At 59.9% G+C, this 110,375-nt stretch carries 119 protein-coding genes (2 of these 119 only partly in view); 67 read left to right on the top strand and 52 right to left on the bottom strand.

The genetic code is table 11. The features are described from left to right. The 6 genes from ACR3FB_RS15130 to uvrC form a co-directional block, all read left to right on the top strand. On the top strand, positions 1-217 hold the 3' portion of the coding sequence (locus ACR3FB_RS15130; RefSeq protein ID WP_425084382.1) for an ABC transporter ATP-binding protein. 713 nt of this gene lie to the left of the window's left edge; the window shows 217 of its 930 coding nt (coding positions 714-930); its start codon lies off the left edge, out of view; the stop codon is at positions 215-217. Next, positions 214-975 carry an ABC transporter permease gene (locus ACR3FB_RS15125; RefSeq protein ID WP_480566069.1) on the top strand — a complete coding sequence of 254 codons (762 nt, stop codon included), beginning with the start codon at positions 214-216 and terminating at the stop codon, positions 973-975. The genes ACR3FB_RS15130 and ACR3FB_RS15125 overlap by 4 nt, the downstream gene beginning before the upstream one ends. Before the next feature lie 104 nt (positions 976-1,079). Then, a complete protein-coding gene (locus ACR3FB_RS15120; RefSeq protein ID WP_480566067.1) occupies positions 1,080-1,877 on the top strand; it encodes a S49 family peptidase in 798 nt (265 codons plus the stop codon). A 168-nt stretch (positions 1,878-2,045) separates the two neighbouring features. Continuing rightward, complete coding sequence (locus ACR3FB_RS15115; protein ID WP_170462564.1) at positions 2,046-3,017, top strand: calcium/sodium antiporter; 972 nt, start codon at positions 2,046-2,048, stop codon at positions 3,015-3,017. A 20-nt stretch (positions 3,018-3,037) separates the two neighbouring features. After that, on the top strand, positions 3,038-3,817 hold the full coding sequence (locus tag ACR3FB_RS15110; RefSeq protein WP_480566065.1) for an SDR family oxidoreductase: 780 nt from the start codon (positions 3,038-3,040) through the stop codon (positions 3,815-3,817). Positions 3,818-4,107: 290 nt separating this feature from the next. Continuing rightward, a complete protein-coding gene (uvrC, locus tag ACR3FB_RS15105; RefSeq protein WP_480566063.1) occupies positions 4,108-5,982 on the top strand; it encodes an excinuclease ABC subunit UvrC in 1,875 nt (624 codons plus the stop codon). Here uvrC and ACR3FB_RS15100 read toward each other — a convergent pair. Continuing rightward, entirely contained in the window at positions 5,979-6,863 is an 885-nt protein-coding gene (locus tag ACR3FB_RS15100) for a DMT family transporter (protein ID WP_480566061.1), read from the bottom strand. The genes uvrC and ACR3FB_RS15100 overlap by 4 nt on opposite strands. A 183-nt stretch (positions 6,864-7,046) precedes the next feature. Here ACR3FB_RS15100 and pgsA point away from each other — a divergent pair, with 183 nt between their 5' ends. Genes pgsA through ACR3FB_RS15085 form a run of 3 tightly spaced genes read left to right on the top strand, consistent with a single transcriptional unit; the run spans position 7,047 to position 8,409 of the window. Continuing rightward, complete coding sequence (gene pgsA, locus ACR3FB_RS15095) at positions 7,047-7,715, top strand: CDP-diacylglycerol--glycerol-3-phosphate 3-phosphatidyltransferase (protein ID WP_170379168.1); 669 nt, start codon at positions 7,047-7,049, stop codon at positions 7,713-7,715. 3 nt (positions 7,716-7,718) lie between these two features. Further along, positions 7,719-7,964 (top strand): molybdopterin converting factor subunit 1, encoded by a 246-nt coding sequence (moaD, locus tag ACR3FB_RS15090; RefSeq protein WP_170379166.1) that lies wholly within the window; start codon positions 7,719-7,721, stop codon positions 7,962-7,964. A 1-nt stretch (position 7,965) separates the two neighbouring features. Then, the gene (locus ACR3FB_RS15085; protein WP_480566059.1) at positions 7,966-8,409 is read left to right on the top strand and encodes a molybdenum cofactor biosynthesis protein MoaE; all 444 of its coding nucleotides are present in this window, start codon (positions 7,966-7,968) and stop codon (positions 8,407-8,409) included. A 48-nt stretch (positions 8,410-8,457) separates the two neighbouring features. Here ACR3FB_RS15085 and ACR3FB_RS15080 read toward each other — a convergent pair whose 3' ends face one another. The 4 genes from ACR3FB_RS15080 to ubiA all read right to left on the bottom strand — a co-directional run bounded on the left by ACR3FB_RS15080 (position 8,458) and on the right by ubiA (position 12,584). Further along, positions 8,458-8,988, bottom strand: a complete 531-nt coding sequence (locus tag ACR3FB_RS15080; protein ID WP_170462571.1) for a hypothetical protein — start codon at positions 8,986-8,988, stop codon at positions 8,458-8,460. Between the two features lie 312 nt (positions 8,989-9,300). Beyond that, positions 9,301-9,621, bottom strand: a complete 321-nt coding sequence (locus tag ACR3FB_RS15075) for a hypothetical protein (RefSeq protein WP_170379160.1) — start codon at positions 9,619-9,621, stop codon at positions 9,301-9,303. A 1-nt stretch (position 9,622) separates the two neighbouring features. Next, complete coding sequence (locus ACR3FB_RS15070) at positions 9,623-11,557, bottom strand: OmpA family protein (RefSeq protein ID WP_480566057.1); 1,935 nt, start codon at positions 11,555-11,557, stop codon at positions 9,623-9,625. A gap of 64 nt (positions 11,558-11,621) precedes the next feature. Beyond that, the gene (gene ubiA, locus ACR3FB_RS15065; RefSeq protein ID WP_480566055.1) at positions 11,622-12,584 is read right to left on the bottom strand and encodes a 4-hydroxybenzoate octaprenyltransferase; all 963 of its coding nucleotides are present in this window, start codon (positions 12,582-12,584) and stop codon (positions 11,622-11,624) included. A 12-nt stretch (positions 12,585-12,596) separates the two neighbouring features. Between ubiA and ACR3FB_RS15060 the strand changes: the two genes are divergently transcribed. The 10 genes from ACR3FB_RS15060 to ACR3FB_RS15015 all read left to right on the top strand — a co-directional run bounded on the left by ACR3FB_RS15060 (position 12,597) and on the right by ACR3FB_RS15015 (position 22,999). After that, positions 12,597-13,322 carry a 16S rRNA (uracil(1498)-N(3))-methyltransferase gene (locus ACR3FB_RS15060; RefSeq protein WP_480566053.1) on the top strand — a complete coding sequence of 242 codons (726 nt, stop codon included), beginning with the start codon at positions 12,597-12,599 and terminating at the stop codon, positions 13,320-13,322. Between the two features lie 466 nt (positions 13,323-13,788). Beyond that, positions 13,789-15,105: a TolC family protein gene (locus tag ACR3FB_RS15055; protein WP_480566051.1), complete on the top strand. Its 1,317-nt coding sequence runs from the start codon at positions 13,789-13,791 to the stop codon at positions 15,103-15,105. A 7-nt stretch (positions 15,106-15,112) separates the two neighbouring features. Further along, the gene (locus tag ACR3FB_RS15050) at positions 15,113-15,310 is read left to right on the top strand and encodes a hypothetical protein (protein ID WP_425084373.1); all 198 of its coding nucleotides are present in this window, start codon (positions 15,113-15,115) and stop codon (positions 15,308-15,310) included. A gap of 104 nt (positions 15,311-15,414) precedes the next feature. After that, a complete protein-coding gene (locus ACR3FB_RS15045) occupies positions 15,415-15,942 on the top strand; it encodes a hypothetical protein (protein ID WP_480566049.1) in 528 nt (175 codons plus the stop codon). A gap of 65 nt (positions 15,943-16,007) precedes the next feature. After that, the gene (locus tag ACR3FB_RS15040; protein ID WP_480566047.1) at positions 16,008-17,378 is read left to right on the top strand and encodes a glutamate--cysteine ligase; all 1,371 of its coding nucleotides are present in this window, start codon (positions 16,008-16,010) and stop codon (positions 17,376-17,378) included. Between the two features lie 70 nt (positions 17,379-17,448). Continuing rightward, entirely contained in the window at positions 17,449-18,522 is a 1,074-nt protein-coding gene (pheS, locus tag ACR3FB_RS15035) for a phenylalanine--tRNA ligase subunit alpha (RefSeq protein WP_480566045.1), read from the top strand. After that, the gene (locus tag ACR3FB_RS15030; RefSeq protein WP_480566043.1) at positions 18,519-18,959 is read left to right on the top strand and encodes a hypothetical protein; all 441 of its coding nucleotides are present in this window, start codon (positions 18,519-18,521) and stop codon (positions 18,957-18,959) included. The genes pheS and ACR3FB_RS15030 overlap by 4 nt, the downstream gene beginning before the upstream one ends. A 234-nt stretch (positions 18,960-19,193) precedes the next feature. Beyond that, the gene (locus ACR3FB_RS15025) at positions 19,194-19,997 is read left to right on the top strand and encodes a CE1 family esterase (RefSeq protein ID WP_480566041.1); all 804 of its coding nucleotides are present in this window, start codon (positions 19,194-19,196) and stop codon (positions 19,995-19,997) included. A 78-nt stretch (positions 19,998-20,075) separates the two neighbouring features. After that, a complete protein-coding gene (pheT, locus tag ACR3FB_RS15020; protein ID WP_480566039.1) occupies positions 20,076-22,472 on the top strand; it encodes a phenylalanine--tRNA ligase subunit beta in 2,397 nt (798 codons plus the stop codon). An 80-nt stretch (positions 22,473-22,552) separates the two neighbouring features. Next, entirely contained in the window at positions 22,553-22,999 is a 447-nt protein-coding gene (locus ACR3FB_RS15015) for a YtoQ family protein (RefSeq protein WP_480566037.1), read from the top strand. Between the two features lie 48 nt (positions 23,000-23,047). Here ACR3FB_RS15015 and ACR3FB_RS15010 read toward each other — a convergent pair whose 3' ends face one another. Further along, entirely contained in the window at positions 23,048-23,746 is a 699-nt protein-coding gene (locus tag ACR3FB_RS15010) for a glutathione S-transferase N-terminal domain-containing protein (RefSeq protein ID WP_480566035.1), read from the bottom strand. 262 nt (positions 23,747-24,008) lie between these two features. On the opposite strand from ACR3FB_RS15010, the gene ACR3FB_RS15005 reads away from it, so the two are divergent. Next, a complete protein-coding gene (locus tag ACR3FB_RS15005) occupies positions 24,009-24,770 on the top strand; it encodes a mechanosensitive ion channel family protein (protein ID WP_425084416.1) in 762 nt (253 codons plus the stop codon). A gap of 194 nt (positions 24,771-24,964) precedes the next feature. Here the strand turns inward: ACR3FB_RS15005 and ald are convergent, their stop codons facing one another. Beyond that, positions 24,965-26,083: an alanine dehydrogenase gene (ald, locus tag ACR3FB_RS15000; protein ID WP_170469192.1), complete on the bottom strand. Its 1,119-nt coding sequence runs from the start codon at positions 26,081-26,083 to the stop codon at positions 24,965-24,967. A gap of 138 nt (positions 26,084-26,221) precedes the next feature. On the opposite strand from ald, the gene ACR3FB_RS14995 reads away from it, so the two are divergent. Both ACR3FB_RS14995 and ppk2 read left to right on the top strand, forming a co-directional pair. Continuing rightward, complete coding sequence (locus ACR3FB_RS14995; protein WP_170462590.1) at positions 26,222-26,680, top strand: Lrp/AsnC family transcriptional regulator; 459 nt, start codon at positions 26,222-26,224, stop codon at positions 26,678-26,680. Between the two features lie 220 nt (positions 26,681-26,900). Then, the gene (gene ppk2, locus ACR3FB_RS14990) at positions 26,901-27,818 is read left to right on the top strand and encodes a polyphosphate kinase 2 (protein WP_170379135.1); all 918 of its coding nucleotides are present in this window, start codon (positions 26,901-26,903) and stop codon (positions 27,816-27,818) included. 51 nt (positions 27,819-27,869) lie between these two features. Here ppk2 and ACR3FB_RS14985 read toward each other — a convergent pair whose 3' ends face one another. Continuing rightward, positions 27,870-29,081 carry a CAP domain-containing protein gene (locus tag ACR3FB_RS14985; RefSeq protein WP_480566033.1) on the bottom strand — a complete coding sequence of 404 codons (1,212 nt, stop codon included), beginning with the start codon at positions 29,079-29,081 and terminating at the stop codon, positions 27,870-27,872. Positions 29,082-29,372: 291 nt separating this feature from the next. After that, a complete protein-coding gene (rpsU, locus tag ACR3FB_RS14980; protein ID WP_005614280.1) occupies positions 29,373-29,579 on the bottom strand; it encodes a 30S ribosomal protein S21 in 207 nt (68 codons plus the stop codon). Between the two features lie 111 nt (positions 29,580-29,690). On the opposite strand from rpsU, the gene ACR3FB_RS14975 reads away from it, so the two are divergent. Then, positions 29,691-30,383 (top strand): COQ9 family protein, encoded by a 693-nt coding sequence (locus ACR3FB_RS14975; RefSeq protein ID WP_480566031.1) that lies wholly within the window; start codon positions 29,691-29,693, stop codon positions 30,381-30,383. A gap of 55 nt (positions 30,384-30,438) precedes the next feature. Further along, a complete protein-coding gene (locus ACR3FB_RS14970; protein ID WP_480566029.1) occupies positions 30,439-31,437 on the top strand; it encodes an NAD(P)H-quinone oxidoreductase in 999 nt (332 codons plus the stop codon). A 12-nt stretch (positions 31,438-31,449) separates the two neighbouring features. On the opposite strand, the gene ACR3FB_RS14965 is transcribed toward ACR3FB_RS14970, so the two are convergent. Then, complete coding sequence (locus tag ACR3FB_RS14965; protein ID WP_480566027.1) at positions 31,450-32,307, bottom strand: DUF2189 domain-containing protein; 858 nt, start codon at positions 32,305-32,307, stop codon at positions 31,450-31,452. A 193-nt stretch (positions 32,308-32,500) separates the two neighbouring features. Here ACR3FB_RS14965 and ACR3FB_RS14960 point away from each other — a divergent pair, with 193 nt between their 5' ends. Next, on the top strand, positions 32,501-33,484 hold the full coding sequence (locus ACR3FB_RS14960; protein WP_425084361.1) for a quinone oxidoreductase family protein: 984 nt from the start codon (positions 32,501-32,503) through the stop codon (positions 33,482-33,484). Positions 33,485-33,538: 54 nt separating this feature from the next. Here ACR3FB_RS14960 and ACR3FB_RS14955 read toward each other — a convergent pair whose 3' ends face one another. From ACR3FB_RS14955 to ACR3FB_RS14910, 10 genes are all read right to left on the bottom strand, one after another. Continuing rightward, a complete protein-coding gene (locus ACR3FB_RS14955; protein ID WP_425084360.1) occupies positions 33,539-34,069 on the bottom strand; it encodes an outer membrane protein in 531 nt (176 codons plus the stop codon). A 267-nt stretch (positions 34,070-34,336) separates the two neighbouring features. Next, the gene (locus ACR3FB_RS14950) at positions 34,337-34,810 is read right to left on the bottom strand and encodes a YHS domain-containing (seleno)protein (protein WP_480566025.1); all 474 of its coding nucleotides are present in this window, start codon (positions 34,808-34,810) and stop codon (positions 34,337-34,339) included. A gap of 190 nt (positions 34,811-35,000) precedes the next feature. Further along, on the bottom strand, positions 35,001-35,270 hold the full coding sequence (locus ACR3FB_RS14945) for a hypothetical protein (protein WP_480566023.1): 270 nt from the start codon (positions 35,268-35,270) through the stop codon (positions 35,001-35,003). Next, a complete protein-coding gene (gene plsY / locus ACR3FB_RS14940; RefSeq protein WP_425084358.1) occupies positions 35,267-35,872 on the bottom strand; it encodes a glycerol-3-phosphate 1-O-acyltransferase PlsY in 606 nt (201 codons plus the stop codon). Before plsY ends, ACR3FB_RS14945 begins: the two co-directional genes overlap by 4 nt. After that, entirely contained in the window at positions 35,872-37,152 is a 1,281-nt protein-coding gene (gene pyrC / locus ACR3FB_RS14935; protein WP_480566021.1) for a dihydroorotase, read from the bottom strand. Before pyrC ends, plsY begins: the two co-directional genes overlap by 1 nt. Next, on the bottom strand, positions 37,149-37,601 hold the full coding sequence (locus ACR3FB_RS14930; protein WP_480566019.1) for a hypothetical protein: 453 nt from the start codon (positions 37,599-37,601) through the stop codon (positions 37,149-37,151). Before ACR3FB_RS14930 ends, pyrC begins: the two co-directional genes overlap by 4 nt. Then, complete coding sequence (locus tag ACR3FB_RS14925; protein ID WP_480566017.1) at positions 37,598-37,984, bottom strand: hypothetical protein; 387 nt, start codon at positions 37,982-37,984, stop codon at positions 37,598-37,600. Before ACR3FB_RS14925 ends, ACR3FB_RS14930 begins: the two co-directional genes overlap by 4 nt. Further along, a complete protein-coding gene (locus ACR3FB_RS14920; RefSeq protein ID WP_480566015.1) occupies positions 37,969-38,487 on the bottom strand; it encodes a hypothetical protein in 519 nt (172 codons plus the stop codon). Before ACR3FB_RS14920 ends, ACR3FB_RS14925 begins: the two co-directional genes overlap by 16 nt. Then, positions 38,484-39,419: an aspartate carbamoyltransferase catalytic subunit gene (locus tag ACR3FB_RS14915; protein ID WP_480566013.1), complete on the bottom strand. Its 936-nt coding sequence runs from the start codon at positions 39,417-39,419 to the stop codon at positions 38,484-38,486. Before ACR3FB_RS14915 ends, ACR3FB_RS14920 begins: the two co-directional genes overlap by 4 nt. A 163-nt stretch (positions 39,420-39,582) precedes the next feature. After that, positions 39,583-40,041: a scavenger receptor class F, member 2 gene (locus ACR3FB_RS14910; protein WP_480566011.1), complete on the bottom strand. Its 459-nt coding sequence runs from the start codon at positions 40,039-40,041 to the stop codon at positions 39,583-39,585. Between the two features lie 258 nt (positions 40,042-40,299). Here ACR3FB_RS14910 and ACR3FB_RS14905 point away from each other — a divergent pair, with 258 nt between their 5' ends. The 6 genes from ACR3FB_RS14905 to ACR3FB_RS14880 all read left to right on the top strand — a co-directional run bounded on the left by ACR3FB_RS14905 (position 40,300) and on the right by ACR3FB_RS14880 (position 47,792). Then, complete coding sequence (locus tag ACR3FB_RS14905) at positions 40,300-41,064, top strand: uracil-DNA glycosylase (protein ID WP_480566497.1); 765 nt, start codon at positions 40,300-40,302, stop codon at positions 41,062-41,064. Beyond that, a complete protein-coding gene (locus ACR3FB_RS14900; protein ID WP_480566009.1) occupies positions 41,064-41,663 on the top strand; it encodes a metallophosphoesterase family protein in 600 nt (199 codons plus the stop codon). Before ACR3FB_RS14905 ends, ACR3FB_RS14900 begins: the two co-directional genes overlap by 1 nt. After that, a complete protein-coding gene (locus tag ACR3FB_RS14895) occupies positions 41,660-42,280 on the top strand; it encodes a LysE family translocator (protein WP_425084352.1) in 621 nt (206 codons plus the stop codon). The genes ACR3FB_RS14900 and ACR3FB_RS14895 overlap by 4 nt, the downstream gene beginning before the upstream one ends. Positions 42,281-42,286: 6 nt before the next feature. Further along, positions 42,287-42,829, top strand: coding sequence for a molybdenum cofactor biosynthesis protein B (moaB, locus tag ACR3FB_RS14890; RefSeq protein WP_425084351.1), 543 nt, complete (start codon positions 42,287-42,289; stop codon positions 42,827-42,829). A 107-nt stretch (positions 42,830-42,936) separates the two neighbouring features. Then, positions 42,937-44,385, top strand: a complete 1,449-nt coding sequence (locus tag ACR3FB_RS14885; RefSeq protein ID WP_425084350.1) for an efflux RND transporter periplasmic adaptor subunit — start codon at positions 42,937-42,939, stop codon at positions 44,383-44,385. Positions 44,386-44,390: 5 nt separating this feature from the next. After that, entirely contained in the window at positions 44,391-47,792 is a 3,402-nt protein-coding gene (locus ACR3FB_RS14880; protein WP_480566007.1) for an efflux RND transporter permease subunit, read from the top strand. Here the strand turns inward: ACR3FB_RS14880 and ACR3FB_RS14875 are convergent. Then, the gene (locus tag ACR3FB_RS14875; protein ID WP_480566005.1) at positions 47,789-48,208 is read right to left on the bottom strand and encodes an NUDIX hydrolase; all 420 of its coding nucleotides are present in this window, start codon (positions 48,206-48,208) and stop codon (positions 47,789-47,791) included. The two genes, ACR3FB_RS14880 and ACR3FB_RS14875, sit on opposite strands and share 4 nt — an antisense overlap. A gap of 4 nt (positions 48,209-48,212) precedes the next feature. Further along, complete coding sequence (locus ACR3FB_RS14870; RefSeq protein WP_480541167.1) at positions 48,213-49,022, bottom strand: protein-disulfide reductase DsbD domain-containing protein; 810 nt, start codon at positions 49,020-49,022, stop codon at positions 48,213-48,215. Between the two features lie 148 nt (positions 49,023-49,170). Between ACR3FB_RS14870 and ACR3FB_RS14865 the strand changes: the two genes are divergently transcribed. Continuing rightward, positions 49,171-49,725, top strand: coding sequence for a YqgE/AlgH family protein (locus ACR3FB_RS14865; protein ID WP_170379089.1), 555 nt, complete (start codon positions 49,171-49,173; stop codon positions 49,723-49,725). Here ACR3FB_RS14865 and ACR3FB_RS14860 read toward each other — a convergent pair whose 3' ends face one another. After that, positions 49,726-50,673, bottom strand: coding sequence for an L-threonylcarbamoyladenylate synthase (locus ACR3FB_RS14860; RefSeq protein WP_480566003.1), 948 nt, complete (start codon positions 50,671-50,673; stop codon positions 49,726-49,728). Positions 50,674-50,802: 129 nt separating this feature from the next. Here ACR3FB_RS14860 and ACR3FB_RS14855 point away from each other — a divergent pair, with 129 nt between their 5' ends. The 7 genes from ACR3FB_RS14855 (at position 50,803) to ACR3FB_RS14825 (ending at position 57,301) form a co-directional block, all read left to right on the top strand. Continuing rightward, positions 50,803-52,506: an acyl-CoA dehydrogenase gene (locus ACR3FB_RS14855; RefSeq protein ID WP_480566001.1), complete on the top strand. Its 1,704-nt coding sequence runs from the start codon at positions 50,803-50,805 to the stop codon at positions 52,504-52,506. Continuing rightward, positions 52,506-53,552 carry an MBL fold metallo-hydrolase gene (locus tag ACR3FB_RS14850; protein WP_480566495.1) on the top strand — a complete coding sequence of 349 codons (1,047 nt, stop codon included), beginning with the start codon at positions 52,506-52,508 and terminating at the stop codon, positions 53,550-53,552. The genes ACR3FB_RS14855 and ACR3FB_RS14850 overlap by 1 nt, the downstream gene beginning before the upstream one ends. Before the next feature lie 3 nt (positions 53,553-53,555). After that, complete coding sequence (locus ACR3FB_RS14845) at positions 53,556-54,008, top strand: DUF6173 family protein (protein WP_170379083.1); 453 nt, start codon at positions 53,556-53,558, stop codon at positions 54,006-54,008. Between the two features lie 55 nt (positions 54,009-54,063). Further along, entirely contained in the window at positions 54,064-55,902 is a 1,839-nt protein-coding gene (locus tag ACR3FB_RS14840) for a glycerophosphodiester phosphodiesterase family protein (RefSeq protein WP_480565999.1), read from the top strand. Then, positions 55,889-56,449 (top strand): hypothetical protein, encoded by a 561-nt coding sequence (locus ACR3FB_RS14835; protein ID WP_480565997.1) that lies wholly within the window; start codon positions 55,889-55,891, stop codon positions 56,447-56,449. Before ACR3FB_RS14840 ends, ACR3FB_RS14835 begins: the two co-directional genes overlap by 14 nt. Before the next feature lie 67 nt (positions 56,450-56,516). Further along, on the top strand, positions 56,517-56,651 hold the full coding sequence (locus ACR3FB_RS14830; protein ID WP_170379077.1) for an aa3-type cytochrome c oxidase subunit IV: 135 nt from the start codon (positions 56,517-56,519) through the stop codon (positions 56,649-56,651). Between the two features lie 17 nt (positions 56,652-56,668). Continuing rightward, positions 56,669-57,301, top strand: coding sequence for a hypothetical protein (locus ACR3FB_RS14825; RefSeq protein ID WP_170379075.1), 633 nt, complete (start codon positions 56,669-56,671; stop codon positions 57,299-57,301). Here ACR3FB_RS14825 and ACR3FB_RS14820 read toward each other — a convergent pair. Together ACR3FB_RS14820 and ACR3FB_RS14815 are read right to left on the bottom strand one after the other, a co-directional pair. Beyond that, entirely contained in the window at positions 57,290-57,622 is a 333-nt protein-coding gene (locus tag ACR3FB_RS14820; RefSeq protein WP_480565995.1) for an AzlD domain-containing protein, read from the bottom strand. The two genes, ACR3FB_RS14825 and ACR3FB_RS14820, sit on opposite strands and share 12 nt — an antisense overlap. Then, on the bottom strand, positions 57,619-58,335 hold the full coding sequence (locus tag ACR3FB_RS14815) for an AzlC family ABC transporter permease (RefSeq protein WP_170379071.1): 717 nt from the start codon (positions 58,333-58,335) through the stop codon (positions 57,619-57,621). The genes ACR3FB_RS14820 and ACR3FB_RS14815 overlap by 4 nt, the downstream gene beginning before the upstream one ends. Positions 58,336-58,384: 49 nt before the next feature. Between ACR3FB_RS14815 and ACR3FB_RS14810 the strand changes: the two genes are divergently transcribed. Genes ACR3FB_RS14810 through ACR3FB_RS14785 form a run of 6 tightly spaced genes read left to right on the top strand, consistent with a single transcriptional unit; the run spans position 58,385 to position 63,497 of the window. After that, positions 58,385-59,272, top strand: a complete 888-nt coding sequence (locus ACR3FB_RS14810; protein ID WP_480566493.1) for a formate dehydrogenase accessory sulfurtransferase FdhD — start codon at positions 58,385-58,387, stop codon at positions 59,270-59,272. Then, positions 59,269-59,715 carry a hypothetical protein gene (locus ACR3FB_RS14805; RefSeq protein WP_480565993.1) on the top strand — a complete coding sequence of 149 codons (447 nt, stop codon included), beginning with the start codon at positions 59,269-59,271 and terminating at the stop codon, positions 59,713-59,715. The genes ACR3FB_RS14810 and ACR3FB_RS14805 overlap by 4 nt, the downstream gene beginning before the upstream one ends. Then, a complete protein-coding gene (gene mobA / locus ACR3FB_RS14800) occupies positions 59,712-60,353 on the top strand; it encodes a molybdenum cofactor guanylyltransferase MobA (protein ID WP_425084339.1) in 642 nt (213 codons plus the stop codon). Before ACR3FB_RS14805 ends, mobA begins: the two co-directional genes overlap by 4 nt. Beyond that, positions 60,350-60,841: a molybdopterin-guanine dinucleotide biosynthesis protein B gene (mobB, locus tag ACR3FB_RS14795; RefSeq protein ID WP_425084338.1), complete on the top strand. Its 492-nt coding sequence runs from the start codon at positions 60,350-60,352 to the stop codon at positions 60,839-60,841. The genes mobA and mobB overlap by 4 nt, the downstream gene beginning before the upstream one ends. Before the next feature lie 20 nt (positions 60,842-60,861). After that, the gene (locus tag ACR3FB_RS14790; RefSeq protein WP_480566491.1) at positions 60,862-62,907 is read left to right on the top strand and encodes a molybdopterin-binding protein; all 2,046 of its coding nucleotides are present in this window, start codon (positions 60,862-60,864) and stop codon (positions 62,905-62,907) included. Further along, positions 62,904-63,497 carry a GNAT family N-acetyltransferase gene (locus tag ACR3FB_RS14785; protein WP_480565991.1) on the top strand — a complete coding sequence of 198 codons (594 nt, stop codon included), beginning with the start codon at positions 62,904-62,906 and terminating at the stop codon, positions 63,495-63,497. The genes ACR3FB_RS14790 and ACR3FB_RS14785 overlap by 4 nt, the downstream gene beginning before the upstream one ends. On the opposite strand, the gene ACR3FB_RS14780 is transcribed toward ACR3FB_RS14785, so the two are convergent. The 3 genes from ACR3FB_RS14780 to ACR3FB_RS14770 form a co-directional block, all read right to left on the bottom strand. After that, entirely contained in the window at positions 63,494-64,483 is a 990-nt protein-coding gene (locus ACR3FB_RS14780) for a hypothetical protein (RefSeq protein ID WP_480565989.1), read from the bottom strand. The two genes, ACR3FB_RS14785 and ACR3FB_RS14780, sit on opposite strands and share 4 nt — an antisense overlap. 15 nt (positions 64,484-64,498) lie before the next feature. Then, on the bottom strand, positions 64,499-64,969 hold the full coding sequence (greA, locus tag ACR3FB_RS14775) for a transcription elongation factor GreA (protein ID WP_170379061.1): 471 nt from the start codon (positions 64,967-64,969) through the stop codon (positions 64,499-64,501). Between the two features lie 234 nt (positions 64,970-65,203). Further along, positions 65,204-65,584: a VOC family protein gene (locus ACR3FB_RS14770; protein WP_170480896.1), complete on the bottom strand. Its 381-nt coding sequence runs from the start codon at positions 65,582-65,584 to the stop codon at positions 65,204-65,206. An 88-nt stretch (positions 65,585-65,672) separates the two neighbouring features. Between ACR3FB_RS14770 and soxR the strand changes: the two genes are divergently transcribed. The 8 genes from soxR to ACR3FB_RS14730 all read left to right on the top strand — a co-directional run bounded on the left by soxR (position 65,673) and on the right by ACR3FB_RS14730 (position 73,445). Then, complete coding sequence (gene soxR / locus ACR3FB_RS14765) at positions 65,673-66,128, top strand: redox-sensitive transcriptional activator SoxR (protein ID WP_170721276.1); 456 nt, start codon at positions 65,673-65,675, stop codon at positions 66,126-66,128. Between the two features lie 136 nt (positions 66,129-66,264). Then, positions 66,265-67,911 (top strand): electron transfer flavoprotein-ubiquinone oxidoreductase, encoded by a 1,647-nt coding sequence (locus ACR3FB_RS14760; protein WP_480565987.1) that lies wholly within the window; start codon positions 66,265-66,267, stop codon positions 67,909-67,911. A gap of 152 nt (positions 67,912-68,063) precedes the next feature. Continuing rightward, the gene (locus ACR3FB_RS14755; RefSeq protein ID WP_425084333.1) at positions 68,064-68,615 is read left to right on the top strand and encodes a TetR/AcrR family transcriptional regulator; all 552 of its coding nucleotides are present in this window, start codon (positions 68,064-68,066) and stop codon (positions 68,613-68,615) included. 34 nt (positions 68,616-68,649) lie between these two features. Next, positions 68,650-69,753, top strand: coding sequence for a mandelate racemase/muconate lactonizing enzyme family protein (locus ACR3FB_RS14750; RefSeq protein ID WP_425084332.1), 1,104 nt, complete (start codon positions 68,650-68,652; stop codon positions 69,751-69,753). A 10-nt stretch (positions 69,754-69,763) separates the two neighbouring features. Beyond that, a complete protein-coding gene (locus ACR3FB_RS14745) occupies positions 69,764-70,858 on the top strand; it encodes an alcohol dehydrogenase family protein (protein WP_480565984.1) in 1,095 nt (364 codons plus the stop codon). After that, on the top strand, positions 70,855-71,979 hold the full coding sequence (locus ACR3FB_RS14740) for a mandelate racemase/muconate lactonizing enzyme family protein (RefSeq protein WP_480565982.1): 1,125 nt from the start codon (positions 70,855-70,857) through the stop codon (positions 71,977-71,979). The genes ACR3FB_RS14745 and ACR3FB_RS14740 overlap by 4 nt, the downstream gene beginning before the upstream one ends. Before the next feature lie 3 nt (positions 71,980-71,982). After that, positions 71,983-72,714 (top strand): SDR family NAD(P)-dependent oxidoreductase, encoded by a 732-nt coding sequence (locus ACR3FB_RS14735; protein WP_480565980.1) that lies wholly within the window; start codon positions 71,983-71,985, stop codon positions 72,712-72,714. Beyond that, a complete protein-coding gene (locus tag ACR3FB_RS14730; RefSeq protein WP_480565978.1) occupies positions 72,711-73,445 on the top strand; it encodes an SDR family NAD(P)-dependent oxidoreductase in 735 nt (244 codons plus the stop codon). Before ACR3FB_RS14735 ends, ACR3FB_RS14730 begins: the two co-directional genes overlap by 4 nt. A 24-nt stretch (positions 73,446-73,469) precedes the next feature. Here ACR3FB_RS14730 and ACR3FB_RS14725 read toward each other — a convergent pair whose 3' ends face one another. Together ACR3FB_RS14725 and ACR3FB_RS14720 are read right to left on the bottom strand one after the other, a co-directional pair. Next, positions 73,470-74,483, bottom strand: a complete 1,014-nt coding sequence (locus ACR3FB_RS14725) for an Ldh family oxidoreductase (RefSeq protein WP_480565976.1) — start codon at positions 74,481-74,483, stop codon at positions 73,470-73,472. A 58-nt stretch (positions 74,484-74,541) separates the two neighbouring features. After that, positions 74,542-76,995: a GcvT family protein gene (locus ACR3FB_RS14720; protein ID WP_480565974.1), complete on the bottom strand. Its 2,454-nt coding sequence runs from the start codon at positions 76,993-76,995 to the stop codon at positions 74,542-74,544. 357 nt (positions 76,996-77,352) lie between these two features. Between ACR3FB_RS14720 and ACR3FB_RS14715 the strand changes: the two genes are divergently transcribed. Both ACR3FB_RS14715 and ACR3FB_RS14710 read left to right on the top strand, forming a co-directional pair. Continuing rightward, complete coding sequence (locus ACR3FB_RS14715; RefSeq protein ID WP_480541199.1) at positions 77,353-79,068, top strand: tetratricopeptide repeat protein; 1,716 nt, start codon at positions 77,353-77,355, stop codon at positions 79,066-79,068. After that, the gene (locus ACR3FB_RS14710) at positions 79,058-79,879 is read left to right on the top strand and encodes a 4-(cytidine 5'-diphospho)-2-C-methyl-D-erythritol kinase (RefSeq protein ID WP_480565972.1); all 822 of its coding nucleotides are present in this window, start codon (positions 79,058-79,060) and stop codon (positions 79,877-79,879) included. The genes ACR3FB_RS14715 and ACR3FB_RS14710 overlap by 11 nt, the downstream gene beginning before the upstream one ends. On the opposite strand, the gene ACR3FB_RS14705 is transcribed toward ACR3FB_RS14710, so the two are convergent. Beyond that, a complete protein-coding gene (locus tag ACR3FB_RS14705; protein WP_480565969.1) occupies positions 79,872-80,870 on the bottom strand; it encodes a polyprenyl synthetase family protein in 999 nt (332 codons plus the stop codon). The genes ACR3FB_RS14710 and ACR3FB_RS14705 overlap by 8 nt on opposite strands. Positions 80,871-80,926: 56 nt before the next feature. On the opposite strand from ACR3FB_RS14705, the gene ACR3FB_RS14700 reads away from it, so the two are divergent. From ACR3FB_RS14700 to ACR3FB_RS14690, 3 genes are all read left to right on the top strand, one after another. Further along, positions 80,927-81,142, top strand: coding sequence for a putative signal transducing protein (locus tag ACR3FB_RS14700; RefSeq protein ID WP_117870413.1), 216 nt, complete (start codon positions 80,927-80,929; stop codon positions 81,140-81,142). Next, the gene (locus tag ACR3FB_RS14695; RefSeq protein WP_480565967.1) at positions 81,139-81,918 is read left to right on the top strand and encodes a tRNA1(Val) (adenine(37)-N6)-methyltransferase; all 780 of its coding nucleotides are present in this window, start codon (positions 81,139-81,141) and stop codon (positions 81,916-81,918) included. Before ACR3FB_RS14700 ends, ACR3FB_RS14695 begins: the two co-directional genes overlap by 4 nt. Before the next feature lie 115 nt (positions 81,919-82,033). After that, positions 82,034-82,198, top strand: coding sequence for a YdcH family protein (locus tag ACR3FB_RS14690; RefSeq protein ID WP_170379030.1), 165 nt, complete (start codon positions 82,034-82,036; stop codon positions 82,196-82,198). On the opposite strand, the gene yddG is transcribed toward ACR3FB_RS14690, so the two are convergent. The 10 genes from yddG to ACR3FB_RS14640 form a co-directional block, all read right to left on the bottom strand. Beyond that, on the bottom strand, positions 82,195-83,061 hold the full coding sequence (gene yddG / locus ACR3FB_RS14685; RefSeq protein ID WP_170721245.1) for an aromatic amino acid exporter YddG: 867 nt from the start codon (positions 83,059-83,061) through the stop codon (positions 82,195-82,197). The genes ACR3FB_RS14690 and yddG overlap by 4 nt on opposite strands. After that, positions 83,058-84,005, bottom strand: coding sequence for a transcriptional regulator GcvA (locus ACR3FB_RS14680; protein WP_480565965.1), 948 nt, complete (start codon positions 84,003-84,005; stop codon positions 83,058-83,060). Before ACR3FB_RS14680 ends, yddG begins: the two co-directional genes overlap by 4 nt. A gap of 300 nt (positions 84,006-84,305) precedes the next feature. Beyond that, the gene (phbB, locus tag ACR3FB_RS14675) at positions 84,306-85,028 is read right to left on the bottom strand and encodes an acetoacetyl-CoA reductase (protein ID WP_170379024.1); all 723 of its coding nucleotides are present in this window, start codon (positions 85,026-85,028) and stop codon (positions 84,306-84,308) included. 187 nt (positions 85,029-85,215) lie between these two features. Further along, positions 85,216-86,391 (bottom strand): acetyl-CoA C-acetyltransferase, encoded by a 1,176-nt coding sequence (locus ACR3FB_RS14670; RefSeq protein WP_480565963.1) that lies wholly within the window; start codon positions 86,389-86,391, stop codon positions 85,216-85,218. A gap of 195 nt (positions 86,392-86,586) precedes the next feature. Next, positions 86,587-87,420, bottom strand: a complete 834-nt coding sequence (locus ACR3FB_RS14665; protein ID WP_480565961.1) for an EAL domain-containing protein — start codon at positions 87,418-87,420, stop codon at positions 86,587-86,589. 76 nt (positions 87,421-87,496) lie between these two features. Further along, entirely contained in the window at positions 87,497-87,685 is a 189-nt protein-coding gene (locus tag ACR3FB_RS14660) for a hypothetical protein (protein ID WP_170553624.1), read from the bottom strand. A gap of 94 nt (positions 87,686-87,779) precedes the next feature. Then, positions 87,780-88,751 (bottom strand): sterol desaturase family protein, encoded by a 972-nt coding sequence (locus tag ACR3FB_RS14655; protein ID WP_480565959.1) that lies wholly within the window; start codon positions 88,749-88,751, stop codon positions 87,780-87,782. Beyond that, positions 88,748-89,134 (bottom strand): hypothetical protein, encoded by a 387-nt coding sequence (locus ACR3FB_RS14650; RefSeq protein WP_480565957.1) that lies wholly within the window; start codon positions 89,132-89,134, stop codon positions 88,748-88,750. The genes ACR3FB_RS14655 and ACR3FB_RS14650 overlap by 4 nt, the downstream gene beginning before the upstream one ends. A gap of 106 nt (positions 89,135-89,240) precedes the next feature. After that, positions 89,241-89,603, bottom strand: coding sequence for a hypothetical protein (locus ACR3FB_RS14645; RefSeq protein WP_425084319.1), 363 nt, complete (start codon positions 89,601-89,603; stop codon positions 89,241-89,243). 62 nt (positions 89,604-89,665) lie between these two features. Then, the gene (locus ACR3FB_RS14640) at positions 89,666-90,232 is read right to left on the bottom strand and encodes a TlpA disulfide reductase family protein (RefSeq protein WP_170462648.1); all 567 of its coding nucleotides are present in this window, start codon (positions 90,230-90,232) and stop codon (positions 89,666-89,668) included. A gap of 21 nt (positions 90,233-90,253) precedes the next feature. Between ACR3FB_RS14640 and argH the strand changes: the two genes are divergently transcribed. The 4 genes from argH to ACR3FB_RS14620 all read left to right on the top strand — a co-directional run bounded on the left by argH (position 90,254) and on the right by ACR3FB_RS14620 (position 95,985). After that, positions 90,254-91,642 carry an argininosuccinate lyase gene (argH, locus tag ACR3FB_RS14635; RefSeq protein ID WP_480565955.1) on the top strand — a complete coding sequence of 463 codons (1,389 nt, stop codon included), beginning with the start codon at positions 90,254-90,256 and terminating at the stop codon, positions 91,640-91,642. Beyond that, positions 91,642-91,824, top strand: coding sequence for an argininosuccinate lyase (locus tag ACR3FB_RS14630; protein WP_170469036.1), 183 nt, complete (start codon positions 91,642-91,644; stop codon positions 91,822-91,824). Before argH ends, ACR3FB_RS14630 begins: the two co-directional genes overlap by 1 nt. Positions 91,825-92,139: 315 nt before the next feature. Beyond that, entirely contained in the window at positions 92,140-93,405 is a 1,266-nt protein-coding gene (lysA, locus tag ACR3FB_RS14625) for a diaminopimelate decarboxylase (protein ID WP_480565953.1), read from the top strand. Between the two features lie 36 nt (positions 93,406-93,441). Next, the gene (locus ACR3FB_RS14620; protein WP_480565951.1) at positions 93,442-95,985 is read left to right on the top strand and encodes a TIGR02302 family protein; all 2,544 of its coding nucleotides are present in this window, start codon (positions 93,442-93,444) and stop codon (positions 95,983-95,985) included. A gap of 108 nt (positions 95,986-96,093) precedes the next feature. On the opposite strand, the gene ACR3FB_RS14615 is transcribed toward ACR3FB_RS14620, so the two are convergent. Next, positions 96,094-96,804 carry a zinc-ribbon domain-containing protein gene (locus ACR3FB_RS14615; protein WP_425084315.1) on the bottom strand — a complete coding sequence of 237 codons (711 nt, stop codon included), beginning with the start codon at positions 96,802-96,804 and terminating at the stop codon, positions 96,094-96,096. Between the two features lie 184 nt (positions 96,805-96,988). Between ACR3FB_RS14615 and ACR3FB_RS14610 the strand changes: the two genes are divergently transcribed. Genes ACR3FB_RS14610 through ACR3FB_RS14595 form a run of 4 tightly spaced genes read left to right on the top strand, consistent with a single transcriptional unit; the run spans position 96,989 to position 99,894 of the window. Further along, the gene (locus ACR3FB_RS14610; RefSeq protein ID WP_170490977.1) at positions 96,989-97,666 is read left to right on the top strand and encodes an ATP-binding cassette domain-containing protein; all 678 of its coding nucleotides are present in this window, start codon (positions 96,989-96,991) and stop codon (positions 97,664-97,666) included. Beyond that, positions 97,663-98,562 carry an FtsX-like permease family protein gene (locus ACR3FB_RS14605; protein ID WP_170378998.1) on the top strand — a complete coding sequence of 300 codons (900 nt, stop codon included), beginning with the start codon at positions 97,663-97,665 and terminating at the stop codon, positions 98,560-98,562. The genes ACR3FB_RS14610 and ACR3FB_RS14605 overlap by 4 nt, the downstream gene beginning before the upstream one ends. Then, positions 98,562-99,302, top strand: a complete 741-nt coding sequence (locus ACR3FB_RS14600) for a lysophospholipid acyltransferase family protein (protein ID WP_480565949.1) — start codon at positions 98,562-98,564, stop codon at positions 99,300-99,302. The genes ACR3FB_RS14605 and ACR3FB_RS14600 overlap by 1 nt, the downstream gene beginning before the upstream one ends. Further along, complete coding sequence (locus ACR3FB_RS14595; RefSeq protein WP_480565947.1) at positions 99,289-99,894, top strand: pyridoxamine 5'-phosphate oxidase family protein; 606 nt, start codon at positions 99,289-99,291, stop codon at positions 99,892-99,894. Before ACR3FB_RS14600 ends, ACR3FB_RS14595 begins: the two co-directional genes overlap by 14 nt. Positions 99,895-99,903: 9 nt before the next feature. Here the strand turns inward: ACR3FB_RS14595 and ACR3FB_RS14590 are convergent, their stop codons facing one another. Next, on the bottom strand, positions 99,904-100,497 hold the full coding sequence (locus ACR3FB_RS14590; protein WP_170553580.1) for an NAD(P)H-dependent oxidoreductase: 594 nt from the start codon (positions 100,495-100,497) through the stop codon (positions 99,904-99,906). Positions 100,498-100,583: 86 nt separating this feature from the next. Between ACR3FB_RS14590 and ACR3FB_RS14585 the strand changes: the two genes are divergently transcribed. Next, complete coding sequence (locus ACR3FB_RS14585; RefSeq protein WP_480565946.1) at positions 100,584-101,177, top strand: TetR/AcrR family transcriptional regulator; 594 nt, start codon at positions 100,584-100,586, stop codon at positions 101,175-101,177. A gap of 22 nt (positions 101,178-101,199) precedes the next feature. On the opposite strand, the gene lpdA is transcribed toward ACR3FB_RS14585, so the two are convergent. From lpdA to sucC, 9 genes are all read right to left on the bottom strand, one after another. Then, positions 101,200-102,588, bottom strand: a complete 1,389-nt coding sequence (lpdA, locus tag ACR3FB_RS14580; protein ID WP_480565945.1) for a dihydrolipoyl dehydrogenase — start codon at positions 102,586-102,588, stop codon at positions 101,200-101,202. Between the two features lie 51 nt (positions 102,589-102,639). Then, positions 102,640-103,032, bottom strand: a complete 393-nt coding sequence (locus tag ACR3FB_RS14575; RefSeq protein ID WP_170469016.1) for an MAPEG family protein — start codon at positions 103,030-103,032, stop codon at positions 102,640-102,642. 123 nt (positions 103,033-103,155) lie between these two features. Then, positions 103,156-103,431 (bottom strand): hypothetical protein, encoded by a 276-nt coding sequence (locus tag ACR3FB_RS14570; protein ID WP_170469015.1) that lies wholly within the window; start codon positions 103,429-103,431, stop codon positions 103,156-103,158. Positions 103,432-103,433: 2 nt separating this feature from the next. Beyond that, positions 103,434-104,942, bottom strand: coding sequence for a 2-oxoglutarate dehydrogenase complex dihydrolipoyllysine-residue succinyltransferase (gene odhB, locus ACR3FB_RS14565; RefSeq protein ID WP_480565944.1), 1,509 nt, complete (start codon positions 104,940-104,942; stop codon positions 103,434-103,436). A 3-nt stretch (positions 104,943-104,945) separates the two neighbouring features. Beyond that, positions 104,946-107,903: a 2-oxoglutarate dehydrogenase E1 component gene (locus ACR3FB_RS14560; RefSeq protein ID WP_480565943.1), complete on the bottom strand. Its 2,958-nt coding sequence runs from the start codon at positions 107,901-107,903 to the stop codon at positions 104,946-104,948. After that, complete coding sequence (locus tag ACR3FB_RS14555) at positions 107,900-108,442, bottom strand: DUF805 domain-containing protein (RefSeq protein ID WP_170378982.1); 543 nt, start codon at positions 108,440-108,442, stop codon at positions 107,900-107,902. The genes ACR3FB_RS14560 and ACR3FB_RS14555 overlap by 4 nt, the downstream gene beginning before the upstream one ends. A gap of 10 nt (positions 108,443-108,452) precedes the next feature. After that, complete coding sequence (locus ACR3FB_RS14550) at positions 108,453-108,893, bottom strand: hypothetical protein (protein ID WP_480565942.1); 441 nt, start codon at positions 108,891-108,893, stop codon at positions 108,453-108,455. Beyond that, complete coding sequence (gene sucD, locus ACR3FB_RS14545) at positions 108,894-109,775, bottom strand: succinate--CoA ligase subunit alpha (RefSeq protein ID WP_480565941.1); 882 nt, start codon at positions 109,773-109,775, stop codon at positions 108,894-108,896. It lies immediately after the preceding gene. 84 nt (positions 109,776-109,859) lie between these two features. Continuing rightward, a protein-coding gene (gene sucC, locus ACR3FB_RS14540; protein WP_170378977.1) for an ADP-forming succinate--CoA ligase subunit beta crosses the window boundary here: on the bottom strand, positions 109,860-110,375 show its end. It continues 678 nt past the right edge of the window; only the last 516 of its 1,194 coding nucleotides appear in the window; the start codon falls outside the window, past its right edge; it ends in the stop codon at positions 109,860-109,862.

The following is a 110,375-nucleotide window of genomic DNA, read 5'->3' as shown; positions in this document are numbered from 1 at the left end:
CTCGACAATCCCGGACGGTTTGGCCGCGCATAATCTGGTTTTGAACGGAAATGGCGATGCGCTGATCTATACCTATGACACCAATGCGGATCGGACCGGGATCACAACGCTGCTGAATGACGTGGCCCAATCGGGGCTAGTCCTGCGGGATGTGCAGACCCGACAATCCAGTCTGGAAGAGATCTTCGTGAATCTGGTATCGGGAGAGGCCGCATGAACTGGACCGCCATTGCCGCCATCTACCGGTTTGAGATGGCCCGCTTTTTCCGCACTCTGGCTCAGAGCTTTCTGTCGCCGGTCTTGTCGACCTCGCTGTATTTCGTGGTCTTTGGCACGGCCATCGGCAGCCGGATTCAAGAGGTTGAGGGCGTCTCATATGGGGCATTCATCGTGCCCGGGCTGATCATGTTGTCGGTGGTCATGCTGGCGATCTCGAACGCGTCGTTCGGGATCTATTTTCCAAAGTTTCTGGGCACGATCTATGAGTTACTCTCAGCCCCGGTCAATTTCATCGAGATTGTCATAGGTTATGTAGGCGCGGCCGCCACCAAGGCGCTGTTCGTGGGTCTGGTGATCCTTACGACCGCGACATTCTTCGTCGACATCCGGATCGAGCATCCGCTGGCGATGGCCGCGTTTCTGGTGCTGTCCTGCCTCAGCTTTTCGCTTTTGGGGTTCATAATCGGGATATGGGCCAGCAATTTTGAGCAGATGTCGCTGGTGCCGCAGCTTGTTGTCACGCCGCTGATCTTTCTGGGGGGCACGTTCTATTCGATCTCGATGCTGCCACCGCTGTGGCAGACGATCACTTTGTTCAACCCTGTGGTCTATCTGATTTCAGGCTTCCGCTGGTCGTTTTATGGGCTTGCAGATGTACCGATCGTGTTCAGCCTGTTGGCCATTGTGGCCTTCACCGGACTGTGCCTTGCGATCATCTGGTGGATCTTCAGAACCGGCTGGCGCATCCGCAGCTAGTGCGTTGCATTTTTGCCCATCGGTGTGAGGAAATTGTCTAACGCCGCGTTTTGCGTTCCGCGAGTCCCTTGTTTAGCCGATGGGGGCACTCTACATCGGCACCCATGAAACTCAGCCTGCCTTTTGTCAAAAAACCGCCCGTTGTGGCCATCGTTCGCCTGTCCGGTGCCATCGGTATGGCCGGGCGCGGTGCGTTGAATGATACCTCGCTGGCACCTGTACTGGAAAAGGCCTTTCGAAAAGGCAAGCCTGCGGCCGTCGCGCTCGAGGTCAACTCGCCCGGCGGGTCGCCTGTGCAAAGCTCTCTGATCGGCGCGCGTATCCGGCGGCTGTCGGACGAGCTTGAGATACCGGTCGTGGCCTTTGTCGAAGACGTTGCGGCCTCGGGCGGGTATTGGCTGGCGGCGGCAGCGGATGAGATCTGGGCCGATGACAGCTCGGTCCTTGGGTCGATCGGTGTGATCTCGGCCGGGTTCGGCGCACATGAGTTTCTGGTGAAACAAGGTTTTGAGCGGCGCGTTCACACGGCCGGAAAATCGAAATCCATGCTCGACCCGTTCCGCCCGGAAAAGGAAGAGGATGTCGCGCGGCTTGAACGCCTGCTGGAAGACATCCACGAGAATTTCATCACCCATGTCAAAACCCGTCGGGGCGACAAGCTGGACGCAGATGCTGATCTGTTCACAGGCGAAATCTGGCTGGCGCGACGCGCGCAGGAACTGGGCCTGATCGAAGGCATCGCCCATCTGAAACCCAAGATGCAGGAGCGTTTCGGCGACAAGGTGAAGTTCCGCCGTTACGGCGTGCGCAAACCAATATGGTCACGTTTCGGGGCCGCGCTGGCGCAGGACGCCGTGGCGGGGCTAGAGGAGCGGGCGGCCTTCGCGCGTTTCGGTCTGTAACGTGATCATCAAGATCGTCACTCTGTTTCTGGTCGCCATGGGTGTTTTGGCGATGTTCGGCAAGCTGCGCTTTCCGGGGCAAAATCGGTTGAGTTCTGCCAAATGTCCGCGTTGCGGGCGGTTCAGGATCGGCAAAGGCCCCTGCGCCTGTGAAAAAGGAGGCCGGACATGACGGCATGGCTGCTCTCCGGCCTCGGATTGGTGATCCTGTTGCTGGCAGGTGATGCGCTGGTACGCGGTGCGGTGAACCTAAGCCTGCGGCTGGGTGTCCCCGCCTTGATCGTCAGCCTGACGATCGTTGCCTTTGGCACGTCGGCACCTGAGTTGCTGATTGCGATCAGCGCGGTGAAGGAGAACGCGCCGGGTATCGCTTTGGGCAACGTCGTTGGCTCCAATACGGCGAATATCCTTCTGGTTCTGGGTCTGCCTGCCTTGTTGGCAACGCTGCACACCAGCGAATGCGATAGCCGCAAGAACTACGTCTTCATGCTGTTGGCGAGCGTTCTTTTCATCGGCCTGGCCTTCTGCGGCGTGTTCAATCTGATCAGCGGTGCCATTCTGCTGGCCGCCCTTGGGCTGGTGTTGTGGAACGCGTTTCGCGAAGCCAAGGCGCATCGCAAAGCCTGCGCTGATGCAGCCGGGGCATGCGCCGACGACGAAGAACTGGACGGTCTGGAAGAGGCCGATCCGAACATGCCTTATTGGAAGATCTCAATCTACGTGGTCCTTGGCCTGATCGGTCTACCTATGGGCGCGCATCTGTTGGTCGAAAATGCCACCGAAATCGCGCTGATGTACGGGATCACCGAAACGGTGATCGGTTTGACGCTTGTGGCGGTCGGAACCTCGCTGCCCGAATTGGCAACGACCGTTATGGCGGCGCTTCGGCGTCAGGCGGATGTGGCGCTGGGCAACGTGATCGGCTCGAACATGTTCAACCTGCTGGCCATCGTTGGTATTGCCACGTGGTTCGGCAACATCCCGGTTGATCCGGAATTCCTTGAATTCGACCTGTGGGTCATGCTGGGCGCCTCGCTGCTGCTGATCCCGTTTGTGTTCTTCAAACAGGATATTTCGCGGATCTGGGGTCTGGTGTTGACTTTCCTTTATGCGCTTTATGTCACCACATTGCTGATGTGATCTGACGGAAAGAGGTATCCATGTCCCGAGCGCTAGTAACCGGAGCCGGCATCCGCTTGGGCCGAGCCATGGCACTTTATCTGGCAGGGCGCGGGTATGATGTAGCCGTACATTATGCGACCTCGGAACAGCCCGCGGCTGAGACGGTTGCAGACGTCCAGGCGCTGGGCCGCAAAGCTGTGGCGTTGCAGGCCGACCTGCTGGATGAGGAACAGGTGACCGCCCTGCTGCCTCGCGCGGCTGAGGCTCTGGGTGGTCCGATCACTTGTCTGGTCAACAACGCGTCGGTTTTTGAGTATGACAATATCCATACGGCCACGCGCAAAAGTTGGGACCGGCATCTCGACAGTAACCTGCGCGCGCCCTTCGTTCTGACTCAGGCCATGGCCGAACAGGGCTTGCAACCTGAGACGGATGCGCAGGGAGAGCCGCAGGCCTCCGGCTTGATCGTCAACATGGTCGATATGCGGGTGCGGAAGCTGACCCCCGAATTCATGAGCTACACCATCGCCAAGATGGGCCTATGGGCGCTGACGCGCACGGCTGCCCAAGCGCTGACACCCGCAATCCGCGTCAACGCCATCGGTCCCGGACCGACCATGCAGGGACATCGTCAGAGCGAACAGCACTTCAAAACCCAGCGCGCCAACACAGTGCTGGAGCGGGGCTCGAACCCGTCAGATATCACCGCAGCACTGGGCTATTTTCTGGACGCGCATGCTGTCACTGGGCAGCTTTTGTGCGTGGATGGTGGGCAGCATTTGGGATGGCAAACGCCGGATGTGCTGGGCGTAGAATAAGTAAATCCGCTGCAAGTTTTGCACCGCTCTCTTTTGCGTTACTTAGCCGTTACAAAAACGTCTTATTTTTCATACACTTGCTAAGCGTGTAAAAAAATATCAATAAAAAACAATCACTTAAGTATATGCCTGTTTTTTGTGCAAATTGACGAACAAGCAAGGAAACAAGGAAGATTCTACGCTCACGGAAACTTATCTTCATACTTATCCACAGAAACCGTGGATTTGTTTTCTCTTGAACTGAAGCGCCCAAGATTGCAGCCATAGACAGAGAATCATATCTCAGGCCCATGACAACCCAGGACGAATCGACACCCGAGCTTCAGCCCACCGGCTATGCCTGCATCCAGCGCTATGTGAAAACGCTGGACAGCTCGCCCGGTGTGTACCGGATGTTGGATGCGGACAGTCGGGTTTTGTATGTGGGTAAGGCGCGGAACCTTAAGGCGCGGGTGTCGAACTACACGCGCCCGGGGCATTCGGGACGGATCGAGAAGATGATCGCCTCAACCGCCTCCATGATGTTTCTGACCACAAGGACCGAGACCGAGGCGCTGCTGCTAGAGCAGAACCTGATCAAGCAGCTTAAGCCCAAGTACAACGTGCTGCTGCGGGATGATAAGAGTTTCCCGAACATTCTGGTCGCCAAGGATCATGCTTATCCGCAGATCAAAAAGCACCGTGGCGCCAAGAAAGAGAAGGGCGCGTATTTCGGCCCATTTGCCAGCGCAGGTGCAGTGAACCGGACGCTAAACCAGCTGCAAAAAGCGTTCCTTCTGCGCAATTGCTCGGATTCCATGTTCGACAGTCGCACGCGCCCTTGTCTTCTGTATCAAATCAAGCGGTGTTCGGGGCCATGCGTCGGGCTGATTTCGGAAACCGACTACCGCGAAAGTGTCAAGGATGCCGAACGCTTCCTTTCGGGTCGGTCCACCAAGGTGCAGGAGGAGTTGGCCGAACAGATGATGGCCGCCTCCGAGGCGATGGAGTTCGAACGCGCCGCCGGTCTGCGGGATCGTATCCGGGCGTTGACGCAGGTGCAGACCAGCCAAGGCATTAACCCGCGCGGCGTGACCGAGGCGGATGTGATTGGCCTCTATATGGATAGCGTGCAGGCCTGCGTGCAGGTGTTCTTCATCCGCGCGAACCAGAACTGGGGGAACAAGGATTTCTACCCTCGTGTCGGTGCGGACGTGTCACCGGCTGAGGTGATGGAGGCGTTCCTCGGCCAGTTCTACGACAACAAGGAACCACCGCGTCAGCTGATCCTGTCGGACGGGATCGAAAACGCTGACCTGATGGAGCAAGCGCTGACTGAGAAAGCCGGGCGCAAGGTTGAAATCCTCGTGCCCCAGCGCGGTGAGAAACAGGAACTGGTCGCCGGGGCCCTGCGCAACGCGCGTGAATCTCTAGCCCGCCGCATGTCGGAAAGTGCCACACAGGCCAAGCTGCTGCGCGGTGTGGCTGAGGCGTTTGATCTGGACAACCCGCCGGGTCGGATCGAGGTCTACGACAACTCTCACATTCAGGGCACCAATGCGGTCGGCGGCATGATCGTCGCTGGCCCCGAGGGCTTCATGAAAAACGCCTATCGCAAGTTCAACATTCGCGGTGACGATCTGACGCCCGGTGATGACTTCGGCATGATGAAAGAAGTGCTGACTCGCCGCTTCACCCGCCTGCAAAAGGATGACCCGGATCGTGAAAAGGGCATGTGGCCCGATCTCCTGCTGATCGACGGCGGTGCCGGACAGGTGAGTGCCGTGCATGAGATTATGGTCGAACATGGCGTTGAAGACATCCCGATGGTCGGCGTCGCCAAGGGCGTTGATCGGGATCACGGCAAAGAGGAATTCCACCGCATCGGTCAGCGCGCTTTTGCCCTGAAACGCAACGACCCCGTGCTGTATTTCATCCAGCGTCTGCGAGATGAGGCGCACCGTTTCGCCATCGGTACCCATCGTGCGAAACGGGCAAAGGCCGTGGGCGCGACGCCACTGGACGAAATCCCCGGTGTAGGGGCGGCGCGCAAACGTGCGCTGCTCACTCATTTCGGCAGTGCCAAGGCGGTCAGCCGGGCCAATCTGGCGGACCTGAAAGCGGTCGAGGGGATCTCGGCCGGGTTGGCGCAGAAGGTCTATGATTTCTTCCACGACAAGGGCTAGGCCTTCCGGCCACGCCATAGGATATACAGTCCCGAGGCCACAATCAGCGCGCTGCCGATCCACATGGTCTGATCCAGTGTCTCGCCAAACATCACCACGCCCAGCCCGACGCCAAACAGCAGGCGGGAATAGCGGAAGGGCGTAACGGCCGAGACCTCACCCGTTCGCATGGCCTTCATGAGCGCGGCATAGGCGGCCGTGCCCATCAGGATCGCTCCGCCCACGTGCAGGCCAGTGTTCAAGTCCAGCGGAGCCATCGGCACCCCTTCCCAGAACTGATAGGCCAGACCAGCCACGATGATGCAGAGGAAGCCGTAGAAGCCCAGAACCTCGGTCCCCAGTGTCGCTGGCGCGGCGCGGCTGGCCAGATCGCGCCCGGCGAAGCCCAGCATGCCCAGAACAGCTAGGATCGACAGGGCCGAGAAGCTGTCTCCGGTCGGTTGAATGATGACCACGACGCCGATCAGGCCGACCAGAATGGCGCTCCACCGTCGCCAACCGACGGTTTCTCCGAAGAACAGCGCTGCTCCTGCCACTACGACCAGAGGGGTCGCCTGCAGGATCACAGTCGCCGCTGACAGAGGTGTCAGCGTGATTGCCAGCACGTAGAACATCCGTCCTAGGATTTCGAACAGAACGCGCACTTTCATGGGCCGTGACAGCACATCCCGATGCAACAAGCTGGCGCCACGCAGCAGGGCGACGGCGGCAAAGATGATCGCGCCACCGGCACCAAACAGGATCAGGATCTGCCAGATCGGCAAATGTGCCGAGGCCCCTTTCAAAAGCGCATCCTCGAGCGCGAACAGTGCCATGCCCGCGATCATCCACGCGCTTCCGATCAGGTTTGATCGGGGGTCGGTTCGAATATGTGCGGTCATGGTCTTCCGTCGCTGCTGGGCCGTGCGCCAATCTGACCGCAAAGCCGTCCTGGGCCAAGCTGTATCTGCCCGAGCGTTCCTGGTTGCGACCCTTTGACTTTTTACCCCACAACCCTCTGTGAACGGGTTGGTTTTTCATTTGTCTGTCTTTTCTGTCCTCCGGTGGCGATGTAGGGTCGGTTCATGAAGTGGAACTTGCCCAATATTTTGACCCTGCTCCGCCTGCTGGCAGCGCCCGGTCTGGCTGTGATGTTTTTGTATTTCACCCGTCCTTATGCCGATTGGTTCGCCCTGATCCTGTTCATGTCGGCCGCGATCACCGACTGGTTTGATGGTTATCTGGCGCGAGCCTGGAAACAGGAAACCAAGATGGGCGCGATGCTCGATCCGATTGCCGACAAAGCCATGGTCGTGATCGCGCTGATGATCCTCGTGGGCTATTCGACCGAGCATTGGACCCCATGGCTGGTGCTGCCCGCCACCGTTATCCTGTTTCGCGAAGTGTTCGTCTCGGGCCTGCGTGAATATCTGGGTGATGTTGCCGGAACGCTCAAAGTGACCAAACTGGCCAAGTGGAAGACCACGGCCCAGATGTTTGCCATCGCCATCCTGTTCTCGCAGGGGATTTTTGAGCACAACTTCGTCATGGCCACCTTCGGCATGGACCCTACGATCATAGATCAGGTCCTGACCGGAGAGGCTGAGGACATCAACAACATCCGCTGGCACCTTGAAGGGATGTTCTGGTCAGGGCGCATTGGTTTGTGGCTGCTTTGGATTGCCGCCACGCTGACATTGATCAGCGGCTATGACTACCTACGTAAAGCCATGCCGCATCTGAAGGAGAGCTAACCGATGGACGTGCTGTATTTCGCCTGGGTCCGCGAACGCATCGGCCTGCCGAAAGAAAAGGTCGAAACACAAGCTGCGACCGTGTCTGATCTGGTGGCCGAACTCAGCGCGCGCGAGGATCGCTATGCCGCGGCCTTTGCTGATCTGTCTGCGCTTCGAGTGGCCTTGGATCAGGAGTTGTCGGACTTTGATGCCCCCTTGGCCGGTGTGCGTGAGGTTGCGTTCTTCCCGCCGATGACGGGCGGCTGAGATGCGGATCGCGGTTCAGGAAGAGGCGTTTGATCTGGGGGCCGAGGCCAATGCCTTTGCAGCTGGTGATGACGCCAACGGGGCGATCGTGACCTTTACGGGTGTCGTGCGCGATCTGGCCTCGGGCGATCTGGATGTGATGGAGATCGAACATTACCCCGGCATGACCGAACGCGCGCTGACCAAGATCGCGCAGGAGGCCAAGGAACGTTGGTCGTTGGGCGATGTTCTGGTGATCCACCGCCACGGCAGGCTGGCCCCGGGCGATCGGATCATGATGGTCGCGACAGCTGCACCGCATCGCAAGGATGCGTTTGAGGCGGCAGAATATCTGATGGACTACCTGAAATCCCGCGCACCGTTCTGGAAAAAAGAGATCACCAATTCCGGTGCCGAATGGGTGGCCGCAAAGGACGAAGACGAAGACGCCCTGACGCGGTGGTAGCGGTCGGCGCCGGCACCTGTTTCCAAGTGCCGGGCCAAATGGAATAGCTTAGCTATTCTGCTCCGTATTGCAGGTCCGCGCCGCCTCGATCGCTTTCAAGGTGCCATCAAGACTTACGGTAAATCCGCTCTCTTTTTCCGGGAAGACTGTCATATCGTACTTTTTCATGACGTCCTCAACGAATTGCGGGTTGTTGGCCAGAATGTAGCCTCCTGTATACCCTTCCGCGAGATGCTTGGTCTTCTTGTAGGCTTTGGCTTCGTAGACATTACCGTCCAGCGACAGGATGATGTCTTCCTTTTTGCCTTTCAGGCCAATGTCATTCTGAGTGAAGACACCAAGGTATCCCATTTCCTGATCCTTGGTCAGGCCCATTTGTACGACGTTGTTATTTTCGTCGACACGCTCAATGAGGCATGAGCCGCGGGTATCATCGACATAGATGGTCCAGCCGGATTCCTCGCCCCATTTTGAAAACGTGTCGTTCTCGGACGGGATCACATCGCTTGAGGCGAAGGCGGCAGTTGCGCCAAATGCGGCAAGGGTAGCGGCGGTTTTCAAAGTAACTTGGAAATTCATGATAGACTCCAGTTTTACAGAAAAAGGACAATTCTGTGTGCAGGCAAAACACACTCATTCATTATGTTGAATTTGTTGAAAAACTAAAGAAACCGGAGTCGGATCGGCTAAAACCCGCCGACCCAAGCCGCGCAGGCGCTTTGGGTTTAGCCCGTGATGCGAAGACTCTGCCGCGCTTTCAGAAGTCTTGGGACGTTCGTGTTGCCGGATGACTCAGGAAAAATCCGAAACGCCATCACTAACTCCCACGGCGGCGAATGCTCCCGTTTGGTCGTCTGAACGGAGCGCGAGAAAAAGACTCAGGGGGTCGTATTAGTCCGCGTTGTTGATGCGTCCGCGCATTTCTTCGGCCTCTTGCCGGGCGGCGCGGAGGCCGTCCATGGCAGCGGCCAGTTCTGCCTCGGTCTGGGTCAGCTGGTTGGTCAGCTCGGCCTCGCGCTGCTGCAGATAGGTGATGGCCTGATCGCGGGTTTCCTCGGCCTCGTGCAGTTCCTGGCTCATACGGTCCAGATCGGCGACGTCACTTTGGCGCACACGGGACAGGCGATGGGCCAGCCAGTTTGCAAACCATCCCATGCAGAAAGCCGCGAACAGGATGACGGCGGTGGCGATGATGAATTCTACTCTGTTCAACTTACTGGTCCTCTGCTTCCGCATCCGGCGCGGTCGTCTCGGTCTGGTCTTCTGATGCGGACGTCTCGGTCTCGTCTTCCGCCCCGGTCTCAAGCGCCTCGAGGCCGGTTTCCGAGGCCTCGGTGGGTTCCGGCCGGATTAGTCGGAACTCGATCCGGCGGTTTTCTTCACGGCCCTCTTCGGTGTCATTGTCGGCGATTGGCTGTGTTTCGCCATAGCCGACGGCTGTATAGCTTGAAGTCGGAATGCGCCGTCCGCGCAGCTCGTTCAGGATTGACTGCGCCCGCGCCTGGCTGAGCTGCTGGTTCATCTCTTCGCGGCCCTGACTGTCGGTATGGCCCTGAATCTCCATGCGGATCGGTCCGCAATCACGTAAGATATCGGCGATCTGATTGACCGTATCGCGCGACTCCGCAGCAATCGTGGCCGAGCCCGGCTCGAACGCGATTTTGCTGGTGGCCTGAATTTCTGCGATACCTTCTTCACAAAGTTCAGGATCGGGCAGGGCGTCTTCGGGTTCGGGCGGGGCGACATAGGTGATCGACAGGGTGAAGTTCTGCGCATCGCCCAGCTTGTCCGAAAGCAGACCGGCGATCCGGGCCTTGGCTTCTTCATCATGGCTGATGCCGTTCAGGTCGACCAACTCGGGCGTTACAGTCAATGCACCGTTATGCAGTTGGGACAGGGCCTCAAGCCCGGCCAGAACACGTACGGGCCAGTCCATCGGCAAATCCGAGGTGATACGGGTCGCGGTATAGACATTGTCGGACCCAAACGCCGCGCGGGCATAGCTGTCGACCATGTCGCGCAGAACGTCATCACCGACGCGGCCGCGCAATTGGATCAGGCCCTCAGGGCTGCGGGTGGCAGAGAACTCGACGGGCCCGGTCTCATCCGCGACCTCGGGTTCAGGCAGCACGGCATGCAGGGCGAACACCTCGGGCAATGCGTTTTCCAGCTCACCCACGACGCGGTCGAACAGCGCCGGGTTCGTGCCTTGAGCTGCGACCAGAGTGATATCCGCATCCGACATCGTCACCGATCCTTGCCCGATTTCAGCAAGCGCGTTGATGCTCTGTTCTGCGGCTTCTGCCCAGCGGGGGGAGGGTACACCCAGACCAATGGTACAGAACGATGGTCCGGCAAGACCGGCTTCCTCTGCCGCTGCGATGATCTGATTGCGGGCGTCTTCATCCTGGGCGGAGCAGGCGTCGAACTGCCCTCCGGCCTCGTCAATCAGGTAGCGCAGAGTGAAGGGCGTGATCACCGGGCGCGGGGCTGATATGGACAGACCGATCCGGACACTTGGCGGCGCGGCGCGGGTCAGGTCCTGCTCCAACCGCTCTTTTTCCTGCTGGCTGTTGGCAATCGCAGTGATCCGGACAAGGCCAGGGCTGGCCGAAATCTTGGCGCGGGCCAGATCGGACAGGGCCAGCACGGCATAGGCGAGCGCATCGTCCCAGCCATCGGGTTTCGGATAGTCGGCGGTCTCAACCAGGTCCGAGACGGAATGGTCGCTGTCCAGCGCCTGTAACCCGTCAATAAGGGACTCGCGATCCTCGCTGGCAGGGATCAGGCCGATCACCGAGACACCGCTGTCATTACGCAGGATTTCTACTGAAAACCTGGGGGCGGCCAGCGCCGAGGTGGCGGCCACATCCATCTCATCAATAACCCTGGAGGTATCGACTTCGGTTCCGGCAGCGGTCAGGGCATTGAAGCGGATCGCCTCATCCGGGGCGGTGCCCGTGAGTATGACGCGCAGGCCGTCGGATTCGACCTCGGCCCAGTTGTGACCTTTCAGGTCGAGCGCACGTCGGACAGCGAATTCCGAGGCGTCTTCGACCTTTGTCACGGCAAAGCCCGCAGCCAAAAGGGACAGTCCGGCAGAGACGAGAAAGATCAGGCAAACAGCTACAAAATAGGGCAGACGCATATGCGGGCTTCAGACTCCTCGGGCGTTTGGGCGGGGTTGTACAGGCCCCGGCGCGCAGGTGCAATCAGAGCAGCAGCGCGACGCAGAGGAAGATCAGCGGAATTAGGCCGGTATCCCGGTTCGACCGGAATAGCATCAGCAATTTGGCATTGTCCTCGATGTTCAGATTGCGCAGCTGCCATAGCATATGCCAGCCCATGGCCCATGGCCCGCCCAATGCTATCGTGACAATCCAGAACGGCGAATCCGGCACGCCTGCGTCGATGATCGCCAGTCCCATCAGCGAGATTGTGGCGATCAGAAAATACTTCAGCCATCTGGCCGTATCCGCCCCGAACAACCGCGCGGTGGATTTGACACCGATCAGCGCGTCGTCCTCGGTATCCTGATGCGCATAGATCGTGTCGTAGAACAGCGTCCACGCGATACCCGCCAGATACAGCATCACCGCAGGCCAGCCCAGCGATCCGGTGTGAGCAACCCAGGCCAGCAGCGCCCCCCAGTTGAAGGCCAGCCCCAGAAACACCTGCGGCCACCACGTGAAACGTTTCGCAAAGGGATAGAGAGCAACTGGCACCAGCGACAGAACGCCCATGAGGATAGCGCCAGTATTGAAGCTGAGCAGAATGCCCAGCGATATAAGCGCCTGCAGACCCATCCAGATCACGGCTTGCCGCACGCTGACCTGACCCGAGGGGAGCGGACGGGATTTTGTGCGTTCGACTTGCGCGTCGAAATGACGGTCGGTGATGTCATTCCACGTGCATCCCGCGCCGCGCATCAAAAATGCTCCAATAGCACAGCCGACCGCAATCCATGCATCCTCCAGCCGTGGCGTGCCATCGCTGAGGATCGCCAGCGCCAGCCCCCACCAGCAGGGGATGAGCAATAGCCACGTTCCAATGGGCCGGTCCGCCCTGCTCAACCGCAGGTAGGGGCGGGTGAAGGCGGGCGCGCGGGTGTCCACCCAATTGCCGGTGACAGCATCAGCGACCTGACCGTCTGGTGTTGGAGCATTGCCTTGCATATGTAGGGTCTCATGAGTGCGAAGATCAGACTGTATGTAGAGCAGCCCTTGGGTCAGGGGCAATCGGTTCCTTTGACGCGTGAGCAGGCGCTTTACCTGTTTGGCGTGATGCGGCTATCCGTCGGCGCGCAGATTGCGCTGTTCAATGGCCGGGATGGCGAATGGCTGGCCGAAGTCTCTGAGGCGGGCAAGCGCGGCGGCGTTCTGTCCTGCCTGCAGCAGACCAAGCCTTTGCAACTGCCACCGGATTTGTGGTTCCTGTTTGCACCGATCAAGAAGGCGCGCACGGATTTCATTGTCGAGAAGGCTGCAGAAATGGGGGCCGCACGCATCCTGCCTGTGCAGACGGAGTACACAAACTCCGAGCGTATCCGGCAGGACCGGCTTCAGGCGCATGCGGTCGAGGCCGCCGAGCAATGTGGCGGAACTTTTGTGCCCGAGGTCGCGGATCTGCAAAAACTGGACCGCGTGCTGGATACTTGGCCTCAGGATCGGCAATTGATGTTCTGCAATGAGGCCGAGGTCGGTTCAGCCCTACGGCTGGCCGCGCAGGAAAAAGGTCAACCCTGGGCCATTCTGATTGGCCCCGAAGGCGGGTTTTCGGACCAAGAGCGCGCCCGTTTGACCGCACTGCCCTTTTCGCACGTGGTTAGCCTCGGCCCGCGCATTCTGCGTGCTGATACAGCGGCGGTAGCCGCACTGACCATGTGGCAGCAGGCCTTGGGGGATTGGTTCTGAAGCGCTCCTGCAAGGAGTGACAAATTTCTGTCTTAGCTACACCACTCAAAAATAGGTTCTTTCCATACGAAAGGTTCGAATGCTTTCAACCAAGCCGCAGTCTTTCGCTTAGGACAGCGTTTGTTCGCGCTGGTGGCGTCTTTTCGACAATGGCTTTGCGGACTATGTGCCCTTGGGTCAATTAGATAGTTTTGGCCGCCGAAGAGACACTGGATTATCGCAGTCTTGTTTTGCTGCAGGGCGACGTAGCAGTCCTAAGCCTCTGTCAGTTTCTGCTGAGGTTTTCCGTTTTCAGTTCGTCGTATCGTGAATTGTCACATCTTTCGCAACTGGAAGGACCCAGCTTGTGTTGGCGAGATAGGTGAACCGGTCAGCCGGGACACTGAGCTGTTCCAACAGTTCTTAAGAATCCTTTAACCGATTTTTTGCTATTCAAAGTTGAATTGAAACCAGGAGCATTGGCACCATGAAAACTTGGTTGTCGGTTGTGATGACCTTAGTCGTTTTGGCGGGGTGCAGTAAGGATTTGCAGGGCACGCAGTCGTTTGACCCTGCGGCCGAACCCGCCGCGCAGCCTGTGGCGGCGCGAAGCAACCTGAATAGTAGTGTCGCGCGCACGGAATTTGCCGAGCTGGTGCGCAGATCCGTTGCCACCTCTCCGACGACTGCAGCGGGAACCGCCAATGTTCTGGCCTCGCAATCCCGGATCGAGGCTGAAAGGGGCGCGTTCCGGCCCCAGCTGAACGCCGAAACCTCTCTGACGTCCGACGGGGGTACGGTTCCGATCTTACGCCTAAGCCAGATCATCTATGACGGCGGCAAGGTCTCGAGCCGTGTCGGGCTTCGCCAGATCGAGGCGCGCCAGACCTGGTTGAGCGAACTGTCCGAGCTAAGCGCCCAAAGCTTTGAGGCGATCGAGGCCATCATTGACCTTGACCGCAACCGTCGTCTTGAAGTTCAGGCTCGGCAGAACCTGGAACGCACAGAGGCACTGGTCAGCGATCTGCAATCCCGGTTCGATGCCGGTGCCGGATCGGTGGCAGATTTGCTGGCGGGTCAAGGCCGCCAATCCAATGCCGAGACGGAGCTGGCTCAGGCCGAAACGAATGTCGAACTGGCAACCGCCACTTGGATCGAAGTGTTCGGCAGCCGCCCTAGCGCCATTCCAACCATCCCTCCGGCCCCGGTTCTGGCGGGTACGACCTCGCAGGCCATGGTCGAACGCAGCCCACGTCTGCGCACACAGGTTGCCGTCAGTGAGGTGCGCCAGCAAGAGGTTGTCGTGGCCGAGCGCGCGACGCGCCCAACCTTGTCCGCGATCCTAGAGACCGACTTTAACGAAGGCAGTATCGACAATGGGGCGCAGGCCCGTCTGGGCGTGAATGTCCCGATCTATCAGGGTGGCTCGGCCCGCGCCAATGTGGAAACGGCAAGGGCCAACCTCCAGCAAAGTGAGGCCGATGCGGAAGAGCTGCGCCGCGAATTGCAGCGCAATCTGTCTCAGGCTCTGGAAGAGACGAACTCGATCCAGCGGCGTCTTGCGACGGCCCGCCGAGCGGTTGAGATCAACGAACAGGCACTTGATGCGGCGCGGGGGCAGTTCAACATCGGGCGTTCGACCATCGTGCAGATTCTGGATGCTCTGCGCGAGCTGAACCTGGCTCAGGTCCGGGTGATCCAGCTTGAGGCACAGGCGCGTCGGGCTGAATATGCGGTGCTTGCGGTGACAGGTGATATTCTGGATGCGCTGGGCGTTGCACAACCAACTGACCCAACCTTGTGATATCCCCATGACACTAACCGCCACAGACCCTCTGATCACACATCTTCAGCTTTTTGAAAGAGCGGTTGGGCCACGGGCTGGGCGAAAGCCGGACGTGATCCCGGGCATGGTCGCGCAGGTCGATATGCTGTCTGAGCCGAAGACAGTGCTGGAGTATCTGACCAAACCGCTGATCCGCGTCAAAGACCGCGCTTTCCGTGATTAGGTCGGGAAACGAAGCACCCCCTTGAACTATGCGCCGCTCGGCCCGATTTTGAGAGGGGCTGGGGATTGCCCAACACGTCCAAGCGCCGAAACAGGAACACCGACATGAGTTTCATTCGACCCGAAGCCAAATTGGCCCTGTGGCGCTGGCGCGAGGTTGTCGCTGCCGTTTTTGTGCTGGTTCTGGGGCTCAGTTGGGTCAGTGGACCCGGCGGTTTGCTGGGCGTTCTGGGTTGGGTGTTGGTGGCTGTCGCAGTCGCTCTGACCGTGATCGGCGTGCAGCGTGCCCGCTTTCGCACCGGTGCAGGCGGGCAGGGCGTCGTCAGCGTCGATGAGGGGCAGATCACCTATCTCGGCCCGCTGGATGGCGGCATGGTGGCAACGCGCGAGATTGAGCGACTCGCGCTTGATCCGACTTCAAGCCCGGCGCATTGGGTGCTGGACCAACCGGGGCAACCTACGCTTCACATTCCTGTGAATGCGGAAGGGGCCGAGGCCCTGTTCGATGTGTTCTCGGCGTTGCCGGGATTGAAAACGCAACAGATGCTGGCCGAACTCCACGGCGGGTCACGCCATCCGGTGGTGATCTGGGAAAAAACCTCCTCTCGCCCGGCCCACCTTAGGCTGCATTGACACCGGCGCGGTTTGCGCTCAGGACTGACCGATAAGACAGACACATCAGGATCGGAGATCGGTTCATGTCCATCCCTCAGTCCGGCGGCGGTCCGATCGAGCGCCACGAGCAATTGGCCGAATACCTGGAATCGGGCTGCAAGCCCAAGGCCGATTGGCGTATCGGGACCGAGCATGAGAAGTTCGGCTATTGCAAAGACACCCTCAAACCGCTGCCTTTTGAAGGCAAACGGTCCATCGTTGCGGTGCTTGAAGGGCTGCGCGACCGCCATGGCTGGGCCGAAGTGCGCGAAGCAGGCCATCTGATAGGTCTTGAAAAAGACGGTGCAAATGTCAGCCTTGAACCCGGTGGCGCGCTGGAATTGTCGGGCGCTCCGCTCGAGACGATCCACGAGACCTGCGATGAGGTGAACACTCACCTTCGCGAGGTGAAGGATATCGCCGATGAGATCGGCGTGGGCTTCATCGGTCTGGGCGCTGCTCCGATCTGGACCCATGAAGAGATGCCGTTGATGCCCAAGGGGCGCTATCGGCTGATGAACGACTACATGGAAGAAGTCGGCACCATGGGCCGTGCCATGATGCGCCGGACCTGTACCGTTCAGGTCAATATCGACTTTGGGTCTGAGGCCGACATGGTGCAGAAACTGCGCGTGGCACTGGCGCTGCAACCGGTGGCAACGGCACTGTTCGCGAACTCCCCGTTCTTTGAGGGCAAGGTGAACGGCCAGAAAAGCTGGCGCAGCCACATCTGGCGGCATCTGGACGATGCGCGCACCGGCATGCTGCCTTTCGTGTTCGAAGAGGGCTTCGGGTTCGAGCGCTACGTGCAATACGCGCTCGATGTACCGATGTATTTCGTCTATCGCGATGGCCAGTATATTAACGCGCTGGGCATGTCCTTCCGTGACTTCCTGAAGGGCGAGCTGCCCGCGCTGCCGGGTGAGACACCGACTCTGTCCGACTGGGCCGATCATCTGACCACGGCTTTCCCCGAAGCGCGGATCAAGAAATTCATGGAAATGCGCGGTGCCGATGGTGGTCCGTGGCGTCGTCTGTGCGCGCTGCCTGCCTTCTGGGTCGGTCTGACCTATGACCAGACAGCGCTGGATGCGGCGTGGGATCTGGTCAAAGGCTGGGATGCTGAAACCCGCGAGGAACTGCGTGTTCAGGCGGCGGTCAACGGGTTGCAGGCCCAAGTCGGGAACATCAACATGCACGATCTGGCGCGTGAGGTCGTGGCGATCTCTGAGGCCGGTCTGAAAGCCCGTGCTTTCCCCGGTGCTGGCGGTCTGGTCCCGGATGAAACGCATTTCCTGAACGCGTTGAAGGAAAGCATCGACACCGGCAAGGTGCCTGCCGATGAGTTGCTGGAACACTACAATGGCGACTGGAACGGCGACCTGACCCGGATTTTCCCCGAATACAGCTATTGATCCGCCCGGTCCCGCTTGCATTCGCGGGGCTGGCCCGATAGCAGGTTGGCGACCAAATTCAGAGGGCGTCATGGACGATCTTAAGGCAAAATATCTGGGCCAAATCGCCGAGGCCGGCGACGAGAACGCGCTTGAGGCGATCCGCGTCGCTGCCGTGGGCAAAAAAGGCGAGGTCGCGCTGAAGATGCGCGAGCTGGGTAAGATGACGCCCGAGGAACGTCAGGTCGCAGGCCCAGCGCTGAACGCCCTGAAGGATGAGATCAACTCGGCGCTCTCCGCGAAGAAGGCAGCTCTGGCCGATGCCGCGTTGGATGAGCGTCTGCGCACCGAATGGCTAGACGTCACCCTGCCGACCCGCGCGCGCCGTCAGGGCTCAATCCATCCGATCAGCCAGGCGACAGAGGAACTGACCGCGATCTTTGCTGAACTTGGCTTTGCCGTGGCTGAAGGCCCTCGGATCGAGGACGACTGGTATAATTTCGACGCGCTGAACATCCCCGGTCACCACCCTGCACGGGCCGAGATGGATACGTTCTACATGCATCGCGGCGAGGGCGATGATCGCCCGCCGCATGTGCTGCGGACCCATACGTCTCCGGTGCAGATCCGCTCGATGGAGAAACAGGGCGCGCCGATCCGCGTGATCTGTCCGGGCGGCGTTTACCGTGCCGACTATGACCAGACCCACACGCCGATGTTCCATCAGGTCGAAGGGCTGGCCATCGACAAAGACATTTCGATGGCGAACCTGAAATGGGTTCTGGAAGAGTTCGTAAAGGCCTTCTTCGAAGTCGACGACGTCGAACTGCGCTTCCGCGCCTCGCACTTCCCCTTCACCGAGCCCTCGGCCGAGGTCGATATCCGCTGTTCGTGGGACAATGGTCAGCTGAAAATCGGAGAGGGCGACGATTGGATGGAGATCCTCGGCTCCGGCATGGTCCACCCCAAAGTAATCGCCGCCGGTGGCATCGACCCCGAGGTCTATCAGGGCTTTGCGTTCGGGATTGGGATCGACCGTCTGGCGATGCTGAAATACGGCATTCCGGATTTGCGCGCGTTTTTTGATTCTGACCTGCGCTGGCTGCGGCACTACGGGTTCGCGGCGTTGGATATGCCAAACTTGCATGGTGGTTTGTCGCGTTGAGCGGCGAAACCACAATAATTGATTGGTTACAATTGGCTGCTCCTTTTGTGGCTGCCGGATTAGGTTTGCTGGCCTATGGACGTCAAAAGAAAGTCGACCGAAAAGAACAAGTTCTTTCAGAGTGCCGTGTAATCTATACGAAGTACTTGGCGGAGGCAGAAAACCTTCTTCGCGTCATGTGCACTGAAAGCGATGAAGAGAAAGTCGACGCGCAGACTGTAAAGTACCGTGAAGCCTTTTTGGCTTTGAAAGTCTACGGATCAAAGAAGGTCATTGACCAAGCAAAGCCGTTGCTCATGGCTATAGTGAACTTTGCGAGACTGGAAGAAGATGCGTCCAATTTTGATGAATGTCGGGACGACATAAGAGCTAAGCTCAACGGTATTGCTGATGCCATGCGGGAAGATTGTGTCAAGGAACACTGGCGAGCCTCTTGAAGGCTGCGCGGAGCAAAGGCCGATAGGCCGCCGCGCTATCGCCAGACCGCCCGAACGGGCTGGCGATTTGTCTCCGCCAGCGCACCGCTCGAACAGTGCTCGGATTTGGCTGGCATAAAGTGCCCAATACAGACCAAGGATCGCCATCCCGCGGTCTGGCGATAGCGCGGCTTGTTACAGGTTCCCACAGGGTTGTGACGTGACAGTTGGCGTCAGGCGGCTAGGCTCCGGCCTATGATTTATCGACTGCTTTTTCTTCTGCTGACCGCAACCCCGGCGCTCGCCATGGGGCCTTGGAAATCCGACTGCCATGGCGATACGGCCTGTGAGGTCGGCGACCGCTCGTACCATGTGTTGGAACCTGAGGGGTGGGACGGCGAAACGCCACTGCCCGTGTTGCTGCATTTTCATGGCTGGGCGCGGCAGGGGACCGTGGTGGTGAACCATGAACGCATTGCCGGGGCGACCAAGCTGCGAGGCGTATTGCTGGTGGCCCCGAACGGGCTGGGCAAAAGCTGGGATTTCTGGACTTCGGGCACGGGCGATGTGCCCTTTGCCGACCGCGTGTTGGAGGATGTCGCCAAGCGCTATCCGGTTGATCCCGACCGCATCTATGTCTCGGGCTATTCCTTCGGTGGCGCGATGGCGTGGCGCTATGTCTGCCAGTCGGGCAATGACGTCGCCGCTTTGCTGGCCGTCGCCGGCAGTATCCGCCAGACCGAGGATTGCCCCGAAGCTCCGCTTGAGGCGCGCCATGTGCATGGTCTCAGCGATACGGTGATGGATTTTCCCTATGGCGCGAATGGCGACACGACCTATCCGGTGGCCCTGTGGCGCGCGAAATACGACTGCCAAGACGCGACCCCACGTGGCGATTGGAGCGTGGTGCCGATCCTGACCCTCAGCCGGGTGGAATGGACCGATTGCGCGCAAGGGCAGGTGGTGCTGGATACCCATCCAGGTGGCCATTTCATCCCCCATGGCTGGATCGGGCGGCAATTGGACGAGCTTTTGGGCCGCACCCCCACCTATCCGTAGCCCGCAGCGCTTGCACCTTGGCGCATTCTTTGTCATTGCCTGTGCCGACTGGATATCTGCCAAAAAAGGCCCCGAGCAATGAAATTCACTCTGTCCTGGCTGAAAGACCACCTCGACACCGATGCGTCGGTTGATGAGATCACTGAGGCGCTGACCGATCTTGGCCTTGAGGTCGAAGAGGTCGTGAACCCGGCGGACCGTCTGGCGGGCTTTACGCTGGGCCATGTGAAACATGCCGAGAAACACCCCGACGCCGACAAGTTGCGCGTCTGCACGGTGGCGACGGATGAGGGCGATCTGCAGATCATCTGCGGCGCCCCAAACGCGCGCGAAGGCATTACGGTCGTTGTCTGCAAGCCGGGCATGTATATCCCCGGTCTGGATATCACCATCAGCGTCGGCAAGATCCGGGGCGTTGAGAGCTTTGGCATGATGGCCTCGGAGCGCGAGCTGGAGCTGTCGGATGAACATGACGGCATTATCGAGCTGCCCTCGGGTGAGGTCGGCGATGCGTTCGTCGACTGGCTGGCCGAGAATGACCCGTCCAAGATCGACCCGATGATCGAGATTGCGATCACCCCCAACCGCCCGGACGCGTTGGGCGTGGCGGGGATTGCGCGAGATCTGGCTGCGCGCGGCGTAGGCACGCTGAAAGAGCGCGCCTATGCACCGGTGCCGGGTGATTTCGACAGCCCGATCAAGGTGACGATTGATGAGGATACGCTGGACGGCGCGCCGCATTTCACCGGCCGTTTGATCCGTGGTGTCAAGAATGGCCCCAGCCCGCAGTGGTTGCAGGATCAGTTGAAGGCAATCGGTCTGCGTCCGATCTCGGCCTTGGTCGATATCACCAACTACATGACCTACGACCAGAACCGCCCGCTGCACGTCTTTGACGCGGACAAGGTGCAGGGCAACCTGCGTGTTCACCGTGCCAAAGGTGGCGAGAAACTGGTGGCGCTGGATGAGAAAGAATACACACTGCAGCCCGGCATGATGGTGATCTCAGACGACAATGGGCCTGAGTCCATCGCCGGTATCATGGGTGGTGAGGAAACCGGTTGTACTGATGAGACCGTGAATGTCTTCCTCGAAAGCGCGTTCTGGGATCACGTGCAAATCGCGCTGACCGGTCGTGCACTCAAGATCAACTCGGATGCGCGTTATCGGTTCGAGCGTGGGATTGACCCGGAATACACGCTGGAAGGGTTGGAACAGGCGACGCAGATGATCCTTGATATCTGCGGTGGTGAGGTCTCAAAGGTGGTTGAGGCTGGCAAGGCTCCGAACCATGCGCGGGCCTACAAATTGGATGCGGCGCGTGTGCAGTCTCTGGTCGGGATGGATATTCCCGAAAGCGAGCAACGCCAGACTCTGACGCGTCTGGGCTTCCGTCTGGAAGGCGAGATGGCGCATGTGCCCAGCTGGCGTCCCGATGTGATGGGCGAGGCCGATCTGGTGGAAGAAGTCGCGCGGATCGCGTCTCTGACCAAGCTGCAAGGTAAGCCCTTGCCGCGCGTGACCGATGGCATTCCCAAGCCCGTAATGACCCCGACACAGCGTCGTCAGTCGATGGCGCGACGTACCTGTGCCGCGTTGGGGTATAACGAATGCGTCTCATATACCTTCATTGATCAGGCCTCGGCTGCGCTGTTCGGCGGCGGAGATGACGCGACGCGTCTGGAAAACCCGATCTCGTCCGAGATGAGTCATATGCGCCCCGATCTGCTACCCAGCCTGCTGCAAGCGGCGGCGCGCAATCAGGCGCGCGGCTATGCCGACGTGGCCTTGTTCGAGGTCGGCCCGGTCTTCCATGACGGCGAGCCGGGTGATCAGAAGACACAGATTTCCGGCTTGCTGGTTGGCCGCAACGGTCCCAAAGACGTCCACGGCGCGTCCCGCCCGGTTGATCATTTTGATGCCAAAGCGGATGCCGAGGCGGTTCTGGCCGCGATCGGCGCACCCGCCAAGGTTCAGATCCTGCGCGACGGTGACGCCTGGTGGCATCCGGGTCGTCACGGCAAGATCTGCCTCGGCCCGAAAAAGGTTCTGGGCGTGTTTGGTGAGTTGCACCCGCGCATCCTTCAGGCGATGGATATCAAGGGTCCGGCAATGGCGTTCACCATCTGGCCGGATGAGGTGCCTCTGCCGCGCAAATCAGGCGCAACCCGCGCCGCGCTGGAACTGCGCGATCTACAAGCGGTCGAGCGTGACTTTGCCTTTGTGGTTGACGATACTGTCGAAGCTCTGACCTTGGTGAATGCTGCGGCGGGGGCCGATAAGGCCCTGATCGAAGACGTTCGCGTTTTTGATGAGTTCATCGGAGGTAGCCTGGGTGAGGGCAAGAAATCTCTGGCCATCACTGTGCGTTTGCAGCCAAAAGAGGCGACGTTGAAGGAAAAGGATATCGAGGCCGTGGCAGAGAAGATCATTGCCAAGGTGTCAAAAGCCACAGGCGGCGTTCTGCGCGGCTAAGGGTGATCCACCCTCGGTCACAAGATTTTTAGAAAGATGAAGGGGCGAATGCGCCCCTTTTTCATGGGAGGAAACGCAAGATGTTGAAAGTTTATCTGTCTGGCGAGATTCACACCGATTGGCGTGAGCAGATCATTTCGGGTGCTGAAGGGTTGGATGTCACGTTCAGCAGCCCGGTGACTGATCACGCGGCCAGTGATGATTGTGGTGTAGCCGTTTTGGGCGCAGAGCCGAATAAGTATTGGCACGACCACAAAGGTGCGATGGTGAACGCGATCAGGACGCGTAAGGGAATCTCGGATGCGGATGTTGTGGTTGTCCGGTTCGGTGACAAATACAAGCAGTGGAACGCCGCCTTTGACGCGGGCTATGCGGCCGCGTTGGGCAAGTCGATCATTGTGCTGCACGGCCCCGATCATCAGCACGCATTGAAAGAGGTTGATGCTGCCGCACTGGCGGTTGCGGAGGAGCCACGCCAGGTGGTGGAGATCCTGCGCTATGTTTTGACCGGCGAACTGCCGGGCTAGGTTGCGAAAAGGGCTTGCGCGCTGGGATGGTCGCAAGCCCCTTTGGGGTCAGTCGCGGGCGGGTGTCACCAGACCTTTTTGTACGGCAGGGCGGTCAAGGAACCGATCCAGATAGGCCGTGAGATTGGCGTGGTCGTCCCACCCAACGACCTCTTTGGCACCATAGAAATCCAGCCCGCGCAACCAGGGCGCGATGGCCATATCGGCGATCGAGTAGTCTCCGGCGATCCAGTCCTGACCCTCGAGTTCCTGGTTCAGGACGTTGAGCAGGCGCTTGGCCTCGTTGATATAACGCTCGCGTGGGCGGGGGTCTTCGATCTCGCTGCCGGCGAATTTGTAGAAAAAGCCCAATTGTCCGAGCATCGGCCCAAGGCCACCCATCTGGAACATCAGCCATTGCGTGATGCGATGCTTGTCGGTGGCGGATTGGCCAATGAATTGCCCGGTTTTCTCGGCCAGATAGAGCAGGATCGCGCCGCTCTCGAACACGCCAATGGGGGCGCCATCCGGGCCATTAGGGTCAATGATCGCAGGGATCTTGTTGTTGGGGTTCAACGACAGAAACTCGGGGCTTTTGACATCAGCATCGGCCAGGGTGACCTTGTGTGCCTCATAAGGCAGGCCGGTTTCTTCCAACATGATCGAGGCTTTGACCCCATTGGGTGTCGGGAAAGAATAAAGCTGAAGGCGATCGGGGTGTTGCGGCGGCCATTTGGCCATGATCGGGAATGTGGCGGTGTCCAACATGCGAAAGCTCCTGTTCGGGCGGTTCCGTTCGAGTTAGGCATGCGTTTGTGCATTTGTCAGCCCCCCAAGCTGTGCGGTGTAGGTCATCGGTTGTTTGCTGGCGAACAATGGGGAAAACTGCCGTAACTCGCACCTAGACCGATTTGTGTTTTTCACTCACAATTCAGCGAGTCCCGCGCGAAAGCCGCGGGATTGATGTTTGAGAAAGGAAATGCGCGTGGATGAAGTTGCAACACAGGTGGGTGCTTTTGCGCCTCTGATCATGAGTGCGGTCAAGGCGCTGATCGTACTGATTTTGGGCTGGATCGTTGCTGGAGCAATCGCTGGCATGGTGCGGCGGCGCATCAACGCGACACCGCAGATCGACCCGACTCTAGGGAACTTCATGGCCAGCCTTGTCAAATGGGCGATCCTGGCGATGGTTCTGGTTGCTGTTCTCGGGATTTTCGGGATCCAGGCAACAAGCATCGTGGCCATTCTGGGTGCCGCGTCTCTGGCGATTGGTCTGGCGCTGCAAGGGACACTCAGCGACCTGGCAGCTGGTGTGATGCTGGTCGTGTTCCGTCCGTATAAACTGGGCCAGTTTGTCGACATCGGCGGGACAGCCGGGACAGTGAAAGACCTCAACCTGTTCACGACCGAATTGGTGACGCCGGACAATGTGCAGATCATCGTGCCAAACGGGCAATCCTGGGGGTCGATCATCACCAACTACTCGGCACATGACACGCGCCGTGTGGATTTGGTGTTCGGGATCGACTATGGCGACAGTGCGGATGAGGCGATGAAGATCATTCTGGACGTTGCGAACGCGGATGCGCGTATTCACAAAGATCCGGAGCCCTGGGTGCGTGTGACCAATCTGGGCGATAGCTCGGTCGATCTGACAGCACGTCTGTGGTGCGCAGCGGCGGACTATTGGGATGTGAAATTCGAGCTGACCAAAGCTGTGAAAGAAGCCTTCGATGCGAAGGGCGTCTCGATCCCCTACCCACATTCGGTTGAGATCCACAAAGAGGGCTGAACCCTCCCGCCCGTCGCGCGGGCATTGGAAATGCCCTCCTCCCGTTGGGCCAAGCGCCGCACTTTCGTGCGGCGCTTTCGTTTTGCGGATAGAGTTTCATTCAAGACCAACCACGCCGCGCCGATAGGCGCGGCGCCATGCCCAACGCTGTAAATCGCCTTTTGGCAAAAAGGCGATTTCAGGTGCGGGAGTGTTTACGACTTGATCACCACATTGGGGGAAACGACATCAATGCCGAGGGCTTTACCAACCGCATAATAGGTCAGTTGCCCGGCGTGAACGTTCAGACCCGCCAGCAGGTGCGGGTCGTCCTGACACGCCTGTTTCCAGCCTTTGTCCGCCAGTGCCAGCATGAACGGCATCGTCGCGTTGCCCAAAGCGATGGTCGAGGTCCGGGCCACCGCGCCCGGCATGTTGGCCACGCAATAGTGCATCACACCATCGACCTCGTAGATCGGGTCGGCATGGGTCGTTGCACGCGAGGTTTCGAAGCAGCCACCCTGGTCAATAGCCACGTCGACAAGCACCGCACCGGGCTTCATTGTCGACAGCTGCTCGCGGCTGATCAGTTTCGGAGCGGCAGCGCCCGGGATCAGAACGGCTCCGATAACCATATCGGCGTCCTGGATCAGCTCAGCCGTTGCGCCAGCCGTCGAGTATTGGTTCTTGAACTGCCCGCCGAATACGTCATCCAGATAGCGCAGCCGAGGCAGTGAGCGGTCAAGAACTGTCACATCTGCGCCCATACCTGCAGCGATCTTGGCCGCGTGGGTGCCGACGACCCCCCCGCCAATCACGACGACCTTGGCCGGCCCAACGCCGGGAACCCCGCCCATCAGCACGCCTCGGCCACCATTGGCCTTTTGCAGGGTCCACGACCCGACCTGAGGCGCCAGACGGCCCGCAACCTCGGACATGGGCGCCAACAGAGGAAGACCGCCGCTTGCGTCCGTGACGGTCTCATAGGCGATTGCGGTACAGCCCGAGGCCAGCAGATCGTGGGTCTGATCCGGGTCCGGGGCAAGGTGCAGGTAGGTGAACAGCAACTGGCCTTCGCGCAGCATCTTGCGCTCACCGGCTTGAGGTTCCTTGACCTTTACGATCATGTCGGCCGTGGCAAAGACCTCTTCTGCCGTGTCTACGATGCCAGCGCCAGCAGCGACATAGGCGGCATCGTCAAATCCTGCGCCAATACCAGCACCGGATTCGATCAGCACGTCGTGTCCACGCGCAACCGCTTCCTGCGCGGCGTTGGGCGTCATGCCGACGCGAAATTCCTGGGGTTTGATTTCCTTGGGGCAACCGATTTTCATCTGCACCGTCTCCGTTCATAAACTGCCTAAATTATGTGCAATTCAAGGCGCAATTTTTGTGAAACAAGACGGGGCTTTGTGTTTTTTGTCGGAAGATTCTCGCGTAAACTGCAAAAATCTCGCAAAGGACTTGCAGCAATGAGCCTAGACACGACGGATCGGAAGATTCTTTCTGCACTGCAGCGCAATGGTCGAATGTCGAATGCCGAGCTGTCGGAGCAGGCGAACCTGTCCCCCTCGGCCTGCCATCGCCGGGTACAAAGGCTTGAGGCTGACGGCTATATTCGCAATTACGTGGCTTTGCTGGATGCGCGCAAGATGAATGTGCCGACGACCGTTTTTGTCGAGATCACATTGCAGGGCCAGGCCGAAGAGGTTCTGGATGCGTTTGAAAAGGCGGTTTCGCGCATCCCGGACGTTCTGGAATGCCACCTGATGGCCGGAACCGCCGACTACATCCTGAAAGTGGTGGCCGAAGATACCGAGGATTTTGCCCGGATCCACCGTCAATACCTGTCGCGGCTGCCCAAGGTGGCGCAGATGCAAAGTTCGTTCGCTTTGCGCACGGTGTTCAAAACAACCGCTCTACCGGTTTGAACGGCGCCTATTTTCTGCGCGCAGAAAGGCAAAGGACTGCCTTGCGTCAATTCTACGGCTTGTATCCCCAGGGCGGGGCGTCCAAAATTGAAACGACGAGACCCTCGCGCTGCGCCTCCCTGTGATCCCGACAGTGCGATGTCATCAATTCATCTGATGACATCAGGCGGTTACACAAACCTGCCAGGGTGGGAAGCCGAAGAATAATAAGGAGTTGACCTTGGCCTACGAAAACGATGGCGCCCCCAAAGACTGGTTGGAGGCTGAGCTGGAAGATACGCTGGATGAGGACTTCGAGATCGAATTCAGCGAGCCGATGCTGTCGATGGAAGTTCGCAAGATCTATCGGGAACAGCATCCGGACATGCTGGACCGAAAGGTCTATTTCCGAAACCTGCTGCGTCTTCAGGCCGAGTTGATCAAGGTGCAGGACTGGGTTCAGCACACTGGGGCCAAAGTCTGTATCCTGTTTGAAGGCCGCGACAGTGCGGGCAAGGGGGGCGTGATCAAGCGGATCACCCAGCGCCTCAATCCACGGGTGGCGCGTGTGGTTGCCCTACCAGCCCCCAGCCGCCGGGAACAAAGCCAGTGGTATTTCCAGCGCTACGTGCCGCACCTGCCTGCGGCCGGTGAGATCGTTCTGTTCGACCGCTCCTGGTATAACCGTGCAGGCGTGGAACGCGTAATGGGTTTCGCGACCGAGGATCAGGTCGAACAGTTCTTTCAGGACGTTCCGGAATTTGAGCGCATGTTGGTGCGCTCGGGGATCATCTTGCTGAAATACTGGTTCTCGATCACGGATGAAGAACAGCAACTGCGATTCCTCATGCGCATCCATGATCCGATGAAACAGTGGAAGCTGTCGCCGATGGACTTGGAATCCCGCATCCGTTGGGAGTCCTACACCAAGGCCAAAGAAGACATGTTCTTCCGCACCAATATCCCCGAGGCGCCGTGGTACATTGTGGAAGGTAATGACAAGAAACGCGAGCGTCTGAACTGTATCGAGCATCTTCTGACCATGATCCCCTATACGGATGTTCCGCATGAGCGGGTCAATCTGCCCGACCGCCGCTACAATCCGGACTACGAACGCCGCGTTCTGCCGGACGAGCTGCACGTGCCCAAGATCTACTGATCGCGCTGTGTAGATGCGAGGCAGCGGACTGCCTCGCATCAGGATGGGCCGTCAGGCGACGTCCATCATGCAATCGAAATTGAAGAAGTTGACGAAGAAGACGTCTCCGGAGTCGTCCGATGCCATGTCAGGGCACGACGTGTCGTCTAAGGATGGGTCCATATCGTCGACCATCACAAGATCCAAGTCATCCTCGGGCTCGTCCGGAGTCATGGCATCGTCTTTCCAGGCGAATTGATCCAACTGCGTCTGCAGCTGTTGAATGAACGCCTCAATTTCGGCGAGGAAAGCTGCGACGTCGAAACAACCGCTATCAGGGTCCTCGGTCTCGGTGACGTCGGTTTCGGGCTGTTCCGGTTCCGGGTCCTCGATCTCGGTGACATCGGTCTCGGGCTGCTCGGGCTCTGGATCATCAGTCTCAGTGACGTCGGTCGCGGGTTGTTCCGGTTCCGGGTCCTCGGTCTCGGTGACATCGATTTCGGGCTGTTCCGGTTCTGGATCTTCCGTCTCGGTGACATCGGTTTCGGGAAGTTCAGGTTCCGGGTCTTCGGTCTCGGTGACATCGGTTTCAGGCTGCTCGGGCTCCGGGTCTTCGGTCTCGGTGACGTCAGTTTCGGGCTGCTCGGGTTCCGGGTCCTCTGTCTCTGTGACATCAGTCTCAGGCTGTTCCGGTTCCGGATCTTCCGTCTCGGTCACATCAGTCACCGGTTGTTCCGGAGTTGGGTCTTCGGTTTCGGTCACGTCTGTTTCCGGTTCCTCGGGCACTGGATCTTCAGCCGGGGGCGGCGTCATAGCGGTGTCGTCGCTGTCCAACACGACCTCTGCGTCAGTGGTGGCAAAGTTCTGCGTCACCATGACCGCGTCAAAGCCCTGCATGTCGCCCGTCTCAACGCCGATCCCGATATATTTGAAATCGGGGTTCAGAATGTTGGCCCTGTGGCCGGGGCTGTTCATCAGGTTCTGATGCAGTTGCGCGACATCATCGCTGATGCCTGGGGCGCCGCGCTCGGATTGCCAGGCGATATTCTCGCCCGTGCGCCAGCTGCCTTCCAGATCGAAACCGGCCGACTGCATGCGCTGGGTAGCGCTGGATCCGCCCGATCCGGTGTGGCTGAACCGGTCCGTGTTCAACATCCAGGCGCTGTGGTCTTCTGATGACTCGTTAAGCTGTCTTTCAAGTTGCAGGGGGTCCAGACCGCGGGATGTGCGCTCTTGGTTGATGAGCGCCAGCATCTCTCGTTCTACTTCACTTGCTGTAGACATTTTTGCCTCCGTTTTATGTTTTGTCTGAGTGGACGAGCCCAGTTATCGGGGCCACCAAAGACATGAACAGAGAGGCGATGAAAATCGGCGCTTTTCGGCGAGACGATGCAGTCGGACGCAGATTCGCTGCGCTGGAAAACGCCGAGAAAGAGGCGAGACTAAGGCTCGGCGAGTTATCGCACTGGTTGTGCAGTGGCGCGGGCAAAAACGCACTTAGAAACGACAAACCCCCGGGCGATGCCTCGGGGGTCGTCAAATAGTGTCATCCAAAGCTGGACGAGCGTCAGGTGCTTAGAGCAAACCTTCGCGCTGTGCTTTCTTACGTGCCAGTTTACGGGCACGACGGATCGCTTCAGCCTTCTCGCGCGCTTTTTTCTCGGACGGTTTCTCGAAATGTTGCTTCAGCTTCATTTCACGGAACACGCCTTCGCGCTGCAGCTTTTTCTTCAGGGCACGAAGCGCCTGATCGACGTTGTTGTCGCGAACACTAACCTGCATGTGGTTGTCACCACCTTTCTAGATAGAGTTGCAAGGAAATTGCAGGAGTTGGCCGTATAGCAAAGCCGCTCTATCTTGTCTAGTACTGCGCCCAAGCACCGGAGACCCACCATGACCGTCACATATGAAGACACCAAGAAACAGCTGCTGGACGCGATCCTGATGCATGTCCCGTTCGATGGCTGGTCCGAGGCCAGCTTTCGCGCGGCCGTTGTCGATTGCGATCTGGATGACGGTCTGGCCCGTGCGATCTGCCCGCGCGGCGCGGTCGATCTGGCGCTGGCCTACCACGCGCGAGGCGATCAGGTCATGCTGGACAGAATCAAGTCCACTGACATGAGCGAGCTGAAGTTCCGCGAAAAAGTTGCCGCCGCCGTTCGGTTCCGGCTTGAAGCGGTCGAGGACAAGGAGCTGGTGCGCCGGGGCATGACCCTGTTTTCACTGCCCAACCACGCGGCTGACGGGGCCAAGGCGGTCTGGGGCACTTGCGATCTGATCTGGGATGCGCTGGGCGATACGTCGGATGATGTGAACTGGTATACCAAGCGCGCCACCCTATCGGGGGTCTATTCGTCGACGTTGCTGTTTTGGCTGGGGGATGATTCGCCGGATCACCAGAACAGTTGGGCGTTTCTGGATCGCCGGATCGAAAACGTGATGCAGTTCGAAAAGCTCAAGGCGCATGTGAACGGTAACCCCCTGCTCAAGCCCTTGCTGGCCGTTCCCAATTGGTTTGCAGCTCAGGTGAAACCACCGATGAAGATGCGGGCTGATTTGCCGGGGATGTTGAACCCGCGCAAGTAAGCATCTGGGCCTTTGCTTTTTGGCCTGCTAGGCATTGGGCAAAGGAGATTTGCCCATGACTTCGCCTGAGACCCAGACAATGCGTGCCGTCGAAATCACCGAACCCGGCGGCCCTGATGTCCTGCAACTGACCGAACGACCGATTCCCGAGCCGGCGGCCGGGCAGGTTGTTTTGAAAGTGGCCTATGCTGGCGTGAACCGACCGGACGCGTTGCAGCGCGCCGGGGCTTATGATCCGCCTCCCGGTGCAAGCGATCTGCCGGGGCTTGAGGCCTCGGGCGAAGTGGTTGCCCTAGGTGCGGGTGTTGAGGGGCTCTCGATCGGTGACAAAGTCTGCGCGCTGCTTCCGGGCGGCGGATATGCTGAATATGTCGCCACGCCCGCCGCGCATTGCCTGCCTGTCCCCGATGGCATGGACCTAAAGCAAGCAGCCTGCCTGCCCGAGACCTTTTTCACAGTCTGGTCGAATGTCTTCACACGCGGAGGCCTGAAAGCAGGTGAGCGGTTCCTTGTCCATGGTGGCTCAAGTGGTATTGGGACGACCGCGATCCAACTGGCGAACGCGTTTGGCGCGCGTGTCTTTGCGACGGCGGGCTCGGCTGAGAAATGTGAGGCCTGCCTCAGCTTGGGCGCCGAAAAAGCGATCAACTACCGGGATGAGGATTTTGTCGGGGTTGTGCGGGCCGAAGGGGGCGCGAACCTGATCCTCGATATGGTTGGCGGCGACTATATCCCGCGCAACGTAAAAGCGCTGGCCGAGGATGGACGTCTGGTTCAGATCGCCTTTTTGCAAGGACCCGTGGCCGAGTTGAACTTTGCCCTGATGATGGTGAAACGCCTAACGCTAACCGGCAGCACGCTGCGTCCGCAAAGCGATCTGGCCAAGGCAAAGATCGCTCAGGACCTGCACGAGGCCGTCTGGCCGCTTCTCTCTGCAGGCAAGGTCGCGCCGGTGATGCACAGCGAATTCCCTCTGGCCGAGGCTGCCGCGGCGCACGCGCTCATGGAAAGCTCGCAGCATATTGGCAAGATCGTTCTGAACGTCGCAGGCTAGACACCTTTTGGGTCACGCAACAGCGCGCCGGTAGAGGTGCCATGTTGCGTGGCCCAGAACGGGCATTACTATGATCAGCCCCAGCAGCATTGGGATCGCGCCCAGCACCAGCAGGGTCGCGACGATGAAACCCCAGCCCATGATGACGCCGGGATTGTGACGCAGCACGCGAACGGATGTCACAACGGCCACGGGCAGCCCTACCTTACGGTCCAGCAGAAGCGGGAAGCTGACAACGCTGACGGCCAGCGCAATCAGCGCGAAAAAGAACCCCGCAGCGGTACCAAAGATGACCATTGTCCACCCCGCACCTGTGGTCAGGACCTCGGTCGCAAATGCGCCCAGCGAGGCAGGCGGTTCAGGGCCGAGCGTCTGCGCATAGACGCTTTGAGCGACCATCAGCCAGACAAGCAGCAGCAGGACCAAGTAAAACCCGAGCGCCAGAATGGCCCCGAAGGAGGGCGATCGGAATACGCCGAACGCGTCTAGCCAATGAACCTCTCCGCCTTGTTCGCGCTTGCGGCTGATTTCATAAAGACCCACGGCCGCGATCGGGCCGATCAGGGCAAAGCCTGCGATAAGGGGGCCCAGCAACGGCACCAGATCCATGTTCATTGCAAAGCCGACCATCAACAGCCCGGCTATAGGGTAGATCAGCACGATAAAGATCGCATCCGCGCGGGTTTCCAGAAAGTCCGTGTATCCGGCCCTGAGGCAGTATTTCAGGTCGTCGAATGTGAGTGGCTGAACCATGGGCAGGTGGCGCACGTCCGAGCTGCCCAGGTGCGAGACGCTTTCCGAGACGTGATCGCTAGTTGCTCCAAGGCTTTGGGCCGCCCAGCTGATCGGATTACCGATAGTTTTTGCCATTTTGTTCCCTTCCTTGGCGAGTGGTGCGCCGCAGAATGGATCCGGCTGAGGGTTGCTCGTGGCCGGACCAGCCGGCAACGCCTGTGTGTAGTATAGCACGGTTTTGGAAATTCCCGAATTGCCGCCGCCGCATCACCCGGATTGTCTTGCCGCGCTGGCGTGTTAGCTTGGGCATAGGCAAGAGGAGGTCAGAATGCAGCAAACTGCGCGTACAGTCGTCATTGAGGAATTCGGCGGACCCGAGGTCCTACAGATCAAGGACCAGCCTTTGGGCGATCCCGGCCCCGGCGAAGTTCGCATTCGCCACGAGGCGTGCGGGTTGAACTTCATTGATGTCTATCAACGAACGGGCCTCTACCCCCTTGAATTGCCGCATGCTTTGGGCATGGAGGCCGCAGGTGTGATCGAGGCGGTCGGCGAAGGCGTGACGCATTTGCAGCCGGGCCAACGCGCAGCTTATGCCAGCGCCCCGTCCGGCGCTTATTGCGAGGCGCGGGTGATGCCCGCGGCGCAGGTATGCCCGCTACCGGATGGCATTCCTTCGGAGATTGCCGCCGGGATGATGTTGAAAGGTCTGACAGTCGAATATCTTTTCCATCGAACCACCCCATTGAAACGTGGCGACACGGTTCTGTTTCACGCGGCTGCAGGCGGTGTCGGCCTGATCGCCTGCCAATGGGCGAAATCTGAGGGCATCAAGCTGATCGGAACCGCAGGAACGGATGAGAAATGCAGCCTAGCGCAATTCAACGGTGCGGCCCATTGCATCAACTACCGGACCGAGAACTTCGCCGAACGCGTGGCCGAACTGACCGGCGGCAAAGGTGTCGATGTGGTCATGGATTCCGTTGGGGCCGATACGTTTGACGGCTCATTGGACTGCCTGAAGCCTTTGGGGATGATGATATCCTTCGGCAATGCATCCGGGCCGGTGCCGCCGGTTAATATCGGCATTCTCGGGCAGAAAGGCTCGCTCAAGATCACCCGCCCGACCCTGTTTACGCATATTGCCGATCATGCGGTTTGTCAGGCGATGGCGCGGCGGTTGTTTGGCAAGGTTCAAGGCGGCGAGGTCAAGATCCATATCGACCAACGCTTCCCTCTGGATCAGATTGCCGAAGCGCACCGCGCGCTAGAGGCGCGGCAAACCACCGGCAGCACAATTCTGGACTTGTAAACGCAAAGACCCGGCGCAGGACGCCGGGTCTGCTCCAGCACAAAACCGGAAAAATCAGAAGCGGTAGGCCGCTCGGATCTGCAGTGTTGTGGCGTCAACATCCACGCTGGACGAGTTGAAGTTGTCAAACTCGTGATAAAGCAACTCGCCTGCGATGCTGACATTAGGGGCCACGATCTGCTCATAGCCTGCGCCGATGAACCAGCCGTCGTCGCTGCCCAGATTGTCGGTGCCAGCATCCGCATAGCCGCCAACGCCGTATAGAAGACCCTGAGGGTTTACCTTGTAGCCAGCGCGCACTTTGATCCGCCATACCTCCTCGACAGTTGCGGGGCCGAGATCGATATTGGTCCAGTCATAATCAAAGCCGCCGCCCACGACCCAGTCGCCCAGATCGTAGTCATATCCAAGGATGATACCGCCAATCGCGCCATCGCCATCGACGCCGGAGACGCTGGTGTCCACGTCGATATAGCCCAATTGCAGACCGCCGTAGAACCCCGTCCAGCTGCCCGAGGATTGGGCCATCGCTGCCCCTGCCGCCAGGGTGGACGCCGCTGTCACAATTGCCAATCTGCCTATCATTTCTTGATCCTTTCATTCCAAATAACCGCGCGCCAATTTGTAAATCTGGCTACGCATATCCATACTCAAATACGGCCCTGCCTCAGGACCGGATCATCGTTCGTGGCATATTCCGTACTAGGTCTTGGATCGTTAAGGCCGTTTGGACCTGTGTCCGCCCGATAGACCCGGGCTTGTCTCAATAAGATAGTTAGCGTTTTCAAAGCTTCAAATAAAATGCGGCGGCAGATCACTCTGCCGCCGACGCGTGCCTTCAATTTCAGCGGATTATTGCTGCAGTTCAGCCGGGCTTTTGTCTGCGATGGTTTCCCAGTTGGTGCTGGCTTGCTCGATGAAGCCCGGGATGTCGCCTTCCCAACGTTCCTGGATGTCTTGCGACAGGTTCAGGTACAGTTTGTTGTCAACGATTTTCCAGTGGTTCGGGTCACCGTCGAATTTGAAGCCCATGGCCGCGCCGAAGGCGCAGTAGCCGCCATATGCGGGCAGGTAGGCCTCGGGGTTAGCTTCAAAAGCCACTTTGTTTTCTTCTGACGAGAAGCGGTACAGCGCGTCGTTGTGCAGGGTGGTGATGCGGTAGTCGCCTTTGGTTGCTTCGCCAGCGGTGAAATAGGCAACCGGGTCATAGCCTTGCATCGCGAGGCCGGTCGAGCTTGCGTTGAGTTCAACACCAGCGGCCAAGGTCGAAGTGGCCAGAGCAACAGACAGGGCAACGCCGCCGATCAGAGATTTTAACGTGTTCATAGCTTCACCTTTCGTGAAAGGGCCGCGCGACCTCGCCTGAATTGCGATTTGCGGACCCGGGATTTTATCTTGTGAGACCGGTAATTGGCCGCCACGGAATGCAGATGGGAGGCGGGTTGATCACGTTCAAAACAATGAATTGTGATTGTGCCAAGACACAGAGGTGCTGTGCAAAAATGCGAAATATCAATCAGATATCCGGGGTCATCGCCAACACGAAATCCACCACTTTGCTTGCGGGCATTTCACAGGGACGCAGCAACGCACCGCTGTTTCGCGTCTGATAGAGGTTCAGGCTGATATAGTCCGTCCCGCCCATTTCGTACGCGACAAGCTTATGGGATTTGCCCCCCGCCAAAGCCTGACGAGACACTACATAGCGCTTGGCGTCTGCTCGGCCAGTGAACGTACCGATGGGCAGGGCGAAAAGTGCCGACAGAAAATCCTCTGGCGGGGTCACGATTTCCCGATTTTCGGCTCGGTCCGGGATTTGATGCGTGCCACGTTGTCCTTATGACGCCAGTAGATCAGGAAGGTCAGGGCAATTCCGAGGATGAATGTCTTTCCGTCTGTCAGAGTGATGATCCAGGTGGTCGACAAGGCCGCTGCGGCCAGTGCTCCGGCCGATGACATGCGCCAGATCGCGACGGAGACCAGCCAGGTCAGACAGCACGCAACGCCGACGCGCCAGTCCAAAGCAAGCCAGAGGCCGATGAAGGTTGCAACGCCCTTGCCGCCTTTGAAGGCCAGCCAAACAGGCAGGCAGTGGCCAAGAAAAGCCATAAGGGCGGCAATCTGCGCCGCGTCCTCACCTGCATAGGCGCGGGCCAACAGGACTGCCAGCGCCCCTTTTCCGCCATCCAGCAGCAGCGTCAGCGCGGCGGCGGGTTTGCTGCCGGTGCGCAGAACATTGGTTGCGCCGATATTACCTGATCCGATCTGCCGCAGGTTGCCCAGTCCCATGACACGCGCGATGATCAGGCCGAAAGGGATCGATCCGATCAGGTATCCCAAGGCCGCCCACAGGGCGAGTACATTCATTGAGCTGTCGAATTCGGGCATCAGGTTCTCCGGTACACGTCTTTGCCGGCCACATAGGTCGCAAGGACCTTACCTTGCATGCGCTGACCGTCAAACGGTGTGTTCTGAGATTTCGAATTCAGGGCAAACCGGTCCAGCACAAAGGGCACATCTGGGTCGAACAGAACCAGATCGGCAGGCGCACCCTGCGCCAGACGCCCGCTGTCCAGCCCCAACCGTTTCGCGGGGTTGAGCGCCATGGCCCGGAACAGGGTCGGCAGGTCCAATTGCCCCGCATGAAACAGGCGCAGGGCCGCGGGCAGGAAGGTTTCCAACGCGACCGCGCCCGAGGCGGCCTCTTCAAACGGCAGGCGTTTGCTTTCTTCGTCCTGTGGCGTGTGCATCGAACTGATGATGTCGATCAGGCCGGTGCGCACCGCTTCGATCACGGCTTGCCGGTCATCCTCGGACCGCAGGGGCGGCTTGACCTTGAAAAAGGTGCGATAGTCGGCCACGTCCAACTCATTCAGTGTCAGATGGTGGATCGAGGTCCCGGCGGTGATGTCCAGCCCGTTGCGCTTGGCGCGCTCCAACGCGGGCAGGGCACGGGCGGTGGTTATCTGGTCGGCGTGATAGGCGGCTCCGGTCATCTCCAGAAGGGCAATGTCGCGGTCCAGCCCCATCCGTTCCGCCATGGGCGAGACAGCAGGCAACCCGCGCAGAGCGGCAAACTTGCCACTGGTGGCGGCGGCCCCTTTGCTCAGCCCCGGTTCCTGAGGGTGCGCGATGACGAGCGCGCCGCAGGATTTGGCATAGGTCAGCGCGCGAGAGAATACCTTGGTGTTTGTGATGACGTGATCGCAATCGGTGAAGGCGACCGCGCCCGCATCCTGCAGAAATCCGATCTCGGTCATCTCACGCCCTTCGCGCCCTTTGGTGAGGGCGGCCATCGGCAGGACGTTGACAGGCGCATCCGCTTGCGCCCGCCTTGTGGCGAATTCCAGCGTTTCGGGCGTGTCGACGGCGGGCAGCGTATCGGGTCGGGTGACGATGGTGGTCACCCCACCCGCCGCAGCTGCCAGACCGGCGGATTTGTAGCTTTCCTTGTGCCGTTCACCCGGTTCACACACCTTGACGCCGATATCGACAATACCAGGGGCGAGGCATTTGCCGTTGCAGTCGATGACGTCACCGTTGATGGCAGGGGCGTCTCCATCGCCCAGCGTCACAATGCGCCCGTTTTCGGCGTGTAGCCAGCCCAGACTGTCCGTGCCGGTTTCCGGGTTGATCAAGCGAGCATTGGTGAAAACGACAGAAGTCATGCTGAGGCCTCTCGGGCTTGGTTCAGAGCCGCCAAAGCGGCATCAGGGTCGGACAGGTATTCGAAGACAAGAAACAGGCGGCGTGAAAACACCACGTTCTGACCGCTGCGATGGTAGTTCAACGCGTGGTCGATCGGGACGTGTTTGGGCTTGAAGATCTTGCTGATCCACCATGCGTTGCGGGTGGTCACCACATAGACACGACTCCTGCGCAGCAGGCGGTCGTACCACATAAGGAACACGACGAAACCCGTGGACCCGATCAGTTTCCAATAATCGCGCAGGGTGTCGGCGAACCACGGGCTGGCCAGCCATGCCAGAACGAGGCTCAGGATCAGAAGCCGGTAAGCCCATCCCACATGAGGCGGGAAATACCCCTGATGCGGTTGCCCGGTCCAGAGGACCTCTTCGCCCTCAGGGATATGGGGTCGCCACCACCCGTCGCTCATCCCGCGGCCCTTTCGATAGCGGCCTTGGTGGCGGCGGGGTTCGCCTGATATTTGATGAGGTGCTTGTCGCCGCCTCGAGTCACAACCTGAACAAAGCTGCCCATCGTATTGACGGCTTCGATCTGGTTCAGCGCGACGACCCGAGGGCCGGGGCCGGTGAGGGAGGTGTCAGACAATTCCCACGTATTGTTCAGCTCTTCCGAGGCCAGATACCAGGCGCGAAAACCGATAGCGGCCAACCCGGCGGGCGCGCCGGTCCAGACATAGGGGTTGCCGATCAGCCACAGCACCAGCATCGCACCCGCCATCGCAATAGCGGCGAGGGTCAGGTTGGTCTGGATATAGGCGCGTTTGTCCGGTGTGAAGGTTACAGGATCAGCCATAGGGCACCTCCGATAACGAGCAGGGCGACTATCGCCATTAGGGCTGATCCGACACGGCGAGGGGCATCATTGTCGATGGGCGCCTGCGGGGCCGAGAAAGGCTTGGCGCTTTCCGTTTCAATCGCACCGCCGGTCCAGTTCGTGGCCTCTTCGATGAACAGACCCAGAAAATGCAGGCGTGGATCAGGGTTCAGCTGCGCTGCGCGCCCGCCAAAGGCCGCGCTGCGCACGACCATGACCCAGCCCTCGACGGCTTCAAGCATGTTGCGATCCAGTTGATTTTCGGACACACCGCCGCCCTCGTGCAGGTATCCATAAAGCCCAAGGTCTTCGAGGTCGGAGACTGGGAAGATATCGATTTGATCGGGGTCCAGACCACCGACACCCAGTATCTGATCGGCCGCACCGGGCTCGCGCAGGAACTTCGCCTCTTCCGGGCGCATGTCCAGCGCGAACAGGCGGATCACGCCGTGTTCATGGGGAGCGACGGTCAGATCGCTCATGCGACCTCGCGCAGGTTGCGGGCCAGAAGCTCCATCGCGGCCATGCGGACGGCGACGCCCATTTCGACCTGCTCCTGAATGACCGAGCGATTTATGTCATCGGCCAGCGTGCCGTCGATCTCAACCCCGCGGTTCATCGGTCCGGGGTGCATGACGATGGCATCTGGCTTGGCCTGCGCCAGTTTGGCGGCATCCAAACCGTAGCGGTGATAATATTCGCGTTCTGAAGGGATGAAGCCGCCGTCCATCCGTTCTTTCTGAAGGCGCAGCATCATCACCACGTCGACGTCTTTGAGGCCCTCGTTCATGTCGTCATATATTTCGGCCCCGAACTCGGCAAATTGCGAGGGGACGAGCGTGGGCGGGCCGATCAGGCGGATGCGGTTCTCCATCTTGCCCAGCAGGATCAGGTTCGACCGCGCCACGCGGGAATGCGCAACGTCGCCGCAGATCGCGATGTTCAGGCGATGCAAGCGGCCCTTGGCTCGGCGGATGGTCAGAGCGTCCAGCAAGGCCTGTGTCGGGTGTTCGTGCCGCCCGTCCCCTGCGTTCAGAACCGCGCAATTCACCTTCTGTGCCAGCAGGTCCACGGCCCCGGAATGTGGATGCCGCACCACCAGCAGGTCAGGATGCATCGCATTCAGTGTCATTGCCGTATCGATCAGTGTCTCGCCCTTTTTGATCGAGCTGGCCTGCATCGCCATATTCATCACATCTGCGCCCAACCGCTTGCCCGCCAGTTCGAAACTGGCCTGTGTGCGGGTCGAATTCTCGAAGAACATGTTGATCTGCGTCAGCCCCGACAGAACGTCCGAATGCTTGGTCGATTGCCGGTTCAGGTCGACGTATTTTTCGGCCAGATCCAGAATGGCTGTGATATCGGATTGCGACAGATGCTCGATGCCAAGAAGGTGACGATGGGCAATACGCATGGCGGGCTCCTGTCTGACAATCGGACCGCTTATAGAAAGCCACGCGGGCAGAGGCAACCTAAAGCGTTTCGGGTTTTATCTGAATCATTCTGCGACACGAATGTGCCCCCGAACGCCGCAGGCGTGGCAGGGTATTCGTGTCTCAAGTTAAACCCGAAACGCTCTATGGTTCCGACCCTTCGGGCAGTTTCTCGCAACCACCTTCGGGCAGGCATTGCTCGCCGGGTTTACACCACTTGCCATAGCCACAGTCGATGGCCTTGATCGGAACGCATCCCTGATGTTCTGAGCATTTGAAGCCGGGGCGGCATTGCGATCCGGTTTCCTCGCACAAGAACCATCCGGGGCGAGTACACCCACCACCCGGCAGGCACGACGACCCGCGCGCGCAGGTCAGGCCGTCATCGCATATCTGCGGCGGGTCAAGGGCCTCAGGCGCGCTGGGGTTGAAATCTGGTATGGTTTTTTCACATTGGCCGCGCGCACTGCAAAAGCTGCCTGAGGGGCAATCCAGACTTGAGGTGCAGGCGTTTGCCCCAGCAGGCGCACAGCGCGTGCCACCCGCGACGCAGCGCTCGAACGCGCCACAGCTGCGCCCGCCGCCGCAATAGGTTCCGCCCAAGGGAATGCAGTGGCCGTCAAAGCTGCACCTCTGTCCACCCGAGCAGCAGCGGCTGCCGCAGGCAAACTGACCCGCCCGGCATTGATCCGCCCCGCCAAGCAACTGGGCCGAGGCGGTCTCGCCGCCGAAGGCAAGCACCAGACAAATCGGAAGGAATCGCAGAAAGGACAGCATGACGCTCGCATGGTCGGTCTGTCCCGGTGCCGAGGCAAGGTCTATTCGCTTTCCCTCAGGCAAAAGCTGGTTAGATTGATGGGCATGGAATCGGGCTTGGACTATCATACTGCAAAGGCGCTGCTGGAATGGCAGATCGAACTGGGCGCGACCGAGGCGATCGGAGACGCGCCGATTGATCGCTATGCCTTGCCGGATACGACGCCCAAGGCGAAGAAGCCCGCAACCCCGCAAGCCGCGCCGGAAAAACCCAAACAGGTCGATCCGGTTGCGATTGCCAAAGCTGCCGCCCAAGGTGCCGGATCCCTCGACCAGTTGCGCGCTGTGATGGAGGCGTTCGATCATTGTGAGCTGAAGCGCGGCGCGCGCCAGTTGGTCTTTGCCGATGGTACGCCGGGTGCGCGGGTGATGATCATTGGCGAGGCTCCGGGTCGGGATGAGGATCGCGAAGGCAAACCCTTTGTTGGTCGGGCCGGGCAGCTGCTGGACCGTATGCTGGCGGCGATTGACCTGGACCGCGTTAGGGATGTCTACATCACCAATGTTCTGCCCTGGCGCCCTCCGCAGAACCGCGATCCCAAACCCGAAGAGATCGGCATGATGAAGCCGTTTCTGGAACGTCACGTGGCGCTCGCCAAACCCGAGGTGCTGGTGGTGATGGGCAATATCAGCTGTCAGGCGGTTTTGGGCAAACGCGGCATCACACGCTTGCGCGGGAACTGGGATCAGGCGCTGGACCTGCCCGTCATCCCGATGTTCCACCCCGCCTACCTACTGCGACAACCGCAGATGAAAAGACAGGCTTGGGCGGATCTGCTTGAGCTGAAAGCGCGACTGGGGGCCGGGTGATGCGTATCCTGGCGTTTTCGGATCTTCACATGGCACGCAACCGTGCGGCCGATCTGGTGGCGGCCAGCGCCGATGCGGATTTGGTGATCGGGGCCGGAGACTATTGCAACATGCGGCAGGGCCTCGATGAAGCGATGCAGATGCTTTCTGGCATAGCGGCACCGCTGGTTCTAATCCCCGGCAATGCCGAAAGCGCGGCTGAGTTGACGGACGCGGCCCCTGAGGGGGTCCATGTGTTGCACGGAACCGGGATGACGGTCGACGGGTTGCGCTTGTTTGGCTTGGGCTACGGCGTGCCAGTCACGCCGTTTGGCGACTGGTCCTGTGACCTGAGCGAGGCCGAAGCTGCAGAGATGCTGGACCGTTGCGATGGGACGGATGTGCTGGTTGTTCACTCTCCGCCCAAAGGGTTTGGCGATACTACGTCGCAAGGGATGTCCGTCGGATCGGTCGCCGTGCGCGATGCGGTGGAACGCCTGCAACCGGAACTGGTCTTTTGTGGGCATATCCACGATAGCTGGGGCTATCGCGGGTCATTGGGTCGTTCAGAAATCGCCAATCTTGGCCCCAGACCAAATTGGTTTGAGGTTGCGATATGATCGAAACCGTTACTCTGCTTGCCTTTATCCCCGCCGCGATGGTGCTGAATTTCACACCCGGTGCGGATATGATGTTCTGCTTTGGGCAGGGCCTGAAATCCGGACCCCGACCGGCGCTTGTGGCAAGTGCCGGGATATCGCTGGGACTGATGGTGCATGTCCTGCTGGCCGGGCTCGGCCTTGGAGCCTTGGTCAACTCAATGCCATGGCTGTTTGATGTCATCCGCTGGCTGGGTGTTGCTTATTTACTTTATCTGGCGTGGGGCGCGATCCGCAACGGAGCGGTCTCGACCGAAGGGCCAACAAGGCCGACGCGCATGGCGTTTCGGGATGGGATGGTGGTGAACCTGACCAACCCCAAGATCATTCTGTTCGTTCTGGCCTTTATCCCTCAATTTGTTGATCCTGCGGCGGGCCCGATCCTTGGGCAATTCCTGATCTTTGGCGCGATCATCGCATTGGGTGGTTTTGTCGTGAACGGGTTGGTTGGCGTGTTCGCAGGCGGCACAGGCCGGTTGCTGATCGGAAACCCGCGCGCCTCACGCATCATGGGATGGGTAACAGGCGGGATTTTCACCGCGTTGGCGCTGCGGCTTGCTATCATGGAAAGGGCCTGACACCTGATGTCACGTATCGACGAAACGATCGACTTCATCCCTATACGTATCGCGGTTCTGACCGTCTCGGACACGCGCTCGGTTGATGAGGATCGTTCGGGCCAGACACTGGTTGACCGCATCGAAAAGGCGGGGCATGTGGTTGCGGATCGCAAGATTATCCGGGATGAACGCGCCCAGATCGCCGATCAGCTGCGCGCCTGGGTGGCGGATGCGGGGATCGACGTGGTGATCTCGACCGGTGGCACCGGGCTGACCGGGCGGGACGTGACGGTCGAGGCGCATCGCGACGTCTATGAAAAAGAGATTGACGCTTTCGGGACCGTTTTCACAATCGTCTCGATGGAGAAAATCGGTACTTCGGCAGTGCAGTCGCGCGCAACAGGTGGCGTGGCAGGCGGCACTTATCTGTTTGCACTTCCGGGCAGCCCCGGGGCCTGCAAGGACGCTTGGGACGGTATCCTCGAGAAACAGCTCGATTATCGCCACCGGCCCTGCAATTTCGTGGAAATAATGCCTAGATTGGACGAACATCTGCGACGGAAGTAGACTGGTCGCACGTTCAACACCTTATAACCGCTTTGTGGCTTGGCATATTTCGTGCCTCCGCTACATTTTTCGCAGGGCAGCCCAATTGCAACCGGGATGAATAATAGATGCGTTTTTTAAGGCAGAGTCTGGTCGGTGTGTTTCTGGCGTCGCTAACGTTGGCCTTGCTGTTTGTCGCAATTCAGATCGTCACGGGCGCTGTGCAAGAGGTTCTGATCCGCGAGAATGAGCAACCCAAAGCGCGCGAGCGGGTCTTTGCGGTGACCGTCCGTCCGGCTGTATTCGAAACCGTCACGCCCAATCTCGAAGCCTTCGGCGAGGTGCAAAGCCGCCGCCGTCTGGAGTTGCGCGCGGCACTGGGCGGCCGCGTGATCGCATTGGCTGATGATTTCGTGGATGGCGGCACAGTCACCACAGGTGAGGTTTTGGTCGAGCTTGATCCGGCGGATGCACAATCGGCGCTTGATCGTGCGAAATCGGACGTATTGGATGCGCAGTTCGAAGAACGCGACGCTGAACGGTCATTGTTGCTGGCGCAGGATGAATTGAAATCAGCCGAGGCGCAAGCCGAACTGCGTGAAAGAGCCCTGCAGCGCCAGCGAGATCTTGAATCCCGCGGCGTGGGGGCACCCGCCAGTGTGGAAGAGGCCGAATTGATCGCCGCCGCCGCACAACAATCGGTTCTGGCGCGTCGCATTGCCCTTGCGCAGGCGGAATCGCGGGTGGATCAGGCTACAACCCTGCTGGCCCGCGCGCGGATCGCGCAGGAAGCGGCAGAGCGTGACTTGGAGGACATGACCATCCGCGCAAGGTTCGGAGGGACGCTGACAGATGTCACGTTGGTTGAAGGGCGTTTGGTTTCAGCAAACGAGAAGCTGGCCGAACTGGTGGACCCCAACGCATTGGAGGTGGCCTTCCGCGTTTCAACCGCGCAATTCGTGCGTTTGCTGGACAAAGACGGAGCGCTGATCAACGCCCCCTTCACCATCTCGCTTGAGGTCACGGGGGCCGACCTGACCGCGAGGGGCCGGATCAGCCGTGACAGCGGCTCGGCTGGTGAGGGGCAAACCGGGCGTCTGATCTATGCCCGGCTCGACGATGCCTCGGGGTTCAAGCCCGGCGACTTCGTGACCGTGACGGTGCAGGAACAGCCCTTGGAACAGGTCGCACGCCTTCCGTCTTCGGTTCTGGACGCAGCTGGAACCGTTCTGGTTTTGGGTGCGGATGATCGTCTGGAAGTCCTGCCTGTGCAACTGATCCGCCGTCAGGGCGATGAGGTTCTGCTGCGCGGAGAAGGGCTGGAAGGGCGCGAGGTCGTGATAGGCCGCACACCTCTGCTAGGGTCCGGGGTTCGCGTGCGCCCCCTGCGTCCCGAGGCCAGTGCCGATCCTGATCTGGTCGAATTGACTGATGCGAAACGGGCCGAACTGATCACTCATGTCGAGGCTAGAGAGGATATGCCTGAGGCCGAGAAAACACGCATGCTCGGCCAGTTGGAAGAGGCGAAGGTTCCGGTCTCTCTGGTGCGTCGCATTGAAAACCTGGCCGGGGGCTAAGCGCCATGATGCGCGACATCCCTAGCGCTGCCGGTGGTATCCTGAGCTATTTCACCCGGCACAGAACCGTGGCCAACCTGTTGTTGCTGGTGATGCTGGTATTGGGCGCGGCGGCCATCCCGAATATGCGGGCGCAGTTCTTTCCGGATGTGGTTCTGGAACGGGTGGACGTGAACGTCGAATGGGAAGGGGCTGGCCCCGAAGATGTGGACAATGGCATTGTCCAACTGCTCGAACCTGAATTGCTGGCGGTCGAAGGCGTGGCAAGCACCACGGCGACCTCTCGCGAAGGCTCTGCCAGTATCCGGCTGGAGTTTGAGCCGAATTGGGACATGTCCCGCGCGGTGGAAGAGGTGCGCACCGCCGTCGACAGCGTCACCAATCTGCCCGAAGATGCCGAAGAACCTACGATCCGGCGTGGGGCGTGGCGCGATCGGGTGACAGATGTGGTCGTCACCGGCCCGGTTGATCCGGACCAACTGGCCAAGTTTACCGATGAGCTGATCAACCGCCTGTTTGCCGCTGGCGTGACCCGCACCACGATCCGCGGTCTCGCCGCCCCGCGTGTGGTCGTTGAGGTGCCGACCGCGCAGCTGATTGCCAATGATGTGGCTTTGGCCGACATCGCCTCGGCCATTTCGGCTGAGGTCAATGCTAGCCCAGCGGGAGACGTGACGGGCGCCAACGCGCGCATCCGGACCGGCGCAGAAAAGCGCACGCCGGAAGAGATCGAGACCATCGCTCTGCGGACATTTGCGGACGGCTCGAAACTGTTTGTTGGTGATGTGGCGCAGATCCGGGTGGAAGGGGTCAATCGCAACCGCAGCTATTTTGTCGGCGACAACCCGGCCATGTCGGTACGGGTGGACCGGTCCAATCTGGGGGATGCAATCGCGATCCAGCACACGGTCGAGGATGTGGTGACCGAGATGCAGGCCAGCCTACCCGAAGGTGTCTCGGTCGAGATGATCCGTACCCGCGCGCAGGCCATTACCGACCGTCTGGATATTCTGATCGACAATGGGCTGGTTGGCCTTGGCCTTGTCGTGTGTCTGCTGTTCCTGTTCCTGAACGCGCGCATTGCTTTCTGGGTTGCTGCGGGTATTCCGGTTGCGATGTCGGCGGCGATTGCGCTGATGTATATCGGTGGCCTGTCGCTGAACATGGTGTCTCTGTTCGGTTTGATCATCACGCTTGGGATCGTGGTGGATGACGCCATCGTTGTCGGCGAACACGCCGATTTCCGCGCCCGCCGTCTGGGAGAGCCGCCCATCGTGGCCGCCGAACGCGCCGCCCGCCGGATGGCCATGCCGGTTTTTGCCGCCACGATCACCACCGTGATCGCTTTTTTCGGTCTGACCCTTGTGGGTGGCCGGTTCGGAGAGTTGATCCGTGATATCCCCTTTACAGTGATCGCGGTGCTTGCGGCCTCACTCATCGAATGCTTCCTTATCCTGCCGAACCACATGTCCCACGCTATTGCGCATTCCGCAAAGGAACATTGGTATGACCTGCCCAACCGGGTGATGAACCGGGGCTTCCGCTGGGTGCGGGACACCCTGTTTCGCCCACTGATCGCTTGGGTCATCTGGGCACGCTATGTCGTGGTTGCACTGATGCTGGTGATCCTGGCGACTCAGGCTGCCCTGTTCATTCGCGGCGATGTGAACTGGCGGTTTTTCAACGCGCCTGAGCGTGGCTCGGTCACCGGCAATTTTATCATGGCCGAAGGCGCGACGCGTGCTGACACGATCGCCATGATGCGCGAATTGCAGCGCGCCACCGAAGAGCTGGGTCAGATCTACGAGGACCGCCAAGGGCGCAATCCTCTGGAATATGTTTTGGCCGAAGTTGGCGGCAGCGCAGGGTTCGGTCTGTCCGCCGCTGAGGGCAAAGATGAAGATCTTTTGGGCGGTATCTCGATCGAGCTGATCGATGCCGACCTACGCTCCTATTCCAGCTTCGAATTTGTTGGTGAGCTTCAGGATTTCGTCCCCCGCCATCCCAAGGTTGAGCTGCTGAGCTTCCGTGGCTGGCGCTCGGGTCCCGGAGGGGACGCGATTGACGTGCAGTTTTACGGCGCGGATGTGGACACGCTGAAAGCCGCCTCCGAGGATTTGCAGACCGAACTGTCAAAATACCCAGAAGTCTCGGCGCTTGAGGACAATCTGGCCTATGACAAAGAGGAGTACATCCTCGACCTGACAGCACAGGGTCAGGCGCTGGGCTTCCGCATCGAAACGCTGGGCCGCGTGTTGCGCAACCGGTTGAACGGGATTGAGGCCGCGACCTTCCCTGATGGCCCCCGCAGCGCTGAAATCCGAGTGGAACTACCCGAGGGCGAGCTGACCGCAGATTTCCTGGAACGCACCCTGATGCGCACGCCGGACGGGGTCTATGTACCGCTGGCCGACATCGTCTCGGTCGAGCGTAAATCAGGCTTTTCGACCGTCCGGCGCGAGAACGGGTTGCGGGTGATTTCGGTGAATGGCGACATCTCCGAGGATGATCCCGCCCGCGCTGCCGAAATCGGGCGCGCAATGAACGAAGAGATTCTGCCGCGCATTTCAGGCGAATATCAGGTCGACTGGCGTATGGCGGGTCTGAGCGAACAAGAGGACGAGTTCCTGTCCGAGGCGCGCACCGGTCTGATCCTGTGCCTAACCGGCATTTATCTTGTTCTGGCCTGGGTGTTCGCCAGCTGGTCGCGACCTCTGGTGGTGATGTCGATCATTCCGTTCGGATTGGTGGGCGCGATCTGGGGGCACTATATCTGGGACGTGCCGCTGAGCATGTTCACTGTTGTCGGGATTCTGGGCATGACTGGCATTATCGTCAACGACTCGATTGTGCTAGTGACCACCATTGATGGCTACCAGCAGGAGAGGGGGTTGGTGCCCTCAATCATCGAAGGTACAGCCGACCGTTTGCGCCCCGTAATGCTGACCACGCTGACGACGGTGCTGGGTCTGACGCCGCTTCTGTATGAGGGTTCGCAACAGGCACAGTTCCTCAAGCCAACGGTGATCACGCTGGTTTATGGGCTGGGTTTTGGAATGGTGCTGGTGCTAGTGCTTGTACCCGCGCTTTTGGCAATCCTGAACGATTTCGCGCGCCCAATGACTGCGATGCGTCGGGCCATCTATGCGCGGGACCGCGTGGTACAGGCCGCACTGGCTGCGACGGCTTTGGCGCTGCTGCTCTGGTTCGGAGTGACGCTGGTCTGGCCAATGGTCTCGGGTGCGCCTGTTGACCCATTGGACGGTCTTTACGGAGGCGCGGAGGCGCCAGAGATTATACGCATGGGGCTCGGTGCGTTTGTGGCTGGCGCCATCCCCATCGTGATCCTGAGCGTGCTGTTTTCCGGGATGTTCTATACCCGGTTCAAAAACCGGGTCGGGGCCTAACGCTCCTTTAGCGCAAGCTGCAACAGGCTGGCCACACGGTTGCTCATCGGCAGTTCGCCTTTGAGTATCTGTTCGATGGGAAACCATTGCGCGCCCAGCGCGTCATCGCCTGCCAAAGGTGTGCCCGATTGGTACCGACAGGCCACGCCGACCAGCAAATAGTGCGACAGGACCTGCCCATCCGCATCCCGCCGCAAGAGGTCCAGATTGTCCAGATAGTGCAGCGGTTCAGCCGCGACCGATGTTTCCTCAAGCAATTCCCGTTCGGCGGCCTGAAGGACGGTCTCACCCCATTCCACATGGCCGCCGGGAAACCCCCACAAGCCTCGATCCGGTTCCTTGCTGCGTTGCACCAACAGAACGTTTTCCTGATGCAGGACAACGGCCAGCGCACCGATCTTGGGGGATTGCGTCATAGGGTCAGCCTGCAGAGCATCCCTGAATGTCCACAGCGTGGTTGGCGCCCAGAACCGTGATCCGAATCTCGGACCGATCCAGCGCAAAAGGTGCGCCCGAGGCGCTGATCACCTCGGATCGGGCAATCAGTGTGCCACCCTGCCGCTGCGTTTCGGGTTGCGAGGCCCAAAGGACCGGGTTCCCCGGCTCGATCACCGCAACCTCTTGCCCGCCGGCCGAAGGCATGGTCACCCGCGCCTCGATCTGCATACCGTCCGAGGTTGGGGTCAGATGGCAGCTGGCCTTTGCCACACGCGCTTCGCGGGCCGAGTAGGGGCGTTGCGCCAAAGCGGCTGCGATTGCGGGGTTGCGACCTGCATCAGAGTCAACCTTGTGGTCGAAATCTAGACGCTGCGGGATGCAAACGTCCTTGCACACCCCCAGATCCATCTCACCCCGCAGGCGCACAGGTTTGGCGGGGTTCTTTGGGGTAATCTCGACCGGCAGTACCAGTTGATCCTCGTAGCCGATGGATTTCAGGCCGTTCTGGTCGAAAATCTCGGGCGCGGGCCAGGTGATACGCACGTCCCCCACGTTTCCGGACCCGCTCCAATCGAATTGCGGCGGGATCCCGGCGTCGCCCGGCGCACGCCAATAGGTTTTCCACCCCTCTTTCAGGGTCAGGCGCAGCGCGCCCAGATAGGTCCCATTGGCCGTGCGTCCTCCGTCCAGAACATCCAGCGCAACAACGCCGTCCAAACCCTGCGCCGAGGCGGGTGCGGACAGGCCCAGACAGGCGAGCAGAAGGGCAACCGAAGATTTCATGCGAGTCATCATACCCCATTACATGCGCCGTGCGGACCTGAAATCCAAGTCACGTTCGGGTCACCTGTGTGAAATCTGCTGAAATCAGCTTTGCTCCCTTGCCAATACCAGTGCCGCAGGTTCATTGTTTAGGGGTAACGAGCAAGAGAAACCTCGCATGGACCTGACCGGAAAACTGTTGATTGCGATGCCGGGGATGGGCGATCCGCGCTTTGATCACTCGGTTGTGTATATCTGCAGCTACGGCGACGATGGGGCGATGGGGTTGATCATCAACAAACCCTCTGATCTGCGGTTCAAAACCCTGCTGGGGCAGCTCAACATCCCGTGTCGCATTCCTATCATAGGCGAGCGTCTGGTGCATTTTGGAGGCCCGGTCGAGATGTCGCGTGGCTTTGTTCTGCATAGCTCCGACTACGATGCGAACCTGCATTCGATGCAGATTTCGGATGACTTCAGCATGACGGCCACGCTGGATGTGCTGGAGGATATGGCCGCTGGGCGTGGCCCGCTGAACGCGATGCTGACGCTGGGCTATTCCGGCTGGGGCCCCGGCCAACTGGAGGATGAGATCGCGATGAATGGCTGGCTGACGGCGGATGCATCCTCGGAGTTGGTGTTCGATGTGCCCGATGACGACAAATGGGAAAAGGCCCTGGCTACGCTGGGTGTCGACCCGCTGACCCTATCGGCCAGCGCAGGCCGTGCCTAGCTAACTGTCGCGCGGCGCGGCGGCGCGGCGTAGACGGTCATTGATCGCAGCCCCCAGCCCATGATCGGGGATCGGTGAGACGGCGATCGGACGTCCGGTTTCATTCAGGCTGTGTAGCGCGGCGAACAGATTGGCCGCAGCCTCGGTCAGATTGCTTGTTTCAGACAGGTTCATGTCACAGGCGATCGGGCCGAACCCCAACAAAACCTCATCCCCTTGCACGGTTTCGGCATTCAACCTGACCGGTGCATCTGGCGCGTAGTGCGACTGCAACTGCCCCGGAGCGGTCAGCATATCTCCCGCTTTGTGCAGGTGAAGACGGGTGTTCAGGACGGTCTCGATCTGTTCCAGCGCGACGCCTCCGGGGCGCAGCAGGCTGGGCTCTCCGGCCAGTCCGACGATGGTGGATTCCAACCCGACACCGCAGGGGCCGTCATCCAGAACGGCGGCGATCCGACCACCCAAGCCCGCATGAACATGTGCTGCCGTCGTTGGGCTAATCTGACCCGAGGGATTGGCCGATGGCGCCGCAACCGGCCCGTCAACTGCCGCCAGCAAAGCGCGCGCCGTGGGATGCGCAGGCACGCGAACGGCCAAAGTATCCAACCCTGCAGTAACCAGCGATGACACACCGTGCCCCGGCTTCAGCGGCAGAACCAAGGTCAGCGGACCGGGCCAGAACGCATTCGCCAAACGCTCGGCCTGATCCGACCACTGCACAAACCGCTGCGCCGCCTCGATCGAGGCGACATGGGCGATCAGTGGATTGAAACTTGGACGACCCTTGGCCTCGTAAATCCGGGCCACGGCCTCACCGTCTCTAGCATCACCTCCCAGGCCATAGACCGTCTCGGTCGGGAAGGCGACCAATAGGCCCTGACGCAAAAGATCTGCAGCACGGGCGATGCCGTTGGGGTCGGCTGTCAGCTCAAGAGTGGTGGGGATCATATCTGGTGACGCCGCGTTTTGGTTGCTTGCAACATGGGGAAGAGTAGGTAATCCCAATACGCAAAGATGCATACCGGCGCTGATCGCAGATTCCAAGTGCGGCCGTGCCGACAGACCGCAAGGGAAGCCATGCCATACCGCGCCCCAGTTTCTGACTATGAATTCCTGTTCCGCCATGTGGTGGGTCTCGATCAGATCACGGCCACCGAGAGATTCGCTGATGCGACCCCGGATGTAGTCAGCGCGATCCTTACGGAAGCGGGAAAGATGTGCGAAGAGGTTCTCGCCCCGCTGCAACGCCCCGGTGATCTGGAACCGGCGCGGTTGGAAAACGGCGTTGTTCGCACCTCACCCGGATACTCGGAAGGTTGGAAAGCCATCGCGGAAGGCGGCTGGATCGGGATGAGCGGCAGCCCTGACTATGGCGGCATGGGCCTGCCCATGGCCGTCACTTCGGCGGTCAATGAGATGATGAGCGCGGCCTGCCTGTCACTGCAGGTGGCCCCCTTGATGTCGCAGGGTCAGATCGAAGCGCTTGAGGCGCATGCCAGTGACGAGCTCAAGGCGCTGTACCTACCCAAGCTGATGTCTGGCGCCTTTTCGGGCACGATGAACCTGACCGAGCCGCAGGCCGGGTCAGATGTAGGTGCTTTGACGACACGGGCAGAGCCCAATGGTGACGGCACTTATGCGGTCACCGGGCAGAAGATCTATATCTCCTGGGGCGACAACGATTTCTGCGAGAATATCTGCCATCTGGTTCTGGCCCGTCTGCCCGACGCGGTTCCGGGCACCAAGGGGATTTCGCTGTTCCTGGTGCCGAAATACCTGCCCGACGCACAAGGTAACCCCGGCGCGGCCAATGACCTGAGCGTGGTGTCGCTGGAACACAAGTTGGGTCTCCATGGCTCTCCGACCTGTGTGATGCAGTATGACGGGGCCACGGGTTGGCTGGTCGGGCAAGAGCACGGCGGTATGGCGGCCATGTTCACCATGATGAACAACGCACGTCTGGGTGTCGGCGGTGAGGGTGTTGGCGTCGCCGAGGGCGCGTATCAGCGCGCGCTGGCCTATGCGATGGAGCGGAAACAGGGCAAGACGCCCTCGGGCACGATCATCGACCACGCGGACGTGCGCCGGATGCTGACCGAAATGCGGGCGGATGTATTTGCGGCGCGAGCAATCATGCTGGCGAATGCCGCAGCGATTGATATGGCGCACGCGACCGGAGATACCGACTGGGCCGCACGAGCTGCTCTGCTGACCCCGATTGGCAAGGCCTTTGGCACCCAGACCGGGATGCGCGTCGCCGAGACCGGTGTACAGGTTCATGGTGGCATGGGTTTCGTCGAAGAAACAGGGGCGGCCCAGTATTACCGCGATGTCCGCGTAACCGCGATCTATGAAGGCACCAACGGCATTCAGGCGATGGATTTGGTCGCCCGCAAGATGATGGATGGCGGAGACGCTGCCGCCAGCTTGCTCGATGAGATTGAAGATCGCGCCGAACAGGCCCGCTCCAAGATGCCCGATCTCGCCGGTCCGGTGTGGGAGGCCACGGAATCCCTGCGCGAAGCGACCGAGTGGATGGTGGCGCAGGACAATATGAACGCGCGCTTTGCGGGTGCCGCAGCCTACCTGCGCGCCTTTGCGCGGGTTTTGGGCGGGCACTACCATCTGGCCGCAGCCCTTGCCGATCCGGATGGCCCGCGGGCGCGACTGGCGCGATACTACATCAATGCCTTGCTGCCCGAATATCTCGGTCTGCTGGCGCAGGCGCAGAACGGGGCGGATGACCTATTCGCACTCAGCGCCGAGGATCTGGGCGCGTGATGGACGGCGTGGAGCCATCGGGCATCCGATATCCGTGGCCCGAGCCGCCCGCCCCCGGTGAAGCCATCGAGATAGCCGAGGGCGTCTTGTGGATGCGCTTGCCGCTCCCAATGGCGCTCGACCATGTGAATATCTATGCGCTGGATGACGGTGACGGGTGGACGGTGATTGATACCGGGATGTCCTCGAACAAGACCCGTCGCATCTGGGCTGAGTTGATGTCGGGCCCTCTGGCCGGAAAGCCCATTCGGCGCGCTGTTGTCACCCATCACCACCCCGACCACGTGGGCAATGCAGGCTGGTTTCAGGCCGAACATGGGGTCGAGCTGGTGACAAGCCGCACCGCTTGGCTGTTTTCGCGGATGCTGACGCTGGACGTGCAGGAAAACTGGCCGCAGGAGACGCTGAATTTCTACCAAAGCGCCGGGATGGACCCTGCGTTTTTGGAAAAGCGCAAGGCCGATCGTCCGTTCAACTTTGCCGATACGGTCTATCCCATGCCCCTCGGCTTCACGCGGGTCAAACAGGGTGACGTGATCCGCATCGGTGGGCGCGACTGGGACGTGCATATGGGCAACGGTCACGCGCCCGAACATCTAACACTCTGGAGCCGCGACGATCATCTGGTGCTGAGTGGCGATCAGATACTCGGCTCTATCAGTCCCAATCTGGGCGTCTATGCGACCGAACCTATGGCCGATCCGGTCTCCGATTGGATCGAGGCTTGCGAACGGCTGCAAAAACTGGCCCGCCCGGATCATCTTGTTCTGGGGGGCCACAAGCTGCCCTTCACCGGTCTGCCGCTGCGTATGCGTCAGCTGATCGAGAACCACCACGGTGCGTTGGAGCGTCTGCTAGCCTATCTAGACCAACCCAAAGCAGCCGCCGAGTGCTTTGCGCCGCTCTTCAAGCGTACCATTCGCGAAGGCGAATACGGGCTGGCGCTGGTTGAAGCGGTTGCACATATGAATCATCTTCATCACACTGGAGCTGTTACCCGGACGCGACGCGCGGACGGGGCGTGGACGTTTCAGCGCAAAGGGTGATGCATGCAGGACAAGATTGAAACCTCGGCTGAGGCTGCCGAAGCGGATGCCCTGCCGCGGTGCTATGAGGTTCACGCAGATTCCGAGGCCGAGTCCGGCACCCAGCCCCTGCCGGGGCAGTTGAAAAAACCTGTTGAAACCAAAAGCGCCGCGCAATGGGCATATGAGCGTCTGATCCTTTATATCCAGAACTTCGAGAAAACACTCGATGGCGATCACGAGGTCGCAATGGGTTTCACCGGAGGTGACGCGGGTGTGATGCGGATTCAGGGGATGGGCTATTTCGACCCAGATATCATCACGTTTTTCGGCTCGGACGGAACGGGCGCGCGAACGCAGCTGGTGCAGCATGTCAGCCAGTTGAACGTGATGCTGCGCGCTTTGCCCAAATCGGTCGAGGACAAGCCCGCCAACCGCATCGGGTTCCGTCTGGCTGCGGATCTCGAAGACAGCTGACTTGCAATTCATGCCTGCACACCCTTGAATGCATGCATCATTCAAGGGTGTTTACATGTCCATTTTTTCAACCGTTACAAATGCCTATTCCGGCGCCTGGGCAAGACGCAGGGTCTTTGTGCCCATCTATCTTGCGGTACGGCTGCTGCTGATCGCGCTGGTCGCACCCGGTGTCGCTCTGGCGGTCAATCTGGCGGTTTCGCTGTCCGATCAAACCGCGCTGACGGATCAGGATATCGCGGCCTTCATCCTCTCGCCCGCCGGTTTCATCGCGGCCATCGTGGTGCTGAGCCTTTTTCTATTGGCCGAGGTGTTTGTCTTCGCGGTCATGGCAGCCTCTTTGAGGATGGGAGAGGCCGATCCGTGGCGCGCGGGCAGTGCGGCGATCGGTTTGGTTCTGTCGCGCCTGCCATCGCTATTCGGCTTTGCGGCCCGGTTCATTTTGCGGGTTTTGCTATTGGCGCTGCCGTTTCTGGCGGTTGCCGCGTTGATCGCAAGGTGGACGCTGACCGAATACGACATCAACTACTACCTGACCTTCCACCCGCCCGCCTTTATGGTGGCTGTGGCCCTGATCGGCGCGGTGGCTCTGGCCATGGCTTGGGTGCTGATCCGCAAGCTGTCGGGCTGGGCTCTGTCACTTCATCTGGTGCTGTTTGAAAACGTCCACCCGGCGCATGTGTTCAATATCAGCGCGTCCCGGATGGAGGGCAAACGCGGGCGCTTGAAATTGGCCTTGGTCGCATGGCTGGCGATGCGCCTCGCGATTGCAGCGGCGATTGCATGGGTGGCCGGGCTTTTGTTTGGACTGGTGCCGTTGCAAGGCAGCAGTAACCTAAAATTGGCGCTGACCTATAGCCTCGCGATCGCGGGGCTGTGGTCTCTGGCCGGGCTGGTGCTGGCCGCTTCTGCGCTGGGCGCATTGGCGGTTCTGCTAGACAAGTTCTTTGAACCTCAGACGGATGAGCCACCCCACCCCGCGCCGCGCCGCATACAGGCCTCGCTGTTCACAGCGGTCGGGCTGGCGGCAGCTGCCCTTCTGCTGGGTGGCTGGTTCGGCCACAATCTGCTGGAACGCGTTCAAGCCGAGGATCATGCCGATGTTATCGGCCACCGGGGGGCTGCGGCGCTGCGGCCCGAAAACACCATGGCTTCGGTTCTTAAGGCGATCGAAGATGGCGCGGATTGGGTTGAGATCGACGTTCAGGAAACAGCCGATGGCGTTGTCATCGTGGCCCATGACAGTGACTTCATGAAACTGGCCGGGGTTCCGACAAAGATCTGGGACGCCACGATGGAGGATGTGGAAACCATCGACATCGGCAGCTGGTTTGGCCCTGAATATGCCGACCAACGCACCCCAACCCTGCGTGAGGTGCTGGAGGCGACAAAAGGCAAATCCAAAGTCATTATCGAGCTAAAATATTACGGCCACGATGTCGATCTGGAAAACCGGGTCGCCGCGTTGGTCGAAGAATTCGATATGCAGGACGACATTGCCACCATGTCGCTGAAATATCCGGCCGTGCAAAAGATGAAGGCGCTGCGCCCGGATTGGCGCGCGGGTGTGCTGGCTGCGACGGCGGTGGGCAATCTGGCGGGGCTGGAAGGCGATTTTGTTGCGGTGAACGCGGCAACTGTGTCTCCGGGACTGATCCGCTCGGTCCACGCGGCGGGGAAGGAGATCTATGTCTGGACGGTGAACGACCCGCTGCAGATGTCGGCGATGGCCTCGATGGGGGTGGACGGGCTGATTACGGACCGTCCCGCCATGGCGCGCGAGGTTCTACGCGTCCGCGCCGAAATGGGCCCTGCCGAACGCGTGCTGCTTTGGCTGGCCACAACCTTCGGCATGACCGTCGATACCGAGGCGATGCGCGATGACAGCCCATAAACTGGCGCTGGGCCTGGTCTTGCTGGCCAGCCCGGCCACGTCTCAAGACCTGATGCGCGCGGTCGAGATGCCCTCTCACCGTGCAATGATTGCACAACGCGGCGATGCCGAGCTGATCCCGTTCGAAACTGATGGATGCTCGGGCGGCTTGTCGGCCAGTTGGCGCTGGGTGGCCGATACGTTCCCTCAGATCGGCGAGTTGTATCAGGAACATCCGCCCTGGGAGTACTGCTGCGTGACCCATGACCGCGCCTATCACAACGCCGGTGGCGCGCAGACGGCCGCTGTAAGCTATGATGCACGCCTTGCTGCCGATCAGGCTTTGCAGGTCTGTGTCGAAACCCATGGCGAGACCCACGCGCAGGCCTATGCGGAACGCTATGACATGACGCCCGAGCAGATCCGCTCGGTCCATTCGCTGACCTCGGACGCCCTCTACGGCGCGGTCCGATTCGGTGGCGGCCCCTGCAGCGGACTGCCGTGGCGCTGGGGATTTGGCTATCCGGGGTGTTTTGTGTTGGGTGACAGGGCCCCTGCGCTGGAATGACGTGGTGACAGGCCTGAAATTTTCGATTATCCAGCGATAAAACACGCGAACTGGGAATCTGAGACTCATGGCTGAACACAAGCACGGCGAAATGGACATCACCGTTCAAACCAAAACCTTTGAGGGCTTCATCAAGGCCACCGTCTGGTGCTGCGTCGCCATCGCGATACTGGCGTTCCTGCTGGCGCTTTACGCTTCCTAAATCTTTCGGGGTCGACCGTGTTCAGGATTTTGATCGCCTGCCTTTTGGCGGCAACAGTGGCTGGCTGCGCGAATTCTAAACGCCCTCAGGCAGATCAGGCTGAGATCGTATCGCGGTCCTATCGTGATCCGGGGCCGTCGACCCTGACGCTCTATACGATGATCAACACGCGCTCCGGTTCGGGGGCGCATACCTCGTTGATGATCGGTGCCAGCGAGAGGGTGATTTTTGACCCAGCAGGCTCGTTCCGGGCGGATATCGTTCCGGTGCGGGATGATGTTCTCTATGGCATCACGCCAGCGGTTGAGCGTGCCTATCGCAGCTCTCACGCGCGCGAGACGCATTTTGCCCGCATCCAGACCATTCAGGTTACGCCGCAACAAGCCGAGATCGCGCTGCAATTGGCCAAGCAGACCGGGCCTGTCGCAGGATCTTTTTGCGCAAATTCCACCGCGCGGCTGTTGCAGCAGGTGCCCGGATTCGAGCAGATCGAAGTGACCTTCTTTCCGATCAAACTTTCGGAACAGTTCGCTGAAATTCCCGGTGTCATCACTGAAGAATATCGCGAGAATGACGATGCCGATCTGCAAAAAGGTCTGGCAGCCAATAACGCCGCTCTGAACCAGCTGGACGCAGCTTCAAGCCAGTAGATATAGCAGACCGTAAAGTGTGGCCGCGCCGGAAAAGATCGCGGCCAGCACGTTTTTAGTGAACACTCCAACAGACAGCGTCACTGCCGCAGCCGCCAATCGGGCCGCATCGGGTTGGCCCTCGGTCGCGGCGGGCCACACGACCAGCGGCGCGATCAGCGCGGGCAGGATCGCCACGGCGGTGTAGCGCAGGTGGCGCAGCAGCCGGGGTGGCATCGGGCGGTCTCCGACAAAGCCGATGAACACAAAGCGCAGGGTAAAGCTGCCGATGGCCAGGCCGATAATGACGGTCCACATGGTGGTGGGGTCGATCTGCGTCATGCGTGCGCCTTTCTACGATCCAAGATCACCTCGGCCTGAGCACCTGCGATCATGCCTGCGGTTCCGGCGATCAGCAGGCCCAGATTGAACGGCACGCTCACAGCTAGCAATGACACGACCAGCGCCACAAGGGCCGCAATGACATGGGGAAGCGTCCGCATCATCGGCCCCAGCATGGCCAGAAAGGTAATCGGCAGGGCGAAATCCAAAGCCCAGCTCTCGGGAATCCGGGTGCCCAAAACCGCGCCCAGATAGGTAGCCAGAATCCAGCACGGCGTGATCGGCGTGACCGAGCCGATGAAATAAGCCATGCGCTGCGGCACGGTCATCTTTGGCTCTTTCTCGAACTGCACGATCGAGCAGGCATAGGATTGGTCAACCGTCAGATAGGCGGCGCAGGCCCTCTGCCACATGGGGGCAGCCCCCAGAAACGGCGTCAGTGAGGCTGAATACATCGCCACTCTCAAATTCACCGCAAGAGCCGAGGCCAGCACAATGGCTGTCGGCGCGTTCTCCTGCAGCAATTGCAGGGCGGTGAATTGCGCTGCTCCGGCGAAAACCGTGGCCGAGAAGGCGACGACTTGCACGATATCCAGCCCGGCCTCGGCGGCGAAAACCCCGAATAGGGTTCCAAAGGGAATCGCTACAAAAATGAAGGGTGTCCCGTCGCGAAACCCTTTCCAGAAGTATGACTTGGATGTGGCGTCTGCCATGGCTAAATCCTATGGTATTCGCAGCAGCAGTAGCGGTCTTGGGAAGGGGTTGCAATTGGTGACAGAATTGGATGTCTCGGACTATATCATCGCCCCCGATCCCGGCGCGGCCCGTTTGACGCGCGCCGTTGAAGGCGTGGACCAGAATGGCGAAGTCAGCCAGATTTCGGTGGTCGAGGAGCGCCCGCTGACGATTTTCCTCAATTCCCAGGAAATCGTGACCGCAATGACCATTGGCGACTATCCCGAGTATCTGGCGCTGGGTTTCCTGCGCAATCAGGGGATGCTGCTGGTTGATGATGAAATCACACGGGTCGACTATGACGATGACCTTGAAACAGTAGTGGTGCGGACGGCCCGTGAAACCTCGTATGAGGACAAACTGAAGAAAAAGACACGCACCAGTGGCTGCGCCGTTGGCACGGTCTTTGGGGACATGATGGAGGGGTTGGAGGACGTGCGCCTGCCGCAAGTGTCGGTCCGGACCTCGTGGCTTTACGATCTGGCCGCCAAGATCAATCGCACGCCGTCTTTGTACCTCGAGGCCGGTGCGATCCATGGCACGGTTCTCTGCCGTGAAAACCGACCGCTTGTGTATATGGAAGATGTAGGCCGCCACAACGCCGTCGACAAAATCGCAGGCTGGATGCTGTCCGAGAACGAGACGGCGGAGGACAAGATCCTCTACACAACCGGGCGTTTGACCTCAGAAATGGTGATCAAAACGGCGATGATGGGCATTCCGGTTCTGGCCTCCCGGTCCGGTTTCACTGCCTGGGGCGTCGAGATCGCCCGCGAGGTCGGCCTAACCCTGATCGGTCGCATGCGCGGGCAGCGCTTTGTGTGCCTGTCCGGCGAGGATCGCCTGCTGCGCGACGTGGACCCGGCGAGCGTGGCCGTCGAGGAAAAGAAACATCGCAGGAAGAGCGCGGGATGATTGAAATGCTCGCAGGGCTTGAAGAGTTGCTGGTCCTCCCGATCCTCTGTGCCACGATGCTCTATTCCTTTAAGTACCAATATGCGGATGAGCTGGCGATAGATATGGCGCTGGCGACCTATCCCGACGAGGTGATGGATCAGCTTGGATGGGGCGCTTTGACCGATTTGATCGCAACCTCTCGTGCGCCCGGTAGCTCATCGCAGCAAAAGTCGACGCGTCTGCGTATCTTTTTTTGGGGACTTCCCGCGCTGAAAGGGCTGGATAGGTCGACCCGAACCGCGGCGCGGCGATATCGGCTGAACACCGCGGCCATGTTTCTTTCGGGATTTCTGGTCGCCAGCATTTGGTCTTTCTGGTTGGGTGGTCTTCTGGTTTTGTTTGTTGTCGTCATCTTTTTACGAACACCGAACTGGCCCACGCTGAAAGGACTGACAACATGACCAAACCCCTCGGAGTGATCCTCGCAGGTGGCCTTGCGACCCGGATGGGCGGTGGAGACAAAGGGCTTTTGCAGATCGGCGGGCAGAGCTTGTTGTCTCATGTCATCGACCGGCTCGGTCCGCAGGTGGATGACCTCGCGTTGAACGCCAATGGTGATGCAGCGCGGTTTGCGGAAGTGAATCTTCCCGTCTTGCCGGACACGATTGAGGGGTTTGCAGGCCCCTTGGCGGGGGTTCTAGCTGGGCTGGATTGGGCGGCAGAGCAAGGGGCGGAAAGTATCGTCACCGCCGCCGCAGACACGCCGTTCTTCCCGCGTGATTTGGTTGCGCGGCTGACCGAGGCTGCTCAAGGTCAAACGCACCCTTTGGTCCTTGCCACGACGCCCCGCACCGGGGACGAGGCCTTGAAGTCAGGCGGCAAACGGGTCAACCGGCACCCGACATTTGGCCTCTGGCCCGTGGCGCTGCGAGATGATCTACGTACCGCTTTGAACGACGGGCTGCGTAAGGTCGTACTGTGGACCGACAAGCATGACGGGCGCGAGGCGCTTTTCCCCGCTGACCCGTTCGATCCGTTCTTCAATGTCAACACACCGGACGACCTTGCACGCGCTGAAAAACTGTTGGAGCAGGCATGAGGGTCTACGGCGTCACCGGCTGGAAGAACGCAGGCAAAACCGGGCTGATGGAGCGGCTGGTGGCCGAGATCACCGGACGCGGCTACAGCGTCTCGACCGTCAAACACGCGCATCATTCCTTTGACGTCGACCAACCGGGTCGCGACAGCCATCGCCACAGAATGGCAGGCGCCAACGAAGTTCTTTTGGCCTCGGGTCAACGCGTTGCCCTCATGCAGGAATTGCGCGGCGCGGAGGAGCCTACGCTGGCCTCTCTGCTCGCCCGTCTCTCGCCAGTCGATCTTGTGTTGATCGAGGGCTATAAACGCCAACGCCACCCCAAGGTCGAAGCCTTCCGCGCCGAGCCGGGCAATGACCTAATCGCCCCGTCGGATGACACGATCCGCGCTGTGGCCAGTGATACTCCGCTGGAGTTGGACCGACCTGTGTTCGATCTGAACGACACGGCGGCCATTGCGGATTTCATCCTTTCCGAGGTTGGTTTGTGAGCTTTTTCGACAGCTTTGCGATGGTCGATTGGTCCGGTGGCAACGACACTGGACCGCGCCCTCGCAAAGACGCCATCTGGGCCTGTGTGGTTCGCGACGGCGCAGTGCAGGCGCTGGACTATCTACGCAATCGGGTGGTCGCCGAGGAGTGGCTGCACAGTCTGATCGACACTGAACTTTCTGCTGGTCGCCGCCTGATGCTGGGGTTTGATTTCCCCTTCAGCTATCCCGCAGGCTTTGCCAAGGCGATCACCGGAACACATGATCCGCTTACCCTGTGGGACTGGTTTGAAGACCAGATCGAGGATTCTCCGACCGCCAACAACCGCTTTGACCTCGCGGGTCAGATCAATGCGGGCTTTGGCGGGAAAGGCCCGTTCTGGATGAATGGACTGCGGCGCGACATCGCCGGGTTGCCGCGCACGAAACAGGACTATCACAACCCGTTTCCGGATCGACGAAAGGTCGAGCATTTAGCCAAAGGCAGCTTTACCTGCTGGCAAATGGCTGGGGCAGGGGCAGTCGGTGGGCAGGTGATGATGGGCCTGCCGGTGTTGAACCGGCTACGCCACGCCTTCGCGGGCGAGATCGCCGTTTGGCCCTTTCAGCCGCTGGACAAGCCGGTGGCGTTTGTCGAGATCTGGCCCTCGCTCAACCTTGGTGCAGCGCCGCCGGATCGGATCAAGGATGCGTGGCAGGTCGAACAGGTTGCCTTGACTCTGTCGCGGATGACGGATCAGGAATTGGACAGTCAGTTGAACGTTTCAGCCTCAGAGGAGGGGTGGATCTTGGGTGTAGCGCAGGACAAACCGAACATATCGCCTCCGCCATTGCGAAACGATTGTTTTGCCTTACCCGCCGGGGTGAATTGGACGCCCGTGGATGACGCGCTCGCGTTGCTGCGGGATCGTTTGCGCCCCGTCACAGGGGCCGAGGTGGTGCCGCTTGCGCGGTCGATGGGCCGCGTTCTGGCCGAGGACGTGGTAGCGCAGCGTTCGAACCCGCCGCAGCCCAACACGGCAGTAGATGGCTATGGGTTTGCAGGCCCCGTGACCGAAGGCGCGCAGGTGATGCCACTGACCGAGGGGCGCGCCGCGGCGGGTATTCCGTTCGATGGCACGGTTCCCTCAGGCCACGCGTTGCGCATCCTGACCGGCGCGGCTCTGCCAGAAGGCGTGGACACGGTCATTCTGGAAGAGGACGTGACGGTTCGGGACGGCCACATTGCCTTTCACGGCCCGTTGAAGCAGGGCGCAAACACGCGTCGCGCGGGTGAGGATGTTTCAGCGGGCGAGGTGGCTCTGACAGCCGGTCGTAAGCTGACACCGGCCGACATGGCGCTATTGTCGGCGGTCGGTACTTCCGAGGTGCCCGTACGCAAACCTCTGCGCGTGGCCGTTCTGTCCACCGGGGATGAGATTGTCGAGCCGGGCGAGACAGTCGGCATCGGGCAGATATTTGACGCGAACAGGCCGATGCTGCTGTCTTTGATCGACCGCATGGGATTTGTGCCGGTCGATCTGGGACGTGTCGCCGACGACCGCGACACCCTGCGGGCGAGGTTGGATCAGGCCGCAACGCAGGCCGATGTAATCCTAACCAGCGGCGGCGCTTCGGCGGGGGATGAGGACCATGTCTCGGCCCTGCTGCGCGAGGCGGGCGCAATGCAGGAATGGCGGATTGCGCTCAAACCCGGCCGCCCTCTGGCACTGGGTATGTGGTCGGGTACGCCGGTTTTTGGCCTGCCCGGCAACCCGGTGGCCGCCAAGGTCTGTACGTTGATCTTCGCCCGCCCGGCCCTGTGCCAGATGTCAGGGCAGGGATGGGCAGAGCCACAAGGATTCGAGGTCCCCGCCAGTTTTGAAAAACGCAAGAAACCCGGTCGCCGCGAATACCTACGCGCCCGTATTCGTGAAGGGCGGGTTGAGGTTTTTCACTCGGAAGGCTCCGGCCGGATCAGCGGGCTAAGCTGGGCCGAGGGTCTGGTCGAGATCGAAGACGGCGCGCGCCATATCCAGCCGGGCGACCCGGTGCGCTTTATCCCTTACGGCAGTTTTGGGCTGTGACGGTCACGGTTTCCAAAGGCTTTAGCGAGGCTGAAAGACCCCAAGCCGCTGCCCTGTTCTGGCAGGCCTTTGCGGCCAAGCTGTACAAGGTGATGGGGCCGGATGAAAGAGGTTTGGCCTTCTTTGAAACGGCCCTCGACCCGGAATTCGCGCTGGTTGCGCGTGATGCTGAAGGCCGGATGCTGGGCCTTGCGGGCTTCAAGACCAACAAAGGCGGCTTGGCGGGCGGCAGCCTGTCGGACCTTGCCCGCGTCTATGGCTGGTTCGGATCGATCTGGCGCGGCGTGGTTCTGAGCGTGTTGGAGCGCGATCTGCAGCCGGGTGTGTTCCAGATGGACGGCATCTTTGTCGCGGCTGAGGCCCGCGGGAGGGGCATTGGCACAACACTGCTCTCTGCCATCAAGGCTGAGGCGCAGCGCCGTGGTATGGCCGAAGTGCAGTTGGATGTGATCGATACCAATCCACGCGCGCAGGCCTTGTACGAGCGCGAAGGGTTCAAACCTGTGGGTATTGAGAAGACCGGCCCATTTCGGCACCTGTTCGGCTTCAGCCGCGCCACCAAGATGAGCTGGCCTGTACCTGCTGCCTAGTCGAAGGTGCCAGCCACGCGCCCCAACAACATGAAGGCCCGCGCGGTTCTTGTGTCTCCAAGGGCGGTCAGTTCCGCGTCACTGGCATTGGCTTCGAATTCGACGATCATGTTGTCGAAGCGGCGCAGAAAGTGGTGCGCCGCATCCCGGAAAATCGGGTCCTGTTTCATCCGCGCCGCCGTCAACGCCAGCGACGAGCGATCCCGAATCCCACCCAAAGCAGCAACCGAGCGTCCGCGTGCGCCCTGCGCAAACTGACGCCAGACCTCGGGCCGGGCCATATCGGGTCGCAGGTCATCCATATAGATGCCCTCTTGGCTGAGCAGGGTCAGAACATCCTGCGAGGCCTGCACCAGTTTGGATGCTTTTCGATCCTTCAACGCCATCCGAAGCGCGGTGAAGCCCTCGGTGTCTTTCTCGGTTTCGGGGAAGTTCAGCGCGCGGATGAAGGTATCGGTGGTCAGAGGCGGCGTGATCTCTTCAGCGGTGGTGCCCAGTGCCAGCGAGGTTTGCCCGCCCGGCGCAGGTGGGTCGACCTGCAAGGGTTCACGCCGCTTACTGGAAAAGGTGGCCAACGCGTCCTCGGCCTTTTTCGTCACAGCGGCGATTTCGTCCAGCTTCTTGGACACCGTCGGCTCATACGAGCTGGCGGCGCGCTGTTGCTGAACGACATAGGCTTGACGGATTGCATCAATCGCGGTTTGCAACCGTGCGCTTTCCTCGCGCATGACGCGACTGGCACGCATCGCCGTTGCGGCAACCCAGATCATCGCTACCGGCAAGAAAACCGCCAATAGGGTCACAATGAACCCGCCACCCTGTGTCTGGTCGGGCAGCACAAGGAATACGACCGAGACCACCAGCCAGATGACACTTAGCACCCCGGCCGCAATCTCGATCGAGGTCACAGACGGGCGCTGAGGACGATCATAGATGCCCAGCGAGGTTGGCCGTTCGCTTTCCTGGTCAGGTTGTGGCCCCGACATGACAGACCCTCCGGGTCAGGCGAATTCGATGTTGAGAACTTCGTAAGAGCGGACACCGCCGGGGGTGCGAACCTCGACACTGTCGCCTTCGTCCTTACCAATCAGGGCGCGGGCCATGGGCGATTTGATGTTCAGCAGGCCTTTTTCGATATTGGCCTCGTACTCACCAACGATCTGCCAGGTCTTTTCCTCATCGGTGTCTTCATCGACCAGCGTGACCTTGGCGCCAAACTTGATCGCGCCCGACAGTTTGGCCGGATCAATCACGTCGGCCAGAGACAGGATGCCCTCAAGCTCCTTGATGCGGCCTTCGATGAAGCCCTGCTTTTCACGGGCCGAGTGGTATTCGGCGTTTTCCTTCAAATCACCCAGTTCGCGGGCCGAAGCGATGGCTTCGATGATCGCCGGGCGCTCGACGGATTTGAGGTTTTTCAGCTCCGCCTCGAGCGCGGCATTGCCCGCAGGCGTCATTGGAATCTTTTCCATAATCTTGTTGTCCACGCATAAATTGAGCCGCCCCGCCGCGGGGAAAGCGTCGGGGCGAATGATGGGTCGTTCAGTACCTGACCCAAATGGAGCGTGAAATGCAAGAGGCCAAGAGGGCGTCACACGTCGATTTGCGACTTAACGCCGTTCCGCTGAGGCGGTTCGCGCCTGTGGCGGTGGTCCGGGGGCTTGTTCCTGCGCCACCGCTGTGACGGGGTGCAGAGCCAAAACATCTCAATCATATTGCACCACCTCGAACTCGATCCCGTTGTCATCGTCGAAATAGAACCGCTTGCCCGGCTCATAATCGGCGTGGTTATGCGGTGTAAAACCTGCCGCGCGCACCTTGGCCTCGGTCGCATCGATATCCTCGACCAGAACGCCCACGTGGTTCAGGCCGCCGACCACGTCATAGCTGCTTTCGTTTGATGGCTCGGGGTGTTCGGGACGGTAGAGTGCGAGATAGGTGTGTTTCGTGCCCACATGCACCGTATAGCCGCCCGCCATCGCGGCGCCTTCCCAGCGGATGTCCCATCCAAACACTTTATGCATCCACGCGGCCGAAGCCTTGGGATCGTTGACGGTGAAATTGGTGTGTTCAAGCGTGGCCATCATGGCAGGTCCTTTCATTTTCAGGCTTGTCACGACTCAGCGTAATTTCTAAACCTAACTTTAGGTCAAGGTATTTTTTTGCGAGGGTGAAATGGCAGCTTCCGAAGGTCTGTCGATTGGCGCTTTGGCGCGGCGTACAGGGTTGGCGGTGTCGGCGATCCGGTACTATGAGGCGCAGGGGTTGATCTCGCCCTGGCGCAATGCAGGCGGGCAGCGGCGATATCAACGGGCCGATATCAGGCGGTTGAGCTTTGTGATGATCGCCCAGCAATTCGGTCTGACTCTGCCTGAGATCCGTGAGGTGCTATCGGGCCTGCCTGGTAACCGAACCCCTACGCCGCAGGACTGGAAAGACATCAGCGTCACGCTGCGCGCCCATCTGGATCAGCGAATCAATACCCTGACGCGATTGCGCGACAATCTGGACGGCTGCATCGGCTGTGGGTGCCTCAGCCTGCCAAAATGCGCCCTTTACAACCCCGATGACCGCGCCAAATCACATGGTAGCGGTCCCAGATACCTTATGGGCGACTCGCCAAACACGTGAAGTGTCGAATAGCGGCATTGTTACGCCGTGTTTCGATTGACCTGAGTCTTTCTCACCATGTAATCAGCCGTGAAACAAAATTGCGCCGACCGCATGAGAAAAGCGCCAATTCGGAAAGTTAGCTAAGGAGCCCGCGATGGCCGAGATTGAACGCGAAGCGATGGAATACGATGTGGTGATCGTGGGCGCAGGCCCCGCGGGCCTGTCGGCGGCCATCCGTCTGAAACAGCTGGATGCCGACCTGAATGTCGTGGTTCTGGAAAAGGGCTCGGAAGTGGGCGCACATATCCTTTCGGGCGCGGTGCTTGATCCCTGCGGGCTGGACGCTCTGATCCCGGATTGGAAAGAAAAAGGCGCACCGCTGAACACGCCGGTGAACGAAGACAACTTCTACATGCTGGGTGAGGCCGGAAAGCTGCGCATCCCCAATGCTCCGATGCCACCGCTGATGAACAACCACGGCAACTACATCGTCTCGATGGGCAACGTCTGCCGCTGGATGGCGGAACAAGCGGAAGAGCTGGGCGTGGAAATCTTCCCTGGCATGGCCTGTTCCGAGCTGGTCTACGGCGAAAACGGCGAAGTCAAAGGCGTGGTCGCCGGTGTCTTTGGTCTGGAAGCAGACGGCTCCTACGGTCCCGGCACCGAACCGGGTATGGAGCTGCACGGCAAGTACGTGTTCCTGTCGGAAGGTGTGCGCGGCTCCTTGTCCAAGGAAGTCATCGCCAAATACGACCTGTCTGCCGGCAAAGAGCCGCAGAAATATGGCGTCGGCATGAAAGAGATCTGGGAGATCGACCCGGCCAAGCACAAGGAAGGCTCAGTCACGCACACCATGGGCTGGCCTCTGGGCAGCAACGCAGGCGGCGGCTCGTTCATCTATCATCTGGAAAACAACCAGGTCTATGTCGGTTTCGTGGTTCACCTGAACTACAAGAACCCGCATCTGTATCCCTACATGGAGTTCCAGCGCTTCAAGCACCACCCGATGGTCGCTGAGCTGCTGAAAGGCGGTAAGCGCGTGGCTTATGGCGCCCGCGCGATCACCGAGGGTGGCTATCAGTCGATGCCGAAACTGGTTGCTCCAGGCGTGGCGCTGCTGGGCTGTTCGGCAGGCATGGTCAACGTGCCGCGCATCAAGGGCAACCACAACGCGATGCTGTCGGGCAAAGCCGCAGCCGAGGCCGCCTTTGACGCCATCAAGGCTGACCGGTCCGGTGATGAGCTGGCGGCCTATGAAACCGACGTGCGCGAAGGGGCCATTGGTCAGGACCTCAAGAAAGTGCGCAACGTCAAGCCGATGTGGTCGAAATGGGGCCTCATGCCATCGCTGGCGCTGGGAGGTCTGGACATGTGGACCAACACGCTGGGCTTTTCGCTGTTCGGCACGATGGGTCACGGCAAGAACGACGCAGAGTCGACCGAAGAGGCCAGCAAGCACAAGCCGATCGACTATCCCAAGCCCGACGGCACGCTGTCCTTTGACCGTCTGACCAACGTGTCCTTCGCGATGACCAACCACGAGGAAAGCCAGCCCTGCCATCTGAAGCTGAGCGACCCGTCAATCCCGGTTGCCGTCAACCTGCCCAAATTCGCAGAGCCCGCGCAGCGTTATTGCCCGGCTGGCGTCTATGAGATGGTCGAGGATGACGACGGTCCGCGTTTCGTGATCAACTTCCAGAACTGCGTCCACTGCAAGACCTGCGATATCAAGGACCCGAGCCAGAACATCACATGGACTACTCCGCAGGGTGGCGACGGCCCGAACTATCCCAACATGTAACTGAAAACTCCGGCAATGGCGGAGCGACGCTGCCGCCATCCCGCCCTTGTTCCATGCCACCGGTCCCGCCGGTGGCATTTTTTGTCGTTGGGAAGAAAGTCTGTGTCGCAAACGGTGATGTGTGGGTAGAGTGATCGCTCTACCACCGAGATATGACTGAGACACAGCAGAAAATCGCAGAAAACCTAGACCGGCAGTTTTCAGAGATGGGATTTGCCACCCAAGGTGTAGAAGCCTTGCGAGAGGGCGCTAATGTTTCCCTGCGCACGCTCTACAAGTATTTTCCCAGCCGCGAAGCGATGGTCATCGGCGCGTTGGATCACCGCGATGCCGCCTATTCCGATTGGATCGGCACCGATCAACTCCAGGGGGCGGATCACGTGTTGCACGTTCTGACCCGCCTGGCGGACTGGCTGCGCGAGGTTTCAAACACCGGATGCCTGTTCCGCAATGCGCTGGCGGCCTACCCCGAAAGTGATGCGATCCGCGATGCCGTCACGACGCACAAACAGCATGTCCGCGACATGTTCCGTACGCGGCTGATCCACGTGGCCCCCGATTGCGATGTCGAGGCTTTGGCCGAGGCTCTTTTCATCCTGCACGAAGGCCTGACCGAGAGCGCGCGTTTAATGGGGGCTGAGGTCGCAACCGCGGCCACAATGCGTTGCGCCCGCGCGTCGCTGGCCGCTGCCGATATTCACTAGTCCGGGCATCCGGCAAACGACAGAAGAGACGGATATGAAGATCAAGGAAATCCACATCTACGCCCATGATCTGCCGGTCAAAAACGGTCCTTACACCATGGCAAACGCCGAGGTCTGGACGCTTGACACCACGCTGGTCAAGCTGGTGGCCGAGGATGGCACGACCGGCTGGGGAGAGACCTGCCCGGTCGGCCCAACCTATGCTGAAGCGCATGCAGAGGGCGCGCGGGCTGCGTTGAAGGCAATGGCCGAGGGCCTGATCGGCGCGGATCTGTGGCCTGTGGCCCTGCACCACCGGATGAACGGGCTGCTCAATGGGCACAACTATGCCAAGGCGGCCATCGACATCGCGGCCCATGACCTGATTGGCAAGAAACTGGGCGTCAATGTCGCCGACCTGCTGGGCGGCGCGCAGACCGATCGCGTGCCCTCTTACTACGCGACGGGTGTGGGTGCGCCGGACGATATCGCGCGCCTTGCCAATGAGAAGCTGGCCGAGGGCTATCCTCGGTTGCAAATCAAGGTTGGCGGGCGTCCGGTCGAGATTGATATCGAAACCATCCGCAAAGTCTGGGAGGTTGTCGGCGGAACAGGCATGCGCCTTGCGGTCGATGGCAATCGCGGGTGGATCACGCGCGATGCGCTGCGCGTCAGTCGCGAATGCCCAGATGTGCCCTTCATCATGGAACAGCCCTGCAACACCTATCAGGACCTGGAAAAGATCCGCCCTCAGGTGAGCCATGGCATCTACATGGATGAAAACAGCGTCGACTTGAACGCCGTGATCTCGGCTGCCGGAACCGGGCTGGTGGACGGGTTTGGCATGAAAGTCACCCGCATCGGCGGCCTGCAGAACATGCGCACCTTCCGCGACATCTGCGAAGCGCGCAATCTACCGCATACCTGCGATGATAGCTGGGGCGGGGACATCATCGCCGCCGCCTGCACGCAGATTGCATCCACCGTGCGTCCGACGCTGATGGAGGGCGCATGGCTCGCCGCCCCCTATATCGAGGGCAACTACGATCCCGAGAACGGCATCACTATCCAAGGCGGTCACATCCAGCGCCCGACCGGGCCGGGTTTGGGCGTCACCCCCGACGAGACGCTGTTCGGCGCGCCCGTCGCCTCATACTAAGGAGAACACCATGATCCCCGAAACCATGCATGCGGTTCAACTGACCGGCCATGGCGGTATCGAGATGCTGGACTACCGCTCGGACGTCCCGGTTCCGACGCCTGGGCGCGGAGAGGTGCTGATCCGGGTCGCTGCCGCGGGCGTGAACAACACCGACATCAACACGCGGATCGGCTGGTACTCCAAGGCTGTTACCGAAGACACCAATTCCGGCGGTGCCTCGGGTTTTGAGACTGTGGACGATGACGATGCCAGCTGGTCTGGCACGCCCTTGACCTTCCCGCGCATTCAGGGTGCCGATGTCTGTGGCTATGTTGCTGCCGTAGGCGATGGGGTCGACCCGGCGCGCGTTGGCGAGCGTGTAATCGTGCGCAACATGCTGCGGACCTATGTGGACTACCGCCCTTTTGAATGCTGGACCATCGGCAGTGAATGCGATGGGGGTTTTGCCCAGTTCTGCGTCGCGCCTTCTCAGGAAACCCATGCCGTGAATTGCGACTGGGAGGATGTGGAACTGGCCGCCATCGCCTGCGCCTATTCCACCGCCGAGGGTATGCTGCACCGCGCCAGCGTCGGGGCTGAGACTGTTCTGGTCACCGGTGCCTCGGGCGGTGTTGGGTCAGCCGCGGTGCAACTGGCGAAACGGCGCGGCGCGTATGTGATCGCAATGTGTTCACCCGCGAAAGCCGAGGCTGTTCGGGCTTTGGGCGCAGATCGCGTGCTGGACCGCAACGCCGATCTAGTGGCTGAACTGGGTGAAGGCTCGGTCGACGTGGTGGTCGATCTGGTGGCCGGCCCGCAATGGCCCAGCCTGCTGGACGTGCTGCGCCGGGGCGGGCGTTATGCGAACGCCGGGGCCATTGCCGGACCGATCTGCGAAATCGACGTGCGGACGCTCTACCTGAAAGACCTCACCCTGTTTGGCTGTACGTTTCAGGAGGACATCGTGTTCGAAAACCTTGTGAAATACATCGAGGCCGGAGAAATTCGCCCTGTCGTTGCCAAGACTTATCCGCTGAGTGAGATTGCAACGGCGCAAGAGGAATTCTTGGCAAAAACCCATACCGGGCAACTGGTGCTGGTCCCGCCGCAGGTGGCCTCATGAAAATCCGCAAGATCGAGCTCTTTGAACTGCATCTGCCCTATGCGGGTGGCTCTTATGAGCTGTCGGGCGGGCGCATTTACACAGGGTTTGACAGTGTCATCGTCTGTATCACCGCCGATGACGGGACCGAGGGATGGGGTGAATCCACGCCCTTCGGCCCGAACTACATCGCCGCCCATGCACGGGGTGCCCGCGCCGGGGTTGAGGAAATCGCCCCTTATCTGATCGGTTGGGACCCGCGCGATGTGGACCGGATCAATGACGCCATGGATGAGGCGCTGCTGGGCCATAACCACGCGAAATCGGCGCTTGATCTGGCCTGTTGGGATCTGTTCGGCAAATCGGTTGGCCTGCCGGTCTATAAACTGCTGGGCGGCGCGACGGGCAATCGCCTGCCCGCGATCAGCTCGATCTACTCGGGCACGCCCGAGGATATGCGCGCCCGCGTCGCGGAACACCGCGCGATGGGCTATATGGGCCATTCTGTCAAGGTCGGTGCGATGGATTCCGAAGGCGGCCCGGCGTTGGACGCCGAACGCATCGCGGCCTCATTGGCGGATCGGAAACCGGGTGAGTACTTCATCGTTGACGCCAATGGCGGCCTGATCCCGGAAACCGCGTTGCGGATGCTCCGCGCCCTGCCGAGCGGGTTGGATTTCGTGCTGGAGGCCCCCTGTGCCACATGGCGCGAGACGCTTTCTCTGCGCCAGCGCTGTGACGTTCCGATCATTCTGGATGAGTTGGCGCAGGAGGACGGCGACATCGCCAAGCTGGTGGCGCTGGACGTGGCCGATGGCATCGGACTGAAAATCTCGAAAGCCGGGGGCCTGACCCATGCCCGCCGTCACCGCGACATCTGCCGTGCCGCAGGGCTGACGATCAGTGTGCAGGACACGGTGGGGTCAACCCTGTCTGCCGCGTCGATCTTCCATATGGGTGCCACTGTGCCCGAACGGCTGCTGCGCTGCGTACTGGACCCGCGCGACATGGTGACGATCCAGACAGGGGCGTTCGACGCCCCGATTGAAAACGGTGGCGTTGTGCCGCCCGATGCGCCGGGCCTCGGCGTGACAATGAACCGAGACCTGCTGGGGCAGGCCGTCGCAATTTGGGAAGACTAAGACATGTTTCAAGGCAAAAACGCCCTCGTCACCGGTGCGGCCGGAGGGATCGGTCAGGCCATCGTCAAACAGCTGCGCGAACAGGGCGCTCGGGTCGCGGTTGCGGATCGCTCGACCGATGGGATCGAGGCCGAGGCGCATCTGCCCGGCGATCTGTTGGACCCGGCCTATTGCGACCAGCTGGCCTCTGCTTCGCAGCAGGCTTTGGGCGGCCTCGATATCGTCATCAACAATGCCGGCGTCATCACCCGTGGCCCGGTGACCGAGACCTCGGACGCCGACTGGAGCTTGTCCATGGGCGTGAATGTTGAGGCTCCTTTCCGGATTTGCCGCGCTGCCATTCCGCTGATGGCCGAGGCGGGCGGTGGAGCCATCGTCAACACGGCGTCCTGCTGGGGCGGCAAGGCGCCGGGGCCAAACCATGCGCTCTATTGCATGACCAAGGCGGCGATCGCCTCGCTGACCGAATGCATGGGGATGGATCACGCGCATCAGGGCATCCGCATCAACGCTGTCTGCCCGAATGAGGTCAACACACCGATGCTGCGCTCGGGCTTTGCCAAGCGCGGGTTTGATCCTGACGAGGCCGTGACTGAACTGGGTAAGACCGTGCCTCTTGGGCGGATCGCCGAGCCTGAGGATATTGCCGATGTGGTCCTGTTCCTCGCCTCGGATGCGGCGCGCTACATGTGCGGCACGCTGGTTGAGGTCAATGGCGGGAAACCGGTCGCATGAGGCGGTTTGAGGGCAAGGTTGTTCTGGTCACCGGCGGTCGCTCGGGGATAGGGCAAGCCATCGCGGCACGGCTGACGGAGGAGGGCGCGCGCGTCTTTACCGCCCAGCGCGGCGGGGATGATCATTTCGAAGGGATCGCAGCCGATTTCACCGACCCTGCCGCGCCTGCACAGGTGGTGGCCGAGGTCATCGCCCGCGCCGCGAAGTTGGACGTTCTGATCAACAATGCCGGTATGATGCAGGAGGCCCGCGTCGAAGAGTTGACGTTGGATGACTGGCAGAAAAATCTGACCGTCAACTTGACCGCGCCCTTCCTGATGATTCAGGCCGCTTTGCCCCATCTGCGCAAAACCAAGGGCAGCATCGTCAATACCGGCTCGATCGAGGGGCTGGGCAGCAATCCCGGCCACGCGGCCTATTGCGCCTCCAAGGCCGGGCTGCACGGGCTGACCCGCGCCGTGGCGGTGGATCACGGGGCCGAGGGTATTCGTTGCAACGCGATTGCGCCGGGCTGGATCGACACCGAGTTGAACCTCGACTTTATCGACTCGATGCCCGACCCGGATGCGTTTCGCCGGGACATCGGCCAGATTCACCCGGTCGCGCGCACCGGCAGGCCCGAAGAAGTGGCAGCATTGGCGGCGTTTCTGGCTGCCGAGGAAAGCGGCTTTATCACAGGGCAGGTCTATACGGTCGATGGCGGGCGGATGGCCAAGTTGAGCTTACCCTGACCCCCGTGCCATCGGTTCGAGAGCTTACCGCAAGTCTTGCAACTGCGACAGCAATTCGGTGCTGACGCTGACACCCTCGGCCTGAGACGCGGCGCGGTTCTTCAGCCGCCCGTCACCGGGTATGCGGGCGGTGCCGTTGCCGTCGATCTCGGCACAGATGCGCGTGACATAGTCGTTGAAGGCGGCATTTCCGAACCGTGTCGGATCAATCGCGATCAGGGTCGCGCCGCCCTTGACGTTCAATGCGCCATGCGCCTCGCGCTCGGCATTGTCGACCGAGAGGGTGCCACCGGCCAGCGCCGCGCCCATGACCTCGATCAGGAAGGCGATCGCGGCCCCCTTGTGTTCGCCGAACGGCAACAGGCTGCGGGTTTCCAGAATGGCGTTTGGGTCGGCGCTAGGCTGGCCGTCGGGGGCCAGACCCGCTGGGCGCGGCAGGTCATGCCCTTCGGCGGCGGCCATGCGGATATCCATCAATGCAACCGTCGAGGACGCCTGGTCCCAAACGATGGGCTCCATGCCGTCACGCGGGCAGGCAAAAGACATCGGGTTGGTGCCAAAGACCGGGCGCACACCGCCCTGAGGCACCACCATGGACAGTGAGTTGACGACAGCCAAAGCCACCAACCCCGCCTCGGCCAGCGGTTCGGTGTCAAAGCGCAACGCCCCAAGGTGGTGACTATTGGCGCAGGTGAAGGCGGCGATCCCGTTTTCGCGCGCCATCGCAATCAGCTCGTCCCGGGCTGCGGCCGCGGCGATCTGGTAGTACCCGTTGTCGGCGTCGCCGCGCAGAACGCCCGGTGCGATACGCTCGAATGTAGGGTGGGCAACGGAGTTGGCATAGCCCGAGGTGAAGCTCTGGGCGTAGACCGGCAGCATGCGCAAACCGTGGCTGCGCGGGCCGTCACGTTCGGATTTCACGACAATTTCAGCGATCATGTCGCTGCCCGTCTCATCCATGCCCGCAGCCACAAGGACGGATTTCGCCAATTCCCTAACCTCTTGGAGTGAGAGCGTTTTCGTCGAGATATCGGTCATAGGCTAAATCCTGTCCTTGTGTTCGTGAAAGGGGCCGCAAGCCCCCCTGTTGTTCTTGTCAGGCGCGTGCGCGGGCGCTGGTGGGGTCCACGGCGCAGGTGTCGATGACCTCGGCCTCGCGCATCTCGTTATGGACCAACACCTGCATTCTGGTGCCCGGCGCCGTCATGTTCTGCGGCACCAGCGCCATTGCGATGTCATGGTTGCAATAATATGAGAACCCGCCCGAGGTGACACGCCCGATCAGTTTGCCGTCGGAATAGACACCCTCGTCAAACATCACCGAGGTATCGCAATAGGGCAGTTTCAACGTGACCAGAGTGTTGTACCCCCCAGCTTCCTGCTGTTTCAGCAGCGCGGGTTTGCCGATGAAGTCCCGTTCGACCACTTGCCCGCCGATCTTCTCGGTCATGGCAACGAACCGGCCCAGATCGGCCTCATACGGGGTCAGGTCCTTGCAGATCTCGCGGTTGATGGCGCGGTAGGATTTCTCGAGCCGCATGGACTCCAGCGCTTCAAGGCCGAACGGTTTCACGCCCGCCTTCAGCAGCAGATTCACGAGCTGACGGTTGTAGCCCGCCGGATGGTGCAACTCCCATCCTAGCTCACCGGTGTAGGAGACGCGCAGCAGATGAACGCGTTTGGCATAGCCGACCTCACCCATCTGGGCCGAAAGCCACGGGAAGGCCTCGTTCGAAAGATCATTGTCCGTCAGTTTCGACAGGATCTCGCGCGATTTCGGACCAGCCAGAGCGATCACGCCCAGCTGTTCCGAGATATCCTCCATCACGACCGAGCCGTCTTTGGGCAGCAGACGCTGCATCTGGTCCCAGTTATAGGCCTGCCAATTCGGGGTCGAGATCAGATAGAAATCATCCTGCGCCTTGCGTGCGATGGTGTATTCCGCATCCATCCCACCCTTGTCGTTCAGCATCAGAGACAGGGTCATTCGCCCCACCTTGGGCAGTTTGTTCGCCATCAGACCATCCAGCCATTTGGCCGCGCCTGGCCCGCGCACGGTGAATTTGGTCATCGGAGACATCTCGATGAAGCCTGCCTCTTCCCGCGTGCGGCGCACTTCTTCCTGTACCAACCCCATATGATTGGTGCGGCGGAAGGAGTGTTCGGGGATCGCCTCTTCGGGCGATTTGGCAAACCAGCGCGGGAATTCATAGCCGTTGAAGCTGGTCCAAACGGCACCATGTGCGGTCAACAGATCGTAGGAGCCCGCGGTTTTCATCGGACGGGCCTCGGGGAAATCCTCACCGGGGATGTGCGCATCCATATGGGTGCCCCATGTCTCGCGCACCTTGTCCATGGTCCACCGTTTCGAGGCATAGTCCGAGAACCGGCGCGGGTCGAGTTCCGACATGTCCATGCCCGGATCGCCATCCACGATCCACTTGGCCAGACGGTTCCCTACCGTGCCGCCCCACAGGATGCCGCCGGGCATCCCTTCGGCCAGCCACAGGTTCTCGTGCCCCGGTGCGGGGCCAGCCAGAGGCAGCTCGTCCGGGGTCATCTGGAACGGGCCACGGGTGTTGGCCTTGATGCCAACCTCGCCCAGCGTCGGAACCCGTTCGATTGCGCGCTCCCACTGGGTTTCCACGGCATCGAAATCTTCGGGCAGAAGGTCGGCGCCGAAATCCGGTGGCACGCGGTCTTCGGCGAACAGTTTGAGGTCCTTGGTGAATTCATAGGGGCCAAACTGGATGCCGCCCACATCCTCTCGCAGATAGGCGCCATAATCCTCGTCCCGCAGGATCGGGAATTCCGGCAACCCCTGTGCCTTGCGCTCTTTCAGCAAGGGCACGGTCTCGGTTGTCCAATATTGGTGAACGATCGGGATACAGGGCAGGTCGAGCCCCACACGGCGCGCGTTTTCACGGGCGTAGTTTCCGGTGGCAAAGATCAGATGCTCGCAGGTGATCTCACCCTGGTTGGTGGTTACCTTCCAGTGGCCGTTCTCCAGCTTTTCATAAGCGGTGGCTTCGGTGTTCTGATAGACTTTGGCCCCGGCATCGCGCGCCAGCTTGGCCAGCGCCATGGTGATGTCGGCGGGATTCACATAGCCGTCTTCGGTATGCAGGATGCCGCCACGAATATCCGGGCTTTGGTTCAGCAGAGGGTGCACCTCGGCAATCTCTTCCGGTGTCAGCAGCTTGCACGGCACCGCGGCGGCTTCGGCGATCGAGATATAGGACTGGAACTCATCCCAGCGCTTTTCGGTATTGGCAACGCGCAGCTGGCCCACTTTGCGAAGGCCCACCGAGGTCCCCATCTTTTTCTCAACCTCGGTATAGATGCGGATGGTTTCCATGGTCATCTTCGACACGTTTCGCGACCGTACAAAGGTCACAAGCAAACCGGCCGCATGCCACGTGGACCCTGACGTCAGCGTCGTCCGCTCCAACATCACCGCATCTGTGCAGCCATGTTCGGTCAGACCATAAAGGAGCGAGGCGCCAACGCAGCCGCCCCCGACCACTACGACTTTCGCATGTGACTTCATCGTATGTTCATACCGTGTCTGGTTTGCCAACAGTGTTTGGAAGCACCATTCCGTCAGTCGGCCTTTTGCGCAATCGCAAAAATATTTCACTCTGAATGAGTTGAAATCACCCAAACCGAACATGTGCTTTATGAAACGCGAAGGGCACCCAAATCCTCCGCCAGGGTGAGCCAACCAAAAGCCCTATTGATGAGCTGCCATTGAGTGTTGGACGGCGCTCCTGCTTGATCCGTGCAACAGGGTGGCCAGTTCTTAGGCGAAAACCGGTGCAATGGCGGCGTCGTGAACCTTGAGCCATTGCCTCTTGCCGGCCGAGGCCCTAGCTTAACGTGCAGTCAACGATAGCAAGGCAGGATTTTGGTGGTTTCCCTGGTTCGTCGCGTGGCACTGGCCGCGCTGCTTTCATCCTCGGTCGCAATCCCGGCATTTTCGGATACCGGGTCCGGGGCCTATTTGGCCGGACGTCAGGCAATCTACGAAAACGACTATGCCGCCGCCGAAAGGTATTATGCGCAGGCGTTACGGTCTGATCCGCAGAACGCATTGCTTTTGGAAAGCGTCGTCGTCGCGCGGCTGGCGCTGGGCGAAGTTGAGCGCGCACTGCCCATCGCTGAGACCATTGAAGAGAATGGCCTGCCGAGCCAAGCAGCCCGGATTGCCATCGCCGCAAACCTGATCGCAGAGGGCGATTGGGAGACCCTGCTGTCACGTGATCCCGAAACGCAGGGCGTGGGTCCATTGGTCGATGGGTTGATGATTGCGTGGGCCTATCTTGGTCAGGGTGAGATGACCAAGGCGATGGAGCAGTTCGACTCGGTCACAACCCAGGAAGGGTTGCGCGAGTTTGCCCTCTATCACAAAGCGATGGCTTTGGCGTCGATCGGTGATTTCGAAGGGGCTGAGGCGATTTTCGCGGCCGATGACGGGGTCGTGGCCCGGTTCACCCGCCGCGCCGCGTTAGCCCGGACCGAGGTTCTGTCGCAGCTTGACCGGAATGAGGACGCTCTGACCTTCCTGGCCGATGTGTTTCAGGCCGGAAGCGATCCGTCGATCGCAGATTACACAAGCCGATTGTCTGATGGCGAAACGCTGCCCTTCACCCATGCAGGAACGGCGCAAGACGGCATGGCCGAGATCTTCTTTTCGGTGGGTGCTGCGTTGAATGACGAGGCCGCGCCGGACTACGTTCTGCTCTATGCTCGCACTGCCAGCTTCCTGCGGCCCGATCACGTCGACGCCCTTCTGATGAGCGCTGAGCTTCTGTCGGAACTCAACCAGCTTGATCTTGCGGTCGAAGCGTATCGCGCGGTTCCCAAGGACAGCACCGATCACCACGTGGCCGAACTGGGCCGGGCTGATGTTCTGGGGCAATCCGGCAAAACCGATGCGGCGGTTGAGGTTCTGCAATCGCTGGCTGCGGAAAAGCCTGATCTGCCCAGTGTTCATGTCGCTTTGGCCGATCTGCAGCGCCGTGAGGAGAACTACGCCGCCGCCGTTGACTCCTACAACACGGCGATTGATCTGGCCGAAGGCGTCTCGGCCGCAAATTGGTTCCTACACTACGCGCGCGGGATTTCTCATGAGCGCCTAAAGCAATGGGATCAGGCCGAGGCCGATTTCCGTCGCGCGCTTGAGCTGAACCCGGATCAGCCGCAGGTTCTGAACTATCTGGGCTATTCGCTTGTCGAACGTCGCGAAAAACTCGATGAGGCGCTGGACATGATCGAACGCGCCGTCGCGGCTCGCCCCGACAGTGGTTATATCGTCGACAGCCTGGGCTGGGTCCTGTTCCGCCTTGGTCGCTATGACGAAGCGGTCGAGCACATGGAGCGTGCGGTTGAGTTGATGCCGGTTGATCCGGTGGTCAACGACCATCTGGGCGATGTCTATTGGGCCGTCGGACGCGCCCGCGAAGCTGAGTTCCAGTGGAAACGGGCTCTGTCCTTTGTTGATCCCGAAGACACCGATGGTGAGGCTGATCCCGAACGCATCCGACGCAAGCTCGAGGTCGGTCTGGACACGGTTCTGTCCGAAGAGGGCGCGGATCCGTTGAAGGTTGCCAATGGCAACTAGCGCCTTTGCGCCGGCCAAGGTCAATCTTACCCTGCATGTCACCGGCCAGCGCACGGATGGCTATCATCTGCTGGATTCGCTGGTGGTTTTTGCCGACATTGGCGATCAGCTAGCGTTTGAGCCGGGCGCAGGCCTGTCGATCTCGGTGAGCGGAGAGCATGCCGACGGGGTTCCCACGGACAGCCGAAACCTCGTTTGGAAAGCGGCCGAGGGCGCCGGTTGGACAGGCCATGTCACGTTGAACAAGGTGCTGCCTCATGGTGGAGGCATTGGCGGGGGGTCCTCGGACGCGGCGGCCATGCTGCGCCACGCGGCTGCGCAGGGGCTTGTTGTCCCGCCACATCTTCCGACCGCGTTAGGGGCCGATATACCGGTCTGCATGGTGGCCGAGGCTGCGCGGATGCGTGGGATTGGCGAGCAGGTGGACCGGGTCGCTTTGCCCCCATTGCCTGTCCTGCTGGTCAATCCCGGGGTTGAGGTTCCGACCGGATCGGTCTTTAGCGCTATGTCGTCGCGGGACAATCCGGGCTTGCCGGATCAAATCCCTTCATTCGCAGGCGTGGAAGATTGCGCCGCTTGGCTTGCCGTCCAAAGAAACGACCTTGAACAGCCCGCCATAAGCCAGGCCCCGCAAATCGGGCGTGTGTTGGAAGTGTTGGCGGACACAAGGGATGTGCTGCTGGCCCGAATGTCGGGGTCAGGGTCGACCTGTTTTGCGCTTTATCCGTCGAGGAAGGCCGCGCATTTCGCAGCCTATGAGATCGGCGCGGCCCAGCCCGATTGGTGGTGCCGCGCAACGACGCTCAGTTAAGGCGCGAGACCACGTAGTCGGCCAGATCGTGCAGCAGAGTGCGGATTTCGTGATCAGGCAGAACCTCGAGCGAGGCTTTGGCCTTCTTCGCCCAACCCAGCGCGTCCTGACGGGTCGCCTCGAGCGTCTGGTATTTGTTCATCAGCCCAAGCGCATGTTCCAGATCGCCATCCTGCTGGCGGCCTTTTTCGATCGTGCGCTCCCAGAAGATACGCTCATCCGCTGTGGCCTGCGCAACGGCTTTGATCACAGGCAGGGTCAGTTTGCGCTCGCGGAAATCGTCACCCACATTCTTGCCGGTTGCCTTGCTATCACCCTGATAATCCAACAGATCGTCAGCAATTTGGAAGGCAATGCCCAGGGCGTCGCCATAGTCGAACAGAGCTTTGACCTGCGCGTCTGAGGCTCCAGCAATCACGCCGCCCACTTCGGTTGCGGCTGAAAACAGAGCTGCTGTCTTGCCGCGCACAACCTGCAAATACACGGCCTCATTGGTGCCCAGATCGGTGGCTGCCGTCATTTGAAGCACTTCGCCTTCCGCAATCGTCGCTGAGGCATTGGCCAGAATGTCCAGAACCCGCAGGGACCCGGTTTCCACCATCAGCTGGAAACTGCGCGAAAACAAATAGTCGCCCACCAATACGCTGGACTTGTTGTCCCAGAGCAGGTTTGCCGTTGGTCGTCCGCGCCGTTGCGCGCTCTCGTCGACCACATCATCATGCAGCAGGGTTGCGGTGTGAATGAACTCAACGGTTGCAGCCAAACGCACGTGATGCTCGCCGGTGTAGCCAAACAGCCGGGCTGCGGCCAAAGTCAGCATCGGGCGCAGGCGTTTGCCGCCCGCCTCAACCAGATGTGCGGTGACTTCGGGGATACGGGGCGCGTGTTCGGATGCCATCCGGGTTCGGATCAACGTATTCACGGCGTCCATCTCGCCGCTCAGAATTTCGGCGAGCCGCTCATGCGGCTTCGAGATTGTGCTGATGTCCATCACACTCCTGATACAAGGCTCGACTTTCGCCTTGCCTTGCCCTTACATCCATCCCCATGAAAGAACTTTTGCGCAGCACCGATCCGACAATCCTGGCCTTTGCATCCGCCCTTCTTGAAGGCGAGGATATAGACTGCTTTCAGATGGACGTAAATATGAGCATCCTCGAAGGCGGTATCGGAATCTTTCCTCGACGTCTGATGGTCCGGACCGAAGACCTGACCCGTGCCGAGCGTGTGATGCGGGACAATGAGATTCCGCTGGGGCGATGACCGGGTTCAAGGATGATGAGCTAAGCCGGAACGATTTCCTCGGCGGGCGGCTGCGTCTATGGCAACCCGTGTCGGGCTATCGTGCTGGGGTCGATCCTGTATTGCTTGCGGCCAGCGTACCTGCGATCAGCGGCCAATCGGTGCTTGAGCTTGGCTGCGGGGCAGGGGCGGCAATCCTGTGCCTTGCAGCACGGATCCCCGGATTGGACCTGTACGGTGTTGAACTGCAAACGGCCTATGCGGATCTGGCCCGCCGCAATGCCGCCGATAACAATATGGTGTTAGAGGTCGTTTCGGCTGATCTGAATGAGCTGCCCTCCGATCTTAAGCAGCGCCAATTCGACCATGTCATCGCCAACCCGCCCTACTATCGCGCCGGGGCCCATAGCGCAGCTACGGACAGGGGGCGCAGTGTGGCTTTGGGAGAGCAGACGCCTCTGGGTGATTGGATTGATGTCGCGGCCAAACGGCTGGCCCCGCGCGGCTATCTGCACATGATCCAAAAGGCGGATCGCCTGCACGATATGCTTGTGGCCTGTCATGGGCGTCTGGGCTCGGTCGAAGTGCTGCCGCTTGCGGCCCGCGTGGGGCGCGAGGCCGAGCTTGTGATTCTACGGGCCCGAAAAGGCGGGCGGGCGGCGTTCCGGCTACATGCGCCGGTCATCCTGCACACCGGTCAACGGCATGAGCGCGACGGTGACAGCTATACGCCGGAACTCTCGGATGTGCTGCGGCAAGGCGCTGCGTTGGGGCCGTTTCACGTCAATCGGCAATGACCAGCCGAATTTGTCGGATTTATCACTTTTTCTTCGCGTCTGCGGCGTGACAGGGTGGAAACGATATGCTCAACTTCTTACGTGACATCTAGACACGTAAACAAGGAGGATCGCCATGAGCGTGAGCGCACATCTGACGGAACTGAAGAAGAAGCACGAATCTCTCGGTCTCGAAGTGGAACAAGCTCAACGCGCGCCAGGCATTGATGATCTTCATATCGCCCAGCTAAAGAAACAGAAGCTAAGGCTGAAGGAAGAGATCGAGCGCTTATCGACCTAACCTTTAAGACTGGCGCGCGCCGCAACCACGGCCCCGCCGGTGATCAAGACCGCCGCGATCGCCAATGTCCATGTCGGCATGGCGATCCCGGCAAAAACCAGAACCACGGTAGACAGCAAAGGTGCCGCGTAAGAGCTGGTGCCCAGCATTTGAATGTCGCCCTGCTTGACCCCGATATCCCAGACATAGAACGCCAGACCGACCGGCCCCAGACCAAGGGCCAGTGTCGATAACCAACTGAGCGTGGTGTCCGGCCAGACCGTTGCTTCAAGCGCGAAATGCAGGCCCCATGAGGCGATCGCCGTGAACACGCAGAACACAGCGACCGAGCTTGTTGGCGTTTCCCCCAGTTTCCGCGACAAAACGGAGTAGCCTGACCATGTCAGGGCGCACAGGAACGCCAGCGCGTATCCCGGTAGGTGGTCGGCTTGGAACCCGGCGCTGCCACCGCCAGTTATGATCAGTGCAGCCCCGGCAAACCCCAAACAGGCCCCGATCAGGTGGCCAGCGCGCAGATTCTCTCCGGGCAACAGGCCGGAGAACAGGACGATAAGCAGCGGCCAGAGATAGGCGATCAGCCCCGCTTCGGCCGCCGGGGCCATCCGAAGGGCCGAGAAGTATAGCGCGTGGTAGCCGAACAGGCCCACCGTTCCAAAGGCGTAGACTTTCCAACTGATGCGGCGCAGCTGGGACAATCCGCCCGATCGCCACGTCCAGACAAGCCCCAAAGTACCGCCGATACTGAAGCAGATCGCATTCAGTAGAAGCGGCGGTGTTGGGGCTGACCCGACTGTGAACAGGGCCAGCAGCGCCCAAAGCAAAACCGCAATGAAGCCGATGGCGGTGGCGCGTTGTCTGGTCATGTGGATGAGACGTCTTCTACAGGAACGATGGTGAATTCATCCGAGATATGAGCGGTTTTTTCAATCTCCGCAACAAACCAATCGCGAAATGCTGCGACTTGAGGCCGGTTCTCCGCTCTGGGCAGGCAGAGAAATCGAAAGCGGCCTTTGGTCTCAATGGCGGTTTTGAACGGCGCGACAAGCCTCCCCTCCATCATGTCCTTGATGATCATCGCCCGTCGCCCCAAGGCCACGCCAACTCCGGCGACAGCCGCGTCAATCGCGTGGTCTGCGTTGGAAAAATGCGCCCCGTGGGTCGGCGTGAACTCGACGCCAACAGCCCTAAACCAAGTCGGCCAATCTGCCGGAGGCTTCAGAAACGCAATCGAATCGTCATGTATCAGAGGCGCTTCGCGAAGGCTTTCGGGAGTTGTGAACTCGGCGGCCAGTTCGGGCGTCATAACGGGGGTCAGCCATTCCTTGCGAACCGGCAGGCAATAGAGGCCATCATCCCCGCCATAGCCAAACCGGATCGCGACATCCACGTCATCCCTCTCAAGGTCCATATTGCGCAGGGTGGCCGAAAACCTCAGGTCAATTTCGGGATGTGCGCGGGCAAAATCGTAAAGACGCGGAGCCAGCCATTTGGCCGTCAGCGCAGGTCCGGCCGTCACGGTGAGGGAGGTGTTGTCCTGAAGCCTTCGTGTTGCGGCCCACGCCGCTTTGAGTGACGCAAACCCCTCGGCAGCCCCTGGGGCGAGGGCTTTGCCCGCCTCGGTAAGCTCGACTGCGCGATTCAAGCGGCGAAACAGCGGATGGCCCAAATGGTCCTCAAGCGACTTGATCTGGAAAGACAGCGCCGCGGGCGTGACGTTCAACTCTTCTGCGGCTTTGGCAAAGGACATGTGCCGCGCGGCAGCGTCAAAGGCGCGCAAAGCGGTGAGAGGGGGAAGGCGATCACTCATGTCACTTAAGTAATACTTATCTGAATGCTTGAAAACTCTCGTTTGTGCCTTTTTCAATCAAGGGTCATGTTTAGGGCAAGTCAAGTTCAGCTTTAGCAAAGGGGATCCGCCATGATCGAGATGTCAACAAACCCGTCTGTCCAGATTGCAATTCGTCGTGCCCATGAAGAGCGCAGCAAGCTTGTTCACAAAGTTCTGGGATGGGTGTTTGGTTCCCGCTGACCGCAGCGCGCGCGGACTTACGGGATAAAGAAGGGCCGGTCCAAAAGGACCGGCCCGTTTTCTTTCAATGCTCTGAAATCAGACGAAGAACTGAGCGCCGTTGGCCGAGATGGTCGACCCATTGATGAACTGCGAATCGTCGGACGCCAGGAAGGCGACGCAGCGCGCGATTTCCTCTGGCTCACCCAATCGGCCGGCCGGAATCTGGCCGATGATCGACTCGCGGACCTTCTCAGGCACAGCCATAACCATTTCGGTTGCGATGTAGCCGGGGCAGATCGCGTTGGCGGTGATGCCCGCACGCGCGCCTTCCTGCGCCAGCGACTTCACGATACCCAGATCGCCCGCTTTGGTGGCTGCGTAGTTCACCTGAGCGAACTGGCCTTTCTGACCGTTGATCGAGCTGATGACGATGACGCGGCCAAACTTGCGTTCGCGCATGCCGGGCCAGACGGGGTGTACGGTGTTGAACACGCCGGTCAGGTTGGTATCGATGACTTGATGCCACTGTTCAGGCGTCATCTTGTGGAAAGGTGCGTCGCGCGTGATGCCCGCATTGGCGACGACGATGTCAATGGGACCAACCTCGGCCTCGACCTTTTCGATACCCGCTTTGGATTCGTCATAATCGGCTACGTTCCACTTGTAGGTGGCGATGCCGGTTTCCTCGGTGAATTTCGCTGCGGCTTCGTCATTCCCCGCATAGGTGGCGGCAACATTGTATCCTTCGGCCTTGAGCGCCTTGGAAATTGCTGCGCCGATGCCGCGAGAACCGCCGGTTACGAGTGCTGTACGTGCCATGGATGACTCCTCCAATTTTGGTCGTCTTGGTAATTCTGTTACTCTGAGAGAGGATGTTGCGCAATATCGTTTCGTAGTCGATCTTGTCTTTCTGTCTGGCGATATTGTCGCAGCGGTTGTGTAAAGCTTGATTGTAACAAAAAAGGGCGTCCAGTGGACGCCCTTTTCTATTTAGATGTCAACGCACTTAGTCGCGCTCCACGCAGAGGGCGACACCCATGCCGCCACCGATGCAGAGGGTGGCCAGCCCCTTCTTGGCATCGCGGCGCTTCATTTCGAACAGCAGCGTGTTCAGAACACGGCAGCCGGATGCTCCGATCGGGTGGCCGATGGCAATCGCGCCACCGTTCACGTTTACGATCGAAGGATCCCAGCCCATGTCTTTGTTCACGGCGCAGGCCTGCGCGGCAAAGGCTTCGTTGGCTTCGACCAGATCCAGATCATCAACCGACCAACCTGCTTTTTCCAACGCTTTACGCGAGGCGTAGATCGGGCCAACGCCCATGATCGACGGGTCAAGACCCGCAGTCGCGTAGGATGCGATACGGGCCAGAGGCTCAATCCCGCGCTTTTCGGCGTTCTCAGCCGACATCAGCAGGGTCGCCGCCGCGCCGTCATTCAGGCCCGAAGCGTTTGCTGCGGTGACCGAGCCGTCTTTGGTGAAGGCCGGGCGCAGTTTGGCCATTGCTTCCATTGTTGCGCCGTGACGGATGTATTCGTCCTTGTCCATCACGATGTCGCCCTTGCGGGTTTTGATGGTGAACGGAACGATCTCGTCGGCAAATTTGCCTGCGTTTTGCGCAGCCTCAGCTTTGTTTTGCGAGGCAACGGCGAATTCGTCCTGCATGTCGCGGCTGATCTGCCATTTCTCGGCGACGTTCTCGGCGGTTTGACCCATATGGTAGCCGTTGAACGCATCCCACAGACCGTCGCGGATCATGGTGTCGATGTATTTCATATCACCCATCTTGTGACCCGCGCGCAGGGCGGCAGCGTGGGGAGACAGTGTCATGTTTTCTTGCCCGCCAGCGGCGACGATATCCGCGTCGCCCAGTTGGATGTGCTGAGCACCCAGCGCAACAGCGCGCAGGCCCGATCCACAAACCTGGTTAATGCCCCAAGCCGCGCTTTCTTGCGGCAGCCCGGCGTTGATATGCGCCTGACGTGCGGGGTTCTGGCCCTGAGCAGCAGTCAGGACTTGACCCATGATGGTTTCGCTGACTTCGCCTTTGTCGACGCCGGCGCGTTCGGCGACGGCTTCAAGGACGGCAGCGCCCAGATCATGTGCGGGGGTATTGGCAAACGAGCCGCCAAAGCTGCCCACACCTGTACGTGCGGCGGATGCGATTACTACATTGGTCATATAATTTGTCCTTTACCGTCGTGGTCCAGCGGGAAATGTGACGACGCGGACCGCAGAGGGCTCCCTCTGCCCGTACCAGAGCGCCAATTTCTCCCCCCTCTAGTGCCTTCTGCAATAGCGTAATGCTGCACTTGCAGCAACGGACAGCTTGCCTCAGGCGGCAATCAGGCAAGTGTTCGCGCGCCGGTGGGTCAACTAAGTCCCTGTTTTGGAATTTCTTTCTGCCTTCCACGGCGGCGACAACGACGGTGCGCCAAACAGGAAACCCTGCATGCAGTCGACACCGCTTGCGCTCAAGAAAGCTGCGTCTTGCGGATTTTCGACTGATTCGGCTGTGACCAGAATTTCGAACTCTCGCGCGACCGCGATCAATGCGCGGACGAGGGCCTGGTTGTCGGGGTCGGTGCTGATGCCACGAATGAATTGACCGTCGATCTTGGCGGCATCAAACAAGAATTCCCGGAAATGCCGAAAGCAGAAATTGCTTGCGCCGAAGTCATCCAGCGCAAAGGCAATACCACGCTCCTGCAACCTGTCCATCAGGTCGATCACCAGTTCGGGTACTTGCATCGCCGATTTCTCGGAGATCTCCAAAATCAGTCGTTCTCCCAGATTGCTGTCCCGTTTGAGAAAGCGATTCAGAATACGTGACCAGTGCGAATACCCGATCGAGCGCGCCGACATGTTGATCGACAGCCGGATCTGAGGGTTCCTGACCAGTGATTGCAATCCCATCTCAAGCGCTATGCAATCCAACTCGCGCCCGATTGGCGTGTTTTCCACCTGAGGCATGAATTCTCGCGCAGGGATGACCCGCCCTGTTTCATCCAATACGCGGATCAGCCCTTCGTAGAAGGCAACGTTATGAGGGGCCTGAGCCTGCATCACCGGCTGAAATGCCAGTTTGCATTGTTTGTGCCGAACCGCATCCGACGCCATCTGCAGTACAGATTGATCCCGACCGGAAACCGCCGAGGTCAAAGGGCTGTCTGGCCCGTCCTCGGCATCTACAATTGTCTTGTCTCGCATGCGCGCTGATCCCGAATGGCTCTTCGGTTGCAGTGTCGCAGGAAACAGATGAAGCTGCGGTTAATGCAGGTGATGATTAGCGCGCAGATTGCCACGCATGGCTGAGCGAGGCCGCTGCCCCGAACACTGCGCCCATAGCGCCAAGGATCATCATGGAGAACCCTATCAGGACAAGCGCTGATGCTGCCGTTGCGATGGCGGCGAACATGGCCAGAAGCACGCCCAGCAGTCCGACTGTGGTTGATACGGTTGTTACTCGGGTCATTCCGGCCTCCGGTCACTGGTTACGTCACGCCTGAAGTTCCATATGGACCGTTCAGGCCGGATTTCAACCGAAGCGGCGTGGTGCAACGCCGGGATCAGGCCTGTTTTGCTGCGGAATTAGGCAGGTTTTCGCGGGTTTGCTCGAATCCGGGCGTTCCGAGATCTTCGGGGTGGCGGGCCAGATGCTTTGCCTTGATCTGCGCTGAGCTGTCTCGGCTTCCATCATGGCTATAGCCGGGCGGGGCAAAACAATAGGCGAGGCGTTGCTTCAGCGTCAGCCCCGGTTGGGTCGCATCGCGCCATATGCCGACCCATTCGTGAAAGGCTACGCGCAGCGGGTTGAAGGTGGCGATGTTGTGAACCAGCCCATAGTCGACGCGGTCGTTTTCTTGTTCGGGGACAAAGGTACCGAACATCTTGTCCCAGATGATGAAAACGCCAGCATAGTTGCAATCCAGATAGCGCGCGTTGCGGCCGTGATGCGCCCGGTGATGGCTAGGGGTGTTCATGACCGCTTCGAACCAGCGGGGCATTTTGCCGATGGCTTCTGTGTGAATCCAAAACTGGTAGATCAGGTTGATGCCGCCCACGAACAGCACCATCGCCGGGTGAAAACCCAGCAGGATCAGCGGCGCACGTACCACCATCATGAAGGTAAACGTATAGGTCCATGTCTGCCGCAGCGCGGTGGTCAGGTTGTAGTGCTGCGAACTGTGATGGTTCACATGGCTGGCCCAGACCCAGCGGATACGATGGCCGAACCGATGCACCCAGTAATACCGCAGGTCATCCAGCACAAAGCACAGGACGATAATCGGGATCGACGTACCCAGATCGAGCGGCGTGATCCGCCACAGCCACATGAAGAACCCGTAGGCGATGAACCCCAGAAGGAACCCCGACGCAATATTGCCCGCCCCCATGATCAGAGAGGTCACAGCATCGCGCGTCTCATACCGCCCGCCGCGGCCTTTGACGGCGATCCAGACGAACTCGGCCAGAATGGCGGCGATGAAGAACGGGACGGCCCATTGGACGGCGTCGGGAAAAGTGATCTGATCGGTCATGCGGGCTCCATCAGGTTGCGCCAGTGGGGGCGCTCGAGGTCATCCAGATGGATGATGGCTTTGGGGGTGCCGAAATCGTGGAACAGAATCTCGAACCCGTCGGTGCGGTCTAGCAAGTCATAATCCAGCAGATGCTGCGCCACAGTATCCGCCCCGAATGACCAGAGGAGACCCGGCCCTTTTTCCGTCCGCACCAGCGCAGCGTGGCGATCATGGGCAATCGTGACATCGACGATGGTATCATCCGGGAAATGCCGAAGCCATTGATCCCGCGCGGTTTCAGGAGACAGAACGCACCGCTGCGATCTGCCGGTCAGATGCAGCAACAGAGTGACCCCGGCGATCCCGCCGACCACAAGCACCAACAGAATTTCCAGTGGCATTCCATCCTCCTGCGCACAGAGTGCGGATCAGAGGATGGGCTGTCAAAGGTGGCGTTGCGTCAGCTTTGGCACAAGCTGGACCCAGAGATTCGTTGGGCTCTCAATCCTAGTTTGCGATCGTGTAGACGATTGCGTCGCCCTTGCCCTTGTTGCGAACGAACTCGACCTGATTGCCTTCTATTTTGACTTTCAAGCAATCTTCAGGGAATTTCTTTTGCCCAACGACGACGTTTCTGCACCAGTAGCGTTTGCTCCATGCCCAGGCACCTGTGAGCTTTGCGTTGTTGCGACCTATGCCTTCTATTTTACCATCGGACGATATGATCAACCAAGTATCGCCGCTGACCAGTTTTTTGTCGGCCACGGCTTCGATAAACTGGTTTTGTTTCTTGAGATCCTTGGCTCGCGCATCGGTACCCAATCCGGAAATGAAAAAAGCACCTGCGGCGATCGCAATAATTAGTCTCATCAAAATCCTCCCACTCATTACAGGCGGGAGGATAGCATGGTTTTCACCAGTATCTAAACCCTTTAGCTGTTGGCTTCGACCAGAGTCGAAATGATCGCCTTCGCACTGTCCGAGTTCCACTCGGCATCGCCGATCAGGCGGGCGATTTCGTTCCCGTCGGGGTCGATGATGACCGTGATCGGCAAACCGATAACACCCATCTCACGCGCCACGGCTTGTGAGGGGTCCTGATGGCGTGGCAGGTTGTCGATGCCGTTTTCCTCGAAGAACTTCTTGATCCCGGCAGGCGAGTTTCGCCCGGTTGCAAGGGTTAGAACCTCGAACTTGTCGCCTCCGAATTCGTCCTGTAGCTCGGCGATCTGGGGCATTTCCTTGCGGCAGGGCGCGCACCAGGTGGCCCAGAAGTTAAGCAGGACGTATTTGCCCTTGTAGTCCGCAAGTGAGGCCGTGCCGCCATCATCTTCCAGTTGGAAATCAACCGGCGTCACCGGCTTGGGTTCTTTATGCAGGATCAGCCGTTTCAGGCTGTCTTCACGCAAGGGGCCCAGCGTTTCAGCATCGGTCGCCAAAGCGGCATTTGCACCCAGCGCAAGGGCCATATAAAGGGGGATCAGACGAAATAGGCGCATATCAACTCCGGGTTTTCTTACATGACCGATCAATCCTCGAACCAGATGTGGGGCGGCCGCTTTGCCGCCGGTCCAGACGCGATCATGGAGGCAATCAATGCCTCGATCGGGTTCGATCAGCGGATGGCAGCCCAAGACATCGCAGGCTCGCGCGCCCATGCCGCTATGCTGGCGGCGACAGGCGTTATTAGTGATAGTGACGCGCAGGCCATTCGGGAAGGGCTACTCACAGTCTTGTCAGAAATCCAGAAGGGAGAATTTCAGTTCTCGACCGCGCTGGAAGACATCCACATGAACGTCGAAGCACGCCTGAAAGAGGTGATCGGTGAACCCGCAGGCCGTCTGCACACGGGTCGGTCGCGCAATGATCAGGTGGCAACCGATTTCAAACTTTGGGTACGTGACCAGTTGGACGCGGCAGAAACCGGCCTACTGGCCCTCATCCGCGCGCTTTTGGCGCAGGCCGAGGCGGGGGCGGATTGGGTCATGCCGGGCTTTACCCACCTGCAAACCGCACAGCCAGTGACATGGGGCCACCACATGATGGCCTATGTCGAGATGTTTGGCCGCGATCTCAGCCGTGTACGCGATGCGCGCGCCCGGATGAACGAATCCCCCCTTGGTGCCGCTGCGCTGGCGGGAACCTCCTTCCCCATTGACCGCCATATGACGGCCGAAGCGCTGGGCTTTGACCGCCCCGCCGCGAACTCGCTGGATGCCGTCAGCGACCGCGACTTCGCGTTGGAGTTCCTGTCCACTGCCTCGATCTGCGCCGTCCACCTGTCGCGCTTTGCCGAAGAGCTGGTGATCTGGTCCTCGGCCCAGTTCCGGTTTGTGACGCTCTCGGATCGGTTCTCGACCGGGTCCTCGATCATGCCGCAGAAGAAAAACCCAGACGCGGCAGAGCTGATCCGCGCCAAAGTCGGCCGCATCTATGGCGCGAACACCGCGCTGATGATGGTGATGAAAGGCCTGCCGCTGGCCTATTCCAAGGACATGCAGGAAGACAAAGAGCAGGTCTTTGACGCCGCCGACAACTGGATGCTGGCTCTGGCGGCGATGGAGGGCATGGTCAAGGACATGACTGCCAACCGCGACAGCCTTGCCGCAGCGGCTGGGTCGGGTTTCTCAACCGCGACCGATTTGGCCGATTGGCTTGTACGGGTTCTGGGTCTGCCGTTCCGCGATGCCCATCATGTCACCGGTTCGCTGGTGGCGATGGCTGAAAACAAGGGCTGCGACCTGCCTGATCTGACCTTGGAAGACATGCAGTCGGTCCATGCGGATATCACCGATGACGTCTATTCTGTTCTTACTGTCCAAAACTCGGTAAACTCGCGCCAATCCTATGGTGGCACCGCCCCCGATCAGGTGCGGGCGCAGGTTGAGCGATGGAAGGCGCTGGTGTGATGACAGTTCTACGCATAGCGGTGATTGTAGCGGCTGGGTTCGCGCTGGCCGGATGTGGCGCGGATGGTGAGCCGGTTCAGCCAACGGCAAGCGTGGGTGTTGGCGTCGGCTCGAGCGGAACGCATGTGGGCGGAGGTATCGGCTTCCGCCGCGGGGGCTTTGGCCTCTATCTGGGCGTTTAATCGCTGATCTCGTTGTAATTCCGGGCAAAACACCCAAGTAGGGTCTGGCACGCCAAGGCGCGGCCCTTCTTTCTAGTACTCAGAGACTGATCTCATGCGAATATTCGGATTTCTTCTGGCGCTCGTCGCGCTTGCGGCTTGCGAGCCGACCTCCAGCCAACGGCCGGCGCCGCAAAAAGAGCCCAATTCAACCGGAGTCTCAGTGTCCGGCTACGCGCGTGTCGGCGTGTCGAACGATTTTTGAACGCCCTGCAGCGTATCGTTTCAGTGCGAATCCATTGATCCATAGGGCGGTTTTGGTCTAATCGCGCTTCTATGGATCACTTTCTCTACCGCGACGGCGCGCTTTTCGCCGAGGATGTCCCAATCTCCGAAATCGCAGCCGCGGTCGGAACCCCGTTCTATGTCTATTCGACTGCGACCCTGTTGCGGCATTTCAAGCTGTTCGATGACGCGCTTGAAGGCACTGATCACCTTGTCTGCTATGCGATGAAGGCCGCCAGCAATCAGGCGATCCTGAAGACGCTGGCGCAAGCGGGCGCCGGGATGGATGTGGTCTCGGGCGGGGAATACCTTCGGGCCAAGGCCGCCGGTGTACCGGGCGACAAGATCGTTTTTTCGGGTGTTGGCAAGACGGCGGATGAGATTCGCACAGCGCTGACCGGTGGTCTCCGCCAGTTCAACGTCGAATCCGAGCCCGAGATGGAAGTGATCAACGCGGTAGCGACGGAGCTGGGCGTGGTTGCGCCGATCACCGTTCGAGTGAACCCGGATGTGGACGCCAAGACCCATGCCAAAATCGCAACCGGCAAGTCCGAGAACAAGTTCGGCATCCCGATCTCGCGCGCGTCGGAGGTCTATGCCCACGCGGCCGCGCTGCCGGGGTTGGAGGTGATCGGCATCGACGTCCATATCGGCTCGCAACTGACCGAGCTTGAGCCGTTTGAGCTGGCCTATACCAAGGTCGCCGAACTGACCGAGCAGTTGCGCGCAGAGGGTCACAATATCCGCCGCCTTGATCTAGGTGGTGGGCTTGGCATTCCCTACACACGCTCAAACGACGCGCCGCCTCTGCCGTTGGAATATGGCGCGCTGATCAAGAAGACTTTGGGCCATTTGGGCTGCGAGATCGAAATAGAACCCGGTCGCCTGATTGCGGGTAACGCTGGTTTGATGGTCAGCAAGGTGATCTATGTGAAATCCGGCGAAGGGCGTGATTTCCTCATCCTTGACGGCGCGATGAACGATCTGATCCGCCCGGCCATGTATGAGGCGCATCACGATATCGTTGCGGTACAGGAACCCGCAGCGGGGGTCGAACAACAGCCCTATGACATCGTGGGCCCCGTCTGCGAATCCGGTGATACTTTTGCCAAACAGCGCAACATGCCGCCGCTTGGGCCGGGTGATCTAATCGCCTTCCGCAGCGCCGGGGCCTATGGCGCGGTGATGGCCAGCGAATACAACACGCGCCCCCTGATCCCCGAGGTTTTGGTGAATGGGGATCAATTTGCCGTAATTCGTGAACGCCCAAGCTTTGACGAAATCATAAACCGCGATACCATACCTGAGTGGCTCTGACGCGGTAGGCGCGCGGGCCAACTCTGGAGGCCCGCTTTGAGCGACAAACCAAACCTGCCCGTACCCCGCCTGTCCGTGTGGATGACACATGCCGGATTGCTGGCCGAGCAGGTTTTGCGCGCGTTTTGGCCGTTTTTCTCGGTTTTGATGGCTGTTTTGGCCGCCTTGATGCTGGGTCTGCATGATCTTGTGCGGGTCGAGATCGTGTGGGGCGCAGCTGTCGCCGTAGCCATTGCGCTGCTGGTCAGCGCGATCTGGGGGATTCGGCAATTCCACCTGCCATCACGAGCCGAAGCGCTGGCCCGATTGGATGAGACCCTGCCCGGGCGTCCGATTCAGGCATTGATGGATGATCAGGCGATTGGTGCGGGGGATGCGGATTCGGTTGCCCTCTGGCAGGCGCACAAGGCGCGGATGGCGGACCGCGCGGCGCAAGCGCGCGTTGCCAAACCCGACCTCCGACTGGCGTTGCGCGATCCTTACGCCCTGCGCTACGCGGCTTTGCTCGCGTTGGTGGTCGCGGCCCTGTTCGGTTCTTTCTGGCGGATTGGCTCGGTGGCCGAGATGGCGCCCGGAACGGCGGTGGCAGGGCAAGGGCCGACATGGGAAGGCTGGGTCGAACCCCCACGCCATACCGGACTGCCGACGCTCTATCTGGCCGATCAGACCGGCCCCACGCTGTCGATCCCGCAAGGCAGTCGCGTCACCCTGCGTTTCTATGGCGAGGTCGGCGCGCATAGCCTGACCGAAACAAGCTCTCCCCTCGGTGCCGAGGCCGCGACCGAAACTGAGCAGGATTTCACCGTCGCCCGTTCAGGCCAGATGCGCATTGATGGCCCCGCAGGACGGGATTGGATGGTGGACGTCATTCCCGACACCCCGCCGAGCATTGCGGTTGCTGATAAGGCCGAAGCCGAGGCAGGCGGGCAGATGAAGCTGCCCTTTACGGCTTCGGATGACTATGGGATTGTCTCTGGCTCGGCGGTTATCGAGTTGGACATGGCCTCGGTTGATCGTCGCTATGGTCTGACGGCGGACCCGGAACCGCGCGAGGTGATCGAGGTCGAATTGCCAATGCCGATCACCGGTGACCGCGCGGATTTCACCGAAGACCTAATCGAGGATTTCTCGCAGCACCCCTGGGCGCATCTGCCGGTTCGTATCACGTTGATGGCGCGCGACGCCTCGGACCAGGAAAGCGCGTCCGAGCCATATTTGACAGATCTCCCCGCGCGCCGGTTCTTTGATCCTTTGGCCGCTGCGGTGATCGAACAGCGCCGCGATCTGCTCTGGTCGCGGACCAATGCACCGCGAGTGGCTCAGGTGCTGCGGGCGATCTCACACCGGCCCGAGGAATTGTTTCGCTCCGACACCGCCTATCTGCGGCTGCGGGTCACGCTGCGGCGGTTGGAAACCTTCAACGACTACGGTTTGAAGGATAAGCAACAGGCCGAGATCGCGCAGGCCCTTTGGGATCTGGCGGTTTTGATCGAAGACGGTACTCTGGCAGACGCGTTGGAGCGGATGCGCCGGGCGCAGGAGCGCCTGACCGAAGCGATGCAAAATGGTGCCAGCGATGAGGAAATCGCCGAGCTGATGCAGGAACTGCGCGAAGCCACGCAGGATTACCTGAACCAGTTGCAGCGTCTTGCCCAGGAAAACGGCGATAGTGATGAGCGCCAGTCCGGTCAGAACGGCGAAAGCATGCAGATGACGCAGGACGATCTTCAGGCCATGATGGATCGCATCCAGGAATTGATGGAACAGGGCCGCATGGCCGAGGCGCAGCAGGCGCTGGAAGAGTTCCAGCAGATGATGGAGAACATGCGCGTCACCCAAGGCCAAGGGCAGGGTGGTCAATCCGAGGGGCAACAGGCCATGGAAGGCCTGGCCGAGACCCTGCGTGAACAGCAAGGCCTGAGCGATCAGGCATTCCGCGATCTGCAGGAACAGTTCAACCCCGGCGCTCAGGCCGGAGAAAATCAGGGCAATGAAGGCCGCAATGGCGGTCAGGGCCGCGGCGAAAGCCACGAGGGTCAGGGCGGTCAGGGTCAGGGCTCGGATCAGGCGGGCGAAGGCCAACCGGGTGAGGGGTCTTTGGCGGATCGGCAGCAGGCCCTGCGGCAAGAACTGAACCGACAGCAACAGGGTTTGCCCGGTGCAGGCACCCCCGAAGGCGACGCGGCGCGCGATGCGTTGGGCCGCGCAGAAGGTGCCATGGAAGAGGCGGAGGAGGCGCTGCGCGGCAATGATCTGGCCGAAGCGATCGACCGTCAGTCCGAAGCGATGGAGGCCCTACGCGAAGGCATGCGGTCCTTGGGTGAGGCCATGGCGCAGAACCAGCAGAACCAATCCGGACAAGGCACCGAGGAAGGTGAGGCGCAAGCCAACAGCCGCGACCCGCTGGGCCGCAATCCCGGTGCAGCCGGGTCGATCTCAACCGATGATAACCTACTGCAGGGTGAAGACGTCTATCGCCGCGCGCGTGAGTTGCTGGACGAAATCCGCCGTCGGACCGGAGAAACCGACCGGCCCGAGATCGAGCTGGAATACCTCAAGCGTCTGCTGGAACGGTTCTGAGCCGCTATATCGTTTCGGCTTAATCCTGAGACACGAATACCCTGCCACGCTTTCTGCGTTGTCGGGACATTCGTGTCACTTGGTATTTCAGGTAAAACCCGAAACGCTTTATTCCTGCGGCGCGCCTGCCCCGGCCTGCGTCTCAAGCCAGATACGGGCCTGATCAATCAAAGAGACGTAGGAGTCCAGCACCGGATCGGCTTGCGGCACGGCCTCACTGATCTGTTGCGCATTGCCATAGATCAGATACAGGATCACGCCGATGATCAGCATGACGGCAAAACCGCGCACGAAGCCACGGGATTGTTTGGCTGGGGGCGCGTCATCGCCCTCATCGCTCATCATGCCTGAATTGATGGTCTCAACGTCAGGAAGCTCATCCTTTTGGCCCGCATCCTCGGCGGTCTCGGTCGCAGTTGGGCGCTTGATCTGAAACTCGGGTTCGACAGAATCTTCCAGCGCCAGATCTGGTTGCGTCTCAAGGCTGCTGCCTTCCTGAGAGCGCAGCTCCGCCTCACGCGCGGCCTCCTCCTTCAAAATGCTCGCAACGGCAGGGTCGACATTGCCGGTCTTGCCGCTATCGGGCGGAGTCTCATCAACAACCTCAACTTTTGTGTCGGGTTCAGGTGTCGGCTCCGGCTTAGCGTCCGGCTCGGCGGTGGCTTCAGGCGCGTCGGTAGTGGGTGCTGCGTCTTCCGGGTGCTTGGGCTGAAACCACGTCTGGTCACAGGCGGAGCACTGTACATCGCGCCCCTCTTCGGGGATAACCTCGTCCGGCACTTCGTACTGAGCGCCGCAATTCGGACATGTAAGTCTCATACTGCCTCCCCGGCCTGATGTTCGGCCCGATAGTAGTTTTTTCAGGGATGATATTCCGTTAAGACCCAACAGCAAAGGGCGTTTTCGGTTTCATGGGGCAAGTGTCGCCAATTGGACTCGGTGCAGGCATTGAAACCGCAGGCAAGCTCGGGCAAGAAGATCGGCAAAAGAACTGGGGACACCTGTGATCGAGCTGGAAAATGTCAGCTATACCTATGGCGACGGCGCATTGCTGAGCGACGTCTCAGTCAAATTGCAGCCCGGCTCGTTCCATTTCCTGACCGGACCTTCGGGCGCAGGAAAAACCACGTTGCTGAAGCTGTGTTATGGCGCGTTGTTGCCGACCTCGGGTCGGCTGAGCGTGTTTGACGAAGATATCGCGCGTCTGGATCGGGATCAGATGGCCCTGCTGCGGCGCCGGGTCGGGGTTGTGCATCAGGATTGCCAGTTTCTGGATCATATGACGCTGGCTGAAAACGTGGCCCTGCCTTTGATGGTGTCGGGACGTGCCGAGTCGGAAGAGCAGGACAACCTGACCGAGCTTTTGTCCTGGGTTGGGCTAGGGGCTCGGCTTGACGCCCATCCGCCCGAACTGTCGGGTGGTGAACGTCAACGCGCGGCTCTGGCGCGGGCCGTGATCCTGTCGCCCGACGTGGTGCTGGCGGATGAGCCGACCGGCAACGTCGATTGGGAGATGTCGCAACGGCTGCTGCGTCTGCTGATCGAGCTGAACCGCATGGGCAAGACAGTCCTAATCGCTACCCACGATCTGAGCTTGATCCGGGCGGCCAAAAGCCAAGTTCAGGCCCGTGTGTTGCGCATCTCGCAGCGCAAACTACATCTGGCCGGAGCGGACCTATGAGCAATGGCGACATCCGAAACCTGCTGCGCCGGGATACACGCGCGGATCGCGTTGTCCCTCCGACCGGGTACACCGCGCATCTGACCCTGTTTGTCTCGGGCGCAATGGCGTTTCTGGCGGTGTTTGCCCTGGCGCTGTCACTGGCCTCAGGCCGGATCGCAGATCGTTGGGCCTCGGAATTGGCCGGGGCTGCCACCTTGCGTATCAACGCCCCGGCCGAGCAGATGGCGGCACAGACAGAAACCGCGCTGACCGTTCTTGGCCAGACACCTGGCGTCGCCTCGGCCCGCGCGTTGACGGCCGAGGAACAGGCTGCGCTGCTTTCCCCATGGTTTGGGCCGGACTTGCCGATTGAGACACTACCCATACCGCAACTGATTGAAATTGTTGAAGGTGATCCGGGTCTGGATACGGCTGGTCTCCGTCTGCGATTGGGCGCCGAAGTTCCCGGAGCCGTTCTGGATGACCATACCCGTTGGCGCGAGCCCTTAGTGGATGCGGCGATGTCCCTGCGACGGCTGGGCTGGGTCTCGATCCTGCTGATCGGTGGTGCAACCGCGGCTATGATCACGCTGGCGGCAAATGCCTCGCTTGCTGCGAATGCCAGCATCATCGCAGTGCTGCGGCAGGTGGGCGCGCGGGATCGGTTCATCGCCGGCGCATTTGTCCGCCGCTTTACCTACCGCGCCTTCTTTGGCGCATTTGTCGGAACGATGTTGGGGATGACGGGCGTTCTGCTCTTGCCCGACCCCTCGGACGAAGGCGGATTTCTGACCGGAGTAGGGTTTCAGGGGCTTGGCTGGGTGTTGCCCTTGCTGATCCCCGTTCTGGGCGCTGTGGTTGCCTTCTTCGCCACCTGGACCGCCGCCCGCCGCAAGTTGAAGGAGCTTTCCTGATGTCACAGGGCTTTCAATGGATCCGTTCCCTGATCTTCATGATTGTGATCTACGTTTGGATGCTGATCCTTGGAATCGTCTACCTGCCATATGCGATCTTCACGAAACAGGGCGCTTTGCGTGCATGCAAAACCTACGCGCGCAGCACGATGTGGTTGGCGCGATGGATGGTCGGCATAAGATGTGAGGTGCGTGGCACGGTACCCACCGGCGAGGTTGTCATCGGGGCCAAGCACCAGTCTTTCCTTGATATTATCATGATCTTCGACGCCATCCCGCATGGCAAATTCATCATGAAACGAGAGCTTCTCTGGACCCCGGTCATCGGAATGTATGCGCGGCGTTTGGGCTGCATCCCGGTCAATCGCGGCAAGAAGGGTGCGGCTGTGGCCAAAATGGTCAAAGACGTCGCTAAAGAGTTCACCGAACCCGGCCAACTGGTGATCTACCCTCAGGGCACCCGCGTCGCCCCCGGTGTATCCAAACCCTATAAGGTCGGTACGGCGATCCTGTATAGCGGGCTGGGCTTTCCCTGCGTGCCGGTTGCGACCAATGCCGGCGTGTTCTGGCCGCGCAATGGTATCTTGCGCAAACCGGGGTTGGCGATTGTCGATTTCCTCGATCCGATTGAACCGGGCGTCGAACGGGACGCGTTTCTGAGCCGTTTGGAAGATGTGATCGAGACACGCTCAGACGCTTTGATGAAAGAAGTGGGGTTTGATCCGGATGGAGTTCATTGAAGATGTCCCGAGCTTGGAAGCGCTCTATGGCACGCCCGCTGCGCCGTCATTGCGAAAGGTCGCGCACAGCCTGACGCCGCTCTACCGCCAATGGATCATGGCATCGCGCCTATGTGTCCTTAGCACAGTTGGCCCCGAAGGCGTCGATGGCAGCCCACGCGGGGACGATGGGCCCGTAGTTTTAGAGCTTGATCCCAACACGCTGGCAATGCCGGATTGGCGGGGGAACAATCGTCTGGATTCCTTGCGCAATATCGTTCGCGACCCGAGGGTTTCGCTGATGTTTATCGTGCCCGGTTCCAACACTGTGGTCCGCCTGAACGGGACGGCACGCGTATCCGCGGATGAAGGGTTGAGGACCAGGTTCGAAAAACAAGGCAAGCAACCGGCCACCGTGATCGTCATCCAGATTGCCGAGATCTACACCCAATGCGCCCGGGCCTTGCTGCGGGCTGGCACGTGGACCAGCGGCGATCAAAGCAGTGGATTGCCCACGGTTGGCGAGATCCTTGCAGAAGCCTCATCCGGTGAGGAAGGCGGCGCGCAATACGACTCTGAATGGGGCGCGCGCGCCGCAAAGACGATGTGGTAGGCACGGCACCTAGATAGCCTCTGCGCCAATTCTGGCGACCTTTGATATCCAGCGATCGACGCTTCCTGGCTTTGGCTCGCTGGCCCCTGCGAAGTATGTGAACCGCGTTGGCTTGAAGCCGACAAAGCCGAGTATCTGATCGCGGACTTGCCGGATCAGTGCTTGACGGTAGATCAGGCGCATGAACCAGCCGGGCGTGTCCGAGGTCAGGATGACGCGCGCGGTGCGACCCGTCAGCATCGGGGCCGGAAAGCCCAGCTTGGTGGTGTTTCGAGTATCGAAGGTTCGTCCCGGGATGAACATGCGATCAATTAGGCCTTTCAGCTTTGCAGGCAGGCCACCCCACCACATAGGCGCGGTCATAACGAGATGGTCGCTCCATTCGAAATCTTGCAACAGCTTCTCAAGCTCGGGCTCAAGAGGTTTGAACTCGTGATAGTTGCCCTGTCCAAAATCGAGATCGAACTGAAGGTCGCTCAGATGGATCAGGCGGACTTCATGACCGTTCTGGCGCGCAGCGTCGCCGTAGGTTTTCGCAAAAGTACGGGACAGGCTGCTTTCGGCAGGGTGTCCGTCGAGAATCAGGATTTTCTTGGCATGCATGGGATGTCTCCTAAAAATGACCGTGGTCAGTTTGTAAGTATAGAAATGACCGTGGTCAATATAAAATTTGACCACGGTCAAAAAACATGCAATCTGGCCTCATGCAGAAGACAGTTCAGAAACGCACATTGAAAACCCGCGCCCGCCTGATGGCGGTGTCGGAAGAGTTGATTCAGAAAAGCGGGTATGAGGGCCTTCGGGTGGAAGAGGTGGTGCAAACGGCCGGTGTCGCCAAGGGCACTTTCTTTGCGCATTTCCGCGACAAGGACGCGTTAATGGAGATCCTGATCGCGGACAGATTGAATGCCTGTCTGGATCAGGCCGAGGCAGGGCCATCGCCCAAAACCGTCAAACAGATTATCGCTGCCTTGGAACCGGTCCACAGTTTCATGATGTCCGAGCGGTATGTTTTCGATCTGCTGATCCGGTATTCCGGCGCAACCGCCATCGCGGATGTTGGGCCGATCGCTTACTGCTTTGAGCGGTATTTCCGGGTGGTGATGATGTGGTTGGACGCAGTCGAGATGCGCAAGGATGTTCCGTCCGAGCTTTTGGCTGAAGGTGTGCAGGCCTTTGCGATACAGGCCATGTCACTGAGGTTCTGCGCGTTGCATTCGGCGACAACCTTCACCGACAGGCTTGAAACTTACCTGAATGCCTGGCTGACCCCGACAGGCTGATTGCTGCCGGGGTCAGAGAGCTTTAGCTATGAATTGGGCCGTCACCACAGGCCAGAGCGGCCTCACGCACGGCTTCCGAATAGGTCGGGTGGGCGTGGCAGGTCAGCGCCAGATCTTCGGCTGACGCGCCGAACTCCATCGCGACGCAAACCTCGTGGATCAGATCACCCGCGGCGGGGCCAATGATATGCGCACCCAGAATCCGGTCGGTTTCCTTGTCGGCCAGAATCTTGACGAATCCGTCAGAGGCAAAGTTGGCCTTGGCCCGGCCATTGCCCATGAACATGAACTTGCCGACCTTGTAGGCGCGGCCCTGTTCTTTCAGTGTCGCCTCGGTTTCACCCACATTGGCAACTTCGGGCCAGGTGTAGATCACGCCGGGGATGACGCCGTAGTTTACGTGGCCGCGCTTGCCTGCCACCTGCTCGGCTGCGGCCATACCTTCGTCTTCGGCCTTGTGCGCCAGCATCGGGCCTTCGGTGACGTCTCCAATCGCGTAGATGCCCGGCACGTTGGTCTGCCAGTCCGCGCCGACCTTGATCTGACCGCGCGGCGTCATCTCGACACCCAGCGCATCCAGCCCCAATCCGTCCGAGTATGGCTTGCGACCGGTGGCGACCAGGACGGTATCGGCTTCAATCACATGTTCACTGTCATCCTTGAGTAGCTTGTAGGTGACTTTCGCTTTGGTTTTCGACGCTTCGGTCTTTTGTACCGCCGCACCCATCACAAAGTTCAGGCCCTGTTTCTTGAGGATACGCTGGAAGGTCTTCTGTACCTCGGGGTCCATGCCCGGCGTGATCTCCTTGAGGAATTCGATCACCGTCACTTCAGCACCCAGACGGCTGTAGACCGACCCCAGTTCCAGACCTATCACACCGGCACCAATCACCACCATCTTCTTCGGGATCTTCCCCAGCGATAGCGCCCCGGTCGAGGTCACAACGACCTTCTCGTCAACTTCAACGCCCGGCAGGGCCGACGGCTCGGAGCCTGATGCGATGATGATGTTCTTGGTGTCGTGAACCTCATCACCCACTTTGACCTTGCCGGCAGCCGGGATCGACCCCCAGCCTTTCAGCCAGTCGATCTTGTTCTTTTTGAACAGGAACTCGATGCCCTTGGTGTTGCCCTCGATCACCTCATCCTTGTAGGCCTGCATCTGTTTCCAGTCGACGGATGGAGATTTGCCCTTCAGGCCCATCTTGGCAAAGTTATGCTCGGCCTCGTGCAGTTGATGAGAGGCATGCAACAGCGCTTTGGACGGGATGCAGCCCACGTTCAGGCAGGTGCCGCCCAGCGTCTCACGCCCTTCGACAACGGCAGTTTTCAGACCCAGCTGGGCGCAGCGGATGGCGCAGACATAGCCGCCGGGACCGGCTCCAATTACGATGACGTCATAGCTGGACATTGAGGGCACTCCTTGGTGTGTCTTGGCCGCATCCTGGCGCGGCGTACTAAGCTATAGGGCTAGCAGGTAAAGGTAGATCGTCGCAAGAAACCCAGCCATCCACACGATAGTGCGCAGGAAGGGAACCGGGATTGCGAAGGCGTAGACCGGAACGAAAACGACACGCGCGATCAGAAAAATCTGCGCGGCTAGCAGCGATCCGGAGGTGAAGGCGTCCTTGGCGGACAGGATCAGAACGGCAGGGGCAAACAGGGCCATGGCGACGACCGAATTGGTCAGAGCCCGCTCGACCCGGCCCGCAACGCCGGTCAGGGCGGGCATATCATCTCGTGCGCCACCCAATGTCATCAACCCGACCTGCGACATGGCTGTCAGCACATTCAGCAAAACCACTACGACGATCAGAAGGCCGTACAGAGCAAGAATGGAAAGTTCGGAAGACATGACGAGTATCCTTTTTCAACCAGAGTCCGTTTGTCGGTTAGCATTCTCTGACATCAATAGCAGGCGCGCTTCACGTGTATTTGCGGGACTGTGTGCGGGGTGGTCCCGCACACAGCAGAGTTTTTACGGTAAGACCGGGTCCAGAAGTTTCACCTGGATATGGGCGACCCCACCGCGTTCGAGATGCATGGCCAGTTCTTCCGAGTCGAAGAAAGCGCGGGCTTTTTGTATGTCATCCACTTCGAACATGGCGATGGCGTGATCCTTTTGATCGGGGTCACGCCAGACATGCAGGTCGTGGATACCGGCGGCCTGGCGCATCGCGATGTCTTCGCGAAACACCTTCAGCCAGGCATCAAAGTCGGCCACATCGGCTTGCCACAGAACATGCGTTGCCATGATTACAGATCCATCAGTAGGCGGCGCGGGTCTTCCAGCGCCTCTTTCACGCGGACAAGGAAGGTCACCGCGCCTTTGCCGTCAACGATCCGGTGGTCGTAAGACAGCGCCAGATACATCATCGGACGGATCACAACCTGACCGTTGATCGCCATCGGGCGGTCCTGGATCTTGTGCATGCCCAGAATACCCGATTGCGGGGGGTTCAGGATCGGCGAGGACATCAGCGAGCCATAGACACCACCATTCGAGATGGTGAAGGTGCCGCCTTGCATCTCGGCCATGCTCAGCTTGCCGTCACGGGCGCGTTTGCCTTTCTCGGCGATGGCCTTTTCGATCGCTGCAAAAGACATCGAGTCTGCATCGCGGATGACCGGAACAACCAGACCTGTGGGTGTACCGGCGGCGACACCCATGTGGACGAAGTTCTTGTAGACGATGTCGGTGCCGTCGATCTCGGCATTCACCTCGGGCACTTCTTTCAGCGCATGGCAGCAGGCCTTGGTGAAGAAGGACATAAAGCCCAGACGTACGCCGTGCTTCTTTTCGAACTGGTCCTTGTACTGGCTGCGCAGGGCCATCACCTCGGTCATGTCCACCTCGTTATAGGTGGTCAGCATGGCAGCGGTGTTCTGGCTGTCTTTCAGGCGCTTGGCGATGGTCTGGCGCAGGCGGGTCATCTTGACCCGTTCCTCGCGCGCGGCGTCATCGGCGGCCACAGGCGCGCGCGGCACAGGTGCCGGAGCCGGAGCGGCAGCAGGCGCGGGTGCAGCAGCCGTTGCCACGGCGCGGGCCACGTCTTCTTTCATGATGCGGCCATCACGTCCGGTGCCAGAGACTTGAGTGGCGGACATACCGGCCTCGGCCATGGCTTTCTCTGCCGACGGAGCGTTGGCGACATCCTTGCCGGTTGCTGCTGCAGCCGGAGTTGCCGCGGCGGCAGGGGCGGGTGCTGGGGTGGCGCCTGCGCCTGAGCCCGAGATCACGGCCAATTTGGCTGAGGCATCCACAGTTGTGCCTTCGGGCGCAACGATTTCCGCCAGAACGCCAGCGGCAGGGGCGGGAACCTCGACCGAGACCTTGTCGGTCTCCAGCTCACACAGCATCTCGTCCTGCGCGACCGCGTCGCCAACCTGTTTGAACCAGGTCGAGACGGTGGCTTCGGTGACCGATTCACCCAGTGTGGGCACCATCACTTCAACACTGCCACCCGACGCTGCCGGAGCGGCCGCAGGGGCGGGCGCTGCTGCTGCCGGAGCAGGGGCCGCGCCTTCGCCTTCGGCGATGGTCGCCAGCAGGGCGTCGACGCCCACGGTCTCACCTTCGGCGGCAACAATCTCGCCCATGACGCCAGCGGCGGGGGCGGGGACTTCGACCGTCACCTTATCGGTTTCAAGCTCACAGAGCATCTCATCCACGGCCACGGCATCACCGGGTTTCTTGAACCAGGTCGCAACCGTGGCTTCGGTAACAGACTCGCCTAGCGTGGGAACACGAACTTCAATGGTCATCGTTTACTTTCCTTCGAGGCTCAGCGCTTCGTTCACGAGCGCTTCTTGTTGAGCTTTGTGTTGGCTGGCCAGACCCGTCGCAGGCGAGGCCGAGGTTGCGCGGCCGACATAGCGCGGCCGTGTATGTTTGGCGCCGATACGGGTCAGCACCCATTCGATATTTGGCTCGATGAAGGTCCAGGCGCCCTGGTTCTTGGGCTCTTCCTGACACCAGACGATTTCGGCCCCTTTGAAACGCTCAAGCTCGTTGATCAGCGAATGCGCCGGGAACGGGTAATACTGCTCGATCCGCATCAGGTAGACGTCGTCGATACCACGGGCGTCGCGTTCCTCCAGCAGGTCGTAGTAGACCTTGCCGGAACACAGAACCACGCGCTTGATCTTGTCGTCCGCGGCCAGCTTGGTGTCCGAGTTGCCCTGTTGCGCATCGTCCCACAGCACCCGGTGGAAGCTGGAGCCGGTGGTGAAATCCTCAGCCGTACTGACCGCCAGCTTGTGACGCAGCAACGATTTAGGGGTCACCAGGATCAGCGGTTTACGGAAGGTACGATGCAGCTGGCGGCGCAGGATGTGGAAATAGTTCGCTGGTGTCGTGCAGTTCGCCACGATCCAGTTGTCCTGACCACACATCTGCAGGAACCGCTCCAAACGCGCCGAACTGTGTTCGGGGCCTTGCCCTTCGAACCCGTGCGGCAGCAGCGTCACCAGACCGGACATCCGCAGCCATTTGCTTTCACCCGAGCTGATGAACTGGTCGAACATGATCTGCGCCCCGTTGGCAAAGTCACCAAACTGCGCCTCCCACAGGACTAGAGCGTTGGGCTCAGCCAACGAGTAGCCGTATTCAAAACCCAGAACCGCATATTCAGACAGCATCGAGTCGATCACTTCGTAGTGCGACTGACCCTCGCGGATGTTGTTCAGCGGATAAAACCGCTCTTCCGTTTCCTGATGGACAAAGCCCGAGTGACGTTGACTGAACGTCCCGCGCGTCGCGTCCTGACCGGACAGTCGAACCGGAAAGCCCTCAGTCAGCAACGAGCCAAAGGCCAGCGCTTCACCTGTGGCCCAGTCAAAACCCTTGCCACTGTCGAACATCTGTTTCTTGTGGTCCAGCAGGCGCGCAACGGTTTTGTGTACCGCAATATCCGCAGGGGCGTGGGTCAGCGCGTTGCCGATCTCGGCCAGAGTCGCCGGGGCGATGGCGGTTTCGCCGCGCACGTAGTCCTCTTTGTTCTTGTCCAGATGCGACCAGCGCCCGTCCAGCCAGTCGGCCTTGTTGGGTTTATAGTCTTTGCCGGCCTCGAACTCATCATTCAGATGGGCCTGGAAGGCGGCCTTCATATCCTCGATCTCACCTTCGGGGATCAGGCCGTCTTTGACCAGACGCTCGGTATAGAGCGACAGAGTGGTCTTATGCGTCTTGATCTTCTTGTACATGATCGGGTTGGTGAACATGGGCTCATCGCCCTCGTTGTGACCAAACCGGCGGTAGCAGAAGATGTCGATGACCACGTCCTTGTGGAACTTCTGGCGGAACTCGGTCGCGACTTTGGCGGCGTGAACAACCGCCTCGGGGTCGTCGCCGTTCACGTGGAAGATCGGTGCCTCAACCATCAGCGCGATATCGGTCGGATAGGGGCTGGAGCGCGAGAAGTGCGGCGCGGTGGTAAAGCCGATCTGGTTGTTCACCACAATATGCATAGTGCCGCCGGTTTTGTGGCCCTTGAGGCCGGACAGGCCAAACCCTTCTGCGACCACACCCTGACCGGCAAAGGCCGCATCCCCGTGCAGCAGGATGCCCATCACCTTTGTGCGGTCGGTGTCGTTCAACTGATCCTGCTTGGCGCGGACCTTGCCCAGAACCACCGGGTTTACCGCTTCTAGGTGCGAGGGGTTGGCAGTAAGCGATAGGTGGACGCTGTTGCCGTCAAACTCGCGGTCGCTGGAGGCACCGAGATGATATTTCACGTCGCCAGAGCCATCCACATCTTCAGGCTTAAAGCTGCCGCCCTGGAACTCATTGAAAATCGCGCGGTAGGGTTTGCCCATCACGTTGGCCAGGATGTTCAAACGGCCTCTGTGCGGCATGCCGATGACAATGTCACTGACGCCCAGTGCACCACCGCGTTTGATAATCTGCTCCATTGCCGGGATCAGGCTTTCGCCACCATCCAGACCGAACCGTTTGGTGCCCATGTATTTGACATGCAGGAATTTCTCGAAACCCTCGGCCTCGACCATCTTGTTCAGGATCGCCTTACGGCCTTCCTTGGTAAAGGCGATTTCCTTGCCGTAACCTTCGATCCGCTCCTTCAGCCAGGCGGCTTGTTCCGGGTCTGAGATATGCATGTATTGCAGCGCGAAGGTGCCGCAGTAGGTACGCTTCACGATCTCGACGATCTGCCGCATCGACGCCATCTGAAGGCCCAGAACATTGTCGATAAAGATCGGCCGGTCCATGTCGGCTTCGGTAAAGCCATAGGTCTTCGGATCGAGTTCCGGATGTGTGCTGGCCGCGCGCATACCCAGCGGGTCCAGATCGGCGGCCAGATGGCCCCGGATTCGGTAGGCCCGGATCAGCATCAACGCCCGCAAGCTGTCCAGCACGGCGCGCTTGATCTGGTCATCGCTGACCTCTACGCCCTTGTCTGCCGCTTTTTCCTTGATCTTCTTGCCTGCCGCCTTGGCGTCAATCTCGGCCCACTCACCGGTCAGCGCCCCAGTCAGATCATCCGCAGGCATCGGCGGCCAGTCGGTTCGCGCCCAGGATGGCCCCTCGGCTTCGCGCTGAACGTCCGGAGAAGCGTCACCCATCGCCTTGAAGAACTCGGCCCAGGCGGCATCCACCGCGCCGGGGTTCTTGGTGTATTGGGCATAGAGCTGCTCCAGATACTCGGCATTGTGGCCTTGCATAAAGCTTGAGGCATGGAACGCGGAATTGGGCGTATGTTCGGTCATTGGGCTACCTCATATGGGTTGGGACCGTATTGGTTGGTGCCTGGTTGAGACGGGCGGGTCAGCCACCACAGAACCAGGAGGGGCGACACAAACAAAACAAGCAGTGTCGGAATGACGATCAGCAGAGTGGCACGTGTGAACAGAATGTCCAGATTGCCGCCATGCTGGAAACTCGAGGCAAGGCCGATGCCGAAGATCAGAACCGCGAAGGCCCCGAGGATCAGCAGGATCGGCAACAGAGCGTAAAGCCCACTGCGCCCGGAATCGTGCATCCGCCGCCATGCGACGGCCAGATGCGGGAAGAACACAATCAGGCTGACGATGCTTTGCACCGGTTGACGGGACGTGGCGGTTACGGATTTCACGCCATCCCCCTCGGTCACGGAGACCTGAGTGAAGAACTGCGCATCAATGATCCCGGCGATGATGCTCCAGATCACGATGAACAGGAAAAAGAACCAGTATTCGGGCCGTGAGGCGCGACCCGAGAAGGTGAAGAACTTGGAAAAACAAGTGCGGATGGCGTCGGAGAAGGTCATTGCAGTCAATTCACCCCCTTGCGTCGTCACATGAAAAAGAAACGATCAGCGCACGCTCCCTTCCGCGATTGGCTGAGAAAACGGCCCTTTCGCTGCCTATCAAATCGCAAACATAACCAACGCGTTGCACTATTTCATCCTTGGTGGATTCTTTGTTTGCGCGAAAGCGGAACTGGTATTTTTTGCTCCCCGATACCTCGAGGTCAAAAAAACCTTTTGCCTTGGCAACGTTGTGTATGCCGCAAGCCTCGTCCTGAATAAACTGACCCTCACTGGACCAGCCAATTCGAACTTCACATTCCATTGCTTTGGCTTGCCCAGCGGTAGAAAATGCGAACATCGCAGTCGCGAACAAACACCACAGCCAAGCTAAAGATGAGAAGGATGGACGCAACGCGCCCACCCTTTTTTCGGGCGCCGCCCTTAGAGCGTATGCCCGGCAGTTGATCATTTACCCAATCGCTTCCAGCACGGCCTCACCCAGCGTTGCCGGGCTTTCTGCCACAACGATACCGGCCGAGCGCATGGCTTCGATCTTGTCCTCGGCGCCGCCTTTGCCGCCCGCGACAATCGCGCCTGCATGGCCCATGCGGCGTCCCGGAGGGGCTGTGCGGCCTGCGATGAAACCGGCAACCGGCTTCTTGCGGCCCTTCTTGGCCTCATCCGCCAGGAACTGTGCGGCTTCTTCTTCGGCCGAGCCACCGATCTCACCGATCATGATGATCGAGTGGGTCTCGTCATCCGCCAGGAACCATTCCAGCACGTCGATATGCTCGGTGCCTTTGATCGGGTCGCCGCCGATACCAACGCACGTGGACTGGCCCAGACCCACATCGGTGGTCTGCTTGACGGCCTCATAGGTAAGAGTGCCCGAACGGGACACAACGCCGACCGAGCCACGCTTGTGGATGTGGCCGGGCATGATGCCGATCTTGCAGGCGTCAGGTGTGATGACGCCGGGGCAGTTCGGGCCGATCAGGCGCGATTTGCTACCTTCCAGCGCGCGCTTCACCTTCATCATGTCCAGAACCGGGATGCCTTCGGTGATGCAGACGATCACTTCCATCTCGGCATCAATCGCTTCGAGGATCGAGTCAGCCGCGAAAGGCGGCGGAACATAGATCACCGAGGCATTGGCTTCGGTCACATGCTTGGCCTCGTGGACCGAGTTGAACACGGGCAGGCTCAGATGCTCCATCCCGCCTTTGCCGGGGGTCACGCCGCCGACCATCTTGGTGCCGTAGGCGATGGCCTGTTCAGAGTGGAATGTGCCCTGCGAGCCGGTGAAGCCCTGACAGATCACTTTGGTATTTTCGTCGATGAGGACTGCCATTTGGCGTTCTCCTATTTTAGGCGGGCCAAGGCCTGCCAGAATTCTTCGGAAAAGTGGGGCGAAACCCACTCCACGGAATTGGGCTTAGCCTTTCACAGCTTTCACGATCTTCTCGGCACCGTCTTTCAGGTTGTCCGCTGCGATCACGTCCAGGCCAGAGGTGTTGATGATCTCTTTGCCCTTCTCGACATTCGTGCCTTCCAGACGCACGACCAGCGGAACCTGCAGGCCGACCTCTTTCACCGCGGCGACTACGCCCTCGGCGATGACGTCGCAGCGCATGATGCCGCCGAAGATGTTGACTAGAATGCCTTTGACGTTCGGGTCCGATGTGATGATCTTGAACGCCTCGGTCACTTTCTCTTTGGTCGCGCCACCGCCCACGTCGAGGAAGTTGGCAGGCTCGGCGCCATACAGCTTGATGATGTCCATGGTCGCCATCGCCAGACCAGCACCGTTGACCATGCAGCCGATCTCACCATCCAAAGCGATGTAGTTCAGGTCGTACTTGGAGGCTTCGAGTTCCTTGGGGTCTTCCTCGGTCTCGTCGCGCAGCTCGGCGATGTCTGGGTGGCGGTAAACCGCGTTGCCGTCAAAGCC

It is taken from the genome of Ruegeria sp. AO1 (assembly GCF_056535985.1).
Note: the sequence above shows the minus strand (reverse complement) of the source record. Positions and strands in the feature narration are given on the sequence as shown.

Coding starts and splice junctions, on each gene's coding strand:
- ACR3FB_RS15125 (WP_480566069.1), top strand. CDS start 214: ATGAACTGGACCGCCATTGCCGCCATCTACCGGTTTGAGATGGCCCGC.
- ACR3FB_RS15120 (WP_480566067.1), top strand. CDS start 1,080: ATGAAACTCAGCCTGCCTTTTGTCAAAAAACCGCCCGTTGTGGCCATC.
- ACR3FB_RS15115 (WP_170462564.1), top strand. CDS start 2,046: ATGACGGCATGGCTGCTCTCCGGCCTCGGATTGGTGATCCTGTTGCTG.
- ACR3FB_RS15110 (WP_480566065.1), top strand. CDS start 3,038: ATGTCCCGAGCGCTAGTAACCGGAGCCGGCATCCGCTTGGGCCGAGCC.
- uvrC (WP_480566063.1), top strand. CDS start 4,108: ATGACAACCCAGGACGAATCGACACCCGAGCTTCAGCCCACCGGCTAT.
- ACR3FB_RS15100 (WP_480566061.1), bottom strand. CDS start 6,863: ATGACCGCACATATTCGAACCGACCCCCGATCAAACCTGATCGGAAGC.
- pgsA (WP_170379168.1), top strand. CDS start 7,047: ATGAAGTGGAACTTGCCCAATATTTTGACCCTGCTCCGCCTGCTGGCA.
- moaD (WP_170379166.1), top strand. CDS start 7,719: ATGGACGTGCTGTATTTCGCCTGGGTCCGCGAACGCATCGGCCTGCCG.
- ACR3FB_RS15085 (WP_480566059.1), top strand. CDS start 7,966: ATGCGGATCGCGGTTCAGGAAGAGGCGTTTGATCTGGGGGCCGAGGCC.
- ACR3FB_RS15080 (WP_170462571.1), bottom strand. CDS start 8,988: ATGAATTTCCAAGTTACTTTGAAAACCGCCGCTACCCTTGCCGCATTT.
- ACR3FB_RS15070 (WP_480566057.1), bottom strand. CDS start 11,557: ATGCGTCTGCCCTATTTTGTAGCTGTTTGCCTGATCTTTCTCGTCTCT.
- ubiA (WP_480566055.1), bottom strand. CDS start 12,584: ATGCAAGGCAATGCTCCAACACCAGACGGTCAGGTCGCTGATGCTGTC.
- ACR3FB_RS15060 (WP_480566053.1), top strand. CDS start 12,597: ATGAGTGCGAAGATCAGACTGTATGTAGAGCAGCCCTTGGGTCAGGGG.
- ACR3FB_RS15055 (WP_480566051.1), top strand. CDS start 13,789: ATGAAAACTTGGTTGTCGGTTGTGATGACCTTAGTCGTTTTGGCGGGG.
- ACR3FB_RS15050 (WP_425084373.1), top strand. CDS start 15,113: ATGACACTAACCGCCACAGACCCTCTGATCACACATCTTCAGCTTTTT.
- ACR3FB_RS15045 (WP_480566049.1), top strand. CDS start 15,415: ATGAGTTTCATTCGACCCGAAGCCAAATTGGCCCTGTGGCGCTGGCGC.
- ACR3FB_RS15040 (WP_480566047.1), top strand. CDS start 16,008: ATGTCCATCCCTCAGTCCGGCGGCGGTCCGATCGAGCGCCACGAGCAA.
- pheS (WP_480566045.1), top strand. CDS start 17,449: ATGGACGATCTTAAGGCAAAATATCTGGGCCAAATCGCCGAGGCCGGC.
- ACR3FB_RS15025 (WP_480566041.1), top strand. CDS start 19,194: ATGATTTATCGACTGCTTTTTCTTCTGCTGACCGCAACCCCGGCGCTC.
- pheT (WP_480566039.1), top strand. CDS start 20,076: ATGAAATTCACTCTGTCCTGGCTGAAAGACCACCTCGACACCGATGCG.
- ACR3FB_RS15015 (WP_480566037.1), top strand. CDS start 22,553: ATGTTGAAAGTTTATCTGTCTGGCGAGATTCACACCGATTGGCGTGAG.
- ACR3FB_RS15010 (WP_480566035.1), bottom strand. CDS start 23,746: ATGTTGGACACCGCCACATTCCCGATCATGGCCAAATGGCCGCCGCAA.
- ACR3FB_RS15005 (WP_425084416.1), top strand. CDS start 24,009: ATGAGTGCGGTCAAGGCGCTGATCGTACTGATTTTGGGCTGGATCGTT.
- ald (WP_170469192.1), bottom strand. CDS start 26,083: ATGAAAATCGGTTGCCCCAAGGAAATCAAACCCCAGGAATTTCGCGTC.
- ACR3FB_RS14995 (WP_170462590.1), top strand. CDS start 26,222: ATGAGCCTAGACACGACGGATCGGAAGATTCTTTCTGCACTGCAGCGC.
- ACR3FB_RS14985 (WP_480566033.1), bottom strand. CDS start 29,081: ATGTCTACAGCAAGTGAAGTAGAACGAGAGATGCTGGCGCTCATCAAC.
- rpsU (WP_005614280.1), bottom strand. CDS start 29,579: ATGCAGGTTAGTGTTCGCGACAACAACGTCGATCAGGCGCTTCGTGCC.
- ACR3FB_RS14975 (WP_480566031.1), top strand. CDS start 29,691: ATGACCGTCACATATGAAGACACCAAGAAACAGCTGCTGGACGCGATC.
- ACR3FB_RS14970 (WP_480566029.1), top strand. CDS start 30,439: ATGACTTCGCCTGAGACCCAGACAATGCGTGCCGTCGAAATCACCGAA.
- ACR3FB_RS14965 (WP_480566027.1), bottom strand. CDS start 32,307: ATGGCAAAAACTATCGGTAATCCGATCAGCTGGGCGGCCCAAAGCCTT.
- ACR3FB_RS14960 (WP_425084361.1), top strand. CDS start 32,501: ATGCAGCAAACTGCGCGTACAGTCGTCATTGAGGAATTCGGCGGACCC.
- ACR3FB_RS14955 (WP_425084360.1), bottom strand. CDS start 34,069: ATGATAGGCAGATTGGCAATTGTGACAGCGGCGTCCACCCTGGCGGCA.
- ACR3FB_RS14950 (WP_480566025.1), bottom strand. CDS start 34,810: ATGAACACGTTAAAATCTCTGATCGGCGGCGTTGCCCTGTCTGTTGCT.
- plsY (WP_425084358.1), bottom strand. CDS start 35,872: ATGCCCGAATTCGACAGCTCAATGAATGTACTCGCCCTGTGGGCGGCC.
- pyrC (WP_480566021.1), bottom strand. CDS start 37,152: ATGACTTCTGTCGTTTTCACCAATGCTCGCTTGATCAACCCGGAAACC.
- ACR3FB_RS14930 (WP_480566019.1), bottom strand. CDS start 37,601: ATGAGCGACGGGTGGTGGCGACCCCATATCCCTGAGGGCGAAGAGGTC.
- ACR3FB_RS14925 (WP_480566017.1), bottom strand. CDS start 37,984: ATGGCTGATCCTGTAACCTTCACACCGGACAAACGCGCCTATATCCAG.
- ACR3FB_RS14920 (WP_480566015.1), bottom strand. CDS start 38,487: ATGAGCGATCTGACCGTCGCTCCCCATGAACACGGCGTGATCCGCCTG.
- ACR3FB_RS14915 (WP_480566013.1), bottom strand. CDS start 39,419: ATGCGTATTGCCCATCGTCACCTTCTTGGCATCGAGCATCTGTCGCAA.
- ACR3FB_RS14905 (WP_480566497.1), top strand. CDS start 40,300: ATGGAATCGGGCTTGGACTATCATACTGCAAAGGCGCTGCTGGAATGG.
- ACR3FB_RS14900 (WP_480566009.1), top strand. CDS start 41,064: ATGCGTATCCTGGCGTTTTCGGATCTTCACATGGCACGCAACCGTGCG.
- ACR3FB_RS14895 (WP_425084352.1), top strand. CDS start 41,660: ATGATCGAAACCGTTACTCTGCTTGCCTTTATCCCCGCCGCGATGGTG.
- moaB (WP_425084351.1), top strand. CDS start 42,287: ATGTCACGTATCGACGAAACGATCGACTTCATCCCTATACGTATCGCG.
- ACR3FB_RS14885 (WP_425084350.1), top strand. CDS start 42,937: ATGCGTTTTTTAAGGCAGAGTCTGGTCGGTGTGTTTCTGGCGTCGCTA.
- ACR3FB_RS14880 (WP_480566007.1), top strand. CDS start 44,391: ATGATGCGCGACATCCCTAGCGCTGCCGGTGGTATCCTGAGCTATTTC.
- ACR3FB_RS14875 (WP_480566005.1), bottom strand. CDS start 48,208: ATGACGCAATCCCCCAAGATCGGTGCGCTGGCCGTTGTCCTGCATCAG.
- ACR3FB_RS14870 (WP_480541167.1), bottom strand. CDS start 49,022: ATGACTCGCATGAAATCTTCGGTTGCCCTTCTGCTCGCCTGTCTGGGC.
- ACR3FB_RS14865 (WP_170379089.1), top strand. CDS start 49,171: ATGGACCTGACCGGAAAACTGTTGATTGCGATGCCGGGGATGGGCGAT.
- ACR3FB_RS14860 (WP_480566003.1), bottom strand. CDS start 50,673: ATGATCCCCACCACTCTTGAGCTGACAGCCGACCCCAACGGCATCGCC.
- ACR3FB_RS14855 (WP_480566001.1), top strand. CDS start 50,803: ATGCCATACCGCGCCCCAGTTTCTGACTATGAATTCCTGTTCCGCCAT.
- ACR3FB_RS14850 (WP_480566495.1), top strand. CDS start 52,506: ATGGACGGCGTGGAGCCATCGGGCATCCGATATCCGTGGCCCGAGCCG.
- ACR3FB_RS14845 (WP_170379083.1), top strand. CDS start 53,556: ATGCAGGACAAGATTGAAACCTCGGCTGAGGCTGCCGAAGCGGATGCC.
- ACR3FB_RS14840 (WP_480565999.1), top strand. CDS start 54,064: ATGTCCATTTTTTCAACCGTTACAAATGCCTATTCCGGCGCCTGGGCA.
- ACR3FB_RS14835 (WP_480565997.1), top strand. CDS start 55,889: ATGACAGCCCATAAACTGGCGCTGGGCCTGGTCTTGCTGGCCAGCCCG.
- ACR3FB_RS14830 (WP_170379077.1), top strand. CDS start 56,517: ATGGCTGAACACAAGCACGGCGAAATGGACATCACCGTTCAAACCAAA.
- ACR3FB_RS14820 (WP_480565995.1), bottom strand. CDS start 57,622: ATGACGCAGATCGACCCCACCACCATGTGGACCGTCATTATCGGCCTG.
- ACR3FB_RS14815 (WP_170379071.1), bottom strand. CDS start 58,335: ATGGCAGACGCCACATCCAAGTCATACTTCTGGAAAGGGTTTCGCGAC.
- ACR3FB_RS14805 (WP_480565993.1), top strand. CDS start 59,269: ATGATTGAAATGCTCGCAGGGCTTGAAGAGTTGCTGGTCCTCCCGATC.
- mobA (WP_425084339.1), top strand. CDS start 59,712: ATGACCAAACCCCTCGGAGTGATCCTCGCAGGTGGCCTTGCGACCCGG.
- mobB (WP_425084338.1), top strand. CDS start 60,350: ATGAGGGTCTACGGCGTCACCGGCTGGAAGAACGCAGGCAAAACCGGG.
- ACR3FB_RS14790 (WP_480566491.1), top strand. CDS start 60,862: ATGGTCGATTGGTCCGGTGGCAACGACACTGGACCGCGCCCTCGCAAA.
- ACR3FB_RS14780 (WP_480565989.1), bottom strand. CDS start 64,483: ATGTCGGGGCCACAACCTGACCAGGAAAGCGAACGGCCAACCTCGCTG.
- greA (WP_170379061.1), bottom strand. CDS start 64,969: ATGGAAAAGATTCCAATGACGCCTGCGGGCAATGCCGCGCTCGAGGCG.
- ACR3FB_RS14770 (WP_170480896.1), bottom strand. CDS start 65,584: ATGATGGCCACGCTTGAACACACCAATTTCACCGTCAACGATCCCAAG.
- soxR (WP_170721276.1), top strand. CDS start 65,673: ATGGCAGCTTCCGAAGGTCTGTCGATTGGCGCTTTGGCGCGGCGTACA.
- ACR3FB_RS14760 (WP_480565987.1), top strand. CDS start 66,265: ATGGCCGAGATTGAACGCGAAGCGATGGAATACGATGTGGTGATCGTG.
- ACR3FB_RS14755 (WP_425084333.1), top strand. CDS start 68,064: ATGACTGAGACACAGCAGAAAATCGCAGAAAACCTAGACCGGCAGTTT.
- ACR3FB_RS14750 (WP_425084332.1), top strand. CDS start 68,650: ATGAAGATCAAGGAAATCCACATCTACGCCCATGATCTGCCGGTCAAA.
- ACR3FB_RS14745 (WP_480565984.1), top strand. CDS start 69,764: ATGATCCCCGAAACCATGCATGCGGTTCAACTGACCGGCCATGGCGGT.
- ACR3FB_RS14740 (WP_480565982.1), top strand. CDS start 70,855: ATGAAAATCCGCAAGATCGAGCTCTTTGAACTGCATCTGCCCTATGCG.
- ACR3FB_RS14735 (WP_480565980.1), top strand. CDS start 71,983: ATGTTTCAAGGCAAAAACGCCCTCGTCACCGGTGCGGCCGGAGGGATC.
- ACR3FB_RS14730 (WP_480565978.1), top strand. CDS start 72,711: ATGAGGCGGTTTGAGGGCAAGGTTGTTCTGGTCACCGGCGGTCGCTCG.
- ACR3FB_RS14725 (WP_480565976.1), bottom strand. CDS start 74,483: ATGACCGATATCTCGACGAAAACGCTCTCACTCCAAGAGGTTAGGGAA.
- ACR3FB_RS14720 (WP_480565974.1), bottom strand. CDS start 76,995: ATGAAGTCACATGCGAAAGTCGTAGTGGTCGGGGGCGGCTGCGTTGGC.
- ACR3FB_RS14710 (WP_480565972.1), top strand. CDS start 79,058: ATGGCAACTAGCGCCTTTGCGCCGGCCAAGGTCAATCTTACCCTGCAT.
- ACR3FB_RS14705 (WP_480565969.1), bottom strand. CDS start 80,870: ATGGACATCAGCACAATCTCGAAGCCGCATGAGCGGCTCGCCGAAATT.
- ACR3FB_RS14700 (WP_117870413.1), top strand. CDS start 80,927: ATGAAAGAACTTTTGCGCAGCACCGATCCGACAATCCTGGCCTTTGCA.
- ACR3FB_RS14695 (WP_480565967.1), top strand. CDS start 81,139: ATGACCGGGTTCAAGGATGATGAGCTAAGCCGGAACGATTTCCTCGGC.
- ACR3FB_RS14690 (WP_170379030.1), top strand. CDS start 82,034: ATGAGCGTGAGCGCACATCTGACGGAACTGAAGAAGAAGCACGAATCT.
- yddG (WP_170721245.1), bottom strand. CDS start 83,061: ATGACCAGACAACGCGCCACCGCCATCGGCTTCATTGCGGTTTTGCTT.
- ACR3FB_RS14680 (WP_480565965.1), bottom strand. CDS start 84,005: ATGAGTGATCGCCTTCCCCCTCTCACCGCTTTGCGCGCCTTTGACGCT.
- phbB (WP_170379024.1), bottom strand. CDS start 85,028: ATGGCACGTACAGCACTCGTAACCGGCGGTTCTCGCGGCATCGGCGCA.
- ACR3FB_RS14670 (WP_480565963.1), bottom strand. CDS start 86,391: ATGACCAATGTAGTAATCGCATCCGCCGCACGTACAGGTGTGGGCAGC.
- ACR3FB_RS14665 (WP_480565961.1), bottom strand. CDS start 87,420: ATGCGAGACAAGACAATTGTAGATGCCGAGGACGGGCCAGACAGCCCT.
- ACR3FB_RS14660 (WP_170553624.1), bottom strand. CDS start 87,685: ATGACCCGAGTAACAACCGTATCAACCACAGTCGGACTGCTGGGCGTG.
- ACR3FB_RS14655 (WP_480565959.1), bottom strand. CDS start 88,751: ATGACCGATCAGATCACTTTTCCCGACGCCGTCCAATGGGCCGTCCCG.
- ACR3FB_RS14650 (WP_480565957.1), bottom strand. CDS start 89,134: ATGCCACTGGAAATTCTGTTGGTGCTTGTGGTCGGCGGGATCGCCGGG.
- ACR3FB_RS14645 (WP_425084319.1), bottom strand. CDS start 89,603: ATGAGACTAATTATTGCGATCGCCGCAGGTGCTTTTTTCATTTCCGGA.
- ACR3FB_RS14640 (WP_170462648.1), bottom strand. CDS start 90,232: ATGCGCCTATTTCGTCTGATCCCCCTTTATATGGCCCTTGCGCTGGGT.
- argH (WP_480565955.1), top strand. CDS start 90,254: ATGACCGATCAATCCTCGAACCAGATGTGGGGCGGCCGCTTTGCCGCC.
- ACR3FB_RS14630 (WP_170469036.1), top strand. CDS start 91,642: ATGACAGTTCTACGCATAGCGGTGATTGTAGCGGCTGGGTTCGCGCTG.
- lysA (WP_480565953.1), top strand. CDS start 92,140: ATGGATCACTTTCTCTACCGCGACGGCGCGCTTTTCGCCGAGGATGTC.
- ACR3FB_RS14615 (WP_425084315.1), bottom strand. CDS start 96,804: ATGAGACTTACATGTCCGAATTGCGGCGCTCAGTACGAAGTGCCGGAC.
- ACR3FB_RS14605 (WP_170378998.1), top strand. CDS start 97,663: ATGAGCAATGGCGACATCCGAAACCTGCTGCGCCGGGATACACGCGCG.
- ACR3FB_RS14600 (WP_480565949.1), top strand. CDS start 98,562: ATGTCACAGGGCTTTCAATGGATCCGTTCCCTGATCTTCATGATTGTG.
- ACR3FB_RS14595 (WP_480565947.1), top strand. CDS start 99,289: ATGGAGTTCATTGAAGATGTCCCGAGCTTGGAAGCGCTCTATGGCACG.
- ACR3FB_RS14590 (WP_170553580.1), bottom strand. CDS start 100,497: ATGCATGCCAAGAAAATCCTGATTCTCGACGGACACCCTGCCGAAAGC.
- ACR3FB_RS14585 (WP_480565946.1), top strand. CDS start 100,584: ATGCAATCTGGCCTCATGCAGAAGACAGTTCAGAAACGCACATTGAAA.
- lpdA (WP_480565945.1), bottom strand. CDS start 102,588: ATGTCCAGCTATGACGTCATCGTAATTGGAGCCGGTCCCGGCGGCTAT.
- ACR3FB_RS14575 (WP_170469016.1), bottom strand. CDS start 103,032: ATGTCTTCCGAACTTTCCATTCTTGCTCTGTACGGCCTTCTGATCGTC.
- ACR3FB_RS14570 (WP_170469015.1), bottom strand. CDS start 103,431: ATGGCAACGCATGTTCTGTGGCAAGCCGATGTGGCCGACTTTGATGCC.
- odhB (WP_480565944.1), bottom strand. CDS start 104,942: ATGACCATTGAAGTTCGTGTTCCCACGCTAGGCGAGTCTGTTACCGAA.
- ACR3FB_RS14560 (WP_480565943.1), bottom strand. CDS start 107,903: ATGACCGAACATACGCCCAATTCCGCGTTCCATGCCTCAAGCTTTATG.
- ACR3FB_RS14555 (WP_170378982.1), bottom strand. CDS start 108,442: ATGACCTTCTCCGACGCCATCCGCACTTGTTTTTCCAAGTTCTTCACC.
- ACR3FB_RS14550 (WP_480565942.1), bottom strand. CDS start 108,893: ATGATCAACTGCCGGGCATACGCTCTAAGGGCGGCGCCCGAAAAAAGG.
- sucD (WP_480565941.1), bottom strand. CDS start 109,775: ATGGCAGTCCTCATCGACGAAAATACCAAAGTGATCTGTCAGGGCTTC.